General features: G+C 71.7%; 97 protein-coding genes and 2 pseudogenes (1 of these 99 running past the window's edge). 56 read left to right on the forward strand and 43 right to left on the reverse strand.

What is annotated here, in order from left to right:
- Positions 1 to 820, reverse strand: partial view of a SpoIIE family protein phosphatase gene (locus ACIBU0_RS06780; RefSeq protein ID WP_398812690.1) — the 5' end (the start) only. Its footprint begins 1,400 nt before the window's first position; only the first 820 of its 2,220 coding nucleotides appear in the window; its start codon is at positions 818 to 820; its stop codon lies beyond the left edge, outside the window.
- Positions 821 to 987: 167 nt separating this feature from the next.
- Here ACIBU0_RS06780 and aspS point away from each other — a divergent pair, with 167 nt between their 5' ends.
- Positions 988 to 2,751, forward strand: coding sequence for an aspartate--tRNA ligase (gene aspS / locus ACIBU0_RS06785; protein ID WP_398812693.1), 1,764 nt, complete (start codon positions 988 to 990; stop codon positions 2,749 to 2,751).
- 118 nt (positions 2,752 to 2,869) lie between these two features.
- On the forward strand, positions 2,870 to 3,799 hold the full coding sequence (locus ACIBU0_RS06790) for an intradiol ring-cleavage dioxygenase (protein ID WP_398812697.1): 930 nt from the start codon (positions 2,870 to 2,872) through the stop codon (positions 3,797 to 3,799).
- A gap of 62 nt (positions 3,800 to 3,861) precedes the next feature.
- Here the strand turns inward: ACIBU0_RS06790 and ACIBU0_RS06795 are convergent, their stop codons facing one another.
- The 5 genes from ACIBU0_RS06795 to ACIBU0_RS06815 all read right to left on the reverse strand — a co-directional run bounded on the left by ACIBU0_RS06795 (position 3,862) and on the right by ACIBU0_RS06815 (position 9,670).
- Complete coding sequence (locus ACIBU0_RS06795) at positions 3,862 to 6,963, reverse strand: FG-GAP repeat domain-containing protein (protein WP_398812699.1); 3,102 nt, start codon at positions 6,961 to 6,963, stop codon at positions 3,862 to 3,864.
- A gap of 72 nt (positions 6,964 to 7,035) precedes the next feature.
- Positions 7,036 to 7,728 (reverse strand): nucleotidyl transferase AbiEii/AbiGii toxin family protein, encoded by a 693-nt coding sequence (locus tag ACIBU0_RS06800; protein WP_398812701.1) that lies wholly within the window; start codon positions 7,726 to 7,728, stop codon positions 7,036 to 7,038.
- A 61-nt stretch (positions 7,729 to 7,789) separates the two neighbouring features.
- On the reverse strand, positions 7,790 to 8,155 hold the full coding sequence (locus tag ACIBU0_RS06805; protein ID WP_062721349.1) for a PH domain-containing protein: 366 nt from the start codon (positions 8,153 to 8,155) through the stop codon (positions 7,790 to 7,792).
- Between the two features lie 85 nt (positions 8,156 to 8,240).
- On the reverse strand, positions 8,241 to 8,717 hold the full coding sequence (locus tag ACIBU0_RS06810) for a hypothetical protein (protein WP_398812704.1): 477 nt from the start codon (positions 8,715 to 8,717) through the stop codon (positions 8,241 to 8,243).
- Positions 8,718 to 8,872: 155 nt separating this feature from the next.
- Positions 8,873 to 9,670 carry a hypothetical protein gene (locus ACIBU0_RS06815; protein WP_398812707.1) on the reverse strand — a complete coding sequence of 266 codons (798 nt, stop codon included), beginning with the start codon at positions 9,668 to 9,670 and terminating at the stop codon, positions 8,873 to 8,875.
- Between the two features lie 152 nt (positions 9,671 to 9,822).
- Here ACIBU0_RS06815 and ACIBU0_RS06820 point away from each other — a divergent pair, with 152 nt between their 5' ends.
- Complete coding sequence (locus ACIBU0_RS06820; protein WP_398812710.1) at positions 9,823 to 10,170, forward strand: DoxX family protein; 348 nt, start codon at positions 9,823 to 9,825, stop codon at positions 10,168 to 10,170.
- A 14-nt stretch (positions 10,171 to 10,184) separates the two neighbouring features.
- Here the strand turns inward: ACIBU0_RS06820 and metG are convergent, their stop codons facing one another.
- Positions 10,185 to 11,900, reverse strand: a complete 1,716-nt coding sequence (gene metG / locus ACIBU0_RS06825; protein WP_398812712.1) for a methionine--tRNA ligase — start codon at positions 11,898 to 11,900, stop codon at positions 10,185 to 10,187.
- Positions 11,901 to 12,039: 139 nt separating this feature from the next.
- Positions 12,040 to 13,575 carry a VWA domain-containing protein gene (locus ACIBU0_RS06830; RefSeq protein ID WP_398812715.1) on the reverse strand — a complete coding sequence of 512 codons (1,536 nt, stop codon included), beginning with the start codon at positions 13,573 to 13,575 and terminating at the stop codon, positions 12,040 to 12,042.
- Positions 13,576 to 13,864: 289 nt separating this feature from the next.
- Between ACIBU0_RS06830 and ACIBU0_RS06835 the strand changes: the two genes are divergently transcribed.
- Positions 13,865 to 15,955: a PhoX family protein gene (locus tag ACIBU0_RS06835; RefSeq protein WP_398812718.1), complete on the forward strand. Its 2,091-nt coding sequence runs from the start codon at positions 13,865 to 13,867 to the stop codon at positions 15,953 to 15,955.
- A gap of 12 nt (positions 15,956 to 15,967) precedes the next feature.
- Here the strand turns inward: ACIBU0_RS06835 and ACIBU0_RS06840 are convergent, their stop codons facing one another.
- On the reverse strand, positions 15,968 to 16,912 hold the full coding sequence (locus ACIBU0_RS06840; RefSeq protein WP_398812721.1) for a LysR family transcriptional regulator: 945 nt from the start codon (positions 16,910 to 16,912) through the stop codon (positions 15,968 to 15,970).
- Between the two features lie 172 nt (positions 16,913 to 17,084).
- Here ACIBU0_RS06840 and snpA point away from each other — a divergent pair, with 172 nt between their 5' ends.
- Entirely contained in the window at positions 17,085 to 17,744 is a 660-nt protein-coding gene (gene snpA, locus ACIBU0_RS06845; RefSeq protein WP_398812723.1) for a snapalysin, read from the forward strand.
- 147 nt (positions 17,745 to 17,891) lie between these two features.
- Here snpA and ACIBU0_RS06850 read toward each other — a convergent pair whose 3' ends face one another.
- The 3 genes from ACIBU0_RS06850 to ACIBU0_RS06860 all read right to left on the reverse strand — a co-directional run bounded on the left by ACIBU0_RS06850 (position 17,892) and on the right by ACIBU0_RS06860 (position 21,809).
- The gene (locus ACIBU0_RS06850; protein ID WP_398812725.1) at positions 17,892 to 19,835 is read right to left on the reverse strand and encodes an FUSC family protein; all 1,944 of its coding nucleotides are present in this window, start codon (positions 19,833 to 19,835) and stop codon (positions 17,892 to 17,894) included.
- Between the two features lie 40 nt (positions 19,836 to 19,875).
- The gene (locus tag ACIBU0_RS06855) at positions 19,876 to 20,844 is read right to left on the reverse strand and encodes an endonuclease/exonuclease/phosphatase family protein (protein WP_398813981.1); all 969 of its coding nucleotides are present in this window, start codon (positions 20,842 to 20,844) and stop codon (positions 19,876 to 19,878) included.
- 158 nt (positions 20,845 to 21,002) lie between these two features.
- Positions 21,003 to 21,809: an alpha/beta fold hydrolase gene (locus tag ACIBU0_RS06860; RefSeq protein WP_398812728.1), complete on the reverse strand. Its 807-nt coding sequence runs from the start codon at positions 21,807 to 21,809 to the stop codon at positions 21,003 to 21,005.
- 77 nt (positions 21,810 to 21,886) lie between these two features.
- Between ACIBU0_RS06860 and ACIBU0_RS06865 the strand changes: the two genes are divergently transcribed.
- Positions 21,887 to 23,227, forward strand: a complete 1,341-nt coding sequence (locus tag ACIBU0_RS06865; RefSeq protein WP_398812731.1) for a PLP-dependent aminotransferase family protein — start codon at positions 21,887 to 21,889, stop codon at positions 23,225 to 23,227.
- A gap of 339 nt (positions 23,228 to 23,566) precedes the next feature.
- Here the strand turns inward: ACIBU0_RS06865 and ACIBU0_RS06870 are convergent, their stop codons facing one another.
- Both ACIBU0_RS06870 and ACIBU0_RS06875 read right to left on the reverse strand, forming a co-directional pair.
- Positions 23,567 to 24,487, reverse strand: coding sequence for a hypothetical protein (locus ACIBU0_RS06870; RefSeq protein WP_398812733.1), 921 nt, complete (start codon positions 24,485 to 24,487; stop codon positions 23,567 to 23,569).
- A 226-nt stretch (positions 24,488 to 24,713) separates the two neighbouring features.
- Positions 24,714 to 25,172, reverse strand: coding sequence for a hypothetical protein (locus tag ACIBU0_RS06875; RefSeq protein ID WP_398812736.1), 459 nt, complete (start codon positions 25,170 to 25,172; stop codon positions 24,714 to 24,716).
- 110 nt (positions 25,173 to 25,282) lie between these two features.
- Here ACIBU0_RS06875 and ACIBU0_RS06880 point away from each other — a divergent pair, with 110 nt between their 5' ends.
- Entirely contained in the window at positions 25,283 to 26,497 is a 1,215-nt protein-coding gene (locus ACIBU0_RS06880) for a PP2C family protein-serine/threonine phosphatase (RefSeq protein ID WP_398812739.1), read from the forward strand.
- 69 nt (positions 26,498 to 26,566) lie between these two features.
- Positions 26,567 to 27,203: pseudogene (locus ACIBU0_RS06885) on the forward strand (hypothetical protein); the annotation flags it as partial.
- A 1,293-nt stretch (positions 27,204 to 28,496) separates the two neighbouring features.
- Here ACIBU0_RS06885 and ACIBU0_RS06890 read toward each other — a convergent pair.
- The 3 genes from ACIBU0_RS06890 to ACIBU0_RS06900 form a co-directional block, all read right to left on the reverse strand.
- Positions 28,497 to 30,473, reverse strand: a complete 1,977-nt coding sequence (locus tag ACIBU0_RS06890; protein ID WP_398812742.1) for an Ig-like domain repeat protein — start codon at positions 30,471 to 30,473, stop codon at positions 28,497 to 28,499.
- Positions 30,474 to 30,678: 205 nt separating this feature from the next.
- Positions 30,679 to 31,458 carry an NPP1 family protein gene (locus tag ACIBU0_RS06895; protein WP_398812745.1) on the reverse strand — a complete coding sequence of 260 codons (780 nt, stop codon included), beginning with the start codon at positions 31,456 to 31,458 and terminating at the stop codon, positions 30,679 to 30,681.
- Positions 31,459 to 31,607: 149 nt separating this feature from the next.
- On the reverse strand, positions 31,608 to 32,075 hold the full coding sequence (locus ACIBU0_RS06900) for an ATP-binding protein (protein ID WP_398812748.1): 468 nt from the start codon (positions 32,073 to 32,075) through the stop codon (positions 31,608 to 31,610).
- Between the two features lie 86 nt (positions 32,076 to 32,161).
- Between ACIBU0_RS06900 and ACIBU0_RS06905 the strand changes: the two genes are divergently transcribed.
- On the forward strand, positions 32,162 to 33,010 hold the full coding sequence (locus ACIBU0_RS06905) for a Scr1 family TA system antitoxin-like transcriptional regulator (RefSeq protein WP_398812751.1): 849 nt from the start codon (positions 32,162 to 32,164) through the stop codon (positions 33,008 to 33,010).
- Positions 32,970 to 33,236 carry a DUF397 domain-containing protein gene (locus ACIBU0_RS06910; RefSeq protein ID WP_398812754.1) on the forward strand — a complete coding sequence of 89 codons (267 nt, stop codon included), beginning with the start codon at positions 32,970 to 32,972 and terminating at the stop codon, positions 33,234 to 33,236. The genes ACIBU0_RS06905 and ACIBU0_RS06910 overlap by 41 nt, the downstream gene beginning before the upstream one ends.
- Before the next feature lie 63 nt (positions 33,237 to 33,299).
- Here ACIBU0_RS06910 and ACIBU0_RS06915 read toward each other — a convergent pair whose 3' ends face one another.
- Positions 33,300 to 34,274 carry a ribosome-inactivating family protein gene (locus ACIBU0_RS06915; protein ID WP_398812757.1) on the reverse strand — a complete coding sequence of 325 codons (975 nt, stop codon included), beginning with the start codon at positions 34,272 to 34,274 and terminating at the stop codon, positions 33,300 to 33,302.
- A gap of 259 nt (positions 34,275 to 34,533) precedes the next feature.
- Here ACIBU0_RS06915 and ACIBU0_RS06920 point away from each other — a divergent pair, with 259 nt between their 5' ends.
- The 3 genes from ACIBU0_RS06920 to ACIBU0_RS06930 all read left to right on the forward strand — a co-directional run bounded on the left by ACIBU0_RS06920 (position 34,534) and on the right by ACIBU0_RS06930 (position 39,947).
- Entirely contained in the window at positions 34,534 to 38,325 is a 3,792-nt protein-coding gene (locus ACIBU0_RS06920; RefSeq protein WP_398812760.1) for a hypothetical protein, read from the forward strand.
- A 184-nt stretch (positions 38,326 to 38,509) separates the two neighbouring features.
- The gene (locus tag ACIBU0_RS06925; protein ID WP_398812763.1) at positions 38,510 to 39,169 is read left to right on the forward strand and encodes a hypothetical protein; all 660 of its coding nucleotides are present in this window, start codon (positions 38,510 to 38,512) and stop codon (positions 39,167 to 39,169) included.
- Positions 39,170 to 39,290: 121 nt separating this feature from the next.
- Positions 39,291 to 39,947, forward strand: coding sequence for a Uma2 family endonuclease (locus ACIBU0_RS06930; RefSeq protein WP_398812765.1), 657 nt, complete (start codon positions 39,291 to 39,293; stop codon positions 39,945 to 39,947).
- Here ACIBU0_RS06930 and ACIBU0_RS06935 read toward each other — a convergent pair.
- Entirely contained in the window at positions 39,849 to 40,064 is a 216-nt protein-coding gene (locus ACIBU0_RS06935) for a hypothetical protein (protein WP_398812768.1), read from the reverse strand. The genes ACIBU0_RS06930 and ACIBU0_RS06935 overlap by 99 nt on opposite strands.
- Positions 40,065 to 40,193: 129 nt before the next feature.
- Between ACIBU0_RS06935 and ACIBU0_RS06940 the strand changes: the two genes are divergently transcribed.
- From ACIBU0_RS06940 to ACIBU0_RS06960, 5 genes are all read left to right on the forward strand, one after another.
- A complete protein-coding gene (locus ACIBU0_RS06940; RefSeq protein ID WP_398812771.1) occupies positions 40,194 to 41,543 on the forward strand; it encodes a tetratricopeptide repeat protein in 1,350 nt (449 codons plus the stop codon).
- 79 nt (positions 41,544 to 41,622) lie between these two features.
- Positions 41,623 to 42,627: a permease gene (locus ACIBU0_RS06945; RefSeq protein ID WP_398812774.1), complete on the forward strand. Its 1,005-nt coding sequence runs from the start codon at positions 41,623 to 41,625 to the stop codon at positions 42,625 to 42,627.
- Positions 42,624 to 43,430 (forward strand): TIGR03943 family putative permease subunit, encoded by an 807-nt coding sequence (locus ACIBU0_RS06950; protein ID WP_398812777.1) that lies wholly within the window; start codon positions 42,624 to 42,626, stop codon positions 43,428 to 43,430. Before ACIBU0_RS06945 ends, ACIBU0_RS06950 begins: the two co-directional genes overlap by 4 nt.
- Before the next feature lie 198 nt (positions 43,431 to 43,628).
- Positions 43,629 to 44,318, forward strand: coding sequence for a GAF and ANTAR domain-containing protein (locus tag ACIBU0_RS06955; protein WP_398812780.1), 690 nt, complete (start codon positions 43,629 to 43,631; stop codon positions 44,316 to 44,318).
- 45 nt (positions 44,319 to 44,363) lie between these two features.
- A complete protein-coding gene (locus tag ACIBU0_RS06960; RefSeq protein WP_398812782.1) occupies positions 44,364 to 44,639 on the forward strand; it encodes a ribosomal protein L7/L12 in 276 nt (91 codons plus the stop codon).
- Here the strand turns inward: ACIBU0_RS06960 and ACIBU0_RS06965 are convergent.
- Positions 44,636 to 45,412, reverse strand: coding sequence for a hypothetical protein (locus tag ACIBU0_RS06965; RefSeq protein ID WP_398812785.1), 777 nt, complete (start codon positions 45,410 to 45,412; stop codon positions 44,636 to 44,638). The two genes, ACIBU0_RS06960 and ACIBU0_RS06965, sit on opposite strands and share 4 nt — an antisense overlap.
- Before the next feature lie 321 nt (positions 45,413 to 45,733).
- On the opposite strand from ACIBU0_RS06965, the gene thrS reads away from it, so the two are divergent.
- Positions 45,734 to 46,957, forward strand: a complete 1,224-nt coding sequence (thrS, locus tag ACIBU0_RS06970; protein ID WP_398812788.1) for a threonine--tRNA ligase — start codon at positions 45,734 to 45,736, stop codon at positions 46,955 to 46,957.
- Between the two features lie 117 nt (positions 46,958 to 47,074).
- Positions 47,075 to 48,041 (forward strand): annotated as a pseudogene (locus ACIBU0_RS06975) (nucleoside hydrolase).
- A gap of 44 nt (positions 48,042 to 48,085) precedes the next feature.
- Here ACIBU0_RS06975 and ACIBU0_RS06980 read toward each other — a convergent pair.
- Positions 48,086 to 48,424, reverse strand: a complete 339-nt coding sequence (locus tag ACIBU0_RS06980; RefSeq protein ID WP_398812790.1) for a nuclear transport factor 2 family protein — start codon at positions 48,422 to 48,424, stop codon at positions 48,086 to 48,088.
- Between the two features lie 155 nt (positions 48,425 to 48,579).
- On the opposite strand from ACIBU0_RS06980, the gene ACIBU0_RS06985 reads away from it, so the two are divergent.
- Both ACIBU0_RS06985 and ACIBU0_RS06990 read left to right on the forward strand, forming a co-directional pair.
- Complete coding sequence (locus ACIBU0_RS06985) at positions 48,580 to 49,584, forward strand: ArsR/SmtB family transcription factor (protein WP_398812793.1); 1,005 nt, start codon at positions 48,580 to 48,582, stop codon at positions 49,582 to 49,584.
- Positions 49,585 to 49,672: 88 nt separating this feature from the next.
- Positions 49,673 to 50,110, forward strand: coding sequence for a hypothetical protein (locus ACIBU0_RS06990; protein ID WP_398812796.1), 438 nt, complete (start codon positions 49,673 to 49,675; stop codon positions 50,108 to 50,110).
- Positions 50,111 to 50,177: 67 nt separating this feature from the next.
- On the opposite strand, the gene ACIBU0_RS06995 is transcribed toward ACIBU0_RS06990, so the two are convergent.
- Positions 50,178 to 51,119 (reverse strand): LAETG motif-containing sortase-dependent surface protein, encoded by a 942-nt coding sequence (locus ACIBU0_RS06995; RefSeq protein ID WP_398812799.1) that lies wholly within the window; start codon positions 51,117 to 51,119, stop codon positions 50,178 to 50,180.
- Between the two features lie 246 nt (positions 51,120 to 51,365).
- Between ACIBU0_RS06995 and ACIBU0_RS07000 the strand changes: the two genes are divergently transcribed.
- From ACIBU0_RS07000 to ACIBU0_RS07015, 4 genes are all read left to right on the forward strand, one after another.
- On the forward strand, positions 51,366 to 53,039 hold the full coding sequence (locus tag ACIBU0_RS07000) for a glycoside hydrolase family 13 protein (RefSeq protein WP_398812802.1): 1,674 nt from the start codon (positions 51,366 to 51,368) through the stop codon (positions 53,037 to 53,039).
- Positions 53,040 to 53,158: 119 nt separating this feature from the next.
- The gene (locus ACIBU0_RS07005; protein ID WP_398812804.1) at positions 53,159 to 53,443 is read left to right on the forward strand and encodes a hypothetical protein; all 285 of its coding nucleotides are present in this window, start codon (positions 53,159 to 53,161) and stop codon (positions 53,441 to 53,443) included.
- A 198-nt stretch (positions 53,444 to 53,641) separates the two neighbouring features.
- Complete coding sequence (locus ACIBU0_RS07010) at positions 53,642 to 54,430, forward strand: carboxypeptidase regulatory-like domain-containing protein (protein ID WP_398812806.1); 789 nt, start codon at positions 53,642 to 53,644, stop codon at positions 54,428 to 54,430.
- Positions 54,431 to 54,515: 85 nt separating this feature from the next.
- The gene (locus ACIBU0_RS07015; protein WP_398812809.1) at positions 54,516 to 55,274 is read left to right on the forward strand and encodes a hypothetical protein; all 759 of its coding nucleotides are present in this window, start codon (positions 54,516 to 54,518) and stop codon (positions 55,272 to 55,274) included.
- Positions 55,275 to 55,286: 12 nt separating this feature from the next.
- On the opposite strand, the gene ACIBU0_RS07020 is transcribed toward ACIBU0_RS07015, so the two are convergent.
- Positions 55,287 to 56,135 carry a GNAT family N-acetyltransferase gene (locus ACIBU0_RS07020; RefSeq protein ID WP_398812812.1) on the reverse strand — a complete coding sequence of 283 codons (849 nt, stop codon included), beginning with the start codon at positions 56,133 to 56,135 and terminating at the stop codon, positions 55,287 to 55,289.
- Between the two features lie 260 nt (positions 56,136 to 56,395).
- Here ACIBU0_RS07020 and ACIBU0_RS07025 point away from each other — a divergent pair, with 260 nt between their 5' ends.
- Positions 56,396 to 57,556 (forward strand): FAD-dependent oxidoreductase, encoded by a 1,161-nt coding sequence (locus ACIBU0_RS07025; protein WP_398812815.1) that lies wholly within the window; start codon positions 56,396 to 56,398, stop codon positions 57,554 to 57,556.
- Here ACIBU0_RS07025 and ACIBU0_RS07030 read toward each other — a convergent pair.
- Positions 57,550 to 58,011, reverse strand: a complete 462-nt coding sequence (locus tag ACIBU0_RS07030; RefSeq protein ID WP_398812817.1) for an FxLYD domain-containing protein — start codon at positions 58,009 to 58,011, stop codon at positions 57,550 to 57,552. The two genes, ACIBU0_RS07025 and ACIBU0_RS07030, sit on opposite strands and share 7 nt — an antisense overlap.
- Before the next feature lie 194 nt (positions 58,012 to 58,205).
- On the opposite strand from ACIBU0_RS07030, the gene ACIBU0_RS07035 reads away from it, so the two are divergent.
- Positions 58,206 to 58,742 carry a hypothetical protein gene (locus tag ACIBU0_RS07035; protein WP_398812820.1) on the forward strand — a complete coding sequence of 179 codons (537 nt, stop codon included), beginning with the start codon at positions 58,206 to 58,208 and terminating at the stop codon, positions 58,740 to 58,742.
- A gap of 15 nt (positions 58,743 to 58,757) precedes the next feature.
- Here ACIBU0_RS07035 and ACIBU0_RS07040 read toward each other — a convergent pair whose 3' ends face one another.
- The 3 genes from ACIBU0_RS07040 to ACIBU0_RS07050 form a co-directional block, all read right to left on the reverse strand.
- Positions 58,758 to 59,129, reverse strand: coding sequence for a DUF6479 family protein (locus ACIBU0_RS07040; protein ID WP_398812822.1), 372 nt, complete (start codon positions 59,127 to 59,129; stop codon positions 58,758 to 58,760).
- Positions 59,130 to 59,354: 225 nt separating this feature from the next.
- Positions 59,355 to 59,846 (reverse strand): VOC family protein, encoded by a 492-nt coding sequence (locus ACIBU0_RS07045; protein ID WP_398812825.1) that lies wholly within the window; start codon positions 59,844 to 59,846, stop codon positions 59,355 to 59,357.
- Between the two features lie 323 nt (positions 59,847 to 60,169).
- Positions 60,170 to 60,922, reverse strand: coding sequence for a class I SAM-dependent methyltransferase (locus tag ACIBU0_RS07050; protein WP_398812828.1), 753 nt, complete (start codon positions 60,920 to 60,922; stop codon positions 60,170 to 60,172).
- A gap of 347 nt (positions 60,923 to 61,269) precedes the next feature.
- Here ACIBU0_RS07050 and ACIBU0_RS07055 point away from each other — a divergent pair, with 347 nt between their 5' ends.
- The 4 genes from ACIBU0_RS07055 to ACIBU0_RS07070 are packed head-to-tail and all read left to right on the forward strand — an operon-like array spanning position 61,270 to position 65,418.
- Positions 61,270 to 62,826, forward strand: coding sequence for an asparagine synthase-related protein (locus tag ACIBU0_RS07055; RefSeq protein WP_398812831.1), 1,557 nt, complete (start codon positions 61,270 to 61,272; stop codon positions 62,824 to 62,826).
- A gap of 5 nt (positions 62,827 to 62,831) precedes the next feature.
- Positions 62,832 to 63,098, forward strand: a complete 267-nt coding sequence (locus tag ACIBU0_RS07060; RefSeq protein ID WP_398812834.1) for a PqqD family peptide modification chaperone — start codon at positions 62,832 to 62,834, stop codon at positions 63,096 to 63,098.
- Positions 63,095 to 63,661, forward strand: a complete 567-nt coding sequence (locus tag ACIBU0_RS07065) for a lasso peptide biosynthesis B2 protein (RefSeq protein ID WP_398812836.1) — start codon at positions 63,095 to 63,097, stop codon at positions 63,659 to 63,661. The genes ACIBU0_RS07060 and ACIBU0_RS07065 overlap by 4 nt, the downstream gene beginning before the upstream one ends.
- The gene (locus ACIBU0_RS07070) at positions 63,658 to 65,418 is read left to right on the forward strand and encodes an ABC transporter ATP-binding protein (protein WP_398812839.1); all 1,761 of its coding nucleotides are present in this window, start codon (positions 63,658 to 63,660) and stop codon (positions 65,416 to 65,418) included. Before ACIBU0_RS07065 ends, ACIBU0_RS07070 begins: the two co-directional genes overlap by 4 nt.
- A gap of 51 nt (positions 65,419 to 65,469) precedes the next feature.
- Here the strand turns inward: ACIBU0_RS07070 and ACIBU0_RS07075 are convergent, their stop codons facing one another.
- Both ACIBU0_RS07075 and ACIBU0_RS07080 read right to left on the reverse strand, forming a co-directional pair.
- On the reverse strand, positions 65,470 to 66,120 hold the full coding sequence (locus ACIBU0_RS07075; RefSeq protein ID WP_398813984.1) for a DUF305 domain-containing protein: 651 nt from the start codon (positions 66,118 to 66,120) through the stop codon (positions 65,470 to 65,472).
- Positions 66,121 to 66,256: 136 nt separating this feature from the next.
- Positions 66,257 to 66,673 (reverse strand): DUF6153 family protein, encoded by a 417-nt coding sequence (locus tag ACIBU0_RS07080; RefSeq protein WP_398812844.1) that lies wholly within the window; start codon positions 66,671 to 66,673, stop codon positions 66,257 to 66,259.
- Positions 66,674 to 66,848: 175 nt separating this feature from the next.
- On the opposite strand from ACIBU0_RS07080, the gene ACIBU0_RS07085 reads away from it, so the two are divergent.
- From ACIBU0_RS07085 to ACIBU0_RS07095, 3 genes are all read left to right on the forward strand, one after another.
- Positions 66,849 to 67,280: a sortase-dependent protein gene (locus ACIBU0_RS07085; RefSeq protein ID WP_398812846.1), complete on the forward strand. Its 432-nt coding sequence runs from the start codon at positions 66,849 to 66,851 to the stop codon at positions 67,278 to 67,280.
- Entirely contained in the window at positions 67,277 to 67,912 is a 636-nt protein-coding gene (locus tag ACIBU0_RS07090) for a class F sortase (protein WP_398812849.1), read from the forward strand. The genes ACIBU0_RS07085 and ACIBU0_RS07090 overlap by 4 nt, the downstream gene beginning before the upstream one ends.
- A 146-nt stretch (positions 67,913 to 68,058) precedes the next feature.
- Positions 68,059 to 68,550 (forward strand): RNA polymerase sigma factor, encoded by a 492-nt coding sequence (locus tag ACIBU0_RS07095; protein ID WP_398812852.1) that lies wholly within the window; start codon positions 68,059 to 68,061, stop codon positions 68,548 to 68,550.
- Positions 68,551 to 68,643: 93 nt separating this feature from the next.
- Here ACIBU0_RS07095 and ACIBU0_RS07100 read toward each other — a convergent pair whose 3' ends face one another.
- From ACIBU0_RS07100 to ACIBU0_RS07110, 3 genes are all read right to left on the reverse strand, one after another.
- Positions 68,644 to 69,042, reverse strand: a complete 399-nt coding sequence (locus tag ACIBU0_RS07100) for a hypothetical protein (protein ID WP_398812855.1) — start codon at positions 69,040 to 69,042, stop codon at positions 68,644 to 68,646.
- A gap of 5 nt (positions 69,043 to 69,047) precedes the next feature.
- On the reverse strand, positions 69,048 to 69,812 hold the full coding sequence (locus tag ACIBU0_RS07105; protein ID WP_398812857.1) for a hypothetical protein: 765 nt from the start codon (positions 69,810 to 69,812) through the stop codon (positions 69,048 to 69,050).
- Between the two features lie 479 nt (positions 69,813 to 70,291).
- Positions 70,292 to 70,432, reverse strand: a complete 141-nt coding sequence (locus ACIBU0_RS07110) for a hypothetical protein (RefSeq protein ID WP_398812860.1) — start codon at positions 70,430 to 70,432, stop codon at positions 70,292 to 70,294.
- A 1,036-nt stretch (positions 70,433 to 71,468) separates the two neighbouring features.
- Between ACIBU0_RS07110 and ACIBU0_RS07115 the strand changes: the two genes are divergently transcribed.
- The gene (locus ACIBU0_RS07115) at positions 71,469 to 71,993 is read left to right on the forward strand and encodes a hypothetical protein (RefSeq protein ID WP_398812863.1); all 525 of its coding nucleotides are present in this window, start codon (positions 71,469 to 71,471) and stop codon (positions 71,991 to 71,993) included.
- A gap of 230 nt (positions 71,994 to 72,223) precedes the next feature.
- On the opposite strand, the gene ACIBU0_RS07120 is transcribed toward ACIBU0_RS07115, so the two are convergent.
- Positions 72,224 to 73,318, reverse strand: a complete 1,095-nt coding sequence (locus ACIBU0_RS07120) for a DUF1152 domain-containing protein (protein ID WP_398812866.1) — start codon at positions 73,316 to 73,318, stop codon at positions 72,224 to 72,226.
- Between the two features lie 80 nt (positions 73,319 to 73,398).
- Between ACIBU0_RS07120 and ACIBU0_RS07125 the strand changes: the two genes are divergently transcribed.
- On the forward strand, positions 73,399 to 74,139 hold the full coding sequence (locus ACIBU0_RS07125; protein ID WP_398812869.1) for a GntR family transcriptional regulator: 741 nt from the start codon (positions 73,399 to 73,401) through the stop codon (positions 74,137 to 74,139).
- Between the two features lie 269 nt (positions 74,140 to 74,408).
- Positions 74,409 to 74,846, forward strand: a complete 438-nt coding sequence (locus tag ACIBU0_RS07130) for an ATP-binding protein (RefSeq protein ID WP_398812872.1) — start codon at positions 74,409 to 74,411, stop codon at positions 74,844 to 74,846.
- 98 nt (positions 74,847 to 74,944) lie between these two features.
- On the opposite strand, the gene cyaB is transcribed toward ACIBU0_RS07130, so the two are convergent.
- The 3 genes from cyaB to ACIBU0_RS07145 form a co-directional block, all read right to left on the reverse strand.
- A complete protein-coding gene (gene cyaB / locus ACIBU0_RS07135) occupies positions 74,945 to 75,499 on the reverse strand; it encodes a class IV adenylate cyclase (protein ID WP_398812875.1) in 555 nt (184 codons plus the stop codon).
- A gap of 199 nt (positions 75,500 to 75,698) precedes the next feature.
- Entirely contained in the window at positions 75,699 to 75,923 is a 225-nt protein-coding gene (locus tag ACIBU0_RS07140) for a cold-shock protein (protein WP_398812878.1), read from the reverse strand.
- A gap of 54 nt (positions 75,924 to 75,977) precedes the next feature.
- Complete coding sequence (locus ACIBU0_RS07145) at positions 75,978 to 76,646, reverse strand: HAD family hydrolase (RefSeq protein WP_398812881.1); 669 nt, start codon at positions 76,644 to 76,646, stop codon at positions 75,978 to 75,980.
- A 223-nt stretch (positions 76,647 to 76,869) separates the two neighbouring features.
- Here ACIBU0_RS07145 and ACIBU0_RS07150 point away from each other — a divergent pair, with 223 nt between their 5' ends.
- Positions 76,870 to 77,610: a hypothetical protein gene (locus tag ACIBU0_RS07150; RefSeq protein ID WP_398812884.1), complete on the forward strand. Its 741-nt coding sequence runs from the start codon at positions 76,870 to 76,872 to the stop codon at positions 77,608 to 77,610.
- Positions 77,611 to 77,620: 10 nt separating this feature from the next.
- On the opposite strand, the gene ACIBU0_RS07155 is transcribed toward ACIBU0_RS07150, so the two are convergent.
- A complete protein-coding gene (locus ACIBU0_RS07155) occupies positions 77,621 to 78,586 on the reverse strand; it encodes an expansin EXLX1 family cellulose-binding protein (RefSeq protein ID WP_398812886.1) in 966 nt (321 codons plus the stop codon).
- A 229-nt stretch (positions 78,587 to 78,815) separates the two neighbouring features.
- On the opposite strand from ACIBU0_RS07155, the gene ACIBU0_RS07160 reads away from it, so the two are divergent.
- From ACIBU0_RS07160 to ACIBU0_RS07170, 3 genes are all read left to right on the forward strand, one after another.
- On the forward strand, positions 78,816 to 80,288 hold the full coding sequence (locus ACIBU0_RS07160; RefSeq protein ID WP_398812889.1) for a hypothetical protein: 1,473 nt from the start codon (positions 78,816 to 78,818) through the stop codon (positions 80,286 to 80,288).
- Positions 80,289 to 80,426: 138 nt separating this feature from the next.
- Complete coding sequence (locus tag ACIBU0_RS07165) at positions 80,427 to 81,665, forward strand: AAA family ATPase (RefSeq protein WP_398812892.1); 1,239 nt, start codon at positions 80,427 to 80,429, stop codon at positions 81,663 to 81,665.
- Positions 81,666 to 81,748: 83 nt separating this feature from the next.
- Positions 81,749 to 82,996 carry a VWA-like domain-containing protein gene (locus ACIBU0_RS07170; protein WP_398813986.1) on the forward strand — a complete coding sequence of 416 codons (1,248 nt, stop codon included), beginning with the start codon at positions 81,749 to 81,751 and terminating at the stop codon, positions 82,994 to 82,996.
- Between the two features lie 167 nt (positions 82,997 to 83,163).
- Here the strand turns inward: ACIBU0_RS07170 and ACIBU0_RS07175 are convergent, their stop codons facing one another.
- A complete protein-coding gene (locus tag ACIBU0_RS07175; RefSeq protein ID WP_398812895.1) occupies positions 83,164 to 83,517 on the reverse strand; it encodes a hypothetical protein in 354 nt (117 codons plus the stop codon).
- Positions 83,518 to 83,774: 257 nt separating this feature from the next.
- Between ACIBU0_RS07175 and ACIBU0_RS07180 the strand changes: the two genes are divergently transcribed.
- Both ACIBU0_RS07180 and ACIBU0_RS07185 read left to right on the forward strand, forming a co-directional pair.
- Complete coding sequence (locus tag ACIBU0_RS07180) at positions 83,775 to 85,979, forward strand: MMPL family transporter (RefSeq protein WP_398812898.1); 2,205 nt, start codon at positions 83,775 to 83,777, stop codon at positions 85,977 to 85,979.
- Positions 85,980 to 86,094: 115 nt separating this feature from the next.
- Entirely contained in the window at positions 86,095 to 87,309 is a 1,215-nt protein-coding gene (locus tag ACIBU0_RS07185) for a sensor histidine kinase (RefSeq protein ID WP_398812901.1), read from the forward strand.
- A 55-nt stretch (positions 87,310 to 87,364) separates the two neighbouring features.
- On the opposite strand, the gene ACIBU0_RS07190 is transcribed toward ACIBU0_RS07185, so the two are convergent.
- The gene (locus ACIBU0_RS07190; protein WP_398812904.1) at positions 87,365 to 87,916 is read right to left on the reverse strand and encodes a tellurite resistance TerB family protein; all 552 of its coding nucleotides are present in this window, start codon (positions 87,914 to 87,916) and stop codon (positions 87,365 to 87,367) included.
- A gap of 208 nt (positions 87,917 to 88,124) precedes the next feature.
- Between ACIBU0_RS07190 and ACIBU0_RS07195 the strand changes: the two genes are divergently transcribed.
- Together ACIBU0_RS07195 and ACIBU0_RS07200 are read left to right on the forward strand one after the other, a co-directional pair.
- On the forward strand, positions 88,125 to 88,973 hold the full coding sequence (locus ACIBU0_RS07195) for a PP2C family protein-serine/threonine phosphatase (RefSeq protein ID WP_398812907.1): 849 nt from the start codon (positions 88,125 to 88,127) through the stop codon (positions 88,971 to 88,973).
- A 5-nt stretch (positions 88,974 to 88,978) separates the two neighbouring features.
- Entirely contained in the window at positions 88,979 to 89,971 is a 993-nt protein-coding gene (locus ACIBU0_RS07200; RefSeq protein ID WP_398812909.1) for an MASE1 domain-containing protein, read from the forward strand.
- Between the two features lie 77 nt (positions 89,972 to 90,048).
- On the opposite strand, the gene ACIBU0_RS07205 is transcribed toward ACIBU0_RS07200, so the two are convergent.
- Together ACIBU0_RS07205 and ACIBU0_RS07210 are read right to left on the reverse strand one after the other, a co-directional pair.
- Positions 90,049 to 90,225 (reverse strand): hypothetical protein, encoded by a 177-nt coding sequence (locus ACIBU0_RS07205; protein ID WP_398812912.1) that lies wholly within the window; start codon positions 90,223 to 90,225, stop codon positions 90,049 to 90,051.
- Positions 90,226 to 90,361: 136 nt separating this feature from the next.
- Positions 90,362 to 91,888, reverse strand: coding sequence for an FAD-dependent oxidoreductase (locus tag ACIBU0_RS07210; protein ID WP_398812915.1), 1,527 nt, complete (start codon positions 91,886 to 91,888; stop codon positions 90,362 to 90,364).
- 126 nt (positions 91,889 to 92,014) lie between these two features.
- Between ACIBU0_RS07210 and ACIBU0_RS07215 the strand changes: the two genes are divergently transcribed.
- The 4 genes from ACIBU0_RS07215 (at position 92,015) to uppS (ending at position 95,547) form a co-directional block, all read left to right on the forward strand.
- Positions 92,015 to 92,488, forward strand: a complete 474-nt coding sequence (locus ACIBU0_RS07215) for an SRPBCC family protein (RefSeq protein WP_398812918.1) — start codon at positions 92,015 to 92,017, stop codon at positions 92,486 to 92,488.
- Between the two features lie 187 nt (positions 92,489 to 92,675).
- Positions 92,676 to 93,278, forward strand: coding sequence for a DUF6230 family protein (locus ACIBU0_RS07220; protein ID WP_398812921.1), 603 nt, complete (start codon positions 92,676 to 92,678; stop codon positions 93,276 to 93,278).
- Positions 93,275 to 93,664 carry a DUF6114 domain-containing protein gene (locus tag ACIBU0_RS07225; RefSeq protein WP_398812924.1) on the forward strand — a complete coding sequence of 130 codons (390 nt, stop codon included), beginning with the start codon at positions 93,275 to 93,277 and terminating at the stop codon, positions 93,662 to 93,664. Before ACIBU0_RS07220 ends, ACIBU0_RS07225 begins: the two co-directional genes overlap by 4 nt.
- Positions 93,661 to 95,547: a polyprenyl diphosphate synthase gene (gene uppS / locus ACIBU0_RS07230; RefSeq protein ID WP_398812927.1), complete on the forward strand. Its 1,887-nt coding sequence runs from the start codon at positions 93,661 to 93,663 to the stop codon at positions 95,545 to 95,547. The genes ACIBU0_RS07225 and uppS overlap by 4 nt, the downstream gene beginning before the upstream one ends.
- A gap of 45 nt (positions 95,548 to 95,592) precedes the next feature.
- Here uppS and ACIBU0_RS07235 read toward each other — a convergent pair whose 3' ends face one another.
- Positions 95,593 to 96,018, reverse strand: coding sequence for an organic hydroperoxide resistance protein (locus ACIBU0_RS07235; RefSeq protein ID WP_398812929.1), 426 nt, complete (start codon positions 96,016 to 96,018; stop codon positions 95,593 to 95,595).
- Between the two features lie 211 nt (positions 96,019 to 96,229).
- Here ACIBU0_RS07235 and ACIBU0_RS07240 point away from each other — a divergent pair, with 211 nt between their 5' ends.
- The 3 genes from ACIBU0_RS07240 to ACIBU0_RS07250 are packed head-to-tail and all read left to right on the forward strand — an operon-like array spanning position 96,230 to position 98,116.
- Complete coding sequence (locus ACIBU0_RS07240) at positions 96,230 to 97,261, forward strand: alpha/beta fold hydrolase (RefSeq protein ID WP_398812932.1); 1,032 nt, start codon at positions 96,230 to 96,232, stop codon at positions 97,259 to 97,261.
- Positions 97,262 to 97,305: 44 nt separating this feature from the next.
- The gene (locus tag ACIBU0_RS07245; protein ID WP_398812934.1) at positions 97,306 to 97,500 is read left to right on the forward strand and encodes a hypothetical protein; all 195 of its coding nucleotides are present in this window, start codon (positions 97,306 to 97,308) and stop codon (positions 97,498 to 97,500) included.
- Positions 97,501 to 97,555: 55 nt separating this feature from the next.
- Positions 97,556 to 98,116: a CGNR zinc finger domain-containing protein gene (locus ACIBU0_RS07250; protein WP_398812937.1), complete on the forward strand. Its 561-nt coding sequence runs from the start codon at positions 97,556 to 97,558 to the stop codon at positions 98,114 to 98,116.
- 44 nt (positions 98,117 to 98,160) lie between these two features.
- On the opposite strand, the gene ACIBU0_RS07255 is transcribed toward ACIBU0_RS07250, so the two are convergent.
- Positions 98,161 to 98,640: an SgcJ/EcaC family oxidoreductase gene (locus ACIBU0_RS07255; RefSeq protein ID WP_398812939.1), complete on the reverse strand. Its 480-nt coding sequence runs from the start codon at positions 98,638 to 98,640 to the stop codon at positions 98,161 to 98,163.
- Between the two features lie 94 nt (positions 98,641 to 98,734).
- Here ACIBU0_RS07255 and ACIBU0_RS07260 point away from each other — a divergent pair, with 94 nt between their 5' ends.
- The 3 genes from ACIBU0_RS07260 (at position 98,735) to ACIBU0_RS07270 (ending at position 100,952) form a co-directional block, all read left to right on the forward strand.
- On the forward strand, positions 98,735 to 99,199 hold the full coding sequence (locus ACIBU0_RS07260) for a MarR family winged helix-turn-helix transcriptional regulator (RefSeq protein ID WP_398812942.1): 465 nt from the start codon (positions 98,735 to 98,737) through the stop codon (positions 99,197 to 99,199).
- A gap of 117 nt (positions 99,200 to 99,316) precedes the next feature.
- Positions 99,317 to 100,168 (forward strand): MBL fold metallo-hydrolase, encoded by an 852-nt coding sequence (locus ACIBU0_RS07265; protein WP_398812945.1) that lies wholly within the window; start codon positions 99,317 to 99,319, stop codon positions 100,166 to 100,168.
- A 7-nt stretch (positions 100,169 to 100,175) separates the two neighbouring features.
- Positions 100,176 to 100,952 carry an Fpg/Nei family DNA glycosylase gene (locus tag ACIBU0_RS07270; RefSeq protein ID WP_398812948.1) on the forward strand — a complete coding sequence of 259 codons (777 nt, stop codon included), beginning with the start codon at positions 100,176 to 100,178 and terminating at the stop codon, positions 100,950 to 100,952.
- Positions 100,953 to 101,021 lie beyond the last annotated feature (69 nt).

Genomic DNA, 101,021 nt, shown 5'->3' on the forward strand with positions numbered 1-101,021 from the left:
ACGCCGCCATCCAGGCGCCCATCGTGCGGCCGGCCACGGTCAGTGGCAGGAACGCCCAGGACTGGCGGTTGAAGTGCGCGGCGAGCGGCCAGGTGAGCGGGTAGCGCTCCTTGTACTTCTCGGGGGAGGAGAGGTAGACGGCACGGCCGGTGCGCACCACCTCGGCGGCCGGGTAGTCCGTGTCGAGGGACATGTGCGAGAAGGGGTTCTCGTCGCCGGGCTGGTGGCCGTGGTGGCCGATGATCGTCAGGCGATCGCCCGTGACGCCGAACACCGCGAGCCCGTCCGGTGAGAACCCCGGCATCGACAGACCGGCCGCGACCCGCAGCACCTCCGCCGTCGACCGCGCCTCGGCCAGCGCCCGGCCCGCGTCCAGCAGGAACGCCTCCCGGGAGCGCCGCCAGTCGCCGGTGACCGCCGTACGCCCCGCCGGGGTGCCCGGCGCCGGTTCGGTGACCTCCTGGAGCGAGCCGGTGACTTCGTACGACCGCTTCTCGCGGTCGAAGGAGGCATGGAAGCGGCTGCGGCCGACCCGGACGACCCGGCCCCGCTCGTCCATGATCCGCACCCGCACCTCGCCGAGGCTGCCCTCGGCGACGGCGAGCTGGATCACTCCGGTGATCTCGTTCCAGTCGACCGGATGCAGGCGGGCGCGCACCTGGGCCTGGCTGAGGGTGGCCCGCTCGGCGGGCAGCCCCAGCAGCCGTGCCGCCTCCGCGTCGACCGTGACCAGTCCCGTGGCGGTGTTCCAGTGCCACAGTCCGGTCGCGAGGGCGGCGAGAACCTCCCCCACGGCGGGCAGGGCCTCACCAGTGCGCATTGCCCTACTTTAAGAACAGGTGATCGCACGCTGCCACCGAAGCTGTATGGGGCATCTGCTCTGGAGGGACCCAAATGGTGGGGAGCCGATCTTGGGGTCCCCGGTAGGCTTGGGGGAAGTTTCACGTGAAACACGCCCCCCGATCCGCGAAGACTGGATGAACGACGATGCATCGGTACAGGTCCCACACCTGCGGCGAGCTCCGCTCCTCTGACGTCGGCACCGACGTCCGGCTGAGTGGCTGGCTGCACAATCGGCGCGACCTGGGCGGCATCCTCTTCATCGATCTGCGCGATCACTACGGCATCACGCAGCTCGTCGCCCGTCCCGGCACGCCGGCGTACGAGGCCCTCGACAAGCTCTCCAAGGAATCGACCGTCCGCGTCGACGGCAAGGTCGTCTCCCGCGGCGCCGAGAACATCAACCCCGACCTGCCCACCGGCGAGATCGAGGTCGAGGTCGGCGAGGTCGAGCTGCTCGGCGCGGCCGCCCCGCTCCCCTTCACGATCAACACCGAGGACGGGGTCAACGAGGAGCGGCGCCTGGAGTACCGCTTCCTGGACCTGCGCCGCGAGCGCATGCACAAGAACATCATGCTGCGTACGGCGGTCATCTCGGCGATCCGCCACAAGATGACGGCGCTGGGCTTCAACGAGATGGCGACGCCGATCCTGTCCGCGACCTCCCCCGAGGGCGCCCGCGACTTCGTCGTTCCCTCCCGTCTGCACCCGGGCAAGTTCTACGCCCTGCCGCAGGCCCCGCAGCAGTTCAAGCAGCTGCTGATGATCTCCGGCTTCGACCGCTACTTCCAGATCGCGCCCTGCTTCCGTGACGAGGACGCGCGCGCCGACCGCTCGCCGGGCGAGTTCTACCAGCTCGACGTCGAGATGAGCTTCGTCGAGCAGGAGGACGTGTTCCGCCCGATCGAGCAGCTCATGACCGAGCTGTTCGAGGAGTTCGGGGGCGGCCGCCACGTCACGTCCCCCTTCCCGCGGATCCCGTTCCGCGAGGCGATGCTGAAGTACGGCTCCGACAAGCCGGACCTGCGCGCCCAGCTGGAACTCGTCGACATCACCGACATCTTCGAGGGCTCGGAGTTCAAGGCGTTCGCGGGCAAGCACGTGCGTGCGCTGCCCGTGCCGGCCGTCCAGGACCAGCCCCGCAAGTTCTTCGACCAGCTCGGCGAGTTCGCGATCTCGCTGGGCGCCAAGGGCCTGGCCTGGGTCCGTGTCGCCGAGGACGGCTCGCTGACCGGCCCGATCGCCAAGTTCCTCACCGAGGAGAACATCAAGGTCCTCACCGAGCGCCTCGGCCTGGAGGCCGGTCACGCCGTGTTCTTCGGCGCGGGCGAGTTCGACGAGGTCTCGAAGATCATGGGCGCGGTCCGCGTCGAGGCCGCCAAGCGGGCCGGCCACTTCGAGGAGGGCGTCTTCCGGTTCTGCTGGATCGTCGACTTCCCGATGTACGAGAAGGACGAGGAGACCGGCGCGATCGACTTCTCGCACAACCCGTTCTCCATGCCGCAGGGCGGACTGGAGGCTCTGGAGACCCAGGACCCGCTGGACATCCTGGGCTGGCAGTACGACATCGTCTGCAACGGCGTCGAGCTGTCCTCCGGCGCGATCCGGAACCACGAGCCGGAGATCATGCTCAAGGCCTTCGAGATCGCGGGCTACGACCGGGAGACCGTCGAGGAGAAGTTCGCCGGCATGCTGCGCGCCTTCCGCTTCGGCGCCCCGCCGCACGGTGGCATCGCGCCGGGCGTCGACCGCATCGTGATGCTGCTCGCCGACGAGCCGAACATCCGCGAGACCATCGCCTTCCCGCTCAACGGCAACGCCCAGGACCTGATGATGGGCGCGCCGACGGAGCTGGAGGAGGCGCGGCTGAAGGAGCTGCACCTGTCGGTGCGCAAGCCGCAGCCGAAGTAGGACGAAGCAGGAGGGGTGGCCCGGAACCGGCGTCGGTTCCGGGCCACTTTCGTACGCAGGGCTTTTACCCAGCTCTCACCCACGTTCCTGACAGGTGCCGTCCCTAGGTTCCCTGCCCATGACGGGAAACCAGACGGCCGAAGGGCCGAAACACAAAAGGGATCTGACGCGGCGCAAGGTCATGGCGGCCGGCGCGGGCGCGGCGGTCGCGGTAGGTGTGGGCGGCACCCTCACGGCGGGCGCGTTCGCGGATGAGACGAGCGGGGCCGCGTCCGCGGGCGCCACCGCGTCGAGCAGCTCGTCGAGCGCCGAGGCCTGCTACAGGCTGACCTCCGAGACGACCGAGGGCCCCTACTACATCGACGCGGACAAGCTCCGCCAGGACGTGACCGAGGACCAGGAGGGCATCCCGCTCACCCTCCGCCTCAAGGTGATCGACTCAGAGACCTGCAAGCCCATCAAGAACGCCGCGGTCGACATCTGGCACTGCAACGCGCTGGGCGTGTACTCGGGCTACGAGGACATGGGCAGTGGTGGCGGAGGCGGGGGTGGCACCCCGCCGTCCGGTGAGCCGACGGGCGAGCCCCCGTCCGGTGAGCCGACGGGTGCGCCGGGCGGCGGAGGCGGCGTGCACCAGGAGCCGACGGACGACGAGCGGTATCTGCGCGGCACGTGGAAGACGGACAGGAACGGCCAGGTGGTCTTCCGGACGGTCTTCCCGGGCTGGTACCAGGGACGCTGCGTCCATATCCACACCAAGGTGCATGTGAACGGTACGTGGACGGACGCCGGTTACGAGGGCGGGAACACCTGCCACACCGGTCAGCTCTTCTTCGACGAGAAGAGCGTGCTGGCCTCCGCCGAGGTCGAGCCGTACTCCACCAACACCACCACGCGCACCACGCTCGACGAGGACACCATCTACCCGGGCAACGGGACCGAGGGCGGCCTGCTGAAGCTCACGTACAGGAAGAACGACATCGCCAAGGGCGTCGTCGCCACGCTCACGATGGGCGTCGATCTGGAGGCGACGAACACCGGCAGCTGAGAGCGAGGGCGTGCGTGCGAAGGACGTACCCGTACGCACGCCCTTCGCACGCGGCCAGTGGGTCAGGACAGCGACTTGTAGCCGCTCCAGCCCGTCGCGATCTGCGCCCGCGAGCCGAACGACCCCTTCCCGTCTCCGCTGTTGCGCCACAGGTTGCCGCTGGTGTCGCGGGAGACGAGGTCCGGACGGCCGTCGTCGGTGATGTCGCCGACGCCGACGACGGCGTTGTAGGAGCCGCCCCAGTCGGCGAACAGCTTCACGCGGGCGGCGAAGGTGCCGTCGCCCTTGCCGTCGTAGCGCCAGAGGGTGTTCGCCGTGTCCTGGGCGAGGAGGTCGGGCCGGCCGTCGCCGGTGATGTCACCGACGCCGACGATCTTCTTGTAGCCCTTCCAGTTGTCGTAGAGCTTCACGCGGGAGGACAGCTTGCCGTCGCTGGTGCCCTTGTAGAGGTAGACCGTTCCGGTGGAGGAGTTCCTGGCGATCAGGTCGGGCCGGCCGTCGCCGCTCACGTCGCCGGGCGAGGTGAGGACGTTGTACTGCGTCCAGCCGCTGGTCGCGAGGGTCGTGTACGACGTCGACGGCTTGACCGCCGCCCCGCAGCCCGGCTTGTACAGCCGCAGGGCACCGCTGCTGTAGCGCACGAGGACGTCGTTGCAGCGGTCGCCGCTCAGGTCGCCGAAGGGGACGGCCGTGATGGTCGTCGCCCAGCCGGTGCCCGTGTACTTGTCGCCGAACCTGCCCGTCCCCGTCCCGCTGTGGAAGGTGAGCCCGCCCGAGGAGTTGAGGGTCAGCAGGTCGCCGCGGCCGTCGACGCCGTCGGGGCTGACGTGGTCGTGGCGGACCGCGGAGCCGCGGGTCAGGAAGCCGTCGCCGGACGTCACCGTGACCGGGGTGTTGGTGCCCAGGCCGGTGGCCTTGAGGGTCCACTTGAACGCGCCGTTGGGGAAGTAGGTCCCGCTCGCCGTCTTGCCGTTCCAGCTCACGCCCACCCGTTCCGGGGTGGCCCCGCCGGTGAGGGTGCGGGTGGTCCTGCCGGTCGCGCCGCTCTGGACGGAAGTGAAGGTGAGCGACCAGGAGGTCACCGGGCGGGACAGCACCCAGTTGCCCTGGAAGACGGTCGCCGGGTCCACATAGCTCGTGGCCGACGACTTGACGGCCGTCACCGCGGACGGCGTGATGCCGGTGGTGGTGACGTGGGTGCGCTCGTAGTCGTCGAACCAGGCGACCAGGCCGGTGTACTCGTCGACCGTCCAGCGGTAACGGCGGTCCGCGGTCAGGCCCTTGTCGGCCAGGCCGGAGGCGACCGTGCGGGTGGTGCCGGTGGCCGCCTCGGTGAGGACCAGGGTGCCGGTGGCGTGGTCGTGGCGGACGGTGAAGCCGTCGCCGAGGAGCACGTCACCCGGGGTGACCGCCGTCGACGTACCGGCCTTGGTGTCGTACACGCCCGCCGAGTCCGTCCCGCACGCCCAGTAGACCCAGCGGCCCGCCGCCTGCAGTTCGCTCGGCACGCAGGCCAGGCCCGGGACGGTCACCGTGGCGAGCGTCTTCGCCAGCGGGATGCTGTACGAGGTGAGCGTGCCGGCGGTGGTGGTGGCGCTCCAGAGGGTGGAGCCGTTCAGGGCGGCGGCGCGCACGGACCGCTTCAGCTTCTGGCCCTGGCCGAACTCGCCGACGTACTGCGCCGGTGAGGCGCCGCCGGAGTTGTAGACGGCGTAGTCGTCGGCGGCGTCGACGATCGAGCCGCCCGTGGTGCCGAACTCCAGCTCATGGCCGCCGATGGCGACGATCCGGTCCCAGTACTGCTCGGTGCCGTCGTTGGACTTGGTGAGGTAGGCGTCCTGGCCGTCGAGGTTCCCCCACATCACCGAGCAGGTGGTGCCCTGGTACGGGCAGACGGGGGCGTACACCGAGCCGCTGTCGGTGGCGTCGGACGCGGTGAGCTCGGTGGAGCCGTTCGTGGTGAGGGTGCGCACGCCCGTCGTGGTGGTGCCGGCCTCGGCGACGCGCAGGCGGCCGCGGCTGAGGACGATGCCCGTCTTGGCGTTCTCCAGCGCCGGGGCCTGCTGGACCTTCTCCAGCTTCAGCGTGCCGTCCTCGGCCTGGCTCACCCGCTGCACCCACCAGTCGGTGGCGCCGGTGCCGCCGGAGACCAGAGCGCTTCCGTCACCGGCCGCCAGCGCGTACTCGCCGGCGCTCGTCAGCAGGGTCTGCTGCACCGAGGGGTCGGTGACCTTGACCGCGACGAGCTTCGAACCGAGGTCGCTGGAGGACAGCGGCAGCAGCAGCCAGTCGCCGACCAGGACCGGGTCGCCGTCGAGCGCGCCCGGGTTCGACGGCAGCGTGACGACCTGCTCGGGGGCGGTGAGATCGGTACGGGACTTCAGGTGCAGTTCGGCGGTGCCGTTGTAGTACCAGCCGACGCGGTCCGCGCTCATCAGGAACGTCGAGTTGGTGGTGGCGCCCGCGAAGACGTTGGTGCTCACGGCCGACTCGATGTCGATGTAGTGGAGCGAGCCGTAGGTGCTGTTCTGCACGAGCACACCTGAGGGGTCCGCAGCGAGGACGCCTTCGCTCCCCACGCTCACCGCGTCCCCGGTCACCTTGCGGGTGCGCCACTCGCCGTCGACCTTGTCGATCAGGGAGTTGGTGGTGACGATCGTGTCACCGGCCAGCGCCCGGTAGTAGCCCTGGCCGTACTGGACGGAGCCGTTCCAGGTCACCTTCCTGGACGTGGCCGTCGCGGGGTCCCAGAGGGTGGCGTACGCGTCGCCTGCCGTGTCCGGCAGGGCGACCAGGTCGCTGTCCGAGCCGTACCAGCCGATACGGCACTCGGAGCCGATGGTCGTGCAGCCGGTGCCCGGGGTGTAGACGCCGGCCGCGTTCTCCACGGTCACGGTCCTGCCGGTCCCGTACTCCGTCCACAGCAGTCCGGTCCTGCCCGTCTGCCGGTGCAGGAAGCCGCTGTCGCCCGCGCTGTACGGGCGGTCGGTGCGTGGTGTGGTGGAGCTGGGGGCGACCAGTGTGATCGCGGTGGTCCCGGCCTCGGCCGCCTCCGCGGAGCCGCCGCCCTCCGACAGGACGACGACGGACGCGGTCGCGACGGCGACCGCGAGCGAAGAGACGGCGACGGCGAGACCGCCCCGTCTCAGGGCGTGTCTGCCCACGTGTGGTTCCCTCCCCTACGAGGGCCCGTGCCCTCGCACAAGTGGCCGGATCTTATCAACGCCACGGCGTGGTCACTCCTCCGCGGGCGGCCTGAGCGCCTCCTCCTCCAGCAGCCGCTCGGCGATGTCGTCCGCCCACGCCCGGACCCACCGGCGCAGGTCCGGGACCGACTCGCCGGCGAGGCCCCGTGCGGTGAACTCCCGGTCGTCGAGCAGTTCCGTCGCCTCCAGGCGGGCCTGGAGGTCGGCCGGGTCGAACTCGTCCCAGGCATGGCGGCGGCCCAGTTCCTCCAGGTCGGGGAAGCTCCAGTGGGCCGCGGCGGTGTAGACGTCGGTCAGGTCGCGGGCCGTGCCGCGGTCGGTGAGGGCGCGGACCTTGGTGCCGATGAGGTCTTCCAGGGAGAGGGCCGGGCCGAGGGCGGTCGGCACGGGCGGATGCCAGAGGGATTCCTTCAGCAGGTCGACCGGGTGCTCCTCCATACCGTCCGCGCCGGAGACGAGGAGGCGGGCGGAGAGCGGGTCCGTCTCCAGAGGGCGTACCAGCCAGCCGCGGTCCATGAGGCCGGTGCCGACCACCGCGGCGATGCGGTCCATGGGCTCGGGGGTCTCGGTGGCCACTTCCAGCGGTCCCTCCATGGCACCCTCCCGCGAGGCCCGAGGCATCAGACCGTGGGCCCGGACCGCGTACCCGCCGGCCAGGACGAGCGGGTAGGGGGCGCCGATCGTGAGGACGTCGGTCAGGAGGTGGCGGCGAAGCGGGATCATCGTCCGCCGATTATGGCGGCGCCGCCGAGGCGTGTGACCTCGGCGGCGCCGGACGGGCGGGCTACTTCGCCACGAACTGCGTAAGGATCGCCTGCACCTCGTAGATGTCCACGCCCTTGGTGAACGTCTTCTCGATCGGCGTCGCCGACCCCGAGAGCCAGATCTTCAGCTCGGCATCCAGGTCGAAGGTGCCGGCGGTCTCCACCGCGAAGTGCGTGATGCTGCGGTAGGGGATGGAGTGGTACTCCACCTTCTTGCCGGTGATGCCCTGCTTGTCGACCAGGATCAGACGGCGGTCGGTGAACAGGATGGTGTCGCGTATCAGCAGGTACGCGGCGTGCACCTGCTCACCGTGGCCCAGCAGGCGCGCGTAGTCCTGCTGCGCCTGCCCCTGGTCGATGGTGTGCGCGTTCCCGAACAGTGCCATGGATGGATCCCCCCACTTGATGGCCTTGCGTGATCTTCGCAATGTATAGCGCCCCGGGGGTGTCCAGGCATAGAGGCGTAAACGATCAGGTGTCGTACGAACCGTCCCAGGGTGCGCCGAAGCCGAGGTGGTCCGGGTAGAGCTCGGCCCAGGGCTCGCCCTCGTCCTCACCGGTCACCAACCCGAACAGCACGCCGTCGACGGTGAGCTGGAAAGGGCGGACCGCGATGTCCGTGTACGTACGCCGGGGCAGGCTGCGCAGCAGGGTCGCGAGGTGGGCCCGGGCTCGGGCGAGGACCGAGTCGGGGCCGTGCGGGGCGCGTTGCTGCTCGGCCCAGGTGCCCGCGCACCAGATCTCCGAGTCGCGGTAGCTGCCCTCGGCGTCGAAGGTGTGCAGGACCGCGTACAGGCGTTTGTGCTCTTCCCAGCCGTGGTCGAGGCGGAAGCCCTTGGGGAAGCCGTAGGTGACCGACCCCAGGAACTGCCCGTCCGCATACAGACCGATCGCCTCGGTACGGCCGCGCGGCTCGTAGGCGATCGGGATGACCTCAGGGACTGCCATGGCGGAACCATACGGAGGTGCCGGGGGCATGGTGGCGCCGGGGCGCCCCTGAAACCAGCCGACGGGCCAATTTCCGCCGCTCTCCCACGACTTGATCACCGATCCGTCGAAAACTTCACGGCAACCCTGAGGACGCCCCTGACGCTCTGTGCCGGTCAGCCGCGGCGGCGCCACCAGCGGCGGGGGCGTTCGGCGGGTGCGGGTGCGGAGGAGGTCGGCGTGGTGGTGTCGGGTGCCTCTCGGACGGACTCCCGGATGTGGTCGAACCTCGCCACGGGGTGGTGGCCGAAGCCGTGGTCGTCGGCCGGGAGGATCACGCCCGCGCAGACCAGTTTGAAGCTGTCTCCCCCCTGGGAGAGGCTCAGGAAGACCGGGGCGCCGACGAAGCCCTCGGGGAGTTCGCCGCCCCAGCGCACGGTGCCGTCCGCGGCCCGGGCGAGGGCGCCGACCGCGACCGCCTGGTGCCGTTCCCCGTCCTCGCCCACGTCGTGACCGAGGGCAAACGCCGGCGTCGGGTCGGCGCCGATGCGGACGATGTCCCCCGTGCGGGCCGCGATGCCGTCGGTTATCTCGTCGGTGGTCCAGCGCCAGCCCTTGCGTTCGGCATACGCGTGCAGACCTGCGGCGGGCTGCACGGCCACGCCGAGGCCGTCGAGGTGGATCCAGCCGTCGGAGAAGTCCGTCATCATGAGCTTGTCGGCCGTGGGGGCCGGATCGCCCAGCTGGGTGCGGAGCGTCACCTCGGCGAGGTCCATGCGGGTCGCTTCGGCGGCCGTGACCAGATACTGCCGGACCAGGTCGGTGTCGCCGTCGTGGCCCACCAGGTCGTTGAACCAGAAGGCCGTCGCATACGGCCCCGGACGGTGGGCGTGCTGGAAGGGCAGGGTCGCGCGGGCGGCATGGCCGAGGATCGCGTCGACGGTGGCCTGTTCGAGGCCTGGCAGTTCGGACATGAGCAGGGAGCCTAACCGGCCGAAGCGGCCTTGGCTCCGTGGATTTCCCGCATCTCCGTCACACATCCGCGGCGCTCGGCGTCAGGGAGGCAGTGGACCCGCCGCACGGCACCGGCCGTGCGGCATCGACCCCAGCCGACCAGGAGTTCCTCATGCAGATCGCCCATGTCGTCGTCACCGTCGTCGCCGCCCTGATGGCCGGTTTCTCCGGTGCCGTCCTGCTCCTGCGCGCCCAGTGGATCGTGCAGGCGCTCCAGGACTACGGCGTGCCCCGGTCGTGGTGGACGTGGCTGGGGCTGGCGAAGGCCGCGGGGGCCGTCGGGCTGGTGGCCGGGCTGTTCGTGCCGGTGATCGGGGTGCTGGCCGGGGTGGGGCTGGTGCTCTACTTCCTCGGGGCGGCCGTGACCGTCGCCAGGGCCCGGTGGTACGCGCACCTTCCGTTCCCGCTCGTCTATGCGGCACCCGTCGTCGGTGCCCTGGCTCTCGCGTACGCGAGCTGACCGGCGGACGCCCGCTACGCCGCCTCGCCGCCGAAGCGCTCCTTGTACGTCTGGAGGTCCTCGTCCGTGAGCTTGGCGAAGAGGACCGGCGGGACGGTGAAGGGGGTGCCGGCGGCGACGGCGGTGAGGGACTTGGCCTCGTCCGCGCTCACCCACGTCGCCGTGTCGTCCTTCAGGGAGAACGCCTGGCGCATGGCCGCCGCCGTCGTCGGGATGAAGGGCTCCGAGACCACCGCGTAGAGGTGGATCAGGTTCATCGCCGTGCGCAGGGTCAGCGCCGCGCCGTCCTTGTCGGTCTTGATTTCCAGCCAGGGGGCCTTCTCCTCCAGGTAGGAGTTGCCGGCCGACCACAGGGCGCGCAGGGCGGCGGCCGCCTTGCGGAACTGGAGGGCCTCCATGTGGCCCTCGTACTCGGCGAGCAGCTCGGCGATCTGCTCGCCCAGCTTCGCCTCCGCCTCGCCGGGCTCGCCGCCCGCCGGGACCTCCTCGCCGAAGCGCTTCTTCGAGAAGGACAGGACGCGGTTGACGAAGTTGCCGAGGGTGTCGGCGAGGTCCTTGTTGACCGTGGCGGTGAAGTGCTCCCAGGTGAAGGACGAGTCGTCCGACTCGGGGGCGTTGGCGATCAGGAAGTAGCGCCAGTAGTCCGCCGGGAGGATCTCCAGGGCCTGGTCGGTGAAGACGCCGCGCTTCTGGGACGTGGAGAACTTTCCGCCGTAGTACGTCAGCCAGTTGAAGGCCTTGACGAAGTCGACCTTCTTCCACGGCTCGCGGATGCCGAGCTCGGTGGCCGGGAACATCACGGTGTGGAAGGGGACGTTGTCCTTCGCCATGAACTGCGTGTAGCGGACCTCGTCGTCGACGTCGTACCACCACGACTTCCAGTCGCGGTTCTCCGGGTCCTGGTCGGACCACTCCTTGGTCGAGCCGAGGTACTCGATCGGGGCGTCGAACCAGACGTAGAACACCTTGCCCTCGGCTGCCAGCTCCGGCCACGTGTCCGCCGGGACGGGGACGCCCCAGTCCAGGTCACGGGTGATGGCGCGGTCGTGCAGGCCCTCGGTCAGCCACTTGTGGGCGATGGAGGACGCCAGGTGCGGCCATACGCCGTCGTGGCGGGCCACCCACTCCATGACCTCGCGCTGGAGCTTGGACTGCAGGAGGAAGAGGTGCTTGGTCTCGCGGACCTCCAGGTCGGTGGAGCCGGAGATCGCCGAGCGCGGGTTGATCAGGTCGGTGGGGTCGAGTACGCGCGTGCAGTTCTCGCACTGGTCGCCGCGGGCCTTGTCGTAGCCGCAGTGGGGGCAGGTGCCCTCGACGTAGCGGTCCGGCAGGAAACGGCCGTCGGTCGGGGAGTACACCTGGCGGATGGCGCGCTCTTCGATGAAGCCGTTCTCGTGCAGCTTGCGGGCGAAGTGCTGGGTGATCTCGACGTTCTGGGCGCTGGAGCTGCGGCCGAAGTAGTCGAAGGCCAGCGCGAAGCCGTCGTAGACCGCCTTCTGGGCGTCGTGCGCCTGGGCGCAGAAGTCCGCCACGGGGAGGCCCTGCTCCTTGGCGGCCAGCTCGGCCGGGGTGCCGTGTTCGTCCGTCGCGCAGATGTAGAGGACGTCGTGGCCGCGCTGGCGGAGGTACCGGGAGTACACGTCCGCCGGGAGCATGGACCCCACCATGTTGCCCAGGTGCTTGATTCCGTTGATGTACGGAAGGGCGCTGGTGATGAGGTGTCGAGCCATCGCGGGCTGCTCCCAGGTCGGGGTTGTTTTACGAACCTCGAAATGGTAGCCGACATGGGTGGGCCGCCCGCTTCCCGTTCTGCGGTGTGGGAAGGGGCGGCCCGGAGTGAGCTCGTGGGGGGGGGAGGTGGGAGGGGGGTTACGGGCGCCAGTCGATCAGTACGCCGTCGTAGAGCTCCGCGTCCGTGAGCTCCAGGGGGGTCGGGCCGGCGTGGAAGAAGGCCGTGTTGTCGGTCTTCAGCTTGCGGAGATAGTCGAAGGCCTTGTTGTCGTGGTCGCCGAACGCGACGAAGGAGAAGAACACCGAGGGGTGGGACTTCGCGGCGTCGGTGAGGGCCTGGGTGGCCGGGGTCTTGGCGTCGGGGGCGCCGTCCGTCTGGAAGACGACGAGGGCGGGGGCGCCGGGGGTTTTGGCGGCCACGTTCTTGTCGTAGTGGGTGAGGACGGCTTCCACGGCGGCGTGGTAGCTGGTACGGCCCATGCGGCCGAGGCCCGCGTGAGCGGTGTCGACGGCGTTCTCGGGGGAGGCCGGGGTGAGGTCGGTGGTGCCGTCGACCTCGGTGGAGAAGAAGACGACGTGAACGGAGGTGTCCGGGGCGTCGGGGTCCAGGTGCTCGGCGAGGGCGAGGGTCTGGTCGGCGAGGGCCTGGGCGGAGCCGTCCTTGTAGTACGGGCGCATGCTCGCGGAGCGGTCGAGGACGAGGTAGACCTTGGCGCGGGCGGAGGTGAGGCCGGCCTTGGCGAGGGCGGTGACCGCGGGGTTGCCTTCGGCGGGGGCCGGTGCGGGTGCGGGTGCGGGTGCGGGGGGTGCGGTCTCGGCCTCGGCTTCGCCTTCGGCCGGGTTGTTCCCACCCGCACCACCCGTGCTGCTTTCGTCGTCGGCTGCGAGTGGCCCCTGTGGGGCTTCCTCGCCGTCGGCGGCTGCGGGTGCGTCGTGGGGTTCGGCGGCAGTCGGCTCCGTGACCTGCTCGGGAGCGGGTTCCTCGGCGACGGGCTCCGCCTCCGCGACCACAGGCGCTTCCGCGACCGGCTCCTCGGCAGCCGGCGTCTCGTCGGCGACCGGGTTCTCCTCGGCGGGCGTCTCGGTGACCGGCTCCTCGGCCGCAGGCGTTTCCGCGGCAGGCTCCTCGGTGACCGGGGCCTCCGCCACGGGTTCCTCGACAGCCGGGTTCTCCTCGGCGGGCGTCTCGGTGACCGGCTCCTCGGCCGCAGGCGCTTCCGCGACGGGCTCCTCCGCGACGGGCTCCTCGGCGACCGGGTTCTCCTCGGCGGGCGTCTCGGCGACCGGCTCCTCGGCCGCAGGCTCCTCCGCGGCAGGCTCCTCGGTGACCGGCGTCTCCGCCATGGGTTCCTCGGCAGTCGGCGTCTCGGCGACCTGCTCCTCGGCCGCAGGCGTTTCCGCGGTCGTCGGCTCCACCGGGCCTGCCGGCTTCGGCACTGTGACGTTGTCGAACGCTGCTGAGACCAGCTCGTGCTCGTCCGCCTCCGTCTCCGTCTCCGTGCGCGGTTCCGGGACCTGGGCCGTGGGGGCCGGCTGGGGTTCCGGGGACGGGGAGGGGACCGCCGGCTGAGGGGTCTGCTGCGGTTCCGGCGAAGGAGTCGCACCCTCTGCTTCGGCGGTACGCCCCTTGCGTGACCGGCCGAATGCGTTCCGCAGGAGAGTGAGAATGCCCATGTGCGCAACCCTTCGCGTGAGTTGATGCCCGTAGATCCCTGGCCAGGACGGACACGTAAGGTTAGCGGCCCGAGATGGCGATCTTGGGGAGGGGCGGGCACAAGGGCCCCGGTCCGTCAAGGGCGCATCGCGTCGAGTCGGGCGGTCGGCAGCGATCCCCGGATCAACTTCCGTACGGCTACCTCTGGTTCACCCCTGGTTCATCCCGTCGCCCCGCTCCCGCACAGACGTGCCCCTACCGTCCCCCACGCTGCACTCAAGGGGAAGCAAAGGGGAGAACAAGAACACCATGCGCATACCGCTGCCGATCATCAGAACCAACAGTGACTCGCACTCCGGTGGGCGTTCTGCCCTGACTTGCCGGTTCCGGTGCGGTGACGCCTGTTTCCACGAGGTGCCCAACACCTCCACGAACGAGTACGTCGGTGACGTCATCGCCGACGCCCTCAGCCGCCGTACGACGCTGCGCGCCGCCGCGGTCGTCAGCGCGGCCGCCGCCGTGGGCGCCACCGCCACCGTCGCCGCGCCGAAGGCCGACGCCGCCGAGGCCGGGGCCGCCGGGGCTGCTGAGGCCGAGCGGACCGGTGGCACCTTCTCCCGGGGTGCGCGCGGGCTCCGGTTCGCGCCCGTCGCCCCGAACACCGACGACGCGGTGACCGTCGCGGACGGATACGCGCAGAACATCGTCATCCGCTGGGGCGAGCCCATCCTGCGCGGTGCCCCCGCCTTCGACCCGGACAACCAGACCGGCGCGTCGCAGTCCCAGCAGTTCGGGTACAACAACGACTTCCTCGCCCTGCTCCCGCTGCCGGGCGAGCGGGGCCGGCAGATCCTCGTCGCCAACCATGAGTACACCGACGAGGTGCTCATGTTCCGCGGGTACGACGCCGCCAACCCGACCAGGCAGCAGGTCGAGGTCGCGTGGGCCGCCCACGGGCTCTCCGCCGTCGTGGTGGAGGGGGACCGCAGGAGTGGGAAGCTGACCGCCGTGCCGCGGCACCCGCTCAACCGGCGCGTCACCGCCACCACCGAGTTCAAGGTCACCGGGCCCGCCGCGGGCTCCGACCTGCTGAAGACCTCCGCCGACCCGACCGGCACCAAGGTCCTCGGCACGCTCAACAACTGCTCCGGTGGCGTCACGCCGTGGGGCACCACGCTGCACGGTGAAGAGAACTTCAACCAGTACTTCGCCAACGCGACCCGTACCACCGACAAGCGGTACGGGCTGGGGACGGGGGCCTCCGAGCGCAAGTGGGAGCGGTTCGACAAGCGGTTCGATGTCGCGCAGGAGCCGAACGAGCCGCACCGCTTCGGGTACGTCGTCGAGCTCGACCCGTACGACCCGACCTCCACGCCGCGCAAGCACACCGCCGTCGGCCGCTTCAAGCACGAGGGCGCGACCGTGCGGCTGACCGACGACGGGCGGCCCGTCGTCTACTCCGGTGACGACGAGCGCTTCGACTACTTCTACAAGTTCGTCAGCAGCAAGCGGATGAGGAAGGGGACGTCGCGGGCGGTGCGGGAGCACAATCTCTCGCTGCTCGACGAGGGGACGCTGTACGTCGCCAAGCTCACCGGTGACTCCCCCGCCATCGAGATCGACGGCACCGGCAAGCTGCCCTCCGACGGCGAGTTCGACGGCAGCGGCGAGTGGATCCCGCTGGCCACCGCCACCTGCGACGGCGCCGTCTCGCACGTCGAGGGGATGACCGCCGAGGAGGTCTTCGTCTTCACCCGTCTCGCCGGGGACAAGGTCGGCGCCACCAAGATGGACCGGCCCGAGGACATCGAGCCGAACCCGCACACCGGCAAGGTGTACGTCGCCCTCACCAACAACTCCAAGCGCGGCACGACCGGCAACGCCGGCGTCGACGAGGCCAACCCGCGCGTCAGCAACAAGCACGGCCAGATCCTGGAGCTGACCGAGCGCTGGAACCGCGCCGACAGCAAGAAGTTCGCCTGGAAGCTGTTCCTGGTGGCGGGCGACCCGAACGACCCGGCCACCTACTTCGCCGGGTACCCGAAGGACCAGGTCTCCCCGATCTCCTGCCCGGACAACGTCGCCTTCGACTCGTACGGCAACCTGTGGATCTCCACCGACGGCAACCAGCTCGGCTCCCACGACGGCCTCTTCGGCGTCGCTACGCGCGGTGACCGGCGCGGTGAGCTCAAGCAGTTCCTGACGATGCCGAAGGGCGCGGAGACCTGCGGGCCCGTCATCCAGGACCGCCGGGTGCTGGTCTCCGTGCAGCACCCGGGCGAGATCGACGGCGCGACGGCCGAGAAGCCGCTGAGCGACTGGCCCGAGGGTCCCGGCCAGATCAACCGTCCGGCGGTCGTGGCGGTGTGGCGCAAGGACGGCTGCGACATCGGCGTCTGATCGCGGGTGCCGTTACGGGAGTGCTGGGACCGGCGGCTGACGCTCGCCGTCGCGTTCCAGCCACTCCCGGTAGGCGGGGGCGTGCCGGGCCGTCTCCCAGTACGCCTCCTCCAGCGCGGGGTAGACGCCGTCCAGCTCCGTCTCCGTACGGGCCGCGAGGAGCAGGCGTACACCGAGCGGGTCGCCGTGCAGGCGGCGTACGGCCATGGTGGGGGTGTCGGGGTGGGTCGGCTGGCAGACGGTGACCACCTCGCCGGTCGCCACCAGCGCGTCGGCCGTGTAGTAGTCGCCGTGCAGGACATGGGGGTTGACGCCGGCCGCGCGGAACATCCGCTGCACGGCGTCCCACTCGCCGTCGACCGTGGGGTCGACCATCCAGCGGTCGTCGGCGAGATCCCGCAGGTGGACCTCGGTCTTCGCCGCGGCGGGGTGGTCGGCGGGCAGGGACACGAACTGCGGTTCGCGCTCCATCAGCACGCGCAGGCGGAGTTCCGGCGGGATGCGCAGCGGACAGCCCTCCACCTCGTGCACGAAGGCCACGTCCAGCTGGCCGTCGGCGACCATGCGCAGCAGGGCGTTCGGGGAGACGTTCATGTGCAGGGTCGGGTCCTGGCCGTGGCCGCGCAGCCGGCGCAGCCAGCCCGCCAGGGCCTTGCTGGCCGTCGAGCCGACGCGCAGCTGGGGGCCGCCCACCGCGGCGGCCCTCGCCTCGGCGACCAGGGCGCGCATATCGGCCACCAGCGGGCGGGCCCGGCTGAGGACCAGACGGCCGAGCGGGGTGGGACGGCAGCCGGATCTCGCGCGCAGGAACAGCGCGCCGCCCAGTTCCTGCTCGATTCTCCGCAGTTGCGTGCTGAGCGACGGCTGGGCGACGCCCAGTTGGCGGGCGGCCCGGTGCAGACTGCCGGTGTCGGCTATGGCGCACAGCGCGCGGAGGTGTCGCACCTCGAGGTCCATGCCCTCGGAGACTAAAGCGGAAGCACAGGTTTCACCAGCCTCACAAATCCCCTCGGATGGCCGCCAATTGGGGCCCCGATAGGGCAGTGCTATCACCGGTTGCCATCATCACAGCCGAGCCACGGGCGCCGACACTCGCCTTGACGACTCACCCCCCACCTAGGAGTCATCGATGCGTGTGTCCTTTTCCCTGTCCGCCCGTTCGGCGGTGGCAGTCGGTCTCGGTGTCGCGGCCCTCGGCTTCGGCACGGTCGCCCCGGCGACGGCGGCACCGGCCCCTGCCCAGGCCGGCTACGTCGCCAAGTCGGCCGAGTCCGACGCCAGTCGGGCCTTCTTCCAGGCCGTCCTGAAGTCGGTCGCCGAGAAGCGCGCCGCGAACCCGAAGGCCGCGGCCGTCACCGTGACCTACGACGCGTCGGCCGCGCCCACGTTCAGCGCGCAGATAGCCCGCAGCACCCAGATATGGAACAGCGCGGTGTCGAACGTCAAGCTGCAGGAGGGGTCGAACGCCGACTTCACCTACCGCGAGGGCAACGACTCGCGTGGCTCCTACGCCTCGACCGACGGTCACGGCAAGGGGTACATCTTCCTCGACTACCAGCAGAACAAGGAGTACGACTCCACTCGCGTCACCGCGCACGAGACGGGGCATGTGCTGGGGCTGCCGGACCACTACGAGGGGCCGTGCAGCGAGCTGATGTCGGGCGGCGGCCCGGGCCCGTCCTGTACGAACTCCAACCCGGACGCCAATGAGCGGGCCAAGGTCGAGCAGCTGTGGGCCAACGGGTTCGCCGCCGCTATGGACAAGGCTCTGCACAAGGTCAACCGCTAGCGCCACCCCCCACACGGTGCGGCCGCCCTCCTGCACGGGGCGGTCGCACCCTTTTGTTCGCCCAAGAGCTCGGGTGGTCCCTCTTGGTGTGCGGGTGCGGGTTGTCTGTGGCTGGTCGCGCAGTTCCCCGCGCCCCTGAAGGTCGGCTCAGTGCGGGGACGCGATGGCGCGTGCTGCCGCTACCTCTTGTCGTAGGGGCTCCAGGACGCTGTCCGCCGGGCCCGTGAGGTCGGTGCGGACCGCGTACAGGGTTTCCGCCTCCCTCACGCCGGTCGCCAGCTCCCTCAGCTGACGCGCCACCTGGGTCACCTCGGCCGCGGAAGGCCGAGCCGCTCCGTACTTCACCTGTACCCGTGCCGCTGTCGTCGCGTCGACGATGCGTTCCACGGCGACGACCAGGGGCCACCATGCCGCCGCGCGGCGGCCGGTGGGCGGGGGTTCGGTCAGGGCGCGCTGGAATTCCGTGCGGATGGTGGAGAGGTTGCGGTACAGGCGGCGGCGCATGCGGGCCCGGGCCGGGGGGTCCACGGAGGCGGGGCCGAAGGCGGCCTCCAGGTAGCGCGCCGTGTCCTCGACCGCGTCCGCGAGCCGGTCGCCGACTCGCGTGTGCCAGCTCTCCGGCCACAGCAGGTACCCGGCGACGAGGGCGATCGCGCAGCCCAGCAGGGAGTCGACGAGGCGGGGCAGCAGGAGTGCGGTGCCCTCGCGGTTCAGGACGTCGGAGAGGAGGAGGATCACGGGGGTGATGGCGGCCGTCTGGTAGCCGTAGCCGCGGGGCGTGAGCGCCGGGATCAGGGGGGCGAGAAGGAGCAGCGCCGGTACGTCCGCCCAGCCGCGCGGCACCTGGGAGAGCACCGCCGCCGCGATCACCAGGCCCGCGACCGTGCCGAGGGCCCGCAGCAGGGCGCGGGAGAAGACCGAGCCGAAGTCGGGCTTGAGGACGAAGGTGATGGTGAGGGCGACCCAGTACGAGCGCGGGACCGGGATCAGGGAGACCAGCGCTTGCGCCAGTCCGATGCACAGGGCCAGCCGCAGGCCGTAGCGCCAGGAGGCGGCGGAGAGGGCGACGTTCCGGGCGGCGCGGGCGGCCCGGATGCCGAGTGCGGCCGGGCGGCCGAGGCGGTCGTCGATGCCGCGGGGATCGACGTCCGGGGCGGCGACGACCTCGGCGGCGTGGCGCAGGGCGTGGTCGAGGGCGCGGGTCGTTTCGGTGGTGGGGTCGGGGAGCGTGAGCACTGTCGGGCCCGGGTGGCCGGTCTCGACGGCGGAGGCGAGGTGCCGTACGGCTTCCGGGAGCTCGGGCGGGAGGGGGGTGCCGCTGAGGTGGGCGGCGGGGGCGGCCTCCACGACCGGGGTGATGGCGTTCAACTGGGCGAGCAGCCGGGCGAGTTCGGGGCTGCGGCCGTGGTGGCGGGCACGGTGCGCGAGAACGGTGTCGTACGACTGGTTGAGGGACTGGGTGACGGCGTGGCGGGCGTCGTCGTACGCCAGGGTGCCACCGCCGACGGCCGCCAGCAGCTCGGCGACCGCCCGGTAGGTGTCCGCGACCGCCGTGCGCTCCGGCACTCCCGACCGCAGCGGCCAGGCGAGCAGCGCGAGGACCAGGACGAGCAGCCCGCCGCCGGACATCAGCAGCGGAGCGAGCCACCACTCGCCCGGCATCGGCAGTCCCGCCCCGACCACGCAGGTCAGCAGCAGCACCAGCCCCGACACGGAGGCGACCGCGCCGATCGTCGAGATCATCCCGGAGACCAGCGCGACACCGGTGACGGCGGCGACGGCCACCCAGCCGTGGCCGTACACCAGGGTGCCGAGGGTGATGCCGACGGCGCCGAAGAGCTGGGGGATCGCGATGGTGGGGATGCGGACGCGGTACGCGGCGGCGGTGTCGCTGAGGACGCCGTTGAGGGCACCCATGGAGGCGAGGGCGCCGTAGTCGGGACGGCCGACGGCGAGGCCGATGGCCAGGGGGAGAGCCATTGCGATCCCGGCGCGGACCACGGCCGGCCGGTTGACCGGGGCCGGCTGCGCCCGGAGGTTCCGCACCAGCCAGTCGGGGGGCGTGAGGCCGATGGGGAACTCGCGGGGCATGCGCCCCATTATGAGCACCCTGTTCGGCTCGTCGGTCACCTCATCCGCGTCGCACCCCCTGGTGGAGCGTGAGGTCGACGAGCAGGGCGCGGTGGTCGGTGCCGGGCAGGTCGAGAAAGCGGGCGGCGCGGGTGGAGAAGTCCGGCGAGAGGAGCACGTGGTCGATCTGTACGCCGAACGCCGGCGCCGTGCGGGCCGGCCAGCTGGGCGTGCGGTCGTGGCCGGCGAGCCGGGCGGCGTCGCGCAGGCCGGTGTCGAGGATGCGGCGGAAGGCGGCGTGGTCCTGGGAGGCGTTGAAGTCGCCGGCGAGGACGAGGGGTGTCCGGCCGGCCTCGGCCGCGAAGTCGTGCAGCGTGTCGAGTTCCCGGCGCCACAGGTCGGTCCGGCCGGGCAGCGGCGGCATGGGGTGCGCGAGCTGCAGCCGTACGGGGTGCCCGCGTACGTCGGCGACGGCGCCGGGCATGGCCATGGTGCCGGGGACGCCGTCGGCGGCGGTGAGGGGAAAGCGGCTGAGGACGACGGAGCCCGCCGAGCCGTCGGCCACCTGGGCCGCCCGGTGCGGATAGCCGGCGCCGAGGGCCTGCCTGAGCGTGGCGTCGCAGGTGTGCTCGCACTCCTGGACGAACACGATGTCCGGTTTCTCCCTGCGGACGGCGGCGACGAGCGCCTCGGCCGCCTGTCCGAACTCGATGTTCGAGGTCAGCACCCGGAAGGAGGCGGCCGGAGGGCCGTCCGGTCGGCCGGTCTTTCCGTACGGCTCGATGAACCAGGCCAGCAGGCCGAACAGTACGACGGCCCACACCACGCCGGTCCACCAGCGCGACAGCAGCGCCAGCAGCAGCCCGAGGCCGGCGGGCACGAGCAGCCACGGCAGGAAGGCGAGGGCCTGCGGGACCGGGGTGATGCCGTCGGTGTCGGCGACACGACAGCCGACGACCACGCTGACGCCCAGCAACAGCAGGCCGGCCGACCAGGTGGCGGGCCCCCGCCGACGCCGCCGTCCCGGCATGCCGTCCGGGGAAGCCGTCCACTCGGCAGCCGCAGTCTCCAAGTCCCGGCCTTCCGCTCGCGGATGGGATGTCCGGATTCTCCCTCAAAGACGGGGGCTGTGGGGCGAGGGTTGCGTGGCAGCCGGACTGTGCCTGTGGCTCCTGGGCCGGGTACGGGTCAGCCGTCGACGCGGGCCAGGAACGCGCCCAGTGCCTCGTTGAACTCCTCCGGCCGCTCCAGGTTCGGCATGTGCGCCGCCCCGTCGATCACGCACAGGGTCGAGTCCGGGAGCGCGGCGTGCATCGCCTGCGCGTCGGAGACGGGGGTGTAGGCGTCGTCCGCGCCCACGACCACCAGCGCCGGGACCGTGACGCGGGTCAGCAGGTCGCGGTAGTCGGGGCGTTCGGCGCGGCCGCGCAGGGCCGCCGCGGCCCCCTCGGGCGGTGCCGCCGTCATCATGCGGTGCACGTGGGCCTTGACCTCGGCGTCCGCGTACGGCGCGACCATCTTCTCCAGCACCTCGTCGGCGTATCCGCGCATGCCCTCGCGCAGCAGCCGGTCCGCCATGGCGCCCCGCGCCTGCTTGCCCTCGGCCGTCTCCGCCGCCGGGAAGGTGTCCGCGAGGACCAGCCCCCGGATGCGGCCGGGGAAGCGGTCGTAGCACTCCATGACGATCTGGCCGCCCATCGACAGGCCCGCCAGCACGCACGTCTCCACCTTCAGATCGTCCAGCAGGGCCTCGATGTCCCGGGCGAAGTCGGAGAGGAGGGTGATGCCGGGGACGACGGGGGAGGCGCCGTAGCCGCGCAGGTCGGGGGCGACGACCCGGCGGGCGGCGGAGAACGCCTCGGTCTGCGGGGACCACATCGTGCGGTCGAAGGGGTGGCCGTGGACGAGGACGAGGGGGACGGGGGAAGGGACGGAGACAAGGGAGGCCGAAGGAGTCTCGGGGCCTTTGTCCTCGTATGCGAGATACGGGCTCATGTGGACGACCCTAGATCGGCTCAACTCCTCGGTGCAATAAGATCTTTGCCCTCGGTGCAATGTCAGGGGGAGAGCACGTGAACGACTACCGGCAGCTCGCCGACCGGATAGCCGACGACATCACCGCCGGACGGCTCAGGCCCGGCGAACGGCTGCCGCCGCAGCGGGTGTTCGCGCGGCGGCGCGGGATCGCCGGGTCGACGGCGGGGCGGGTGTACGCCGAACTCGTCCGGCGGGGACTGGTCGTCGGCGAGGTGGGCCGCGGCACCTTCGTGCGGGCCGCCCCGGCGGGAACCGGGCGGGCGCTCGTCGAGGCGGCCGAGGCCGCGGCCGGGACCGCGGCGGTGGTCAACCTGGAGCTGAACTACCCTTCCGCGCCGGGCCAGTCGGAGCTCCTCGCCGCCACCTTCGCCCCGCTCCTGCGCCCCGACGTCCTGACCGAGGCGCTGCGCCCCGCCCCCGCCCTCGGCACCGCCCCCGCCAGGGAAGCCGCCGCGTCCCTCCTCGCCACCCCCGGCTGGCACCCCACCCCCGACCGGGTCGTCTTCACCGGCAACGCCCGCCAGGCCATCGCCGCCACCCTCGCCTCCCTCGTCCGGCCCGGCGGGCGGCTCGGTGTCGAGCCGCTGACATATCCCCTGGTCAAGGAGATCGCCGCCCGGCTCGGCATCACCCTGGTCGCGCTGGCGGCGGACGAGGGCGGGGTGCGTCCGGAGTCCGTCGCGGCCGTCCACCGCGGTGCTCCGCTGTCCGCCCTGTACCTCCAGCCGACGCTGCACAATCCCACCTCCCTCACGATGAGCGGCGAGCGGCTCCGCCACCTCGCCGCCACCGTCCGTGCCCTGGACATCCCCGTCGTCGAGGACCGCATCTGGTCCTTCCTCGCCGACCCGCCGCCCGACCCCCTCGCCGCCCACGCACCCGGCCTCACCCATGTCGTCGACAGCCTCTCCAAGCGCGTCGCCCCCGGGCTCACCGTCGGCTTCGTGGTCGCGCCCGCGGAACGGGTCGAGGCGCTCGCGGCGGCCGTGCGGTCCGGCGGGTGGAGCGCCGGGCGGTTCGCGGTGGAGGCGGCCGTGCGGTGGATCGGGGACGGGACGGTGCGGCGGCTCGTCGCCGCCAAGCGGGCGGACGCGGCGCACCGGCAGCGGATCGTCGGCAAGGAACTGCGCGGATTCGTCGTACGGTCCGATCCGCGCGCCCTGTTCGCCTGGTGGGAGCTGCCCGCGCCGTGGCGCGCGGACACCTTCACGGCCGCCGCGGCCGCCCACGGCATCGCCCTCACCCCCGGCCCCGCCTTCGCGGTCGACCCCAAGCGCACCCCGGACGCCGTCAGACTCGGCCTCGCGTCGGCTCCGGAGCGGGATCTGCGGCGGGCGCTGCGGGTGTTGGCCGGGGTTGTGGGGGGTGCTTTGTGAGGGGTGGGCGGGTGGGTCTTGGCTTTGTCGGGGGGCGGGGATCGTGTGCCGGACGCCGTCAGACTCGGGCTCGCGACAGCCGCGGAGGGGAGTCCGCGGCGGGCGTTGGCCGGTGTTGTGCCAGGGGCTTTGCGAGGGGGGTGGGTGGTAGGGGCTTGGTTTGGCCGGGGGTGGGGGTCGTGTGCCGGACTGCGGTCAGATTCGGGCCCGGGTCGGGTGGGGAGGCGGGTCTGTGGCGGGCGCTGCGGGTGTTGGCCGGGGTTGTGGGGGGTGCTTTGTGAGTGGGCGGGCGGTGGGGGCTTGGTTTGGCCGGGGGCGGGGGTCGTGTGCCGGATGCCGTCAGGTTCGGGCTCGGGTCGGGTGGGGAGGTGGGTCCGCGGCAGGCGCTGCGGGCGGTCGTCGGCGTTGGGCGAGTGACCCCGTGAGCCGGCAGACCAGGGCCGTCGTCAGGCCGAGGGCGATCAGCAGCCAGGACACCGTGCGCAGGGTCTGGGTCAGGGCGTCGTAGACCGCCCCCGCGGCCGGGCGGTGGGCCGCCTCGGTCAGGTCGGCCAGTGTGAGCCGGCGGCCGACCGCCAGCGCGAGCAGCAGGAACGCGCCGCCGAGGGCCGTGCCCAGCGCCGTCGCCGTGAGCGCGCGGCGGCGGCAGGCGGCGACCGCGATGCCGGTCGCGGCCAGGACGACGGCCGAGACGGGCAGCCAGAAACCGGCGACTTCCAGCACGTCGTACCCCTTCCTGAGCCGGTTCAGCTCAGCGGCCGGCAGCACGGCGACCTCGGTGTGCTCGACCGGGATGTGCTGCGCCAACGGCACGTGGTCCGCGGCGAGCCGGCGTTTGACCTGGGCGGTGACCGGGGCGAGGTCGACGGTGACCGTGCGGTTGCGCCCGTCCTGCAGGGCGCTCAGCACGGCGTCGTGGACCGCCCGGTTGCCCGCCTCCCACGCCGTGCGGAAGGCCTCGGTCCGGGTGAACGAGCGGACCGCGTCGTGCACGAAGGGCCGCACGGTGCCGTCCTCGTCGCGGGTGGCGAGCTCGTCGCCGAGCCGCGGGGCGACCTCCTGCACGAGCCCCGCCCCGACGGTGTCCGCCACCGCGCCCTGCACGGCCGGATCCGCGGCGAGCGGCGCCATCGCGGTGACGTAGCGGCCGGTGTCGGCGAGCCCGTACGTCACCCAGGCCGCCAGCGCGCCGCACGGCACGAGGAGGCACGACAGGGCGATCAGCGCTGCCGAGAGGGCGTTCCGCACAGGCGCGGGCACACGGGTGGGCACCTTCTCAGGCAAAGGGCACGGGGGCGGGAGTGCCAGTGGTGTGCCTGCAGACGGCCGCACGGTTCCGCTCTCCGGTGGAGGGTTCACCCGAACGGGTGTCTCATGGATCAGAGAGACCAACCCGTGGGTGGATGAAGGGGAACGGGTCGGCCCCGGCGCCATAAGCGGCCGGGGCCGATCCGTGCGTGCGTCAGGTCACCTCACCCGGTGTCCGTCATCGGATACGGCGGCCTTGGGCGTCCTCGTGCGTGTAGTAGCGGTAGAACAGCACGACGAACACGACCGCGCCGATCACCAGCCCCATGGCCGAGGACTTGAGGGCGGTGTTGCCGCTCTGGCTGTACAGGAACCCGAACGCGCCGCCCAGGAAGGCGCCCCACATGATCGCGTGCACCTCGCGGATCGTGCGGGAGGCGATCTCGCGCACGGCGACGTACAGCACCATGAACGCGGCCGCGGTGACGAAGCCGAAGAGCAGGTTCCAGCCGGTGATCTCGCCGCCGGAGCGCCGGTTCGCCGCGGCCCAATAGCCGTAGACGAGGCCGAGGACGATCGGCGTGGCGACGCTCGCGATGCGGTGCGTCCGCAGACTGAACACGTCGGGCAGGCCGCTCGGGCCGGTCGCCGCCGTCCTTGACGTCCGGCCGCCGGACGCCGGTGCCGCATGAGCCATGAGAGCACTCCTCTCTCCTCGCCCCGCATTCAAGGGCACACCCGGGGCGGTTCACTGGCAACCCGGGTACCCGGATGCGGCCGAACCCACGGCGTGCTTCGCTGAAGCCCATGAGGGCCGTAAGCCACGGTGGAGCCGGCCCGCAGGGCGCCGCGTTGCTGCGCGTGCGCGGCCGCAGTGTCGCCTGGGTGCCGCCGCTGCTGCTGCTCGCCGGCATCGTGCTGGTCGACTTCAAAACCAGCAGCGACTTCCGGATCCTGTCCTGGATCGTGCTGGTGCCCGGTATCGCCGCCGCGATCTGCGGGGTGTGGGGGACGGCCGTGTTCGCGGTGCTCGCGCCCGCCACGTACGTCGCCGCGGACGCCGTCCTGCCGCACGAGTACCAGGCCGGCCTGCCCGACCTCTGCCTCGCCGGCATCGGCGGCGTCCTCGCCACGCTGGCCTGCGTGATCCGGGTGCGCGGCGAGCGGCACAGGCTGCACATGCAGGACGTCACGGAGACCATCCGCCGTACCGTGCTGCGCCCGCTGCCGCCGGGATGGGGCGGCCTCGACCACGCGGCGGTGTATCTCGCCGCCGACAGCGAGGCCCGGGTCGGCGGCGACTTCTACGACATCCAGACCGGCATGCACGGCACCCGCGTCATCCTCGGCGACGTCCAGGGGAAGGGGCTCGGGGCGGTGGAGGCGGCGGCCGCGCTGCTCGGCACGTTCCGGGAGGCCGCCTATCACGAGGCCGATCTGACGGCGGTCGCCGTGCGGCTGGAGGTGCGGATGCAGCGGCACATCCGGATGCGCACGGCTCTCGGCAGGGAGGAGGGCGACCGGTTCGCCACGGCGGTCCTGCTGGGCTTCCCCGACGGGCAGCAGGGCGTGCTGGACGCCGTCGTCCTCGGCCACGACGCCCCGCTCGTCGTCGGCCCCGAGGGCGTACGGCTCCTGCCGCCCGAGCACGGCCTTCCCCTCGGCCTCGGCGAACTCGCCCCCGGCGACGGTCCGCCGCCGGTGCTGCGCGTGTCCGTCGCGCCCGACGAGACGCTGCTGCTGACCACCGACGGGGTGACCGAGGCCCGGGACGGCACCGGCGCCTTCTACCCGCTCGCGGCCGAGGTCGCCGCGGCCGTCGCCGCCGACCCCGGCCTCGTACGTCCCGCGCGGCTGGTCGCCTTCGTCCGGGAGCGCACGCTGCGGCACTGCGGCGGGCGGCTGGCCGACGACACGACGGTGTTCGCGGTGCGGCGGAGAGCCGGAGTGGGGAAGGGCGTGGGGGACGGAGGGGGGAAAGGCGTGGGGAATGGGGACGGAACCGGGCGCGGCCAGTCCTGAGATCCCGCTTCTCAGCCGCAGCGGTTACGGTGCTGCCGTACGTGATCGACGGGGGATGGGGAGGGACCGATGCCCGGAACCGTGCTGCTGCTGGCCGCCGCCCCGGCGGGCAAGGGCTGTCTGGTGGACGCCGCCTCCGTGCTCCCCGTCCTCGCCGCCGTCCCGCCCACGGTGCTGTCCGGCACGGACACGGCGAACGTCGTGGAGCTGGCCGACCCCCTGGAGCCGCAGGCCGTCCTCACCCGCCTGCGCGCCGCCGCGGCGGTGCCCGCGCCGCTCACCGTGTTCGTCACCGGGCAGCTCCACCTGGACCGCCGCCAGCACCTGCCGCACCTCGCGCTGGCCCGCACGACCCCGCAAACGGTCCGCTACACCGCCTTCCCCTGGCACTGGTTCCGTGAGGAACTGCGCCTGCGCGCACCGGGCTCGACGACCCTCCTCCTCGACCTGCACGCCGATGCCGAGACCTGGCAGTGGCTGCGCGCCAACCCCCTCGACTCGGGGCGCAACCACGCGGTCTACGGCCGCATCGCCCCGCCGCCGAGCCGCCGCACGCTGGCGGGGCCGGCGTACATGAAGGCCGTCGCCACCCTTCTCCGCAGCGGCCACCGCCCACCCCTCGACCAACTCCACCAGCAGGCCCTGTCCCGCCTCTCCCCCGAGGGCGGCCCCGGCACCGACATCGTCCTGACGGCCCAGAGCCCCGCCCAGATCCCCCCGCACATCGTCGCCCGGCCCCCCGTACAACTCCGCCCGCACAGCACGGCACAGATCCCACCCCACCCCCTCGCCCCGACCCAGGAGGCGGCCGCCGCCCAGCTCCTGCCGCCGCCGAGCCCCATGCCGACTCCGGCGCACGTTTCGGCACAGCAGCCCCCGGAAGGTCCGGCGCCGGTCACGGGGCACGGTTCTGCGCAGGGACCGCTTCAGCGGTCGCCCGAGGGCTCTGCGCCCACTCCGGCGGTGGCGGCTGCGCAGGTTCTGCCGCCGCACTCTCCGGAGGCCCCCGCGCCTACCCCGGCACAGGTTTCCGCGTCGGCCCCGGCGGGGGTTGCCGCCCGGGTCCTGCCGCCGGAGAGCCCCACGCCTACCCCGGGAAAGGCTCCCGCACAGGCTCTCGCGCAGGTGCTGACGCAGCAGCCCGAACAGAGCACCGCACAGCCTCCTGCACAGAGCCCGGCACCAAGCCCCTCGTCGGAGTCGGCACCAAGCCTTGCGCCGAGTCCCGCGCAGGGCCTGTCGTCGGAGTCGGCACAAAGCCTTGCGCCGAGTCCCGCGCAGGGCCTGTCGTCGGAGCCCGCACAAAGCCTCGCGCCGCCCTCCGGACACAGCCCCACGGCGCGCCTCGCGCAGAGCATCCCCCCGATGCCCGCGCACAGCCCCACGCTCACCCCGGCCCAGCTCCCCGCACCGAGCCCGGCGCAGCGCACCGCGCCAACCCCCGCGTCGGACCCCGCACGAAACCTCACGTCGGAGCCCGCACGAAGCCCCGCGTCGAGCCCCGCGCTTACCCCCGCATCGAACCTCCCACAACCGCCCACGCAACCCCCCACGCAACCCCCCACCCAATCCCCCTCCCCCTCCCCCACCGACCCCCACGCCGTCATCGCCGCAGCCGCCGGAGCCGGGCGGCTCGGGGAGGCCGAGGCGTTGGCTGTTCATCATGAGCAGGTTGCTCTGCGGGCGCATGGGCCCGCGTCGGAGGAGGCGTTGCACTGGATCGAGGTGCGGGCGGATCTGGCGATGATGGCGGGGGACGCGGTGCGCAGTTGCCGGACCTGGCTGACGGTCGCCTCGGCGCGGCTGTCCGCGGGGCAGGCGCCGGACGCGCCCGCGGTGGAGGCCGCGGTGGACCGGGCTCATCACCAGTGGGGGCAGATCAAGGACGCCGTACCCGCACGTGAACTCGGCCCCGTGCTCGCGGAGCTACGGGGCCGAGTGCCGGGACGGCGGCGGGGCGCTCTGGAGAACGTCCTTCAGCAGTTGCGGCAGTTGCAGGTCAGCGGGTGAAGATGAAGTACTTCCAGGTGCCGTACGTCGTCGTGTTGACGTTGTCGCCCGACTTCGTGTCGATGTAGGACGAGCGGAGCCGGAAGCGGGTGCCGGTGGGCGGCGTGCCGTCGAGGACGACCGAGTCCTTGCCGTAGGAGTCGAGCGCGAAGTACTCGGTGTCCGTGGTGTGCCAGGCGCCGTCGTAGTAGGCCTGGACCTGGAACTGGTACTTGCGGCCCGGGTACGGCGTCATCGTGGTGTTGTAGACCGGGTCCTTGGACTGGCGGAAGTAGTAGTACGTCGCGTTCCAGGCGGTCGCCGTCTTGTAGTAGCCGCTCAGCGACGCCGAGATCTTCACCTTCGTGTAGACGGTGTTCGTCACCGTCTTCGCCGCATACCGCGTGTCACCCGTGAACTTCGCGCTGACCTTGGTGTCCCGGGTGAGATGGACGGTCGCCGACAGATTGCCGTTCGAGTCGACCGTGCCCTTCTTCACCAGCGCGTTCGGCTTGTCCGAGCCGTACGGGTCGGCCCAGATCTCCACCGTGCGGTTCTTGTACGTGGTGCCGAGGTGCGCGGTGAACGTGACGTCGCTGCCGTAGCCGTACGTCTTGAGGTTGTTGTTCAGCGTCAGCGTGGTCGCCGTCTTGGCGACGCTCACCGAGCCGGAGGCCGTGGCACCCGCGTGGTCGGCGTCGCCCGCGTACGCCACGGTGTACTTGACCGTTCCGCCGGCCGGCGGGGCGTCGGTGAAGGAGTACGAGCCGTCCGCGGCGACCGTGGCCGTGCCGAGCGCCTTGCCGCTCGGGGACTCGGCGTCGGTGCGGGTCACGGAGACCGTGGTGCCCGCGGGGAACGCCGCCGTGGAGCTCAGCGTGCCGGTGAGGGTGAGGGGCTGGGCACGGGTCGCCGTGGTGGGGGCGTTCACCGTGAGGGTGGTGGCCACCTTCGTCGGGTCGTCGTAGACGTGCAGCGCGAAGGCGTCGCCGCCGGTGCGGGACACCGCGAACAGCCTGCTCGTGTCCGGCGCCCAGGCGAGGCCGCGCGCGGCGAGCTGGTCGTTTCCGAGGTTGTACTCCTTCAGCGCGAGCGAGGTGCCCGGCTTGAAGAGGTGGATGTCCGGCTCGTCCGTGGAGCTGGTGCCCGCCGCGACGTCGCCGTTCGGGGCGATGTCCACCGCGTTCGGGTACGGATTGGTGGTGTACGCGCCGTCCTTGGACAGGTCCGTGAGCTTGTAGACGGCCTGGTAGTACGGGGCGCCGCTGGCCGTGACGACGTCCTTGCCGTCGGGAGTGACGGCCATGTCCATGAGGTTGCCGCCGCCCGTGCTGCCGGGGTCGAAGGCGTGCGCGGTCTCGCTCGGCGTGCCCGAGGTGACGTCGTAGACCGCGAGGACGACCGGGCTCTGGCCGGGGGCGCCCGCGACGAGCGTGCCCGGGGCGCCGGCGGAGGTCTCCAGGATCGGGGCGGAGTACCAGGCGTTGGTGGGGGCCTGGTTCAGGGTGACGACCGGGTCGGTGCCGCTCAGGTCGAGCGAGCCGATCTGGCCCTGGGCGGCGCCGCCGTAGCCGAACCAGATCTTGCCGCCGGTCTCGGCGAGGTACTGCGGGTCGGCGGTGCCGGTGGAGTAGCGGTGGGCCTCGGTCGCGGTCGCCGTGTCGATGGCGACGATCGCGTCGGCGTTGCCCACGGCCGCGTACACGGTGCCGGAGTCGGGCGACAGCTCCAGGCCGCGCACGCCGGGCAGCGAGCCGACGGTGCCGACGACCGCGCCCGCGTAGTCGGTGACGACGACCTGGCCGGCGGTGGGGTCGCTGATGAAGACCCGCTGGTGGACGCCGTCGACGACGATGTCGCCGGTCGACTTCAGGGGCAGGGTGGTGCTGGAGTCGGCCGCTGCCGACCCGGCGCCGGTCGCGACCAGGGCGACCGAGCTGAACAGGACCGCGAGCGCTGTCGCGGCGGGGAGAGTGCGTCTGCGCACGGTGATTTCGAACCCCCCGGAACGAAAAAGTGAGGGGCGGCCGCGGCAGAAGAGGACACGCGTGCCGCCGTGAGTGATCGAAGGCTAAGTCATGGCGCTGACAGCCGGGTGAAAGGGTGCGTAAGAGACGGGTGAGAGACAAAGGGAAGCCCCGGCGGGACAGGGGGGAGTGTCCCGCCGGGGAGGCCCGGTGCCGGTCTGTGCGTCAGAACGCGGGGATCTCGCCGGGGCGGGCCTTGTTGATGTTGCTGACGAGGTTGTTGGTCAGGGGGAAGTTGGCCCTGCCCCACTGGGAGTTCCACAGGGCGTCGCGCGGCGCCTGGGGCATCTGCTCCATGGTGACCAGGGCCGGGGTGTCCCAGTGGTTGCCCGGGCCCCAGGCCTCCGTGTCCTCGCCCCACTTGGCGAAGCGGAAGGCGTGCGTGCTCGCGCCGTCCTTGTGGTAGACGATCTTGACGTGGTTGCCGTCCATCGGCACCTCGTTGATCGGGTGGGTGCTGTAGCCGCCGTGCCGGGAGGCGGCCAGGTAACGGGGGCGCTCCTCACCCTGCTTCTGGAAGACCACGACGGACTCCCAGTCGTGGCGGTGCCCGAAGGCGTCGGCGCCGTTGAGCGTCTGGTCCTTCTCGAAGTAGAGCGCGTAGACGTAGGCGCACCAGCCGTTCCTGCACAGGGACTGGGAGTACGTGTTGGCTCTGCCGAGGTGGCCGTCCCGGCACTGGCCGGTGATCGAGCCGCTGGGCTTGAGGCCACCGTTGAGGTTGCCGCCCGCGTCCACCGCCGCCGCGGGGAAGCAGCCGTCCGTGTCGTAGTCGAACAGCGGCATGTACTTGTTCTGGAAGGTGCTCGCGTTCCACGGCAGCGGGTTCAGGACGCCCGCGCTGGCGCTGCCCGTCAGACCGACGGTCAGGGCGGCGGCGCTGCCCAGGACGAGGGCGGTCTGGGCGAGACGGGACCGTCGGCGGGGCTTGGCTGTCTTCGGCATGTGGGGTGCTCCAGTGGTTCGCTCGGTTCGTTCTGCCGGGAGTCCGGCGGGACGAGACCGAGCCTGGAGCGCGGGGAATTGATCGGCGGCATGTTCTGAACAGGGCGATCAATCGTCCTGGGCGTTTCGGGGGGATGTTCCTCGTGGCGTCAACACCCGTTCCTCTCGCGCCGTTCGCCGTTCACCTCACACTCGAACCAGACGGTCTTGCCGGGCCGGTCGGCCGAGGGGACCCACCCCCACCGGTCCGTGACGGCCTCGACGATCGCCACCCCGCGCCCGCCCTCGGCGAGTTCGGAGAGCTCGGAGAGTTCGTCCACAGCTGTGGACAACGGCGGGCGCGGGCTCTCGTCGGTGACCTCGACGCGAACTCCCCGCCCCTCCGGCAGCCGCAGGAACAGCACCGTGCCACGCCGGTCCGGACAGTGGCGTACGACGTTGGCGATCAACTCAGTGAGTGCGAGGGACGCCGAGTCGTACAGGTCGTCCATCTCCCAGGCGGTGAGGTACAGGCGGAAGATGCGGCGCAGGTGCCGGGCGGAGTGCTCACCGAGGGTGAAGGCGGTGCCGTACCGGGTGCCAAGTCCTTCGACGTGAGAGGCAGTTACGCGATTCATGCCGCCAGAGTGGAGTCATGTGATTACGCTCGGCTACAGATCGAAGCGAACGCCGCGCCGCGTTCTGACCTGGGGGTGACCGCCGCATGCCCAACATCCGCAAACTCGACCCCACCGCCTCGCCGCTGGACTACTTCGGCTCCGAGCTCCGCCGGTACCGGGAGTCGGCGGGGATGTCCCAGCAGGAGCTGGGCGACTGCATCTTCTGCACCGGCTCCCTGGTGGGCCAGATCGAGACCGCCCACAAGGTGCCGACCAGGGAGTTCGCGGAGCGGGCGGATGCGGCACTGTTGACGGACGGGTGCTTTTCGCGGCTCGTCGGGCTGGTGTTGCGAAGCCAACTGCCGACGTGGTTTCAGCCGTTCGCCGATATGGAAGCGAAGGCGACGTACATCTCCACGTACCAGTGCCAGCTGGTGTACGGGCTGTTGCAGACGGAGGAGTACGCCCGTGCTGTGCTGGCCACGGGTCGGCCGGACAAGCTCGAAGAACTGGTCGCCGCCCGCATGGAACGCCAGCGCATTCTCAAGCGCGAGCACCCGCCCCTGACGTTGGTGGTACTCGACGAGGCGGTGCTGCACCGCCCGGTCGGTGGCCCGGAGGTCATGCGGAAGCAACTCCACCACCTGTTGGGTCTCCAGGACGAGCGCTGGATCCGCCTCCAGGTGCTGCCTTTCGGGGTGGGCGGACACGCGAGCCTGGATGGCTCGTTCACTCTGCTCCGCTTCGACGGCGATCCGGACGTCATCTACACCGAGGACCTGATCTCGGGCCACATGACCGCCAACCCGGACACTATCCGCGACGCCGCCCTTCGTTACGCTGACTTGCAGGGAGCCGCCTTGTCCATGGAGGATTCGGCGGAACTGATCAAGGGCGTACTGGAGGAGCGTTATGGGCAGCACACCGGATCTGACCAACGTCCCCTGGCGTAAGTCCAGTTACAGCGGAAGCACGGGGGGCGAGTGCGTCGAATGCGCCCCCCTCGGCGGCGCCGCCTGGCGCAAGTCGTCGTACAGCGGCAGCAGCGGCGGCGACTGCGTCGAGGTCGCCCCCCTCACCCCCCACATCGCCGTCCGCGACTCCAAGAACCCCGAGGTCGGCACCCTCACCCTCTCGCCGGAGGCGTACGTCGCCTTCGTGCGCCACGTCGGGCGCTGACGAGCGCGAGGCCCCCACGGGGATCACGCCGTGGGGGCCCGGTGCCGCTTCGCGGCCTGTGCGTCAGCCGTTCTTGGGGACGTACTTACCGAGGGCGATCAGCAGGCAGTACGCGGCGAACGTCTTGGGGTCGTTCAGGAAGATCTTGACCCACTCACCCGTCTTCCTGTTGAAGGACCAGATCCACAGGGCGGACGAGGACGGCTCGCTCTGCTGGGTGCTCATCTGCTTGTTGAAGCGCTCGCTCAACGTGCCCCAGCTGTTCTCCATTTCCACGAGCTGCCAGGGCAGGCGGGACTCCTGCAAGTTCGGATCCAGAACGGAGACGAGGCGGAAGAAGTCGGCGATCGGGCGGAAGCGGGACCCCTCCGCGAGGGCCTGGGCCATCATCAGGAACGCTCGCGCCTGGTCGCGCGTGTCGCCCGCCTTCAGGAGGGAGTGCACCGCGTTGCTCAGGCCCGACGAGCTGTACGTGACGTCGTAGCGCGTGGTCCCGCCCTTCTGCTCCAGGTCCCCGTAGTCCTCCTTGAACGGCGCTTCCACGCTGTTGCTGGACGAGGCCTGGCTTGCGTCGGCGTAGTGATACCGGCCGTCGTTCGCCCACCAGCCCATCAGGTACATGTCCGAGGCGCGCATCCGCACGCGTACGTAGGCGTCGCTGTACGCGTCCTCGACGTCGATGTCGACGTACGTCTCCCTCGCGGCCGTGTCCGTGTGCATGACCTGGAATCCGGCGCCCGGCACCGTGGGGTCCTCGCTGTTCACCGCGTTGCGGATCGCCTTGACGACCTGGACGTAGCTCGTGGGGCTGTTCGGGTCGCTGTCGCCGATCTTCCACGTGATGTGGCCGTCGGCGGCGTTCGCGCTCGACAGCACGCCGAGCGGCCCGAGCAGGGTGGCGAAGATCGACAGCACCAGGGTGGTGACGACCGAGCCGACAGTGACCTTGCGGGTGCGTTGCCGCGGCGCCGCGGCCGGCTGTTCGTGTGCTTCCCGTTCGGGAAGCGTCGGGAGCGTGGTCTCGTCGGTATGGGACATGCGCTGTCCTCCGAGAGTTCGGGGTGCCGGGATCCGGCCTTGCCCCACCGACGCTCGCAACCGGAACGTTGATTTCCACGTCCCTTTTGTCAGGTCAATCAATTTCGTGGGCGGAAGGGATTGATTGGCGGAAGGGGATTGATGCACCTCACATGTCGCATCGCCCGCACGTCATCCGCACGCAACCTGGGCGTCACCGACCGACTTGTACGTTCGTCGCGCTCGATGTCCCTTTCGCCAGCCATACGGAGGTGTGCGCATGGGGCGCCCGGAAAGACCGCTGGACCCGACGGCCGGTCCCGTGCCGCGGCTCGCGCACGAGCTGCGGGAGCTGCGCAAGGCCGCGGGGAACCCCTCGTACCGGAAGATGGCCGAGACGGCGGGCTTCTCCGCGACAACGCTGTCGCAGGCCGCGGCCGGTGAACGGCTGCCGTCCCTCGCCGTCGTCCAGGGCTATGTGCGGGCCTGCGGCGGCGACCCGGACGAGTGGGAGCCGCGCTGGAAGGACGCCGAGGCGGAGGTTGCCGGGGAGGTCCGCGAGGACGACGAGGACGCGGCGCCGCCGTACCGGGGCCTCGCCCGGTTCGAGCCGGCCGATCAGGGGCTGTTCTTCGGGCGGGCCCGCCTGACGGAGGACCTGCTCCAGCTGGTGTGCGGGCACCGGTTCGCCGCGGTGTTCGGCGCCTCCGGCAGCGGGAAGTCGTCGCTGCTACGGGCCGGACTGATACCCCGGCTCCAGAAGGAGATCGCTGAGCAGGGGCGTCCGGCGGTGCTGCGGGTGCTCACGCCCGGCGACCGGCCGGCCGCCACGTACGGCCATCTGCTGGCCCCGGCGGAGGGCGAGCCGGAGAGCTGGGTGGTGGTGGACCAGTTCGAGGAGGTCTTCACGCTGTGCCGGGACCGGGCGGAGCGGGCCCGGTTCATCGACCTGCTGCTCGCCGCCCGGGACCCCGGCAGCCGGCTGCGGGTGCTCATCGCCGTACGGGCCGACTTCTACCCCCGCTGCGGCGAGCACCGCGGCCTGGCGGACACGCTGTGCGGCGCCGGACTGCTGGTCGGTCCGATGACCGCGGAGGAGCTGCGGGAGGCGGTCGTCAAGCCTGCGCAGGCGGCCGGGCTCCTGGTGGAGAGGGAGCTGACCGCGAGGATCGTGGAGGAGGTCCTCGACGAGCCCGGCGGGCTGCCGATGCTCTCGCACGCGCTGTTGGAGACCTGGCGGCGGCGCAAGAGCCGGCTGCTCACCCTGGCCGCGTACGAGGCGGCGGGCGGGGTGCGCGGCGCGATCGCCGCGAGCGCGGAGGAGGCGTACGGGCAGCTCACCGAGGAGCAGGCGGACGCCGCCCGGCGGCTGCTGCTGCGGATGGTCGAGCCCGGCCAGGGCACCCCGGACACCCGGCGCCCGCTCACCCGGGCCGAGCGCGAGGAATTGGCGTGCCCCCATGTGCCCGCGGTGGTGGAGCGGCTGGCCCGGGCCCGGCTGCTGACCGTCGACGAGGACGCCGTGCAGCTCGCCCACGAGGCGCTGATCACCAGCTGGCCGCGGCTGCGCGGCTGGATCGAGGAGGACCGCGAGCGGCTGCGCCACCACCGGCGGCTGACCGAGGCCGCCCGCGTCTGGCTGGAGCACGACCGCGACTCCGGCGCCCTGTACCGGGGCACTCGCCTGGACCGGGTGGCGGAGCTGTTCCCCGACCATGAGCACGACCACTCCCTGACCGTGCCGGAACGCGAGTTCCTCATCGCCGCGCTGGCCGCCCGGGAGGCGGAGCGCCGGGCCGCCGCCCGCTCCACGCGCCGGGCGCGGGCCGCGGTGGGCGTCCTGTCGGCCGTCCTCGCGGTGGCGCTGGTCGCCGGTCTGTCCGCCTGGACCCAGAGCCGGGACAACGAGCGCCGCCGTATCGACGACGCGGCCCGCCGTATCGCCGCCGTCGCGGAGGGCCTGCGCACGACCGACCCGCACACCGCACAGTTGCTGGGCGTCGCCGCCTGGCGCGTGTCCCAGCTGCCGGAGACCCGGCAGGCGTTGCTGGGCGCGCTCGACCAGCAGGAACTGGACACGTTCAGCGACCGGGCACCGGGCGACGGCTCCTTCCGCCGTCTGACGGACTCCGGTCGCACCCTGCTCAGCGTCGAGGGGCGCACCTGGCGGACCTGGGACGTGGCACGGCACCGGCGGATCGCCGAGGGGCGGCTGCCCGAGGCCGGCACCGCGCTCGGGGCGAGCCCGGACGGGCGGCTGCTGGTGGTCCACGGGCATGGCCGGGGCGACGGGGTGCGGCTCTGGGACACGGCCGCCGGGCGATGGGTCGGTGACCGGCTGCCGGAGTCGTCCGTCGTGGACTTCGGCCGGAGCACGTACTCCGTGCGCGGTGTGGACAGGTTCCGGGCGGAGGTGCACTCGGCCGCGGACGGGAAACTGCTGTTCGAGGCGGAGGACACCACGGCGCCGAGCGAGGACGGCCGGGTGATCGCGGCCTGCCCCCTCGGGGGAGGCGGCGCGCCGCAGGTGCGGGGCCTCACGGACCGGCGCACGGTGCACGGGCGCTGGGAACGCGTGGGCGACATCTGCGGCCAGGAGCGCCCGCAGCTGGTGCTCGGCGGTGGTGGCGAGCGAAGCGAGCCGGGGAGGCTCGCCGCGGTGATGCCCAGCGGCGTGCGGGTCTGGGACGTCCGCTCGGGGGAGCAGACAGCCGACCTCCCCCACACCGGAGTGAGGTACGCCGCCTTCAGCAAGGACGGGAACTTCCTGGCGACCGCCGACGGGGAGGAGATCAGGGTGTGGCGGCTGGGCTTCGACGCCCCGGTGTTCCGGCACTCCCTCAACAACCAGCACCTCGCCGATCTGGCCTGGGACCCCGCCCGCCCGGTACTGCGCTATCTGGAGGCCGGCACGGTCCACACCCTGGACGTCGCGACGGCCGTGACGTCCGCCTGGCAGGACCGGCCGGCGGACAAGGTGCTGATCAGCCCGGACGGCCGCACGCTCGCCACCGCGCGACGCACCGGCGACACCTACCGCTTCGAGCTGCGCGACACGCGCGACGGGCGACTGCTCAGGACCCTGCCGCTCACGCCGCTCCGCGTATCGCGCGACCCCTCCCGACCGGTACTCCCGGAGTACACCCTCCCCCATCTGTCCTTCACCCCCGACGGCAAGGAGCTCGCGTACGGCGTCACGACGCCCTGGGACGAGGCGTCTTTCCCGCAGCGCCTCACGATCTGGGACGTCACCCGGGGCCGGGCCCGCACGGAACTGGACCTGGCGGCGAAGACCTCGGCGGGGGCGGTGATCACGATCGCCCTCGGCCGGGACGCCCGCACGCTCCACCTCACCCGCACCTCGGATACCGGCGAGCTGACCAACGAGACCTGGGACATCGCCCGCCACCGCCGGACGGCCGTCCTCACGGGTCTGTCCAGCAGTCATCTGGCCGTCCGCCCCGACGGGGGGCTCCTGGCCGGCGACAACCGGACGGCGAGCCTGCCGGGCGGCAAGGCCACCGGACGCGACCTGGTCCAGGGCGACGACATCGGCGCCCTCGCCTTCGCCCCGGACGGTTCGCGGCTCGCGGCGGGGGACCGGGCGGGCCGGGTGGCGCTGTGGGACGCGGCGGTCCGGCAGCGGGAGGGCACCATGCCGAACGTCTTCCCCGCGCTCCCGGAGGGAGTGACCGACCGACCGGACGACGACTCCGTCCCGGTCAGCGACGACACGTCCGAGGCCGTCACCGCCCTCGCCATCAGCCCCGACGGCCGCACGCTGGCGGTGGGCGGCGACGCCGGAAGCCTCCAGCTGTGGGACCTCGCCACCCAGCAGCCGCTCGGCGGCCCGCTGACCACACCCGGTGAGGCGATCGACACGGTGGCGTTCGCCGCGGACAGCGGCACGGTGTACGCGGGAAGCGCGCATGTGCCGCTGCAGCGCTACCCGATCGCCCCGGACCGGGCGGTCGCATCGTTGTGCGCGCGGGCGGGACAGCGCGAGCTGACGCGGGCGCAGTGGCGGACGTACGTGCGTGATGTGCCGTATCGCAAGGTGTGCGGCGACTGATGCGTCCGGCATTGATTCACCTGATCAGGGGATTGATCGACCTGACGGAACGGCTGGCCGAACAACTCCCGGCCCCTCGACGATCGACCTGTCGCTGCCCCGGTTCCGAACTCCCCCCCCCTCGGCCGGGGCAGCGGCCCGACCCGACGGGCGGGTCGAGGTATCCGACGGGAGATCCCCCCACATGAAGATCCTGAAGAACGGCCGTCGCCGGATGGCGATGCTGACGCCGGCCCTCGCCCTCGCGCTGATCCCCTTCTCCGCAGGCACGGCCAGCGCCAACACCACCCCCGGCTGGGGCGACGACATGCCCGACGTGCTCTGGGACTGCAACAACAACAACGCCGATTCGTGCCAGTACCACGAGCAGAACGCCGAGACCGAACTCGACAAGCGGCGTCAGGTCTCCAACGTGATCAGCAACTGCGCCAGCAACCGGGACCTGACCGTCACCCGTACCGTCACCGACACCAGGAGCACCGAGTACGCCTTCGAGCAGGAGACGTCCGTGGAGGTGTCCGCCGGCTTCAGCGACGCGTTCGAGGCCGGGATGAAGGCCAGCGACACGCAGTCGGAGACCTGGAAGGTGGGCGAAGCCCACACCGCGACCGAGACCCGCACCACGACCGTCCCGGCCGGCCAGCAGGGCGCCTGGTGGTTCGCGCCGTACGTCCGCCACTCCCAGGGCTGGCTGGAGGTCCACTACGGCGAGCGCAACCACGGCCACTACTTCTGGTACTACCGCGGCCCGGGCGGCCTTCCGGCCATCGACGTCAAAACCCCGGTCTTCCTGCCGACCGGCGAGCTGAAGGGCAACTTCTACTGGGCGACCTGGAACTGCTGACTCAGAAGTGCTGACTTAGGGGAAACGTAACAGCACACTCGTTCGAGTGAACGGCTCCGCATTCGCTGTGCAGGCTCCACGTCTACCCTGGGAGGGTCGCGTCGAGCGAAAGAGGTCTGTCATGGCGACGGCGGAGCCGATCATCACGCCGGGGTACCAGGGCGAGGCCATTCACGGGCCGTACGACGACCCGGACGGCGACAGCGATGCGGACAGCGGCGTGCCCGACTACACGGGTGCGGGCGTGGAGCAGGTCTTCGAGCTCTTCAGTGCGGCGGCCCCAAAGGGCTGGCACGTGGAGTTGATCGAAGGAGAGATCTGCGTGACGCCACCGGCCGACGCGGACCATGAGTTGATCGTTTCGGAGCTCACCGATCAGGTTGCCGAGCGACGCCGTGACCGATCCCTGCGCAACTGGACGGGCATCGGACTGAACGTCCCTGGTGCTTCCGAGACCGGACACGTCGTCCCCGATCTGGTCATCGCCCCGGCGAGAAGCTTCCAGGGGGACCAGAAGTGGAATGAGCCGTCCCCTGCCCTCCTCGTCGCCGAAGTCACCTCCACCAGCACCGCCGGCCGCGACCGCGAGAAGAAGATCCGTGGCTACGCCCGCGCCGGCATCCCCGTCTACCTCCTCATCGACCGGGAGGAGGGCGAGGTCACCGTCTACTCCGAGCCGTCAGGCGACGACTACGCCAAGCGGCCGAAGCACAAGCTGGGCCTGACCGTGCCCCTCCCCGGCCCCCTGGGCTTCGACCTGGACACCGCGGAGTTCTGACGACTCCGCCGCCCTCGCAGGCCCCGCGTTCGCCGCCAGGATCAGCGTCACCACGGCCACCACGGCGGCGGCGACGCCTCGGGTGTAACGCTCGGTGGGGCTGGTGCGTTCGAGCACGGCGACCTCTCAGCAGCTCGGGCAGCTCTCAGCAGCTCTCAGCGGGAATGTATTAAGCACGTTTAATACACGGTTTAACCTAGGGGTCGTCCAAGCCGAACGGCAAGGGGTGCTGGGGGAGTTGGGGCGATGGCCGAGCGTGACGACCCGGGGGTCATCGGGCGCAGGGTGCAGCAGCTGCGCGTCGAACGGGGGCTGACCCAGCGGCAGTTGGCGGAGCCCGCCTACACGCCCGCGTACATCTCCACGCTGGAGGCCGGCCGGGTGCGGCCCTCCGACGACGCGCTCAGGCATCTGGCCGGCCGGCTCGGCGTCGGGTTCGAGGAGCTGGCGACCGGGCGCCCCGCCCACCTCGCCACCGATCTGCGGCTGCGCCTGACCGGGGCGCAGCGCACGCTCGCCGCCGGAGAGGCCGAGGCGGCCGCGGAGCAGTACGCCGCCCTGCTCACCGAGGCACGGCAGCACGAACTCCTGGAAGTGGAGGCCGACGCCCTGCTCGGACTCGGTGAGTGCGGCCTCTACACCGGCGAACTGACCGAGGCCCGGGGCCACTTCGAGCGGGCCGAGCAGGTACTCGCCCAAGCCGACTCCCCGCTGCCCGCCCGCGTCCCCGCCCTGCGCGGAAGGGCCGTGTCCCACTACCTCGCCGGGGAGCTCCGCTACGCCGTCTACCTCCTCGAATCCACCCTCGACGAGCTGAACCGCGGTGGCCTGCACGACCCCGACGCCCTGCTCCTGCTCTACGCCAGCGCCATCGGCCCCTACATGGACATGGGCGCCCACGCCCGCGCCGCCCAGGCCGCCGAGTACGCCCTCGCCCTCGCCCCGCAGGCCGGCGACCCCGCCCTGGTGGCCCGCATGCACCGCTCGGTCGCCCGCACCCTGCTCGCCGAGGGCCGCATCGCCGAGGCCGACGCCTCCCTCGCCAGGGCCGCCGAGCTGTACCGGCACCTGCAGATCCGTACCGAACTCGCCAACTGCCACTGGATGCGCGGCTACGTCTACGCCCAGAACGGCGACCTGGAGCGCGCCGAGGCGGAACTGCGGGAGGCCCGGGCCATGCTCACCGCCCAGCGCGCCGCCCTCTACACCAGCCAGGCCGCCGTCGAACTCGCCGACGTACTGCACCGCCGCGGCAAGTCCGACGAGGCCTCCGCCCTCCTCCACGAGGTACTGAGCGACCTCAGCCCCGAACGCGGCGCCCTGCACTCCGCCGCCGCTCACCGCCTCCTCGGCATCATCGCGGAGGACGCCCACGACACCGAGACCGCCGAGGAGCACTACGTCCGCGCCCTGAGCCTGCTGGAGCGCGCGGGCGCGGCCGGTGACCTGGCCGACCTGTGCCGGCTGCTGGGTGACCTGCTGCGCCGCACCGGCCGGGTGGAGGCGGCGCTCGACGCCTACCGGACGGGGCTCGGACACCGTACGGCCCCCGGCACCACCACTCTCGGACCCGCCCCCGCACAGCCTCCTCTGTGAGGATTCCGGGGCTGCGCCCAGCACGCCCCGGATACCCTGCGCGGGGAACGACCGGGAACAGGGTGGGGCAGGCGCGCGCGTGGAGAACCAGCGGACCGTGGGTGACGGGCTGCGTCTCGTCGTACGCGCGTTCGTGCACGCCGTCCTCGGCGGCGCCGCGCTCCTCGCCATCGTCACGGTCGTCTCGGTCCTCGGGCCGATGTTCGCCCTCGACCTGTACACCCCGCCCGTCGCCGCCTGGTGGACCGTCTTCACCGCCATCGCCGTGCAGGGCGTGCCCTTCCTCCTCCTCGGCACGGTCGTCTCCGCGGCGATCGGGGCCTTCGTGCCGGAGAAGGTCTTCAGCCGGCTGCTGCCCAGGAACCAGGCGCTCGCCGTACCGGTCGCGGGCGTCGCGGGAGTCGTCCTGCCCGGCTGCGAGTGCGCGTCCGTGCCGGTGGCCGGGAGCCTGATGCGGCGCGGAGTGGCCCCGGCGGCCGCGCTCGCGTTCCTCCTGTCCGCCCCCGCCATCAATCCGGTCGTGCTGGTCGCCACGTCCGTCGCCTTCCCGGGGCAGCCGAAGATGGTCCTCGCCCGCCTCGTGGCCTCGCTGGCCACCGCCGTGGTGATGGGCTGGCTGTGGGCCCGGTTCGGCCGCGAGGAGTGGCTGCGGCCACCGAAGCGGCACACCGGCCCCACCGCCTTTGGCCTGCGCGCCTTCACCGCCGGGCTCCAGCACGACTTCCTGCACGCGGGCGGCTTTCTCGTCCTCGGCGCGGCGGCCGCGGCGACCTTCAACATCGTGGTGCCGAGGTCGGTGCTGGATCTCTTCACCGGGTCGGTGTGGCTGTCGGTGCTGCTCCTGGCGCTGCTGGCGGTCGTCCTGTGCGTGTGCAGCGAGGCGGACGCGTTCGTCGCCGCCTCGCTGAGCGGGTTCTCGCCGACCGCGCGGCTGGCGTTCATGGTGGTCGGGCCGATGGTGGACCTGAAGCTGATCGCCCTCCAGGCCGGGACGTTCGGGCGGTCCTTCGCCCTGCGGTTCTCGTCCGTGACATGGGTGGTGGCCGTGGCGAGCAGCGTGCTCGTGGGGTGGTGGCTGCTGTGAGGCGGTACGGGCCGGCGGTGCTGCTGCTCCTGACGGGCGCGGCGATCCTGCGGATCTCGCTGTTCAGCGAGCTGTATCTGCGATATGTGCAGGCGGGACTACGGCCATACCTGGTGGTGTCCGGGTTCCTGCTGGTGCTGCTCGCGGTGGCCGCGGCGCTCGTCGGGCGACCGGAACAAGAACCGCACGCCGACCAGGGCGAGCACGCTGAGCACGGCGAACACTCCGGCCGCGATCAGCAACGCGAGCACGGCGAGCACGACGAGTCCGGCGACGATTCCCACACCCACGATCAGCACGGCGGTCACCATAGCCCCCGCATCGCCTGGCTCCTCACCCTCCCCGCCCTCGCGCTCCTCCTCTTCCCGCCCCCCGCCCTCGGCTCCTACAGCGCCGAACGCGAGGCGGCGCAGCAGGCGGCGCAAGGGGTCGGGACCTTCCCGGCGCTGCCGTCGGGGGACCCGGTGGAGCTGACGGTGGGGGAGTTCGGCTCGCGGGCGATCTACGACAGCGGGCGGTCGCTGGCGGGCCGCACGGTCCGGCTGACCGGCTTCGTCACCCGCGACGACGACGGCACCTGGTACGTCACCCGTCTCCTGGTCGCCTGCTGTGCCGCCGACGCCACCACCGGCAAGGCCGAGATCCGGGGCGCGGACGCGCCGCCCGCCGACACCTGGGTCACCGTCACCGGCACCTGGCACCCCGAGGGCGCGCTCGGCACGGACGGCGCCTGGCCGCCCGTCCTGGACGCCGCGTCGGTGCGGCGGGTCCCGCAGCCGGCCGATCCCTACGAGAAGCGGTGACGCTCCACCGGGGCCCTTCCAGGTGTTGTAGCGGGCCGGGGTTTTGCCCTGCAGCTCACGGGTAGTCGGGCGTCGTCCGGGGCGAGCGGGAGGTGCCGCCGGAGGCCCTGGAACCACAGGCCGCGCTCGACTGAGGAGGCTGCCGTGCGGCCCAGAGACGATCAGCGTGGTGAGCGAGGGCGCGGGCACGGTGGTGCCATGGACGCGCTCGCCGAAGGCGTACGCGGCGCGGGACCCGGCGAGGTTCCGGCCCGGCTGTGCGATGTAGCCGTGGAGTTGCTGCCCGTGACCGGCGCGAGCGTGTCGCTGCACAGCGACGGCATGCCCGTCCAGCTGGGCGCGAGCAGTGCGCAGGCCGCGTATGTGACCGAGCTCCAGGCCACTCTGGGTGACGGTCCCTGCCAGTCCGCGGCGGAGAGCGGTGTGCCCGTGCTCGCCTGCGATCTGACGACCGGGCGGGACGTACTGCGCTGGCCGGTCTTCGCCCAGCAGGCCACGGCCGCCGGGGTACGGGCGGTGTACTCGATGCCCCTGGGCACCGAATCGGTGTGCGTGGGCACGCTCGACCTCTACCGCGACATTCCCGGCGACCTCACCGACCGGGAGCTGCGGACGGCCCGGCTGATGGCCGGGATGATGACCGTGGCGCTGATGGCGCTGCCGCGCGCGGAGGAGCCGGGCGACCCGGAGGACGAAGGGTGGCTGAGCGGACTGGCCACCGACCAGGACCAGGTGTACCAGGCCGCCGGCATGCTCATGGCCCAGTTGGGAATCGGCACGGACGAGGCCTTGGCCCGTCTGCGCGCCCACGCGTTCGCGCACGGGTGCATGGCACGGGACGTGGCACGGGACGTGGTGGAGCACCGGCTGCGGTTCGACCGGGACTGACGGGACCAGGCTGTGGGGCCTGGGCTCTGCCTAAGATCGTCTCCCATGGACATAGCAGCTTTTTTCTTCGCCTTCGTCGGCCTCATGGCCGTCCTGACCATTCAGAGCCGGGTCTCCCAGGCCGACCAGCGAGTGGCCCGGGTCGAGCGCAAACTCGACCTGATCATCGACCACTTGGGGCTGCGTGCGGACGACCCCCGGATGAACGAGGTCGTGGCGCTCGTGCGGGAGGGCAAGAAGATCCAGGCGATCAAGGTCTACCGGGAGATCACCGGGGCGGGCCTGAAGGAGGCCAAGGACGCGGTCGAGGGCATCGCCTAGACGCGTTCCCGGCCCCGCTTCCTGACCTCCGTCAGCCGGCGGGCGCCGAGTTCGACGGCCGCCGCGGTGGCATCCGCCGGTACGTCGCCGAGGCCGCCGTTGGTGACGGCGATCGCGTCGTCGCCCACGCGGACGGCGGCGACGTGCAGCGTGAGCGTGGGCGCCCCGTCGGACTCGGAGACGGCGCTGAGGACGACCCGCAGCCCCTGCCGGGCGTCCCCGACCTCCGGCATCTTCGCCTCGCTCACCTCCACGGCCATCGTCCCGCCGCCCGCGGTCGCCGTGAACTCGCCGCACTTGTCCGGCAGGCCGCCGAGCCAGGCCAGCGTCCGGTCGATGTCCTCGGTCCGATGGGCCACGACCTGGTAGCGCAGCTGGGCCTCGTCCCACTCGTCGTCCAGACCGACCGATGCGCGGGTACGGGCGTCGGGGCCGAAGAGCTCCTCCGTGTAGAGGGCGTCGAGCAGCCGCCCGCAGTCCGCCGACTCGGCGCTCGCCTTGAGCATGGCGTCCCGCCAGGTGGCGCCGCCCTCCGTGGGCACCCACGGCTCGCCGAGGTCGTCCGCGCCGATGAGGGCGGCCCGCGCCTGGGCCTCGGTGAGCGTGGGGGCGGCGGCGGGAGTCCGCGGCGGGGAGGTGGTGGCCGCGGGGGACACCGCCTCGGGGACACCCTTGATCGCCTTGTCCAGCCCGGTGACGGTACATGCGGACGCGCTCAGCAGACCGACCGAGAGCGTCGAGGCGATGACGGTGCGGGCCGAGGGACGGGGCATCGCGAGCCTCCTGTGCGGGCGTCGGGGGGGCGCTCGAGATCGGGTGCGTGTTCGTGTTCCTAAGGCACCACCACGCCCGTACGTCCACCAGTGCGCCGGGCCGTCCGGGTGACGGGGCGGCCGGACGGGACCCGAAAAAACCCCGCGACATCCCGCCCACCCCTGTTACCGTCGCCCCATGAAGCGCGCCAACCCGTCTCTCACGACGACGCCGGACCCAGTCCCGGCGCGCTGAAAGCTGAGCGAATTCAAAGCCCCGGGGCGAGCGGCCCCGGGGTTTTGTCGTGGTGGCCGCTCGTCCGTTCATCAGGAGGAGCAGCCATGAACGCCTCGCACGACCACCGCCGCCTCGGCCGTGAACTCGACCTCTTCGACACCGATCCCCTGATGGGCGCGGGCCTGCCCTACTGGCTGCCCGACGGGGCGATCGTCCGGCATGTGCTGGAGGAGTACATCCGGGACGCGGAACGCAAGGCCGGCTACCGGCACGTGTACTCGCCCGTGCTCGGCAAACGGGAGCTGTACGAGATCTCCGGGCACTGGGACCACTACAGCGACGACATGTTCCCGCCGATGGAGCTGGGCTCCGAAGAGGTCGTCCTGCGCCCCAGCCTCTGCCCGCACCACGCCCTGATCTACCGCTCCCGCTCCCACAGCTACCGCGAACTGCCGTTCCGCATGGCCGAGTTGGGCGGCATGTACCGCTCCGAGCTGTCCGGCGTCCTCGGCGGCCTCACCCGCGTCCGCGCCATCCACCTCAACGACGCCCATATCTTCTGCACCCTCGAACAGGCGGCGGAAGAGGCCCGCGCCGCCCTCGACCTCATCGCCCAGGCCTACGCCGACCTCGGCATCCGCGCGGCCCGGTACCGCCTGTCCCTGCCGGGGGACGGCGGCAAGTACGTCGCCGACCCCGAACTGTGGCGCCGGGCCACCGGGTTGCTCGAAGAGGTCCTGGAGGGCATTGAGTACGACGCCGTCGAGGGCGAGGCCGCCTTCTACGGGCCCAAGATCGACGTCCAGATCACCGACCGCGCCGGCCGGGAAGCCACCCTCTCCACCGTCCAGATCGACTTCCACCAGCCCGAACGCTTCGACCTGCACTACATCGGCCCCGACGGCGCCAAGCACCGCCCGGTCATGGTCCACCGCAGCATCATCGGCAGCGTGGAGCGCGCGGTCGCGCATCTGATCGAGGAGCACGGAGGTGCCTTCCCGGCGTGGCTGGCCCCCGTACAGCTGGTGATCCTCCCGGTCGCGGAGGAGCAGGTCGAGCACGCCGAGAAGCTGCTGCGCCGGGCCCTCGACCAGGGCCTGCGGGCCGAACTCGCCGGTCCCGAGCACGGCACCTTGGGCGCCCGCATCCGCGCCGCACGGCTCGTGCCGTACCAGGCGGTGATCGGAGAGCGGGAGGCGGCGGAGGACGGCGACCTGGCGGCCGTACGCCTACGAGACGGCCGCAAGCCCGGCACCATGCAGGGCGCGGAACTGGTAGCCCGAATCACCGAGCACGTAGCAGCGCGCAGTTCCGAAGCAGGCCTCTAGGGGCGCGGGGAACTGCGCGACCAGCCACACACGACCTTCAGCCGCCCATGCACAGAACCCCCCACGGCGATCCGCTTCACAACCCACGACGCCTCACAACGCCGTAAGGTCAACGCCGTGGAGCCGAAGAGGACTCGTCCCGTGATCATCGACTGCGACACCGGCGTCGACGACGCCCTCGCGCTGCTGTTCGCGGTCCGCCACCCGGCGCTGGACCTGCGCGCCGTAACCTGCGTGGCCGGGAACACGGACGTGGACGGCGTCGTACGCAACACCCTGACCGTGCTGGAGCAGGCCGGCGCCCCGGACATCCCGGTCGCCCGGGGCGCCGCCCGCCCGCTGCTCGAACCCGCGCGCTCGGCGCGGCACGTGCACGGCGATGACGGCATGGGCGACATGAACCTGCCCGCCCCGACCCGCACCCCGGCCGACGTGGACGCGGTGACCCTGCTGCGCCGCGAGATCCTGGCGTCGCCGCGCCCGGTGACGCTGATCCCGACCGCGCCCCTCACCAACATCGCCCTGCTGCTGCGCACCCACCCGGAGGTCACGCACAACATCGAGCGGATCGTCTTCATGGGCGGCGCGGTGGCCTGCGGGAACGCCACGCCGGTCGCGGAGTTCAACGTGTGGCACGACCCGGAGGCGGCCGCGATCCTGCTCACGGCCGGGGTGCCGATCACCATGTACGGCCTGGATGTGTTCCGGCGGGTCGTGGTCCCCGGGGCGGACGTACGGCGGCTGCGGGCGAGCGCGGAGCCCGGCGCGCGGCTCGCCGGTGACCTGCTGGCCCACCGCCCGGCCACACCGGACGTCGCCGACGACTCCGAGGCCGGGGGCATCGGCGACGCGGGCGGTCTGCACGGTCGTGGACCCGGCGGGGATCACCACCGGCCTGCTCCCCGTCGAGGTCTCCCTCGCCCCGGGCCCGACCCGGGGCCAGACGATCGTCGACCGCCGCCCTCGCCCCGGCGAGTCCGAGATCCACGCCGGTCTGCGCGAACAGCACCTGGTGGACGTGGCCCTGGACGTGGACGTGGACCGGTTCGTGAAGCTGTACCTGGAGACGGTGGAGAGCGTCTGACCGCCTGCCTGCCCACCTGACCGACCGTCACGCCTGACCGCCCGTCATGCCGTGCCGCCGAAGAACACCCGCACCTCCCTGATCAGCCCGTCCCGGACAGTGATCGCCTCGACGTTGCGGTAGCGGCCGCCCGCCGTGAGCTCGTACTCGTAGTAGGCGAAGACGACCTCCCCGTCAGCCGGGGTGACGTGCAGCAGGTGCTGCTCCTTCAGACGGTCGGCGGTCGGGAAGCACCGCTCGAAGAAGGCCGCCTTGTCGATGTGGTCGTCCTGCGGGCTGGTGAAGGTGAAGTCGTCGGCGTAGAGGGGGAGGGCGGCTTCGCGGTCCTGCGTCAGATAGTGGCGGAACGCCGCCCTGACGACGTCCGTCGGAGTACCGGTCATTCCGCCACCGTAGCGGCCGGGTGTCCGAATGCCGCCTTGTCCGCACAAGTGCGGCTCGGCCACTGTCATGGGGCACACGAGGCACCGTGCACGAAGCGCTGCCCTCTCGTACCACCCCACCCCTCACCCGATGACCGACCACCATCGGAGACCCCATGCTGCGGGTGCACTTCACCGCGGACGACCTCGCGCGCGTGCGTGTCGCCGCCGCCCCCGATCCCCTCTGGGAGATCGCCACCAGTTTCCAGGCACTGATCGGTGCGGACGCCCCGCTGCTCTTCGACGAGTGGCGCAGGCTCGTGCGGCCGCGCGTGGGCCCCGTGTACGGGCTGCTCGCCGCGCTGCTGCCGCCCCAGGGCTACTTCCCGGACTTCCTCACCCCCGACCTGCGCGGCTCCTTCGACCTGGCGCACGCCGTCGACACCGTGCTCGGCACGCCCCGGATCCGGCTCCGCGGCGACCTCGCCCGGCTCGCCGCCTCTCCCGTCCGCCCGCGTCCGCTGCCGCCGCGCACCAGGGCCCTGGCCGACGGTGAGCCGGCGGCCCTGCGCGGGCTGGGTGCCGTCCTGCACGCCTATCACCGGCAGGCGCTCGCGCCCTTCTGGCCCCGGATCAGGGCTCAGGTCGACGCCGACCGGGCCGTACGCGCGCGTGCGGTGCTGGAGGGCGGCACCGACGGTCTGCTGGCGGGTTTCCGGCCGGTGCTGCGCTGGCAGCCGCCGGTCCTGGAGGCCGACTATCCGGTCGACCGTGAACTGCGCCTGGGCGGGCGGGGGTTGCTGCTGCAGCCGTCGTTCTTCTGCCTGCGAAGACCCCTGACGCTCGCCCTCGCCGACCTGACGCCGGTCCTGGTCTACCCGATCCAGCACACTCCGGGCTGGGCGCGGGCGGGCGGCGGCACGGTCGGGGCGGGCGGCGGCGTGGAGCTGGGCGCCCTCATCGGCCGTACCCGCGCGGCCATCCTGGAGGACGTCGTCACCGGCCGCACGACCGGCGAACTCGCCGAGCGCTTCGGCATCTCCGGCGCTGCGGTGAGCCAGCACACCGCGATCCTGCGCCGGGCGGGCCTGCTGCTGAGCGTCCGCCACAGCAAGAACGTCCTGCACACCATCACCCCCACGGGCCTCGCCCTCCTCGACGGTGGCCAGGCTTCCGTTTAAGGCACGGCTTCAACGTGTGGCAGGGACGCGGACGGCCGGACCAGTCTGAGGGCGACCGAGCGTCACCTCACAGGGGGAGTTCATGCTCATGCGTCTGCGTTCTCTTCTCGGTACGGCGTTGACGGCCGCGGGCCTGGTGGCCGTGAGCCTGGTTCCCGGGGCCGGCACCGCAGCGGCCTCGCCCAGCGGCGGCACCGGTGCGGCAGCGGTCCCGCCGACGGTGTCGCCGGCGGCGGACTTCTTCTACTTCGGGGGCCCCGGCTACGTCTGCCCGGAGGGCAACTTCTGCGCCCGCGTGTGGGATCCGACGGCGGGCACGTACCGGGTGTACAAGTTCTTCCGGTGCGCCACCTACTCACTCTCGAACTGGCTCGGCGTCGGAGGCTACGCGAACGGGCAGACCGGCGACCGCGCGACGGCGACGTTCTACGGCCGATCCGGCAACCCCCTGCTGGACGTGCCGATCGGCGGCCAGAACACGAGCTACGACTGGGGCCCGGTGTACAAGATCCGCAACTGCTACTGACAGCCGCGCACGCAAACGGGCCCGGGGGCATCGCCCCGGGCCCGTTTTCGGTGTCAGTGGCCGTGGATCAGGCTCGCGTGCCCGACCGGCGCCGCTTCGACGCCACGACGAACGCCGCGCCGCCCGCCACCAGCACCACCGCGCCGATGGCGATCGGACCGGTAGCGCTGCTGCCGCCGGTCTTGGCGAGGCCGCCGGGGGGCGTGGTCGAGCCGGAGGGCTCCGGGGTCGGGGGCTCGGTGGACGGCGTCTCCGCGGGCGGCGTCGTCTCCGCGGGCGGGGTCGTCTCCGCGGGCGGGGTCGGCGGCTCGTCGGTCGGCGGCTTCGACGGCTCGGCCGGCGGCGTGGCCGGAGGCGTCGTCGGAGGCTCCTCGGGCGTCGGAGGCTTCGGCGTGCAGTACTTCGTGCCGCCGTTCCAGGCCGCGATCAGCTTGTCCTTGATGACCGGGCGGTCCGGTCCCTTGGGCAGGTCGCCGTGCTCGTAGCCGTCGTTCGCGTCGAACCTGCCGTCGAACTTCACCGCGCCCCGGTACAGGTCGATCTGCGCGAAGCAGCCCGCGTCCGGCACGGCGATGTCCAGGGTGTCGCTCTGGCCGGGCTTGACGGTGACCGTGTCGAAGTCGACGAAGACCTGCTCGCCGGAGGTGGCGAAGGTCGCCCCGTGGGCGAGGTAGGAGGCGAGCGAGGCGGTGCAGGTGGTGGCGTCGGCGGCCGTGCGGACCGTGATGTGCACCTTGCCGTCGCCGCTGACCTTCAGGCTCTGGTCGTCGACCTTGACCGAGTCGTAGAAGTTCGTGCCGTCCAGCGAGAACTGGCAGCGGTCGGTGGCCGTCTCCGTGCCGGCACCGGTACCGGGCTGGTAGTGACCGCCGGTCTTCCAGCCGTCACCGCCGTGCGGACCGGTGGCCCAGGCGCCGGATGCGGAGGCGACGGTGGCCGCGCACAGGGCGAGCGACGCGGCGCCCGCCCCCAGCAGGCGTCGCGCGATGACACGTCTCGCTATGGACATGCGTATCCCATCAGGGGTGAGTGGTCGAAGAATCACTGGGCTCATTGGTCACATGCGCCACAGCGTGACCACATCGTCGGGCGACGGGAGAACGCTGTCAACCTGCGGGAACGCAAGGGAAGTTCAAACGGCAATCACAATTCCATCACACAGGGAATGATCTACTCCGCACTTCGCGGTGTTCGCTTTTCCGGCCAAGTGGACAGAGTTCTCACTGACGCCCGTACGCACCCGTGAGGAGTCCGCGTGACCGTCCGCACCACCACGCCCGACACCCCCGACCTCTCGTCCCGCAACCCCGACTGGTGGCGCCAGGCCGTCATCTACCAGGTCTATCCCCGCAGCTTCGCCGACGCCGACGGCGACGGGCTCGGTGACCTGAAGGGCGTCGCCCAGCGCCTGACCCACCTCGCCGCGCTCGGCGTGGACGCCCTGTGGCTCAGCCCCTTCTACCCCTCCGAACTGGCCGACGGCGGCTACGACGTCGCCGACTACCGCGACGTCGACCCCCGCCTCGGCACCCTCGACGACTTCGACGCCATGGCGGCCGAGGCCCACCGCCTCGGCCTGAAAGTGATCGTCGACCTGGTCCCCAACCACACCTCCCACCAGCACGTCTGGTTCCAGGAGGCGCTGCGGGCCGGTCCCGGCTCCGCGGCCCGCGACCGCTACGTCTTCCGCGACGGCCGCGGCCCGAGAGGTGAACTCCCGCCCACCGACTGGCAGTCCGTCTTCGGCGGCAGCGCCTGGCGCCGCGTCCCCGACGGCCAGTGGTACCTGCACCTCTTCACCCCCCAGCAACCCGACCTGAACTGGGAGAACGAGGAGGTCCGCGCCGACTTCCGCACCACCTTGCGCTTCTGGTCCGACCGCGGCGTCGACGGCTTCCGCGTCGACGTGGCCCACGCGCTCGCCAAGGACCTGAGCGAGCCGCTGCGCGACCTCGGCGCCCCGGAACTGAGCCGCGAGGACGCCCTCCCGCAGTTCCCGCCCGGCACCCACCCGTTCTACGACCGCGACGAGGTCCACGAGATCTACCGCGACTGGCGCAAGATCCTCGACGCCTACCGCCCGCCCCGCATGGCGGTCGCCGAGGCCTGGGTGAACCCGAGCGCCCGCCGCGCCCTGTACGCCCGCCCGGACGAACTGGGCCAGGCCTTCAACTTCGAGTATCTGCAGGCCGGCTGGGACGCGCAGGAGCTGAAGCGGATCATCACCGACTCGCTGGACACGGCCCGCGCGGCAGGCGCCTCGGCCACCTGGGTCCTCTCCAACCACGACGTCGTACGCCACACCTCCCGTCTGATGCTCCCGCCCGGCACCGACGACAACGCCTGGCTGCTCTCCGGCGGCCGCGCCCCGGCCGTCGACGAGTCCGCGGGCCTGCGCCGCGCCCGCGCCGCGACCCTCCTCATGCTCGCGCTGCCGGGTTCGGCGTACGTCTACCAGGGCGAGGAACTCGGTCTGCCCGAGGTCGCCGACCTGCCCTTCGAGGTCCTCCAGGACCCGATCTGGGAACAGACGGGCCGCGTCCGCAAGGGCCGCGACGGCTGCCGGGTGCCCCTGCCGTGGACGACGACGGGCCCCTCGTACGGCTTCGGCGCGGGCGGCTCCTGGCTGCCGCAGCCGGGCTGCTTCGCGGCGTACGCCGTCGAGGCCCAGGACGGTGTGGAGGGCTCCACCCTGGAGCTCTACCGCAGGGCCCTGCGCCTGCGCCGCAAACTGCTGGAGGGGGAGGAGCTGGAGTGGGCGGACGGCTCCGCTGCCGGGGTGCTCGACTTCGCCCGGCACGACGGCTGGCGGTGCGTGGCCAACCTCTCCGGTACGGCGGTGGACCTGCCGCCGGGGGAGGTGCTGATCACGAGCGCGCCGCTGGAGGAGGGCCGGCTGGGGCCGGACACGACGGCCTGGCTGACGTAGGCCGGGAGGCGCCGGTGTGATCTGTACGGGTGCTTCGCGGGCTTCGGGCAGACCCGGTCGGCCGGAGGGCGGCGTGGCGTGGCGGGTGGGGCGGGTCCGCTGCCCAAGGATGCGCATGCATGGCACGCACCTTCGACGAACTGGTCGCCATGCAGCGGGCGGCGGACCAGGCGCACACCAGGGTCGAGGAGCTCCGGGACCAGTACGGGCCGCCCGCCCACACCCCCTGGACCGAGCTCCAGACCGCCACGTACGAGACCGCCTGGCGGGCCTGGCGCGACCTCGCCCGTGACATCCAGTCCGCGATGACCGAGTACGCGAAGGAACAGGGCACCTCGCGCAACGAGGTCGAGGCGGACGTGAAGAAGGCGGTACGGCATCCCGAGCCGGACGGGGACGGCTGACGTGGCCGTCTCCCTGCCCGGACGGACCAACAATCCGCGCCGGCCGGCGGTGGCGCCGTGAGAATCGCAGGCATGAGCAGGCCCTGGAAGATGTCCTGGAAAACGTCCTGGAAAACGTCCTGGAAAACGTCCTGGAAAACGTCTTGGAAGACGTCCTGGAAGGCGTCCTGGAGGACGACGACATGGGGGGCGCTCGCCGTGGCGGGCGTGATGGTGATGCCCGGGACCGCGTCCGGATCGGCCGACCGCGGCCTCTGGGCCGCCGCGACCATCGAGCCGGGCCGGGAAGGCGTCGTCGAGGTCGGCGGCTACGAGGGGGCGGCACTGGGAGCGGGGTCCGTGCTGACGCTGACGGCCCCGGCGAAGGCGAGGGTGACGGGCGCGCCGTTCGCGGTGAGCGGGTACCGGGGGGCGGTGGCGCGGGGCGGCGGCAGCGGGACGTACACCTTCACGGGGCCGTCCGCCGCGGCCGGCGACCACGCGGCCGGCGAGGAGTCGGCGTCGGCGGCCTGGAAGAGCCGTACGTTCCCCTTCGTCCTGTCGGTCCGCCCGGACGCCGAGCCCGGCACCCGGCTCCCCGACTGCACCGTCACCCTGAGGGACGCCAAGGGCGGCGTGCGGGCGAAGGGCACCTGCGCCGTGACGGTGGGACTGCCCGCGCCGACCCTGTCCCGCCCCCAGTCGGGCGTCCCGCTGAGCGCGTCGCCGAAGACGTCCGGGACGGCCTACCCCGGCGCCCAGGTCACGGTCCGCGACGCGGCGGAGAACGAGGTCTGCACGACCACCGCCGCACCCGACGGCATCTGGACCTGCGTCCCCGGCCTCGCCCTGCGCCCCGGCCCCGGGCGCCTCCAGGCGACGGCGACGCTGAACGGCGTCAGCGCGACGAGCGAGCAGATCAACATCACCGTGGCCGGGGCGGCCGAGGGGCAGCGGGACACGGTGGCGGACAGCGAGGGCCGACGCCCCCGGCGCGGGGCGGAGTGAGGCGGACGTACGTGAGTAGGCGCGGCCGCAGGCCGTGAGTACCCGTGCTCATGCCGGGGCCCGCCCCCGCGCCCACACTGCGAACATGAAGCGACCATCCAGGCAAGACTCCTGTACCGCGCCTTTGCGGCGCCTCCCACGCGCCCTGCGCGGCACGGCGTTGACCGCACTGTGCGCCGTGGCCCTCGCCGCCTGCGGAACGGAACGTCCCGCAGGCGGCGACGGCGACGGCGGCGACAGTGCCGGGAAACCCGCGGCCGGGTCCCGGGCCGCGGCTTCCTCGCCGGCGCCCTCCCTGCCCGACGACGTCGACGCTGACGACACCGAGTTCCTCCCCTTCATGGAACTGCTCAACTCCGTCGCGGAGCCGTGCGTGAGGCATTTGCTGCCTTCGGGGCTGCCGACGGAACCTGTGGAGGACCCGTTGGAGGAACAGTCCGCTGAGAAGCCCCCCACCGAGCCACTGCCCGAACTCGCCGTCCCGGAGGAGCCCCCGCCCCCGTCCGAACCCCGGGACCCGGAGGCCGCCAGGAAGGAGACCGAGCTGAGCTCCATCGAGAAATGCGCGGCTCGCAACCATGAACGCCGGATCACCGAGGCGTTCGGCGGCATGACCGACCCGACACCCCGGCAGGTCCGCACGGTCCTGCACCGCCTCGGCTACATCGACCAGCGCATCCACGGGCCGAGGCGCTCCGGTGACGCCGTGGAGTTCGTCCTCGACCTGCGCAGCATGGGCGGCGAACTGTGCCAGTCCGGCAGGGTCGGTGGCACGGGAGCCGCCGTGGAGTCGTACGGAGGCTCCGTGGAGGTGGGTTGCACGGACGTGAAGCGCCGTCGCTGAGGTCTCCCCGCCCTACGACCGTGCCGGCTGATCGGCGATCAGCAGGGTGACGCCGGCCGGGCGGAAGCCCAGGCGGGCGTAGATGCGGGCGACGGTGTCCTCCGCGTAGGCGAGGAAGACGGTGTGCACCCCGTGGTCGCGGGCGTGGGCGGCCAGGGCCGCGGTCACGGCGGCGGCCAGGCCCTGGCGGCGGGCGGTGGGCAGGGTGCCGACGCCGCCGACCTCGGTGGTGCCGTTCGCCGGGTGGTAGTGGCCGACGGCGAGCGGGGTGCCGTCAGGGCCGAGGGCGGCGACGAGCGTCTTGTGGCCCGCGCGGAGGGTGGGGCGGGTCACCTCGACCGTGCCGTCCGCGGTCAACTCAGCGGCCGCAGCCGCCAGTTCGGCTCGGCCCGCCGGGCCCACCGCGGTGCCTGCCCGGGCGAAGGCCAGGCGGGGCAGGGCGAGTGCCGCGGGCAGGGCCGGGTCGTCGGCCGTCAGGGCGCGGATCGTGACGCCCTGCGGCAGGGGCTGAGGGGGGATCAGGCGGTGCGGGTCGAGCGCCATCAGCGGGCGTTCCGCCACGGGGAGGCCGGCCGCCTCGATACGGGCGCGCAGCGTCGGTGCCGCCTCGGCCAGCCACTCGAAGGCCTCCGGCACCCCCAGCTCGCGCTGCCGGGCGCGCACCCGGGCGATATCGGCGGCGGTGACGGCCGCGGAGCGCTCCGCGACGGGCTGAGCGTGGCTCGGACCGCCGTAGTACGGGGTCCCCGGCTCCTTCCGCACGAACAGCCGCAGCGGCCCGAACGGCTCGGCGTCGGCGAACAGCAAGGGCACGGTCGCGTAGTACTGCTCGATCCGGGCACGCAGCGATGAGTCGCTCATGCGGCGCATCCCACCATGCGGTGGCGCCCTGCCGCATCCGGAAATCCGCGCCCGGGCGGTCGGGTGCGCCGGTCTCCGTGTCGCGGTGTCGGTGTCGGTGACGTCTCGCGGTGTCGGTGTCGGTGTCGGTGACGTGTCGGGGCTGTCGGTGCGATGTCGGTGGCCTGTCGGTTGCGGGCCGGAGTCTTCGTGGAGACCTGCCGGGCGGCCGTCCGGCGGGTGTGCGACACACACGCGACCACCCTGACCAAGGAATCACGATGACCACTGACGTCACGATCATCGGCGCCGGGCTCGGCGGGCTGACGCTCGCCCGGGTCCTGCACGTGCACGGCATCCCGGCCACGGTCTACGAGGCCGAGGCCTCGCCGACGGAGCGCTCGCAGGGCGGAATGCTCGACATCCACGACTACAACGGCCAGCAGGCCCTGCGGGCCGCCGGCCTGATGGACGAGTTCCGCGGCATCATCCTGGAGGGCCGCCAGGCGATGCGGATCCTCGACCGGGAGGGGACCGTCCGGCTCGACCAGGCCGACGACGGCACAGGAGGACGCCCCGAGGTCCAGCGCGGCGAGCTGCGGCAGATCCTGCTCGACTCGCTCCCGGCCGGCACCGTCCGGTGGGGCCACAAGGTCAGCGGTGCCCGTCGGCTCGGCGAGGGCCGGCACGAGGTGACCTTCGCCGACGGCACCACCACCGCGACGAACCTCCTCGTCGGCGCGGACGGCGCGTGGTCACGCGTCCGGCGCCTCCTCTCCGACGCGGTGCCCGAGTACACCGGCACGTCGGTCGTCGAGACCTACCTGTTCGACGCCGGCACGCGGCACCCCGCCGCAGCGAAGGCGGTCGGTGGCGGGGCGATGTTCGCGCTGGAGGAGGGTGAGCGGCAGATCGCGGCTCACCGGGAGAAGGGCGGGACCCTCCACGCCTACGTGATGCTGTCGAAGCCGCTGGACTGGTTCGCCGGTATCGACTTCACCGATGCCGCCGCGGCCTCCGCGCGGATCGCGCAGGAGTTCGCCGGCTGGGCGCCGGAACTCACCGCACTGATCACCGACAGCGACACCCCGCCGGTACTGCGGCACCTCTACACGCTGCCGGTCGGCCACCGGTGGGACCGGGTGCCGGGGGTGATCCTGGTCGGCGACGCCGCCCACCTCCTGCCCCCGAACGGCGAAGGCGCCAACCTGGCCATGCTGGACGGCGCCGAACTCGGTGCGGCCCTCGCCGCGCACCCCGACGACGTCGAGGCGGCGCTGGCCGCGTACGAGCAGGCGCTCTTCCCTCGCAGCACCGCGGTCGGCGAAGAGGAAGCCGCCGTCGTCGACCATCCCACGCTCGAGGACATGGTCGACTTCTTCACCCGGGGCGAGCGGGACGAGGACGAGCAGGTCGCCCGAGCCGCTCGGCAGCGTCAGTAGCGCACCGCCCTGGCGACCTCCGCCCGTACCTCGCCACCCAGTTCCCGTGTGCTGCGTGCGGTGCCGGTGCCCGTCCCGCCGGCCGGCACGTCGGACACGGTCGCCACGGCCGCGTCGAGGAGGTTGCCGTCCTCGTCACGGAAGTTGATCTGCACGGCGAAGGACCTGGTCGAGTCGGTCGTGTTCTTCGCCGTGACCTTCACGGTCGTACGGCCGTCCGAGTCGGTCGTCGGGTCGGCGAGGCTCACGGCGTCCTTGGCGTCGATGCCGCCCTTGATGTCGTCCAGCTGGCGGCCCGCCTCGGCCGTCGCCGAGGCGAAGGCGGAGGCCGCCTTGCTGGCCACCGAGGAGGGTGTGTCGTCGTCGCTGCACGCGCTCAGGAAGGCGGCGGCCAGCGCGGCGGTCGTCGTGAGGATCGTGGTTGTCGTCGTCCACCGGGTTCGGTGACCGGGCATGGCGCCTCCAGCGGTGCGTTCCGGTTCGAGCTCCAGTGAAGATCCGTACGCCCGTGCCCGCACCCCGGCCGCACCCGATCGGCCCGTCACCCGATCGGCCCGCCCCCCGTGGTGGCGGGCCCCCGGGTGAACTCATCGTCGTATCGACCGCAGAACACGACCGCGGAACACGCGAGAAGTGGGGTACGGCAGCCATGAGCCAGCCGCAGCCGCATGCAACCGACGCAGCCCACGGCGCTCCCGGTTCTCGACGCCCGGCCGGGGCCGGGCCCGCCACCGCACCGGCCCCCGGCGGCGGATACCGGCTCGAACCCCCCGCACCCTCTGAGCCCTCCACCATCGGCCGGGCCACCGGCGCGCTCGTCTTCGCGGGTGTGCTGATGCTGGTGAACGGGCTGCTGGCCGTCCTCCAGGGCATCTCCGCGATCGCTGAGGACGACGTCTACGGCCGTCTCGGCGACTACGTCTTCAAGATCAACCTCACGGCGTGGGGCTGGATCCTGCTCGCCCTCGGCGTCGTGGTCGCCGCGGTCGGCTACGGCATCCTCAAGGGAGCGTGGTGGGCGCGGATCACCGGCATCTTCCTGGCGTGCCTCAGCCTGGTCGCGCACTTCCTGTTCCTGCCGTACACGCCGGTGTGGTCGGTGATCATGGTGGGGATCGACTTCTTCGTGATCCTGGCCCTCGCCCTGGCGCCGGACGACTCCGGGGGCGCGGTCGCGCCCGTGTAGGCCCTGGGCCCGGACTCAGGCGTGCCCGATACCGCCCCCACCGAAGGAGCCGCTCTTGCCGGGCAGCCAGCGCTTGCGGTGCTGGTCCTCGCTGCGCCTGCTGCCCGCATGGTGCAGCTCGTGCGGCAGGAGACGCTCCCTGCCGTCCGCGTGCGGGACTTCGTCCGGTTCCCGGACCTCCCGGACCTCGTGGACCGGGCCGGTGTCGGGGAGGTGCGGCTGCTCGTCGGGCTTGGGCCGGGGCAGCTCCTTGTCACGGACCCGCATGCCGAGTGACACGGCCCAGATCAGGGCACCGGCGATGAACAGGCCACCCACAAAGGCGGCGATCACGTTGAGTACCTCACTCGACGTGGCCGCTACTACAAACGTCGTCGCCGTACTCATGCCTCAATTATCACCGAAACGGACGAATAAGCTCCTCGACGGAGCGGCCCCGTCTCGGCCGGCCCCCCTCGTCCGGCCCGTCCGGCTCCGCGTGCGGGTGGGTTCCGCGCGGACCTCGGTCCCGGTGGCCGCCAGCCCGGCGGTGGCGGCGGTGGAGTCGTCCACTTGCGGAGTGGCCCCGTCTCGGCCGGCCCGAACGGCCTCCGCTCGCGGACCCTCGCGGGCCTAGGCGCCTTTCTCCCCCTCGTCCGCCTCGTCCGGCTCGCCCAGCTCCGTGAAGAGCGTCAGCTGAAGGGCGCCGGGGGCTTGCAGGCGGGAGTTGAGGGAGTTCCAGGGGGTGCGGGTGGGTTCCGCGAGGACCTCGGCACCGGCAGCCGCCAGCCTGGCGGTGGCGGCGGTGGAGTCGTCCACCTGGAAGGCGACCCGGACATGGCCCGCCACCCGTCGGCCGACCTCGACCTCGTCGATGAACTCCGCGTGGTTCGGGTCGGTCAGCTCCAGCGTGGCCCGCCCGGCGTCGAGGATGGTGACCCGGCCGCCGGGGGACGAGAACGCCCCGCGCTCGGGGAGCCCCAGCACGTCCCGGTAGAAGCGCAGCGCCTCGTCGTAGTCGGCCGCCGTGACGACCAGACGGAGCTCGCGGACGGGGGGTCCGGAGGGGGCGTCGGCGGACGGTGCGTCCGGGGTCGGTGCGCCGGAAGACGGTGTGTCGGACATGATCGGCTCCTTGACATCGGTTCTGGACACCCTGGGTCGTGAAGGGTGAACTCCGGTGCGAGGCCCGGGATTCCGGCCCGCCCCCTCGACCTCACGCCCCCACTGGTCAGCCCCGGACTCCCCGCACGGCCCACGCTCGTGCCGTGAGTGGGATCGATCGGTCCGGTGCGGTGGGGAGGATGGCGTGCAGGGTGTCGCGGAGTCGGTTGCGGGTGGTCGGGGTGAGGGAGGCGAGGTGGCGCGGCGCGGGGAGTCCGATCCGGCGTCGCGATTCCCTGTCCCCTGGCTCCGCCTGGCCAGGAAGCGAAAGGTGGTCGCGGCCGTCAGCCCCGGACTCCCCGCACGGCCCACGCCCGTGCCGTGAGCGGGATCGATCCGTCCGGTGCGGTGGGGAGGATGGCGTGCAGGGTGTCGCGGAGTCGGTTGCGGGTGGTCGGGGTGAGGGAGGCGACGTAGCCCGGGGCGGGGCCCTGGCCGGACAGGAAGGGGTTCCACAGGTCGGCGAAGCCGGTGAAGACCGTGGGGACCTCGATCGCGGTGGTGGATACGGCGGTGAGGCCCGCGCCCGTCCACAGCCTGTGCAAAGGTTCCGGACGGCAGTCGGGGAACCGGCGGCCCTCGTCGAGCGCGGCGGCGTCCGGGTCCACCGCGGTGGCCGCGTCCCAGAAGCGGCGCAGGAAGCCCATGCCGTCGCCGTAGTCCCACACGTACGCCGCGACGAGGCCCCCCGGACGGACGACCCGGGCCAACTCCCGTACCCCATCGGCGGGTTCGGGCAGGAAGTTCAGTGTCAGCCCGCTGACCGCCACGTCGAAGGCGCCGGCCCGCGCGGGCAGCGCCGTCGCGTCCGCCACGACGAAACGCGGCGCACCGGAAGCCGGCGCCGTCGTCCGGGCAGCCGCGCCCACGAATCCCTCGGAACGGTCGCACCCCACCACCACCCGGGGACCGCACCGCTCCGTCACCACCGCCGACAGCACACCCGTGCCGCACCCCACGTCCAGCCACCGCAGACCGTCCGCACACCCGAGCCACGCCAGGAATTCCCGCGCGACGACTCTGCTCCACCGGCCCATGTACCGCTCGTAAGCGGCTCCCGACGCCCACACGTCGAATCGCTGCTGCTTCGACAGGACAGCCCCCTTTTAATTGGCGTACACCGTGCTGGATGTGAAATCCGGGGTACTCCGTAATAGATTACTCATGAGGGAAAGAAGGTGAAGAACATGCTGAGGTACACGGCCCCCACAGTCGTCCGACTAGGACGGATTGAGGACCTCACCGGCCAGCTGCGCCGCGGTGTTCCTGACCTCCTCGGCCACGGCAACATCCTGTGACACACCATCGGTTCGGCCCCTCGCCTGCTGCGATCAATCGGCGGGGAGGGGCCATCGCGGCCGACGGCTATTTGTCGCTTCAATGGTTGACCGAGCGATTTCTGTTCCTCGGTCCTGCCGTATTGCATCCACCCCTGGAATTCGTCCAGAGAATTGCCGACGCCGCGTCCGGCGCGCAATTCGAAACGCTCGGGCGTATACTCAGATCCCTCCCCGCAGAGCTCTCCGGATGTGTCGCCACCCCGCAGCGGATCCTCATTTTCCGCGGGCTGTGCAGCCCCGACCAGATCTTCCACCGCAGGGCCGGCGGCCACATCTCCTGGTCCACCGATCCGAGGGACCTCCTCGACGGCCGGTTCCCCGACTTCGACGGTGAGACCCTCTGGCGCAGCTGCCGGGGCGAGGACGTCTTCCTCTACCCGCACCTCGGACCCCTGCTGCACCCCGGCCAGTTCGTCGCCCTCGGCCCGCGCACCACCCGCACCGAGACCTACGACCGCGCGACCCCTCTCGACCTGCCCCGCCGCACCCCCCTGCGCACCTACGCCCGCCTCACCTACGACCTGCTGCTGCAGGAGACCCGCCGCTGGGCCGACGCCGGCCGCGTCGGCATCCTCCTCTCCGGCGGCGTCGACTCGGCCACCGTCCTGGCGGCGCTCACCGAGCACGGTGCGGACGTCACGGCGTACCACATGGGCACCGACGATCCCTCGGCCGACGAGTCCGGATACGCCCGCCGGGTCTGCCGGCACCTCGGCGTGCCCCTGGTCACCGTCCCGCGCGTCACGGACGACGAGGACTACTTCGCCACCGGTCTCGACCTGCCCCACCCCTTCAACCACGTCTGGCTGCGCACCCTGGAACGGGTCGCCGACCGCATCGCGGCCGACGGCGTGCGGATCGTCGTATCCGGACTGGAGGGGGACATGCTCTTCGGGCCACTGCGCTACGGGCTGCACGACATCCTCGCAGCCGACATACCGGGACGGGAGAAGTGGCGGATGCTGCGCGGGCTGCTCGGCACCCGCTGGGAGCTGAGCCGGCTGCTGCGCAGCGCCCGGCCCTCCTACTCCCTGTACGCCGACCCCGAGGCGCTGGCCGAGACGGAACTCGGCGATGACTTCCTCGTCCCGCACCCGGACGCCGCCCCCGAGGCGTACGACCTGGACTTCGCGCCCCAGGAGAACACCCTGAACCTCGCGCTGTGGCGGCCCCGCGGCATCCACCTCGCCAAACCGCTCGGCGGCCGGCCGCTGCGGCGCCTCGCGGCCCGGCTGCCCGACGCCTACCGCCTCATCCCGTACGCCGGGCGCACCATCGACAAGCCGGTGCTGCGGCTGGCCGCCGCCCACCGGCTGCCGCCCGACGTGTGGCGGCACTACGGGCGGACCTGGCTGGGCTCCCCCGACGAGACCTGGTGTCTGCGCCACCCCGACGCGCTCGCCCGCGTCCTCGGCGACCCCGACGCCCGGCTGACCGCCCTGGGCGTCGTCGACCCGCAACGGCTCGCCGGGGTCCTCGCCGATCCGCGGGCGCTGCGCCGCAACGCCGAGAACCTGCTCTGTTCCGCCATGGTCGAGCTCTTCCTGCGCGACCTCGAAGCACGACTTCGGCCGGCCCGTACGGCCGACGACCGGAGGTGACCGTCATGCCGCTGCTGCGCCTCACCGACCAGACCGTCTTCGACCCCGCCGACGGCACGGGACTTCTGCTGGACGGCACGGAGGGTGCGTACTACGAGCTGAACCCCGTGGCCACGCTCATGCTGCAGGCCGCACTCGAGTACGACACCACCGACGAGGCCGTACGGCACCTCGGGACACGCATCGACGCCAGTGACGCGGTGCTGCGCGAGGGCCTCACCAGCCTGACCGGCCGGCTCACCGAGTCCCACCTCGCCGAACCGGCGCCGTGAAGAACTCCGCCGCCGTGCAGAACCCCGCCGACGACTGGGAGTTCCTGCTCTGGGAGCCCGGCCCTCCGCCGCGCCGGCCGCCTCGCCGGGCCCGGCTGCTCGCCGCCGCCCGCACCGTGCGGGCGGCCCGCCTGCTCCGGCGGCGCGGCTGGTCCGAGGCCCAGCGGTATCTGCGCTCCCTGCGGCCCACGGTGCGCCCGGAGACCGAGCCGGCGGAGGCGATCGGCCTCGCCCGCCGTGAGGTGCTGAGCTGCCTCACCGCCCTGCGGCCGGCCGATCCCGACGCGCTGTGCCTGGCCCGCTCGTACGCCCTCGCCGTGTACCTCACCACGCTCGGCCTGCCGGTCGAGGTCGTCGTCGCCCGGCAGCGCACGTCGATCGGCGGGCGCTTCGCGTGCCACGCCTGGGCCGAGCTGCACGGGGAGGTGCTCGCGGACATACCGGGGGTGCGGACCGGGTTCACGGTGCTGCAGCGGTTCGGTTCCGAGCATGTACCGGGTTCCGAGCATGTACCGGGTTCCGGGTACGCGCGGGATTCCGGGCAGCTGCGGGGCGGCGTATGACCGACGTACGGCCGCGCACCGGGGCGCAGGAGGTCCGCCGGGTCCTGCGCGGCCACGGCCGCCGGATCACGGGGGCCGCGCTGCTGGCCCTGGCCGGCTCCGCGCTCGCCCTCGCCCAGCCGCTGGTCGTCAAGCGGGTAATCGAGGAGGCCGGCGCGGGCGCGGCGACCGGCGGAGCGGTCGGGCTGCTGATCGTGCTCTTCCTCGCGCAGGCCGCCGTGCAGGGCGTGGCGCGCTATGTGCTGGCCCGCACCGGCGAAGGCGTCGTCCTCGGCCTGCGCCTCGGCCTGATCGCCCATCTGCTCCGGCTGCCCATGCGGACGTACGACCGCCGTCGCACCGGCGACCTGATCGCCCGGACCAGCGCCGACAGCACCGCCCTGCGGCTGCTCGTCTCCGAGGGTTTCACCGACGCCGTCACCGGCAGCATCGGGCTCGTCGGCGTCGTCGCCCTGATGGTGTGGCTGGACTGGGTGCTGTTCCTGCTGGTGCTGGTCGTGATCGCGATCGGCTCCCTGGCGGTGGCATCGGTGCTGCGCGGCATCGAACGGGCCTCGCTCCGCGCCCAGCAGGCGACGGGCGCCATGACCGCCGAACTGGAGCGGGCGCTGGGCGCCATCCGCACCGTGCGGGCCAGCGGCGCCGAGGAGCGCGAGACGCTGCGCATCGGGGCCGAGGCGCGGTCGGCGTACACCCAGAGCGTGCGGGTCGGGGCGCTGGACGCGGTGGTCGCCCCGGCGGTCATGCTCACCATCAACGGTTCGTTCCTGCTGGTGCTGATGGTCGGCGGCATGCGGGCGGCCGGCCGGGACGGATCGGCGTCCTCGGTGGCCGAACTCGCCGCGTTCCTCCTCTACATGCTCTACCTGATGGCCCCGGTCGCCGCCGTCTTCCAGGCGCTGAGCACCATGCGCCAGGGCCTGGGCGCGCTCCGGCGCATCACGGAGGTCCTGGACCTCCCGCCCGAACCGCAACCGCTCCTCCCGCCGGTCCCGCAGCCGTCGACTCAGGCCGATACCACCGCCGTACTGGAATTCCAGAACGTCCGCTTCGGCTACGACCCGGCCCACCCGGTCCTCCACGACGTCTCCTTCGCCGTCCCCCGGCACGGCCACGTCGCCCTGATCGGCAGCTCAGGCGCCGGCAAGTCCACGGTCTTCGCGCTGGCCGAGCGCTTCTACGCCCCCGACGCCGGGCGCGTCCTGTTCGAGGGCCGGGACGTGCGCACCCTGGGCCGGGCCGCACACCGCGCACGGATCGGCCTGGTGGAGCAGCACGCGCCGGTGCTGTACGGCACGCTGCGCGAGAACCTCCTGTACGCCGCGCCCGACGCGGACCCGGCCGACCTGGACCGGGTGATCGAACTGGCGCAGCTCACCGAGGTCGTGGCCCGCTCACCGCACGGCCTGGACACGGAGGCGGGCGAACGGGGCATGTCCCTCTCCGGCGGCGAACGCCAGCGCATCGCCCTGGCCCGCTCCCTGCTCGCCCGCCCCGCACTGCTGCTCCTCGACGAACCGACAGCCCACCTGGACGCGGCCAACGAGGCGGCGCTGCGCCGCTCGATCCGCCGGATCACCGAGGAGTGCGCCCTGCTGGTCATCGCCCACCGCTTCTCCACGATCCGCGCCGCCGACGCCGTCGTGGTCCTGGACACCGGCCGGGTCGCCGCCACCGGCACCCACGAGGAACTGCTGGCGAGCAGCGAGCACTACCGCCGCCTGTCCCAGGCGGGGGTCGCGGCGGACGGCCGGTGACGGCGGCGGGGCCGTGTCCACAGGGACGGGGCCCCACCGCCGTCCGGCACGTCAGCCCTTGCCGAGCAGCTGGTTCATCTCCTTGATCTCGGCGGTCTGGGCGGTGATGACGGCGTCGGCCAGCTCGGTCGCGGGACCGTACTGGCCCTTCTCCTTCTCGGTGGTGGCCATCTCCACCGCGCCCTCGTGGTGCTCGACCATCATGGTCAGGAACATGGTGTCGAAGTCCTTGCCGGACGCCTTCATCAGCTCGTCCATGTCCTTCTTGTCCATCATCCCGGCCATGCCGGAACCACCGGAGTGACCGCCGGAGTGGTCCATGCCGGGCATCGACGCGGGCACGTCCTCGCCCCAGGTCTTCAGCCAGCCGGACATGGTCTGGATCTCCGGGTCCTGCGCCTTCCGGATCCGTGCGGCGAGGTCCTTGACCTGCGCGGACGAGGCGCGGTCGGCGGCCATCTCCGCCATCTCGAGGGCCTGCTGGTGGTGCGGGATCATGCCCTGCGCGAAGGAGACGTCCTGGTCGTTGTGGGCACCTGCGGTGGCACCGGCACCGGCGTCGGCGCTCGACGTGGCCGACTCCTTGGCCGCGGAGCCGGAGTCGGAGCCGTTGTCACCGCCGCAGGCGGCGAGGACGAGGGCGGCGGTGGCGGCCGTCGCGGCCAGAGCGGCGCGACGGACGAGGGTACGCGTGCGGGTCATCGTGCTGGTCATGCTGAGAACTCCTGCGTGTACGAGAACTGCTGCGCCGACGCGGGCGCGGCAGGGGAATGGACATGGCTGAGTGCCGTACGCCCGACCGGATCGGTGACGGTGACGGGGACGGCTCGGCCTTGTCCTAGGTCCGCAGGATCTGCAGTTCGGCCAGTGAGGGAGGCGCGCGCCCGCCCTCCGGCACGGCGGTCACGGAACGGCCGAAGAGGTCGCCGTGGACGGCGCTCCCGGCCGGATCCGGCAAAAGGCCCGGCAGCACGGGCCCGGCACCGACGGCACCGGAGGCGCAGGTCGGGTCGGCGTGCTGGGCGTGCCCGCCGCCTGCTACGCCGCCGTGGCAGACGGTCTCGTCGGCGGTGGCCGGCATGGCGGCGCTCATGGCGCGCGCATGGGGGTGATGAGAGGCGGCCGCGACCGCGTTGCCGGGTCCGAGCGCGTGCATCCCGAACAGCCCGGCGAGCAGCCCGAGCAGCAGAAGCATGCGCCACGGCCCCGTCCTCGGGAGCCGCAGCGCACGGTGGTGCTGCGCACGGGCTGTCACGCCTTCATCGTACGGATGCCGCGCGCGTCCGGTTCAGCCGTCCCAGGAAAACGGGCTTTGCCATCTCTTTACAACCCGCTCCGCCGCCGCGTCGTCTCTCCGCTCGACCCGTCACCCAGACCGCCGGGTACCGGGACACCGGAGTACCGGGCGGGCCGACGAAAGAGAGCATTCGATGCGCCGAACCGTCTTCAGCGCCATGGCACTCACGTGCACCGCCCTGCTGGCGGGCGTCACGCCCGCGTTCGCCGACGGAGCCGCCCCGAGTGCGGTCCCCGGCCGGACGGCCACGGCCGTGCCGACGCCCACCACTGAGCCGAGCGCCGCCGAGCCGAGCGCCGTGCCGAGCAGTGCGCCGAGCGCCGAGCCGACCCGTACCGCCACCCCCGCCCCCTCGGCACCGTCGGCGGCCGAACCGACCCGGCCGTCGGAGGGCGGCCAGGTCTCCGTCGTACCGTCGGGGGCGCCCGACACCGGAGTGGCGCCGACGGCTTCGGCGTCCGGTACCGAACCGGGCGGGCTGATCGGCGGGGGAGCGGCCGCGGTGCTCGCCGCCGGTGGCGCGACCGCCTTCGTCGTACGGCGTCGGAGGGCGAACGGGGCATGACGCCGCTGTCGAGGCGGGCGTTCACCACGGCGGCGATGGCCTCACTGCTGGTGGGCTGCGGCGGCCGGGGAACGGACCCTGCCGCGAGCGCCCACTCCCGCAGAACGAGGGGTAAGGACACGGCTGGTGAGGATCCGTCCTCCTCGGCGTCGGCGAACTCGCCGCGTGCCCTTGCCCGTTCGGTCCCGGTCGGACTGCACATCCCGGCGATCGGCGTGGACACTCCTGTCATCCGCCTCGGCCTGGCGGCGAACGGCACCGTGCAGGTGCCGCCGATCACGGCCGACGACCGCGCGGGCTGGTACCGGCACTCGCCGACACCGGGTCAGGTCGGCCCGTCGGTCATCCTCGGCCATGTCACGGTGGGCGCGTACGGCGACGGCGTGTTCCGCCACCTCGCCCGGCTGCACCGGGGCGACCGGATCGTGGTGCGCAGGGAGGACGGCAGCTCTGCGGAGTTCGCGGTCGGCGCCGTACGGACGGTGGCCAAGGCGGAGTTTCCGGCGGACGACGTGTACGGGGACGTGGACCGGCCGGAGCTGCGGCTGATCACGTGCGGGGGGCCGCGTGCCGGGGACGAGTACCGCGACAACGTGATCGTCTTCGCCGGATTGACCTCTACGTCCCCTTGACCGTCCGGAACCTGTCCCCCTGGCCGGTCGGCCGGGCCGAACCACGGAACGTACGCCGACGGCCCGGCATCCTCCCCCACGGGGACGGGCCCCCGGCCGCCGTCACTATCACTGCCGTATTACTGCCGTCACGACGATGGAGAGCGTTGAAACGGTCCCGAGACAAGGCAGCGTCCGAGCTGTTCGCCGCCCTGTACCCGCGCCTCGCCGGCTGGTGCCGCCGTCTCGTCGACGACGACGAGACGGCCCACGAGATCGCCTCCGAGGCCTTCACCCGGCTTTGGGCCCGCTGGAGCAGGGTCGACGAGCCGCGCGGCTTCCTCTACGTCACCGCGGCCAACCTCGTCCGGGACCACTGGCGCAAGCTGGAACGCGAGCGCAGGGCGATACGCCGGGCAGAGACGGAAGCGGCGGTCAACTCCCCCGCGGAACAGGCGGATCCGTCCGTACGCCTGCTGGTCCAGTCCCTCCCCGAACGCCTGCGCACCCCGATCCTCCTCCACTACTACGCTGACATGCCGATCCGGGAGGTGTCCGTGCTGACCGGACGCAAGGAAGGAACCGTCAAGGCCGACCTGCACGCGGCCCGCGAACTGCTCCGCGTCCATCTGAGGAGAAGCCTTGACCACACGCTTTGACGACGAGGGGGAGGGCCTCGAACTGGCCCCCGACGACCCCCTCGCGGTGATTCTCCGCCCGTCCTCGGCCCACCTGGCCCCACCCCCCGGCCACTACGAGGCGATCCGGCGCAGGGCGTCCCGCCGCCGCCTCCTGCGCGCAGCGGCGGGACTCGGTGCGACCTGCGTGGCCGCGGCACTCATCGCGGTGCCGCTGTATTTTGCGAGGCCCGACGGCCCCATGACCCCGACGCCCCCGCTGGCACCCCCGCCGACGACCAGCCGCACGACCCCGTCCGAGCCGTCGCCCGTGCCCACCCCGTCGGAGTCCCGCACCCGCACGCCGAGCGGTCCGGCCGCCACTGCCGAGCCGTCGTCGCCGTCGGCAACACCGACTTCGCTGCCGACGACGTCGCCGCCGACGGCGCGGGACGAACCGTCGGCGGTTCCGACCGGGGCCCCGGCCACACCGCAGTCCAGCGCGGTGCGGCCGTAGACGACCGCATGCTGCATCTGCGTCAACGCACGTCGACGAAGTCCCCGGCGGTCTTGACGGCCGGAGTGGTGGCGGTGCCGGCGAAGTTCCAGCGCCAGTAACCGTCGCGGTTGGCGGTGACGCTGGTCCTCAACTTGCCGGTGCCGTCCGTCTTGACGGTCTTGACGGTGGTGTAGGTGCTGCTGCCGGAGGGCCGGAACTGCAGCTGCACGGACTGGTAGGTGTAGCCCGCGTAGACGTACCGGTCCCAGTTGGCCCGGGCGAGCTTCCCCGTGACCGTGATCGCCTTGCCCTTGGTGACCGGCTCGGGCGAGGCATCGACGCTGAGCGTGGAGCGCCGCTTCACCGGGTGGGTGCCGTAGACGCCGCCGTAGTAGTCACCGTCCTTGGCCTTCAGCTGGACGTACACGTCCCAGGGCCCGGCGAGCGCGTTGCGGGGCAGGTCGATGTCCGGGTCGAGCTTGACCGTGAGCTTGCAGGTCGACGTGGTGGCGCTGCTGGCCGTGCACGTGGGAGTTCCGTGGTACGACCAGTAGTCGTCCCCCTTCTCCCGGTCGATCTGCAAGAACGCGAGGTCCTTGCTGATCCCCGAATCATCGGAAGCCGTCACCGAGATGGTGAACGACTCCGTCCGGGAGATCCCGAACACGATGCTCTTGCCACCGTTCACGGACACCTTCTTGATCTCCACACCGGTCTCCGCCGCCTGCGCGGGCAGCACGGTGAGAGCAGAGCCACACAGGGCGAGGGCGCCGGCGAGAACGGCACCTATGGATGCTGAACGCATGAATCCCCACAAAGTTAGAGCCGGCCGACGATCCTGGATCCCCCCTGGTCGCGGGCACGGCGGGTGGCGTGAGGATACGGCACGGGGGGTGGGGGGGCGCGGAGCGGTCCGGGGTGCGGGGTGAGGACGGCGATCTCGGTGTGGTGCGGTGAGGTCTGTGGGTCTTCGGGTGTGCGAAGCATGAACTCGGGACATCGGCTTGGGAAGCTGCGATCAGTTTGGAGCCGTTCGGGGGTTGGCTTGGGTGAACGGCGTGGGCGCTTGTTTCGCCGGACTCCGCGGCTTTCACTGTGGTTCCCGCTGTCCCCTCGATCTGGTGCGCTTATGGTGCACGCAACCTCATGGAACTCGTCGTACTCGTGTCGTGCTTCTGGCGTAAGTTGCGCCCGTTCCAACTCCGACAGCGGACGAATCCTTGACACGGCGACCTGACCCAGCGACTCACCAGCACTCGCCTCGCTATATCGGGCGTGCTCGCGTCACGCCACCTTGAGCAGGGCTGCGCGCGTACGGGGATCATCCGTTGCGTACAAGTTCATAGCGGCGTCGTCCCGACCACCGATGACTGCCCTGGGGTTGAGCAGCACCTCGATAAGGCCCTGCACCTGTTCGGCGTTCACTTGCCATCCTCTGACGACCAGAGTGGCGGTGCCAGCACGCTTTCCAACTGTGTTGGTGGGGTCTTGCGCTGTGTGCAGGGGCGTTCACCTGCGTCCATGGGCGGCCTGGTCGCCAGTGTGGGTACGGCTCCGGGTCGCGCCTGAACGGCCGTGAACGGCGCTGAATGAGACGGAAACTGAGAGGGACGGTGGGGCCGGGCTCGATAGCATCTTCGCTGCTGGAGGCTGGCAGAGGCTCGGCGAACTGGTGGTTTCCAGTAACTGGGACTCGGATCTCAGCATGGACGGCTTCACCAGAGCATTGAAGCGATTGGAGAAGCCTGGCTTCCAGGCATGGTTGGGTTTCGCATTCCACGACTGCAGCACTTGGGCACGGCGAGTCTGGTGAGACTCTTTCCCGGAAAGGCCTCAATCCTCGGACACGTCCCGGCGCGTGATCCGCTCCGGGACTGATGGAGTCTCCGGCATGGCACGAACCCGGAGAGGCTCACTTCGCAATGCCAATGCCGCACGCTTCAGGCTGGTCGGTGTTGATCCGTCAGATGGCCACCGGCCGCCCGACGCGCAAGTGGTTCCCCGCTGGATCTGCGCTTGTGGTGCGGCCGCGGGGGACACCACGGCCGCAACCTTCTGGTCCGTAGCTCTGTAGAGACGGTCATTGAAGGGGGCATACAGGCTGCAAGGAGGGCCATGAGGGCCGATGCCGGGACTGCCGGTTGCTTGAGTTGCTGTACTCCGCTGCTGTACTGCAGTTCCATCTCGAACGTGACGAGGGGCGGAGAGAAGACCACCGACGGGCCGCCCCGAGGTATCTGCGCGCGTCTGCGGGCGTTGAAGCCAGACTGGTAGCCGTCCGGTAGATACGGTTTCAATATTCTTTGTGGTGGCAGTGGGACACTGGAGTTGACGGACATCCTTCGTGAAAGTTGTGGGGAGAGGGGTGGTCTCGGTGCATCTGCTACCAACTCCCCGTCCGGCATCCCCTGCGGCGCGGTTGGGCAGGTGGTACCTCGTCCCGGGTCTCCTGCTACTGGCCGTGCTGGTCGCATACATAATTGTCGGCAGCCTGGGTGATGACCTGAACCCGGTAGTAGTGATAGCGCTAGGCATACTAGCGGCGACATTCCTGGTCTTTGCTCACTCCGGACCTATCCTGGAATTCTCTACCGACCTAAAAAGCCTAAGCGTGAAGTTCCAAGAGCAGATCCGCGGGCAACAGCAAGAGATTAGCGGACAGAAGGAACAGATCAACGGGTTGGGAGACCAGGTCGACATCCTTAAATTGGTCGTGCGCGGCCTTGTCACCAGACATATGCTCTCGCACCTGGAGAAGATCGCAGGTTTGCAGGACGACTATGTGCGTTTCGAGTGGTCCATGTACAACGAATTGGAGCACCTTGACGCCATGGGCTATGTGGCTCCCCATGACGGGACCGGGCTGCATGCAATGAGAAACAATCATGGGCATCCTGGCAGCGAGCTCCACCTCAGGAATTACCTGGATGTTACACCAGAGGGGCTGAAATACCTGGACGCCTGGGCTCAGGTGTCTAAGGAATGAGAATATCTGGCGTTCGGTCGCCGCAGCCAGTTGGCGCGAGTGATCATGGCCCCGTAAGCTTCCGGCGCGTCGGGCAGTCTGTGGACCTGCCCGGTAAAGCACGACGTTGGGGCCATGATCTTCGAGGCTCAGCGCCAAAGTGGCTCCGTAGGGCGGGCGAGCCGACCGCCCCAGCCGCGATGCGCGGGGAGCGGAGCGAGCCGTCTTGAACCCGTGAAGAAGGTTGTTACTCAGGATGCGGCTGCGATGTGCCACAGGGGCGCGTCGTACTGCTCCGGGCGGCTGTTGATGAGCAGCTGGCGCAGGGCATCGCGCTGAGAGCCGTCGAGGTTCAAGGCCTCGGTGATGTGGCGGAACGTCGTGTGGGTGACTCCGCGGCTTCGGGCCTCCGCCTCGAACTGGTCGAGCCGGGCTAGAACGGCCTCAGCGTCGAGCTCTACGGGCGGCTGATCCTTCAGCCACGCAGCCTTGTTGCGCTCATAGTCGATCTCGGAGAATCCGCAGACCTCGCGGCTGTACGCCTCGACCTCATCCAAGGTGGCGGTCGTCATGATGGCCCGCGCCAGGCTGTTGCGGCTCAAGGCTTCGTCGAGGTCGACTTCATGGACCGTCGCCCCCTCGGCGGTGAGGGGGACGGGAAGGCCGGCGTCCCGAACTTCGCAAGTGCCCCGGACTCCTCGGGCGGTCGCCGCGAGCATCGCGGTTGCCTCGGAGGGGTGCCATTCCAGGACCGCGCTGATCGGCTCTACGTCCTTCGCCGTGAGGGTGTGCGTGACGCCTCCGAGCGCGGGGTGCAGGTCACTCGGCGAGAGTTCGCCGTCCAAGCCTGGGCCTGCGATCAACAGCCGGGTGGGCGCGTTCACTTGGCAGCAGGCGGCCAGGGTGAGGGCGTCGGCGAGTGGGCTCTTGAGGGTCGGTTCGTCGCCTCGGGCCAGGATGTCGCCGCCCACGTCCAGGAGATCGATCGACTCCGGCTCCAAGTGGCTCACCAGCTCTTCGAGTTGGCGCGTGAGGCCCTCCGCGCCCTGGTGCGGGTCGATCAGGGCGAAGGTGTGCGGGAGTTCGGCGGCGAGTCGGGGGAGTGTCGATCCTGCTGGAGCGATCGGGCGGGCCGTGGCCGGCACTGACCAGACGGCGGGCGTGAGGGGTTCGAGGCCGGTGAAGTCGGCTACTCCCCTTGGGCCCGGTAGCGGGTCGACCAGGAGGCGGTCCCACGCGTACGTGAAGATCACCGCTCTGCCGTCGTCGCCGTACAGGGCGGCGTCAAGCATTGCGGCGGCGACGGCGTCGCCCCCTCCTCCTGCTGCGACGATCAGCCGCGTCATGCAGACAGCGTACGGGTTCGAACAGTGGCCGCTCACCCTATAGTGGCTAGAGGCTATAGCCACTTGGGCGAGGAGGAAGCATGCCTCAGATTGAGGAGGCTCAGCCGAAGTATCTCCAGATCGCGCACTACATCCGCGATCAGATCCTTCGGGGAGACCTGCGGCCGGGGGACGAGGTTCCCTCGGAGCGCCAACTGGCGGCGGACTGGAAGGTGTCGAGGCCGACAGCCGCTCGTTCGCTGGAGGCTCTGAGTCATCAGGGCCTGGTCGAGAAGCGGCAGGGGTCCGGCACGTACGTGCGAAGCCTGGAGGTCAACCGGCGGGCACGTGAGCTGTACGGGCGGGCGCGGCTGACCGGGAAGATCTATACCTCCGGCGAGTACGCCGTGATCACCTCGGCCGGCTGGTTGGAGGCGCCGGATTACGTCGCTGAGGCGTTGGGCCTGGTCAAGGACCGGCGGGCCGTGCACCGGCGGCGCGTGACCAACAATCAGGACGGCCCCATCACGCTGTCCACCTCGTGGTTCGCTCCTGACGTCGGCCAGAAGGCGCCCAAACTCATGGATCCTGAGCGGATTCAGGAGGGCACCCTGCTGTACGTCGGGAACATGACGGGACGTCAAGGAAGCTACGCCGAAGACCGGATGTGCGCGCGCTCCGCAACGGCCGAGGAGGCCGCTGACCTCCAACTAGCGCCCGGTTCCGCTGTCTTGGTCGTCCATCACGTCGTCTTCGACCTTCAGGGCCGGCCGCTGGAGTTCGCCGAGGCCGCATACCCGCCTCACCGCTGGGCGTTCGAACAGGGTTACCCGCTCACCTGACGGCGCATGAGTTCCGCCGAACTGCTTGCAGACGAGGGTGGCTAATGCCACTATCCAGTAAGTGGCTAAGGCCACTTGATCGGAAGGGGGGGCACGGCGTGACGAGTCAGCGGCTGGATCAGGGCACGCGCTCAGCCCGCCGGGGGTGCGGTTGGAAACGCGTCACCTCGCGTACGACTCCGGCGCTCTCCACCGTCAACGACCGTGCCCGTGCCGCATCGAAGCGACGGTGCCTCGACTGCCACGGCACCGGCAGGGAGTGAGTGCGGATGGCCTACACAATCGACCGCGACCCCAGTCCGGACTCACCGCGACTCGGGGCGATGACCTTGCATCCCACGCCGGAGTCTGTACCTCGGGCCCGGCGCTGGTTCCAGAAGTTCATCGCCCCGTACAACCCGACCTGCTCGGTCGACGACTGCGCGCTGATGATTTCGGAGCTGGTCACCAATGCCATCGCCTACGGTCGGTCGGACGACCCGTGGGCAGTCCGGGTGGAGTGGTACCGAGAGGAGAACTCACTCCGGGTCGAAGTACACAACCCGGGTTTCCCGGCGAACGTGCGGCTGCGCCGCCCCGACGCCAACGACGCCCATGGGCGCGGGCTGCTCCTGGTGGACGCCATCGCCGATTCGTGGCACTCCGGCCCGAGCCGCTTCGGCGGTACGGTCGTCTCCTTCGTGATGGCTGATGCCTGGCGGCCCTGAGAGAGTCCTCTGCCGCGTCGACTGCGGCACTCCAATTGTCGCTGGTCTGCTGGCCGGGCGTTGCAGGTCTCTGCGGTAGGCGAGACCCTGCTGGGCCATCAGCGGCGTTGCGCGGCGACGGCGCCGGTGTACGTCTCGCGTGTGAGGTCGTCCGGGCCGATGCCAAGGGCGGTGAGGACGGCGCGGATGTCTTCCAAGGCTGCGGTCACGTCATTTTCGTCGACGAGTGTTTCCACTTCGAGGAACGTGCCGTCGATCTCCGGGACGCATACCAGAGTCGCCAGCATCTTGCGTCCCCGTACCTCGAAGTCGTAGTTGCGGCAGTGCTTCTCGAAGGCGATGAACGGCACGTATCCGAGGCCGCGCAGGATGGCGTGGGTCGCCTCCGCAGTCTCGACGCGGGTCTCGTGTTCGGGTTTGGAACCGGACTCCTCGTCGACCGCGGCGCCCTTGTATGTAAGCACCGTGCGGGTTCCGTCCCTCCCTTGCACAGTCCGTACTCGTAGTTCCTCGCCGGCCTGCTCCAGGGACCCGTCGGGGTGGTCGTAATACGTGTCTCGGTATACCTCGACGCGGGCTGACGCGTGTTTGTCGAGCAGCCGCATGACCGCTTCGGGCGAGTGCACGCGGGCTTTCAACTCCGCCTCGATCATGAACGGTTCCTCGTCCTTCAGGCCGTGCGTTGGGCGCCGTCGACGATGGCCTCGAACATCCTGCGGAAGCCCCGGAATAGGGGGCCGTGCGGGGTCTTCATCACCTTGTACGTCGCCGAGTCATGAGGCGCCACATGGGAAGCATGCGGCAGCGCCGTACGCTGATGTCGCAGGTATGGGCCAATGCCAGCTGTGGATGTCAGCCGGCCCGCGGCACGATGCTCACCGCGCGGTAGTCGTAGCCGTCCTGCTTGAAGCCGGGGGCTTCCCACTTGAGGTCTACTTGCTGGCCGGGCGACAGGGTGCGGAAGCCGGGCTTTTGGATGTCGGAGTAGTGGCCCCAACATCCGCCGGGCGTCTCGGCGCAGTCGAGTACGCCCCACCCTTCCTCGTCGTGCCACTCCCTGACCGTCGCAGTCGCCATGAGGGAACCCTACGGCTCGTGCACGGCACAGTGCTGCCGGGGGTCGCGACGGGCTCAGGCCGCGGTCTCCCCGCACGCCCCGGACGTGAAGGCCAGGATGTGCGGGGCTGCCTCGCGCAGGCTGGCGAAGTGGCGGTGTACGCCCTCCACCGGGACCGTGGCGTTCACGCCCCATACCGTCATCCCGGCGTCGAGGCCGGACTGCACGCCTGAGGGGGCGTCCTCGATGACCAGGCAGTCTTCAGGGGCGGCGCCCAGCCGGGCAGCGGCCTGCAGATAGGGCACGGGAGAGGGCTTGCCCTCCTTGACCGAGGCCGCGTCCACGATCAGGTCCGGCATCGGCAGGCCCGTCCGCTGGAAGCGGCCGCGTACGCGGTGTTCGTAGTTCGAGGTGACCAGTGCCCAGGCGCCGGGTGTCAGGGCGTGCAGCAGCTCCGATGCGCCGTCGAAGGCCGTGTAGACGCCGGACCGGACATCGTCGTCCTCCAGTTCGTGGAGCGTGGTCAGGCACTCGTGCGGGTCGCGGTCCGCGGCGACGTGCGCGAACGTCTCCATCGGGCGCGTCCGCAGGGCCACCTGGTAGACCTCGTCCGCATCCAGGCCGTAGCGCTCCGCCCAGGTCTTCCAGACTCGGCGCTGGTTGCTCACCGCGTCGATCAACGTGCCGTCGACGTCGAACAGTACGTACTTCGTGCGGCCCGGCCGCCCAGGTTGACTGGTCACGCGTCCATCGTGCCAGCTGGATCAGGAAGACACCGGGGCGGTCACGCGCGTGCTCCTGGGGGTGTTCGCCGCTCTGGACGAGTCGGTCGCGGGACCGGTCCCGAGCGCGCCGCCACAGTGGGGAACCTCAGGGCTCGTCCGCACGTGTATGAGGGGGACTCGCGGGACGGATGGGGGCGCTGTGGGGTCGGTGGGGCGTGAAGTCAGGGGGACCCTGGCATGGGTGCTGGTCGCTGTCGTGGTGCTCGTCGTGGGGGTCGCGATGGCCTTCCAGGTGCGTGGAGCGCTGGAGCGGGAGCGGGAGTTCCGGGCCGCGCCCGCGTGTGCCTCCGTCCCCGTGGAGGCGTCGGGGTGTCTGTGGGAGCAGGAGTTCAGCGTTCGGAAAGTCGATACGCACCGTCGTGAACGACGCGAGTCCCCGGAAGCCGAGTTGGTGCTGCCGTCCGGCAAGTCGTGGGACGTGACGTTCCCGCAGAGGCGTCCGGTGGTGTCGGAGATGGCGCCTGGCGACAAGGTCGTCGGCCTCATCTGGCACGGGGAGGTCGTCGAGGTCCGGGACGCCGACGGGCGGCGGCAGCAGACGTCCTCGGGACCCGTGGGGTGGCCCGAGGACCGGCTCGGCGGCGCGCTCGCCTGTCTGTCGTTCGGGCTGATCGCCCTTGTCGGGGGGCTGTGGCCGCTCTTCGCGCCGGGCAGGCGGCGTCATGCGAAGGCAGCGGCCGTCGTGCGGTGGCACGGCGTCGGCATCGGCGGCGCGGCCATCCTGACGCTCTGGGCCCAGGCGGCCAACGACTGGCCGCTGTGGGCGATTCCGGCGATCTGGGGGCCGCTCGCGCTGCTCTTCCTGGCCTCCATGGTGGCCTTCGTCCTCGCCGCCCTCCGCGGGGACTTGGACGACGATGACGATGACGATGCCAGTACTAGTACTAGTGCTAGTACCAGTGCTGGTACCAGTGGCAACTGATGCGCCCCGCTCAGTGCGCCGCGAACTGCCTCCCCGTCGGTTGCAGCACATTCGGGCGGACAGGGATTCCGTCCACCGTCAGCGCCTGCCCATAGATGTCGGTGACCCTGATCGCCCCGCCGCAGCCCCTCCCCTGCTCGGAGAGGAAGTAGTTGTAGTCAGTACGCGGCAGCTGACGCCACCCGCTCCCGTCCCGAACCTCCAGCCGTGCCACCGGATTCCGGTGCCCCACCACCTGGATGCCGCACCAGTAGCGGCTGGAGCCGGTCTTGTACCGGATCGAGATCGTGTCGGACGTGCCGGGGCTCAGCAGGGTCCAGGTGATGGGGATGCGCCCGGTCGAGGGGACTGCCAGCTTGGCGAAGGCCGCGGCGCTCAGGTCGAGTTGGCCGGGGGCGCAGGGGAGCGGGCACTCGTTGGTGATGCGGACCGTCACGGAGGCGCCGGTTGCCGCGCGGACGCGTATGTACGCACCGCACGCCTTGGAGGTCTCGTAGTCCGTGTGGTTCATCGCCGCCGTCATGACGTCGTCGGTCGGGCCGTACAGGCAGGCTCCGTCGCCGTTGCCGACGTCGTAGAAGGTGGCGACCCCGTCGTAGGTGACGCCGGGGCGGATCCGTCCCGCCAGGGGAGCCGCGCCCGACGCCGGCCGGGGAGCCGTCGCGGCCGGGGGGCCTGCCTTTGCGGGGTCCGCACCCGGACGTGGCGTCTTCGTGGCAGGAGTTGCCTTGGGGGTGGCCGTCTCGGTGCGCTTCGGCTTCCGCGTCGGAGACGGAGAAGGGCTCGGTGTCGTCCGCTGGGACGTCGACCGTGTGTCGGCCGCGGGCGTCGGGCCCGCATGGCCGGCCGTCGTCGGCGCATCGGGACGTAGAGCCAGGAGCAGCGCCGCGGCGAGTGCGACGGCCGTCACGACCGCGGCGGGGACGACGGCCGTGTGCCACTTGCGCGGGGACCGGCGGTGGGAGCGGGATGCCACGGGTGAGTCCTTATGTGGTTCGGCGGAAGCGGGGCAGGTGTTCCTGCGAGGCTCCCGGCGCCCGCAGGGGGCCTCACGCATGTCAGTGGCCGCGGGAGGCGGAAAGGTTGCCGGGTGGAGCGCGGAGAAAAATGCCTGGCGGTCGCGAGCGGGCGGCGTTACGCTCGCCCGCGATGACGACTCATTCTGTTGACAGATTGGGGGTCCCGTCCGCGCAAGGTGAGTGCTGATGCTCACTCAGTTCGCGAACGGAGACACTCCGCTTTCCTTCTGGCCGCGCGTGCGCGAGTTCGCCGTGCCGGCCTCCATGATCGAGACCGCGACCGCCCGCCGGCTGGCGGGGGACTGGGCGGGGGCGTGTGCCGCCTCGGGTTTCGACGTCGATCTCCATCTGCGGTCCGTGGCGCGTGATCACGGCCGGGAAATCGCCGATCTGGTCCGGGCCGATCTACGGCATCTCGCTCCCGACCTGCTGCGCTGGCACATGCCACGGATCGCCCCCGACGGACTGCTGCGGCCGGGGCTGACCCTCGCTCTGGCCCGGTACGACCGCGGGGGGCGGGGCGGCAGACGGCCGCTGTATCTCGTGGTGCGGACTCCGCCGGCGTGGGCCGATGCCGGTCAGCGGATCAGCCTCGCGCTGTGGGGCGGGTCCGGGGCCGGGACCAGGACCGGGGCCGCGTCCGGACCTGGATTCGGGCCCGGGGGCCGTGGCTGCCGGCATCCGCATCCCCGGCCCAACCGGCGGTTCCGTCTCGATCTGCACCGTCACCTGTGGGATGCCCGCAGGGCGGGCGAGCTGCGGGTCAGGTCCGGGAAAGGTCCCGGCGACCTCCCCGCCGATGTGGCTCTGCCCTACGGGCGCCGCTGTGCCGTTGACCGGTGGGCGGACGAGGCGCGGATACTGCTGCGCGCCGAGGGCCGGTCCAGTGGGGCCGTGCTCGTGCGGTTGGGGGGACGGGATCGGCTGGTTCTGGAGGTGCCCGCGGAGGGGGAAGCGGGCGGGCAGGGGCGGGGCGACGGCAGGCGTGGGTCGCCCGTACTGCGGCTCGCGGACTCCGCCAAGGGCCGTGCCTCCGAGCTGCCCGTCCTGCCCGACGCGGCGACCTGGGTGCTGCCCGACCTGGAGCTGCTCCGGCTCGGGCTCATCGACGCCGATCGGCTGCATCCGCTGGTCGCCTCCGCCCTCGTACCCGATCATGCGCCGCCGCCGCGGCCGTTCGCGACCCCGACCCGGGAACCGGCAGGACAGCCACGTCTCGTCGAGTGCCGGGGAGCACGGCACCGGATCGGTTTCGTCGACGGCGTCCTGGCGCCGTTGGACCACGACCCGGCCGAGATCCGGCGGGAGGAGCTGCTGGCCGCCCTGACCGGAACGCCGCTCCCGTGCCTGCGGGTCATCGACGAGGCGCACCGGCGTCCGGACTGCCTGCCCGATGTGCGCGAACGCCTCGGCCACGGCGACATCGCCGGTGCACTGGCCGTCGTGGAGGGGCTGTTGGGCCCGGATGCCGTGCTGCGCCACGGTGCGCTGCGGGACGAGCTGGCCGCGGCGGCCGAGCGGCGGATCGTGTACGGGCTGTTCAGAGCGGGCCTGACCGAACCGGGGCCCGGCCCCCGCTCCGGACGCGAACTCGGCGCTCCGGACCGCCGCCGCCCTCGCGACCGGCGCTCACGCAGACGGCACGCGACCTTCGACTGACCTGAGCCGGTCTGGCCTGACCGGCCTGGTCTGAGCCGGCCTGACCAGTGTTCCCCGCACCTTCGCCGTCCACCACGCCCTCGCCGTCCACCCTGCCCTCGCCGCCCACCACACCCTCGTACCCAAAGGTGATCACACATGCCCACACACCTCGCCCCTGACCTCCCCGCCACCCAACTCGACGTCGCCGCCGACCTGTTGGCCCTCCTCGCCGACACCACCACCGAACCCCGCCCCGACACCCAACTGGAGGCCCTGACCCTGGCCGTCGCCGCCGACCTGCCCGTCCTCCTGTGGGGTGAGCCCGGTATCGGCAAGACCGCTGCTCTCACCCAGCTCGCCGCCGCCCTGGAGCTGCCGCTGACCACGGTGATCGCCAGCGTGCACGAGCCGTCCGACTTCTCCGGGCTGCCCGTCGTCGGGGACGATCCGGCCGAGCAGGGCGTACCGATGGCGCCGCCGGACTGGGCCGTACGGCTGGTGAAGGCCGGGCGGGGGCTGTTGTTCCTGGACGAGTTGTCCACCGCGCCGCCGGCCGTGCAGGCCGCGCTGTTGCGGCTGGTGCTGGAGCGGCGGGTCGGTGCGCTGCGGCTGCCGCCGGGCGTACGGATCGTGGCCGCCGCCAACCCCCGGTCCTCGGCGGCCGACGGCTGGGAGCTGAGCGCGCCGCTGGCCAACCGGTTCGTGCATCTGCAGTGGGCCCACGACCACGAGGTCGTCGTACGGGGACTCGGCGGGACCTGGCCGCGGGCGACCCTGCCGCGGCTGGACCCGCACAAGCTGCCGGAGGCCGTGGACTTCGCCCGGCGCGCGGTCGGCGGGCTGCTCGCCGGGCGGCCGGGTCTCGTGCACCGGCTGCCCAGCAGCGAGACGCGGCGGGGTGGTGCGTGGCCCTCTCCCCGCAGCTGGGAGATGACGCAGCGTCTGATCGCCTTCGCGACCGCCGCCGGTTCCTCGCGGGAGGTGCTCTCGCTGCTGGTCAGGGGCACGGTGGGGGACGGTCCCGGGCTGGAGCTGCTGGCGAGCGTGGACCGGATGGACCTGCCGGACCCCGAGCTGCTGCTCGCCGATCCGGCCGGTGCCGTGCTGCCCGAGCGGGGGGATCTGCGGCAGGCCGCGCTCGACGGGGTGGTCGAGGCGGTGCGGGCGCGTCCCGGGAAGTCCCGTTGGGACGCGGCCTGGGCGCTGCTGGTGCGGGCGGTGGAGACCGGGGCGCCGGACCTCGTCGTCCCCGCCTCCACGCTCGCCTCGCTCCGCCAGGAGGACTGGGACGTGCCGCCGTCGATCGAGCAGCTCGCCGGAGTCGTGTCCCTGTCCCGGCGAGCGGATCACGCGGCGGACCGGACGGCGGCGATCGCCGGGAAGGCCGGCCTGTGAGCGGGGGCGCACCCGGCACGGCCGACACGATCGGCACGGCCGACACGATCGGCACGACCGGCACGGCCGGGGAAGCACGAGGCATGCGCCGAGCACCTGCCCGGGCCGCGGCGCTCGACCGCGACAAGCTCTTCGCCGCCCGGCTGCACGCCGCCCGCGTCCGGCCCTACCTGGCGACCGCCCTGTTCGCCCTGCACGTCGTGGAGTCGCGGCGGGTGCCGACGATGGCCGTCGACCGGCACTGGCGGTGCTATGTCTCGCCCGCGTTCGTGGACGGTACGCCGGTGGAGGAGCTGGCCGGGGTGTGGGTGCACGAGGTGTCGCATCTGCTGCGCGACCACCACGGGCGCAGTGACCGGGTGGCGCGCGAGCGCGGGCTGACCGGACCGGGGGAACGGCTGCGGATGAACATCGCCGCGGACTGCGAGATCAACGACGACGTGTACGGCGACGGGCTGGCGCAGCCCGAGGGGGCCGTCCTGCCGCGGACCTTGATGCTGCAGGAGGGCGAGCTGATGGAGGACTATCTGCGTCAGTTCCGGCTCGGGCCGCGTACGCAGGACCTGGCCTGGCTGGACTGCGGAAGCGGGGCCGACGGGCTGGAGCGGGAGTGGGACCTGGGGGCGGACGGCGCGCACGGGCTCAGCGCGCAGGAACGGGACGCCGTCCGGTTCCGGGTGGCGCAGGGCATCACCGGGCGGCCGGGCGACGCGACGGCGGGGTGGCAGCGGTGGGCGGAGGAGGTCTTTCATCCGCCGCAGCCGTGGCGGGAGTTGCTGGGCGCGGCGGTCCGTTCGGCGGTGTGCGGCCCGGGTGCCGGCGAGGACTACACGTACGGCCGCCCCTCGCGCCGCTCGGCTTCCGTGCCCGGCGCCGTCCTGCCGAGCCTGCGGCGCCGGCCGCCCCGGGTCTGCGTCGTCATCGACACCTCCGGCTCGGTCAGCGACGCCGAACTGGGCAGCGCGCTGCTGGAGGTCGCCGCGATCTCCCGGGCCGTCGGAGGGCGGCGCGACCTGGTCAGCGTCGTGCCGTGCGACGCGGCGGCCGGGGGTGTGCACCGGCTGTGCCGTACCGAGGGGATTCCGTTGGTCGGAGGCGGCGGCACGGATCTGCGCGCCGGCTTCGCCAGGGCGCTGGGAGCACGGCCCCGCCCCGATGTCGTCGTCGCCCTGACGGACGGCCAGACCCCATGGCCGAGCACGCGTCCGCCGTGCCGGACGGTCGTGGGGCTCTTCGCCCGGGCGGCGGGGTCGAGCTCGGTGGATGAGGACGATCCCGACTACGTGCCGGATCTGCCGCCGGCGTGGGCGCGAGTGGTGGAGATCGGGTAGGGCGCCGGCAGCCGTTGAGGTCGCCGCCGAGGAGAGCGGGAACGCCGAGCTGTCGATCCCGACGGATTGCTCCCCGTCCGACGCGGCGCCTCGGAGGGCCTCCCCAGGTTCTCGACCTTCGCCCGAACCCGGCGGCCCCATCGCCCTGGCGCCCCCGACGGACCGGGTCAGGTCGGTTCTTCGTCGGCTTCTTCAGCGGCGGCCATGAGCGCGGTCTCGTACATGTCGACGACCTGTTCCACGGTCCGGTCGGTGCAGGTCGCGAGGTCGGCGATCGCCGCGACCGCCCAGTTCGCCAGCGACAGCGCGAAGGCCAGCAGTTCGTCCTCGCCCAGGCCGCGCTTGACGCCCAAGAGGTAGGCCAGGTTCAGGTAGGGCACGAGGTCGGGTTCCGAGACGTTCGCCGCGCTCTTCCTCACCATTTCGATCGTGGTCCGCGTCGCCTCCGCGCGGAGCGGCAGCAGCCGCTCCCGTTCGGCCTGGACCTCGGCGATCAGCCACTGGCGCTGGTGCTTGTCCACGCTGCTCCTCGTTCCTCCCGGACGTCGTCCTCCCCCCCTCAATGCTGCTGATCGGACAGGTTGTTGCATCCCATTCGGTCGAACTGCGCAATCCGTTGGGTCTTTCAAGGCCCGCGTAGTTCCCACGGCTGACCTTTCGGCCCGGTCCGTACTGCGTTCTCAGTAGGGGCGAATGTCGGCAGCCGCACGACGACACGGCACCCCCGCTCCCGACAGCCTGGGCGCACGTTCGAGTCCCAGATGTGGAGACCCCTGTAGTGGCTACTTTCCTGTATCGAGTGGGCCGTCTGGCCTTCCGGCGGCGCTGGTACGTCGCCCTGGTCTGGGCGGCCGTGCTCGCCGCCGTCGGGCTGGGTGCCCTCAAGGCTCCGGGAGCCTCCGACGAGGGGTTCTCCATGCCGGGCATCGAGTCCCAGAAGGCGTTCGACCTGATGGAGGAGCGCTTCCCGGGGGCGACGGCCGACGGCGCGACCGCGCGGGTCGTCTTCGTCGCGCCGGGCGGTGAGAAGGTGACCGCCACCGAGAACAAACGGGCCGTCGAGGAGGCCGTGGCCGAGCTGGGCGGCGGCTCGCAGGTGGCGTCCGCCGTCGACCCGTTCCGGGCCGGGGCGGTCAGCAAGGACGGTACGACGGCGTATGCGACCGTCACCTACAAGGTCGGTGCCAACGACCTCACCGACGCCGGCAAGGCGCAGCTGGAGAAGGCCCTCGACGACGCCCGCGACTCCGGACTGACCGTCGAGGCCGGCGGCTCCGCGATGGGCGAAGGAGGCGGCCCGGGCGGGGCGGCCGAGGTGATCGGCGTCGCGATCGCCGCCGTCGTCCTGCTCGTCACCTTCGGTTCCCTCGCTGCCGCCGGGCTGCCGCTGCTGACCGCGATCGTCGGTGTCGGCGTCAGCATGGCGACCATCCTCGCCCTGTCCGAGGCCCTCGGGCTGTCCACGACGACCGGCACCCTCGCGATGATGCTGGGCCTCGCGGTCGGGATCGACTACGCCCTGTTCGTCGTCTCGCGGTACCGGGAGGAGCGCGCCAAGGGCCGTACACCGCAGGAAGCGACCGCTCTCGCCGTCGGTACGGCCGGCTCCGCGGTCGTCTTCGCCGGGCTCACCGTCGTGATCGCCCTCGCGGGGCTCTCCGTCGTGGGCATCCCGATGCTCACCAAGATGGGTCTGGCCGCGGCCGGCGCGGTCGTCGTCGCCGTACTGATCGCGCTGACCCTGGTCCCGGCGTTCCTCGGCTTCTGGCCGAACGCCGTGCTGCCGCGGCGGGCCCGCAAGAGCGGCCGTATGGAGGAGGCCGGTGACGACAACGGCGGTACGCGCTGGGCGCGGTTCGTGCTGCGCCGGCCCGTGCCCGTGCTGCTGCTCGGCGTCCTGGGCCTGGGCGCGCTCGCCGTGCCGATGACCCAGCTGCAGCTGGGCATGCCCGGCGACGAGGCCAAGTCGACCTCCACCACCGAGCGGCGGGCCTACGACGCGCTCGCCGAGGCCTTCGGGCCGGGCTTCAACGGGCCGCTGACCGTCGTCGTGGACGTCAAGGGCACCGCGGACCCGAAGGGCGCGGTCACGTCCGTCGCCGAGGAGCTCGGTGGGACGAAGGGAGTCGTGTCCGTCTCCCCGGCGCGCTTCAACCCAGCCGGTGACACCGCCGTCCTCTCCGTCGTGCCGTCCACCGCCCCGACCGACGAGAGGACCAAGGACCTGGTGACCACCATCCGGGACGAGCGTCCCGGGATCGAGACGGAGACCGGGGCGACCTTCGAGGTCACCGGCACCACCGCGCTGAACATCGACATCGCCGACAAGGTGCAGGCCGCGCTGGTGCCGTATCTGATCGTCGTGGTGGGCCTCGCGGTCGTACTGCTGCTGGTGGTCTTCCGGTCCCTGCTCGTCCCGCTCAAGGCGGCCGCCGGCTTCCTGCTGTCGGTGCTGGCCTCCCTCGGCGCGGTCGTCGTGGTCTTCCAGCAGGGGCACGGCGCCGGACTGCTGGGCGTGGAGCAGACCGGGCCGATCATGAGCCTGATGCCGATCTTCCTGGTGGGCATCGTCTTCGGGCTCGCCATGGACTACGAGGTCTTCCTCGTCTCGCGGATGCGGGAGGCGTACGTCCACGGGGAGCCGGCCCGTGCGGCGGTCACGTCCGGCTTCCGGCACAGCGCCCGCGTCGTCGTGGCGGCCGCTCTGATCATGGTCGCGGTCTTCGCCGGGTTCATCGGCGAGAGCGACTCCATGATCAAGATGATCGGGTTCGGGCTGGCCTCCGCCGTCCTGTTCGACGCCTTCGTCGTACGGATGGCGATCGTGCCGGCCGTGCTGGCCCTGCTCGGCGACAAGGCCTGGTGGCTGCCGAAGTGGCTGGACCGGGTCCTGCCGCGCGTGGATGTGGAGGGCGAGGCGCTCGGCGGGCGGTCCGACACCCCGGACTCCGTACCCGCCGACCTGGAAGTGGCGCGCATCTGAGCCACTCGCCCAGGCCCCCCAGGGACCGCTCGTGACGAAGGACACGGGCGGTCCCGTCGGCCGTTCGCACCGCAGATGTCCACCATGGACCCGAGCCCACCGACCGGAGAGCACGATGAGCACCAGCCCGGAGCGGCGCTACGCGGATCGCCTCGAAGAGTTCGCGGCCCGTCACCCCTTCGTCGTCGACCTGGCGCTGATCCTGCCGCTGCTGGGCTGCGCGACCCTCGGCAGTTCGCTCACCCTGCCCGGCGCCGAGCCACCGGACCAGGACAAGGCCGGCGTCATCCTCATGGGCGTCGCGTGCCTCGCTCTGCTGAAACACCGCACCCACCCGCGCACCGCCGTCGTCGTCACCGCGGTCTGCACGGTGATCGCGGTCGCGCTGGGCTATCTGGTCACCCCCCTGCTGCTGGCCCCGATCATGGCGGCGCTCTACTGGCTGGCCACCGCCGGCGACCGGAGGACGACCCGCGCCTACGGCCTCACCACCATGGTGGCCGTGATGCTCGCGGCCGTGTTCTCCGACTCCATGGAGCACCTCTCCCTGCTGCTCAGGACGATCGGCCCGTTCTTCTGGCTGCTGCTGCCCCTCGCCGCCGGCAAGATGACCCAGCTGCGGCGCGCCTACCTGGCGTCCGTGCAGGCCCGTGCCGAGCACGCCGAGCGCACCCGGGAGGAGGAGGCGCGGCTGCGCGTCACCGAGGAGCGCATGCGGATCGCCCGTGAGCTGCACGACGTCGTCGCCCACCACCTCGCGCTGGCCAACGCCCAGGCCGGTACCGCCGCGCATCTGGCGCTCACCAGTCCGGAGCAGACGAAGGCCATCCTCACGGACCTGACCGGCACCACGTCCTCCGCGCTGCGCGAGCTGAAGGCCACGCTGGGGCTGCTGCGGCACAGCGGCGATCCGGACTCGACGCCCCTGGAACCGGCGCCGGGGCTCGCCCGCCTGCCCGAACTGGTCTCGGCGTGCGCGTCCGCCGGGCTCAAGGTCACGGTGACCACCGAAGGGGAGCCGCAGCCCCTGTCACCGGGCGTCGACCTGACCGCGTACCGGATCGTCCAGGAGGCGCTGACCAACGTCACCAAGCATGCCGCCACCCAGGCCGCGCACGTCCGGTTCGCGTACGACGGCTCCCGTCTGACGATCACCGTCAGCAACGACGGTGCGGCGGCCCCCGCGGCTTCCGGGGCCCTGGAGGGCCGGGGCTTCGGCGTCATGGGCATGCGCGAACGCGCCCGCTCCATCGGTGGCGAGCTGTGCGCCGGCCACCGGCCCGAGGGCGGCTTCGAGGTCGCCACCACGCTGCCCCTCCAGTCGCCCTAGTACTGGAGCCCCTCCAATCGCCGTAGTACGGGACGGTGTCCGTGCGCCTGAGGCGTCAGAGACCGAACTCCTGGGGGGACAGGCCGAGTACGGAGCACGCCTCGCGCAGGACCTGCTCCTCGGCCGGGGCGACGTATCCGTCGGCGCCCGCGACGACGAAGCCGGTCTGGACGACCGCCCTGGCCTCCGTCGGCTTCTTGGCCGCCTTGGCGATTTCCTGCAGGGCCTCCTGCTTGCCCTGCTGGAAGTTGTACGCCAGCTGGTCGACGTGCTTGTTGAAGCGCTGGCGCAGCTGTTCGGACGGGAAGTTCTGCAGCACGTCGTTGTTCAGGATCAGCGACTCCACATGCTGCCGCTCGGCCGGGTCCACCTGCCCGTCGGCGGCGGCCACCAGGGCGCACATCGCCATGCTCGCGTCCCGGTAGGCGCCGCTCTTCAGCTCCGTCTTCAGAGAGGTGAGCTGGGACTTGAGCGTGTTCACCAGCTGCGCCCGCGATCCCCCCGAGGACCCCGAACCCGGCCGGCCGTGTCCGCCCGCGCCCCGCATGCCCTGCGCCTGCTGCTGCAGACCCTTGGCCTGGTCCTTGATCCGATCCCACATCGCCATCCGTGCCACCTCGGCTTGAGCCCGTGTCGTTCCGGTCGCCCGCGTGCGTTCTGCGCGTCGTCCTGCCAACTCCCCCCGGCCCGCCGAAGTTCCCGGCCCGCCGGGGCGCCGGCGTGCGGGAGCCGTGCAGGGGGCGCGGGCGGGGCGCAGGGGTACCGTAAAAACGTCATAAATGGCGTAACTCGGACGGAACCCGGAAGGTGATGCCATGGCTCACCGCCGCACCGCCCCGCCCGGTGGCACCGGAGACCTGCTCCAGACGCTCGGGGATCTGACCGGCCGGATACTGGACCGGATCAAGTTCCAGCAGGCCCGCGTGGAGCTGGCCGCCGCGCTGCAGCGCCAGGTTCTCGCCGCCGAGCTGCCGGTGCTGCCCTGGCTGCAGGCGGCGGGACGGTACGCGCCCGCGCGGGCCGGGCTGGACATCGGAGGGGACTGGTACGACGGCTTCGGGATGCCGGACGGCTCGGTGGGTTTCGTGATCGGGGACGTGCAGGGGCACGATGTCGAGGCCGCGGCCCTCATGGGGCAGGTGCGCACCTGTCTGCGGGCCGTCGCCATCGCCACCACCGACCCGGCGGAGGTGCTCAGCCGGACCAACGACCTGCTCGTCGCCATGGACTCCGGCCTCTTCGTGACCTGCTCCTTCCTGCGCTTCGACCCGGTCACGAGCGAGCTCGCCGACGCCCGCGCCGGGCACGTGCCCGCCGTCTGGGCGACGGCCGACGGCCGCTGCGACATCGTGCTGAACGAAGGCGGCCTGCCGCTGGGCATCCAGGCCGGCGAGAGCTACCCGTCGACCGTACGGTCGCTGACGGACGTGGGCGCGTTCGTGCTGCTCACCGACGGGTTGGTGGAAGGCCCCAGCTATCCGATCGAGGAAGGGCTCGCGCGGGTGGCCGAGCTGACCGGCCGCTCCTGCCTCAGCGACCCGGACCGGCTGGCCGCGCGGATCATCGAGGTGGCGGACCACACCGGCCACAGCGACGACGCCGCGGTCCTCGTCCTCCGGTACGGAGGGCTCCAGGGGCAGCGGCAGCAGCAGGGTGAAGGGTGAGCGGCATGCGTCGGCGGTACGCCGCCGAGGGGCTGCGGCTCGCTGCCGTCGTGGCCGCCTACTACGTCACCGGGAAGGTCGGGCTGCAGCAGGAACTGGTGCGGGGGCAGGTCACACCGTTCTGGCCGCCCACCGGCATCGCCCTCGTCGTCCTGCTGCTGTGGGGCCTGCGGATGTGGCCGGCCGTCGCGCTCGGCGCGTTCCTGGTGAACGTGACCCTCGGCCCGTCGGTCCTTCCCGTGCTCGCCATCACCGCCGGCAACACGCTCGCCCCGGTGTTCGCCTGCCTTCTGCTGCGGCGCGTGGGCTTCCGTATCGCTCTGGACCGGCTCCAGGACGCCCTGGCGCTGGTCTTCCTCGGGGCACTGATCGGGATGGTGGTCAGCGCGACCGTCGGCACCGGGGTGCTGGTGGCCTCCGGGGCGCTGACGGGCCCCGACTTCTGGCCGACCTGGTCGGTGTGGTGGACGGGCGACGCGATGGGTGTCCTGGTCGTAGCGCCGCTCCTGCTGACGGCGCGCGAGGCCCGCTGGCCGCGGGGGGTGCCCGCCCTGCGCTGGGCCGAGGCGATGGCCCTGCTGAGCGGTACGGCGGCGGTCTCCGTCGTGGCCACCCACACCTCGATCAATCTGCTCTTCCTCGTCGTCCCCTTCCTGATCTGGGCGGCCTTCCGCTTCCAGCTGGCGGGCGCCGCACCCTGCGTGCTGATCGCCTCCGTGATCACGATCCTCGCGGGGGCCAGGGGCTCGGGCCCCTTCTCCGGCCACGATCTCCTCGCCCAGATGGTCATCCTCCAGGCCTTCAACGGCACCGTGTCCCTGACCGCCCTGCTGCTCTCGGCGGTCATCGCCGAGCGCAACCACACCCTCAACGAGATCGAGAGGGTCTGCGAGCGCCTGACGGAGGCGCTGACCCGGCTCGCACCGGAGGAGACCCTCGACCACTGGCCGCCGCCCCGGACGACGGGGCGCGCCTCCCGGAAGGGGCAGCGCCCGTGAAGCCACAGCGGGTTCAGCTTGAAGATGCAGTTGACGACGCGTGCTTTCACGACTGCTCCGGCGCCGCGACGGCGCCCTCAGTCCTCGCCCCGGACGATGTTCCACTCGGCGCTCTTGTGGGCCGAGCGCGGGGAACCGGTGTCCTCCACCGCGGGGAGGCAGGTACGGATGGTCTTGCCGCGCAGGTGGCGGGCCTTCGTCCAACCGGTCTCGCGTACCTTCAGGACCTTCTTGTCGGCAGTGCGCGCGATCACGACGCCTCAACTTCTCTCTCTGCGTCAGAACCTCTCGGCCTCTGCGGGCCAACGATCATGCGTCGACGGGTTCCCGCAGCCGTGATGGTCAAACGCCGTGCTGCTCAGTGGCCGCGCCGCGCACCCATCGTGCCGGTCACAGCTCGCGTTTCTTCAACGGCCGCACCGCGGGGCCCTGCAGAACCCGGCCGTCGGGGGCGAACCGGGAGCCGTGGCACGGGCACTCCCACGCCTGTTCCGCACGGTTGAAGGCCACGATGCAGCCGAGGTGGGTGCAGCGGGCCGAGACCGCCTGGAGCCGGCCGTCCTCGTCGCAGTGAATCGCCCACTGCCCGCCGCCCATCCGCACCACGGCGCCGTCGCCCGGGGCGATCTCCCCCGGCGCGGGCCCGGTCAGCGGCGGGATCCGGTCGCCGACGAAGTGCCGGGCCACCTGGGCCTGGTGCTTGAGGAACGCCCCTCCCTCGCGGACCACGGAGGCCAGGCGGCGGGGATCGTACAGGCCGCTCCACTCGACCTTCCGCCCGCTGACGAGGTCGCTGATCAGGCGGCCCGCCATGATGCCGCCGCTCAGTCCCCAGCCGCCGAACCCGGTCGCCACATAGGTGTGCCGGCTGCCCGGGTGGAGCGGCCCGACGAGCGGGACGGTGTCGGTGGAGTCGTTGTCCTGGGTGGCCCATCGGTGGGTGAACGTCAGCCCGGGGAAGCAGGCGCCGGCCCAGGCGGCCAGCCGGCCGAACCGTTCCTCGACGTCGGCGGTGCCGGGCGTGAAGTGCTCCCCGGTGACGATCAGCAGGCGTTTGCCGTCGCCGAGGGGCGCCGTACGCAGCGAGCGCGTGTTCTGTTCCGGGGTGATGTACATGTCGCGCGGCGCCTGCCCCGCGTCGATGGGCGCGGCCACGACCAGCTCGCGGCGCGGGGACAGCCGGGTGAAGAGCAGGGCGCGGTCGAAGACGGGGTAGTGCGTGGCGATCACGACGTCGCGGGCGCGCACCGACACCCCGGCGTCGGTCGACAGCACGCAGGGTTCGCCCTCGGTGAGGCCGACGACCCGTGTGCCCTCGTACACCGAGCCGCCCCGTCGGCGCAGGTCGTCCGCGAGTGCCAGCAGGTACTTCCGGGGATGGAACTGGGCCTGCCCGGTCACCCGGACCGCACCGGCGACCGGGAAGGGCAGTTCCGTCTCCGTGACGAACTCGGCGGGCAGACCGGCCTCGCGTGCCGCATCCGCCTCGGCCCGCAGTTCCCGGACGTGCCGCGGTTTCTCGGCGTACGTGAACGCCGACGCCTCCTCCCAGTCGCAGTCGATGCCCAGCTCCTGCACGATCCCGGCGGCATGCCGGATGGCGGCGGTCTGCGAGTACGCGTACAGCCGGGCGCCCTCCGGTCCGCGGGTGCGGCGCAGGCGGTCGTAGATCAGGGTGTGCTGGGCGGTGAGTTTGGCCGTCGTGTGGCCGGTGACGCCCGCGGCGAGGCGCCCCGCCTCCAGGACGGCCACCTCGCGTCCCTGCCGCACCAGTTCCCAGGCGGTGCTGAGCCCCGCGATGCCGCCGCCGACCACGGCGACGTCGACGGTGAGGTCGCCGGCCGGCGGGGGAGCGGGTTCGCCGGGTGGCGCGGATTCCAGCCAGTAGGAGCTGCGGAGTTCTGTCTCAGCGTTCATGGCCGCCGAGTTCCCTCATGGTGAGGTGACACGCGGACGGGTACCCGGGGCTCGGTACACGCGCCGGCGGCCGGTGTACGCCCACCGCGGCCCGGCTCCGGCAAGACAGCGGACCAGGAGGGATCAATGAGCACGGTCAAGGAAACGGTCGAGGTGGAGGTCCCCCTCCGCAGGGCGTACGACCAGTGGACCCAGTTCGAGGACTTCCCGAACTTCATGGAAGGCGTCGACCAGGTCACGCAGCTCGACGACCGGCACAACCACTGGACCACCAGCATCGGCGGCGTGCGGCGCGAGTTCGACACGGAGATCGTCGACCAGATGCCGGACGACCGGATCACCTGGCGTTCCATCGGCGGTGACACCGAGCAGCGCGGCTCGGTCCGGTTCGAGCGGCTGGACGACACACACACCCGGGTGGAGCTCACGATGGACGTCGAGCCGACCGGTGTCGCCGAGAAGGGCGCGGACGCGCTGGGCGTGATCGACCGGCGGGTGAAGGGAGACCTGCGCCGCTTCAAGGACTACGTCGAGAGCGGCAGCGGCAGCGGCGGCTGGCGCGGACGCATCCGGCCGGGGGACCCCGGCACCACCCTCTGACGGTTCCCCGCGCGCACCCGCCGACAGGAGGAACCATTCCGGCCGGTCCCGCATCCTCGTGGGACCGGCCGGAAGCATGTCCGGAAGCATGTCCGGCCGGCTCCCGCCGCGGCAACCGACCGCACTGTCGTATCAGCCGATGGTGAGGTGGGCGGTACTTCGGCCCGGGGAGCTCGTTGGGCCGGGCGTGACCGAGAAGACCGTCCCAGCGACGACCCGTGCCGGGCGGACGAGCCGACTGCGGTTCGCCCTGGCTCTTGCGCCCCTGTTCGTGGGGGCTTCCGTCCTGCTGGCCGGGAGTGCCGCAGGGGCCGTATCCGTGGCGTTCGCGGGGGAGGTGCCCGTCACGGTGCATGCCGCGCGGGTGTCCGGGACGGGGGTGTCGGCCTCCCCGGGTGCTTCCGGGCGCGGCGGGGTGCTGCCCGCGCTGGCCACGCGGATGGAGCGGGCCACCGTGGAGGACGCCTGCGTGACCTCCACGGCGCAGCTGCCGGTCGTCGGCGCGGTGACGGCCGTCGTACGGATCGAGCGGGCGTCCGCCACCGGGCTGACGGTGGAGGCGGGCAAGGCGACGGCCGGGACGGTGAAGCTCTCCGGCGCGAGGTTCGACACCCCGCGCGTGTCCCTGGAGCGGCCCACGGGCCTGTTCACCGTCGGCGCCGAGAAGGTCAGCGGCAGCAGGGTGACCACGCAGCCGCATGCCTTCACGGCCGGGACGATCACCTCCCGGGGCGTCACCGTCGACCTGCGCGGGGGCGAGGGCGGCTGCGAGCCGGGGGCGGACCGATGAGCCGCCCCGGTCCGAGGTCCGGATGGCAGGTATGGCGGGCATGGCGCCGGGACCGTCCCTTCGCGGCGGGGCTGCTGCTCGGGCTCGGCGGGCTGGAGCTGATCTGCGTCTCGTGGGCGGGGCTCGGGTTCCTGCGGTTCACCGGTACGGCGGGCGCCGCCTCGTGGGCCCTCGGTGCCCTGTTCGTCGTCGCCGGCGTGACGACGTGGCAGACCCCGGCCCTGCGCTACTTCTCCGGCGCCCTGGCCGCCGTACTGTCCCTGGTCAGCCTGGTCGCCGCCAATCTCGGCGGGCTGCTCCTCGGCTTCCTGCTCACGGCCGTCGGCAGCGCGCTGACCCTGGCCTGGGTCCCACAGCCCGCGCCCTCGGCCCGAGAGGGGGCATGAACGTGAGGTCTCCCGTCCTGCACCCCGTCGGCGTCTACGGCCGCAGCGGCATCCACGACCCGGCCCTGCGCCGCGGTTACGAGGCGTGCCGCCGGGTCGCACGCGTCACGGGCGAGATCGAGTACGCCGTCTCGCTGCTGCTGCCACCACCACTGCGGACCGCCACCTGGGCGCTGTACGGCGCCCTCGGGACGGTGGACGACCTGGCGGACTCGGCGGAACCGCCGCACACGACGGGCACCGGACGTGCCGAGCGGCTTGAGGCGTGGATCTCGGCGTTCGACGCCGACCTGCGCGACGGTCGCGGCACCGACCCGGTACGGCAGGCACTGATCCACACCATGCTCACCTGGAACCTGCCGCCGGGGTTCATGCACACCCTCTTCGAGCAGTTGCGCCAGGACCTCCACGGGCGCCGGTTCGCCACGTGGCAGGAGTGGCGGCGCTACAGCGGCCTGGTCAACACGCCGTTCGTGCTGCGCACGGGCTCGCTGCTGCTGCGGGTCGCGGGCCTGTCCGCCGAGCCGGAGGCGATCGCCGCGGGCGTACCGGACGCGGCGGTGGCGTGGCAGACGGCGGTCGACGCCGTCTACCTCACGGACGCCCTCGTCGACCTCTCCGAGGACCTGGCCCGCGGCCATGTACCGCTGCCACAGGAGGCCCTGGACGAGACCGGAGTACTCCGCGCGGACCTGCTGGACCGGCGCAGCACCCCGGCCTTCGAGGAACTGGTGCGCCGCCTGGCCGACCGGGCGCGCGGCTGGCTGGACCGGACACCGGTGCCTCCCGTGCTGCACCCGGCGGTCGGTATCGCGCTCGGCGCCTACACGGACCTGTACCGGCTGCGGCTCGCGGCCGTGGCCGACGCCCCCGCCGCGCTGCTGGAGCGCCGCCCGGCCCTGCCGCGGAGCGCCCGGCTGCGCGTGCTGCTGCCCGCGCGGGCACGGGCGGCGCTGGCCTGGGCCCTGTTCCCGTTCCCCGTACGGCCGTGTCCGCCGCCGGCACCGGCCGACGCATCCGATGCATCCGACGCACCTGACGCACCCGAAGGACTCGGCATGGCCGCTGAAGTGCGCCGACTCGCCGCCGAGCGGCGCCCGACCGTCCCGCCGACCCCCCACTCGTCCGGTGCCCGCCCGCCCCGGCTGCCCGCCGAGGCGATGCCACGCCACGTCGCGATCGTCATGGACGGCAACGGCCGCTGGGCCACCGCCCGCGGCCTGCCCCGCACCGACGGCCACCGGGCGGGCGCCGAAGCCCTGATCGACGTCGTCCACGGCGCCCTGGAGATCGGCCTGAAGTATCTGACCGTGTACGCGTTCTCGACCGAGAACTGGAAGCGCCCCGCCGACGAACTCCACGCGCTGATGTACGAGATCCCCTCCCTCCTGCGCCGGATCACGAACGACCCCCAGCCGCTGGACGTCCGGGTGCGCTGGGCCGGGGTGCGCTCCCGTCTGCCCGCCGACGTGATCGAGACACTCGCCGAGGCGGAGCGGACCACCCGCGACCGCACCGCACTGACCCTCACCATGTGCGTGAACTACGGGGGCCGTGCCGAGATCACGGCAGCCGCGGCGCACCTCGCGCAGGAGGCGGCCGCCGGGAGGATCGACCCCGGCGCGGTCTCCGAGCACGCCTTCGCCCGCTGTCTGCACGTCCCGGAACTGCCTGACGTCGACCTGCTGCTCCGCACCGGCGGCGACCAGCGGACCTCCAACTTCCTTCCCTGGCAGTCCACTTATGCCGAGCTGCTGTTCCTGGACACCCCCTGGCCCGAGGTGGACCGCCGCGACCTGTGGAACGCGCTCGAACAGTACGCCCGCCGCACCCGCCGCTACGGTTCCGTCCCCCGCGTCCCCGCCCAGAGCCCGGGACGGTAGCCGACGCATCAACAGCCTGCCGTCCCGCGACGCCGGCGGGTTTCCTCAGACGGCGGTGGCGTTGACGGTCACCGGTATGTTGCCCCGCGTCGCCTTGGAGTAGGGGCAGATCCGGTGGGCGGCGGCGCCCAGTTCAGTGGCGGTCTCCTGGTCGACGCCGCCGAGTTCCAGGTGGAGAACGGCAGCCAGGCCGAACTCGCCGTCGTCGCCGTGGTTGAGGGTGATCTCGGCGGTGATGGCGGTGCTGGCCGGGCGGACCTTGCGCTCGGCGGCGGCACGGCGCACGGCACCCAGGAAGCAGGCCGCCCAGCCGGCCGCGAACAACTGCTCGGGGTTGGTGGCGTTGCCGGCGCCGCCCAGCTCCTTCGGGATGGCCAGGGTGGTCTGCAGCAGTCCGTCCTCGGACCGGACGCGGCCGCCGTTGCGGCCCTCTCCGTCGACGTTCACGACGGCGGTGTAGCTGACTGCCATGACTTCTCTCCCTTTGAGGTTTTTCAGGACGCCGTTTGCGTCACCTGTTCAAGTGGTGACTGGATGGTTGCAGCTCTCGCGTAACCGGTCAAGACGGTGACTTTGTTCTTGGATTCCTCAAGTGCGTCCTCGCGCTGGCGGTTGACTCAAAGAGTAGTCACTGGTTTAACTGGTGACGCCAGATGATGAGCGGTCGCATGGAGGGGTTCACATGATCAACAGGCGTGGCTTCGGCAAGGTCCTGGGCGTGGGTGCGGGCGCCGCCGTGGTCTCAGTGCGCGGCCCGCGGAGTGCGTCCGCGGAACCGGCCGTATCCACGGGCGGTTCCGGTGGGCGCACCGGCTTCCCGCGGCTGAAGCAGATCAGGGCGGGCCTGCTGGACGTCGGCTATGCCGAACTGGGCCCCGCTCACGGCCCCGTGGTCATCTGCCTGCATGGATGGCCGTACGACATCCACAGCTACGTCGATGTCGCCCCGTTGCTGGCCGGGGAGGGCTACCGGGTGATCGTCCCGTATCTGCGCGGCCACGGCACGACGCGCTTCCTCTCCGACCGAACGTTCCGCAACGCCCAGCAGTCGGCCATCGCCCTCGACGTCATCGCCCTGATGGACGCCCTGAAGATCGAGAAGGCCGTGCTGGCCGGCTTCGACTGGGGCTCACGCACCGCCGACATCGTCGCCGCCCTCTGGCCCGAGCGCTGCAAGGCCCTCGTCTCGGTGAGCGGATACCTCGTCACCAACCGGGAGGCCAACCTGAAGCCGCTGCCGCCCGCGGCCGAACACGCCTGGTGGTACCAGTACTACTTCGCCACCGAGCGGGGCCGGCTCGCCCTGGAGGACACGGGCCTGCGCAAGGACCTGGCCAGGCTCGTCTGGGACACGGTCTCCCCGACGTGGGACTTCGACGACGCCACCTTCGAGCGCACCGCGGCGGCCTTCGACAACCCCGACTACGCGGCGATCGTCCTCCACAACTACCGCTGGCGGCTGAGCCTCGCCGACGGCGAGCGCCGCTACGACGGACTCGAGAAGCGGCTCGCCACCCGCCCGACGATCGGCGTGCCCACCCTCACCCTCGACCCCGAGCGCGATCCCTTCACCGCTCCGGGCGACGGCTCCTCGTACCGGGACAGGTTCACGGGCCCGTACGAGCACCGAACCCTGACGGGGATCGGCCACAACCTGCCTCAGGAGGCACCCGCCGACTTCGCCCGGGCCGTCATCGACGTGGACCATCTCTGATCACCTGCTTGACAGGTGATCCACGGAAACGAAGGAGTGCGACCATGGAGCTTCAGGACACAGCGGACAGTGGAGCGGCGGCGCGCCGGGCGCGGTTCGGCACGCTGCCCGAACGTATCCGCCAAGAGGACATGATCGAGGAGAAGTCCGCCACGGTGCCCGACCCGGCGCGGTACGCCTACGACCCCGAGAGGTCCTGGACGTCCTTCTCCTGCCTCGCCGCCGACCTGGGACTCTGAGCCGGTGCGGTGAGGATTCTTGCCGGGTGCCGCAGTCACCGGTCAGAATGGTGACATGAACCTCGACCATGTCTTCGTCTGTGGAAACCCGGCACTCGACTTCGCCGCCACGCTCCGAGCGCGCCGTACCGTGCGCTTCGAGATGTTCGCGACGCCGGACAGGCTGAGCGCATGGTATGTGGAATCCGGCCTCGTCGACGCTGTCTCCCCGTGTCAGGAGGCCGACGTCGAGCAGGCGACGACCGTACGCGAGGCCGTCTACCGGCTGGTCACCGCCCGTCGCCTCGGGGAGGCGTACGACGGGGCGGCCCTGACCGTGGTCAACAACGCGGCCCGCAAACCGCCGGCGGTCCCGCAGCTCACTCCGTCGGGGCGATGGACGCAGGCGACCCCGGAAGAAGCCCTCTCCATGGTGGCGCGCCACGCCATCGAGCTGTTGAGCGGGCCGGACGTGCCCCTGCTCAAGGAGTGCGGCAACCCGGAGTGCACCCGCACCTACATCGACCGCTCGCGGGGCATGCGCCGGCAGTGGTGCGGGATGGAGTCCTGCGGCAACAAGATCAAGGCAGCCGCGTACCGGGCCCGCAAGAAGACGTCGCCCGCGGCGGCCCACTGACCCGGCTCCCTGCGAGGCTGTGCCGCGCGACACCGTGCCGTCCGTCAGTCGAACCGCGTCGCGGGGCGGGTGGCGGGCTGGAGCCGGAAGGAGACGGCCTCCATCAGGCGCTTGTGCCGGGTCTTCTGCACGGCGGCGATCCGCCAGCCGGTCCCGGGCTCGCGGACGACCGTGTACGTGGCGACCTTGCCCAGCCGCCGCGGCCTGCCCTTGCCGACGTCGCCGCGGGTGACGACGACGGCGGTGTCGGGGCCGTAGAAGCGGAGGTCGGTGATGTCGAGGGTCAGCTCCGTGCCCTTGAGGAAGCCGGCGAAGAGCGCCCCATGGGCGCCGCCGATCTCCTGGCCGCCGCGGTAGACGGTGCCGACGTAGGTCACGTCGGTCGCATCGGCGGTGAAGCACCTGCCGTACGCGGCTCCGTCGCCGCGGTTCCATGCCGCGCGGCTTTCCGCGAGGAGGGCCTGGATCGCGGCGACGTCGCTTGTACGTGCGGGGTCGAGCGGGGTGCCGGTCTTGTGGGTCATCACTTCACGCCCCTTCATGGTAGCTTCACAGGAGAAGTATCTGCCGAGAAGATTTCTCTGCGTTGAAGAAGAGATTAGGGAGTGGAAAGGGACTGTGTCAACGCCGTCCGCGCGATCCGATGCGAGCGAGGTCTACCGCCGCTACCTGAGCGCCGTGCTGCTGCACGGACACGCCAGTGCCCGTGCCTGCGACCTCGGCGCCACCGACCTGTACGCGCTGAACATCCTTCAGCTGTCCGGGGCCATGTCCCCCGGCGAACTGGCCGAACGCACAGGTCTGACGACCGGTCCGACCACCCGCTTGATCGACAGGCTGGAACAGGCCGGCTACGTCCGTCGCGCCCCCGACCCCAAGGACCGGCGCAAGGTCATCGTGGAACCGGTCGGCCAACCCGCCGAACTGGACCGCGCCATGGCTCCGGCGCGGCAGCGGATCGGCGAGATCCTCGGCGGTTACACGCCGGACCAACTCGACGTCCTCTTCGACTACTTCACCCGGGCCACCCGGGCCTACCACGACGCCGCCGACGAACTGCGCGGCACGGCGGACGGCCGCTGACGGCGGGTGAGAGACACCGGCCCGGGGCGGGCCTGCCCTGCGTTTGACGCGGACGTGCCCCGGGGCTGGACTGGAGGGACAGGCGCTGCGACCCGACCCGTACCAGGGAGAGCAGCGATGACCACGATGGAAACCTTCAGTCTTCTCCAGCCGTACCGGATCGCGGAGGAGACGTTCGTCATCCCGTGGGCCCTTGAGGCCCCGCCGGTCGGTCACTTCCCGATGAACTCGATGGTGATCCGGGGAGCCGAGCCGGTGCTGGTCGACACGGGGGCGCCGGCGGTGCGGTCGCAGTGGCTGGAGGCCGCGTGGTCCGTGGTGGATCCGCTGGACGTGCGGTGGATCTTCCTCACCCACGACGACCGCGACCACGCCGGCAACCTGCTACCGGTCCTCGCCGAATGCCCGAACGCGACCCTGCTCACGACGTGGTTCTCGATCGGGCGCATGGCCGAGGAGTGGGAGACGCCGGTCAACCGGTGCCGCTTCATGATCGACGGCGACCGGTTGGACGTGGGTGACCGCACGCTGGTCGCCAAGCGGCCGCCGCTGTACGACAACCCGACGACCCGCTCCCTCTTCGACCCGAAGACACACGTCCTGTGGTCGGTGGACACCTTCGCGACCAACGTGCCCACCCCCATGGCCGAGATCGCCGACCTGTCGGCGGACGAGTTCCGCGAGGGGCAGCTCTTCGGCGGGCGCCTGGTCTCGCCCTGGGTCGCGCTGCTGGACGGCCGGAAGTTCGGGGCGGTCGTGGACGACTTCCAGCGGCTGGACGCCGAGGTCATCGCCGGCTGCCACTCGCCGGTGCTCCGCCGGCCGCAGATCGCCGAGGCGTACGACCTTCTGCGCCGGTTGCCCGAGATCCCGCCGTGGCCGGAGTTCACGCAGGCCGACCTCGACCAGTGGATGGCGGTCGCCGAGAGCTCGGTCCCGCCGGAACAGCCACGGCCGTCGGCCACCTGACGCACTCATGCCCGAGCTGCCGGACGTCGAGGGGTTTCGCGAGGTGCTCACGTCCTGCGCGAAGGGCAGGACCATCCAGCGCGTCGACGTGCGCGACACCGGCGTCCTGCACGGCGTGAGCACGCGGCAGCTGCGGGACGCGCTGGAAGGCCGGCGTTTCACCGAGCCGGAGCGGCACGGGAAGTGGCTGCTCGCCCGCACCGGCGGCCCCACCCTCCTGCTGCACTTCGGCATGACCGGCCGGCTGGTCTGCGCTCATCCCGACGACGCGCCCGCGGCGCACGACCGCGTCCTGTTCACCGTGGCCCGCGACCGTCAGCTCCGCTTCCGCGACCAGCGCAAGTTGCAGGGTCTGTGGCTCGCCCACGACGAGTCGGAGGTCGCGGCACTTCTGGCGCGCCAGGGCCCCGACGCGCTGGCGGTGAGCCGCGAGGAGTTCGAGGCCGCGCTCTCGGCACGCCGCGGCAGCCTCAAAACGACCCTCACCGACCAGTCCGTCCTGGCCGGACTCGGCAACCTGCTGGCCGACGAGATCCTGTGGCGGGCCGGACTGCACCCCACGCGCCGGGCAAGCGACCTCACCGAGGCCGACCGCCACCGCCTGTACACGCACATGCACCACACCCTGCGCTCCGCGGTCACCGCCGGCTGCGTCCCGCCCCGGGACGCCTGGCTCACCGGGCATCGCGACGATCCTGCCCCTGCTTGCCCGCGTTGCGGTACTTCCTTGCGTCGGTCCCGGATGGGGGGCCGGGGCACGGTGTGGTGTCCGCGGTGTCAGTAGTGCGGGTCGGCCGAGGGGGCGGATCAGCCTGTATGCGCGTATGCGGCGCACCTTGCGCTCCGCGGTCAC

It is taken from the genome of Streptomyces sp. NPDC049627 (assembly GCF_044465645.1).
In the GTDB taxonomy this organism is placed as follows: domain Bacteria; phylum Actinomycetota; class Actinomycetes; order Streptomycetales; family Streptomycetaceae; genus Streptomyces.

Coding starts and splice junctions, on each gene's coding strand:
- aspS (WP_398812693.1), top strand. CDS start 988: ATGCATCGGTACAGGTCCCACACCTGCGGCGAGCTCCGCTCCTCTGAC.
- ACIBU0_RS06790 (WP_398812697.1), top strand. CDS start 2,870: ATGACGGGAAACCAGACGGCCGAAGGGCCGAAACACAAAAGGGATCTG.
- ACIBU0_RS06800 (WP_398812701.1), bottom strand. CDS start 7,728: ATGATCCCGCTTCGCCGCCACCTCCTGACCGACGTCCTCACGATCGGC.
- ACIBU0_RS06805 (WP_062721349.1), bottom strand. CDS start 8,155: ATGGCACTGTTCGGGAACGCGCACACCATCGACCAGGGGCAGGCGCAG.
- ACIBU0_RS06810 (WP_398812704.1), bottom strand. CDS start 8,717: ATGGCAGTCCCTGAGGTCATCCCGATCGCCTACGAGCCGCGCGGCCGT.
- ACIBU0_RS06815 (WP_398812707.1), bottom strand. CDS start 9,670: ATGTCCGAACTGCCAGGCCTCGAACAGGCCACCGTCGACGCGATCCTC.
- ACIBU0_RS06820 (WP_398812710.1), top strand. CDS start 9,823: ATGCAGATCGCCCATGTCGTCGTCACCGTCGTCGCCGCCCTGATGGCC.
- metG (WP_398812712.1), bottom strand. CDS start 11,900: ATGGCTCGACACCTCATCACCAGCGCCCTTCCGTACATCAACGGAATC.
- ACIBU0_RS06830 (WP_398812715.1), bottom strand. CDS start 13,575: ATGGGCATTCTCACTCTCCTGCGGAACGCATTCGGCCGGTCACGCAAG.
- ACIBU0_RS06835 (WP_398812718.1), top strand. CDS start 13,865: ATGCGCATACCGCTGCCGATCATCAGAACCAACAGTGACTCGCACTCC.
- ACIBU0_RS06840 (WP_398812721.1), bottom strand. CDS start 16,912: ATGGACCTCGAGGTGCGACACCTCCGCGCGCTGTGCGCCATAGCCGAC.
- snpA (WP_398812723.1), top strand. CDS start 17,085: ATGCGTGTGTCCTTTTCCCTGTCCGCCCGTTCGGCGGTGGCAGTCGGT.
- ACIBU0_RS06850 (WP_398812725.1), bottom strand. CDS start 19,835: ATGCCCCGCGAGTTCCCCATCGGCCTCACGCCCCCCGACTGGCTGGTG.
- ACIBU0_RS06855 (WP_398813981.1), bottom strand. CDS start 20,844: ATGCCGGGACGGCGGCGTCGGCGGGGGCCCGCCACCTGGTCGGCCGGC.
- ACIBU0_RS06860 (WP_398812728.1), bottom strand. CDS start 21,809: ATGAGCCCGTATCTCGCATACGAGGACAAAGGCCCCGAGACTCCTTCG.
- ACIBU0_RS06875 (WP_398812736.1), bottom strand. CDS start 25,172: ATGGCTCATGCGGCACCGGCGTCCGGCGGCCGGACGTCAAGGACGGCG.
- ACIBU0_RS06880 (WP_398812739.1), top strand. CDS start 25,283: ATGAGGGCCGTAAGCCACGGTGGAGCCGGCCCGCAGGGCGCCGCGTTG.
- ACIBU0_RS06895 (WP_398812745.1), bottom strand. CDS start 31,458: ATGCCGAAGACAGCCAAGCCCCGCCGACGGTCCCGTCTCGCCCAGACC.
- ACIBU0_RS06900 (WP_398812748.1), bottom strand. CDS start 32,075: ATGAATCGCGTAACTGCCTCTCACGTCGAAGGACTTGGCACCCGGTAC.
- ACIBU0_RS06905 (WP_398812751.1), top strand. CDS start 32,162: ATGCCCAACATCCGCAAACTCGACCCCACCGCCTCGCCGCTGGACTAC.
- ACIBU0_RS06910 (WP_398812754.1), top strand. CDS start 32,970: ATGGGCAGCACACCGGATCTGACCAACGTCCCCTGGCGTAAGTCCAGT.
- ACIBU0_RS06915 (WP_398812757.1), bottom strand. CDS start 34,274: ATGTCCCATACCGACGAGACCACGCTCCCGACGCTTCCCGAACGGGAA.
- ACIBU0_RS06920 (WP_398812760.1), top strand. CDS start 34,534: ATGGGGCGCCCGGAAAGACCGCTGGACCCGACGGCCGGTCCCGTGCCG.
- ACIBU0_RS06925 (WP_398812763.1), top strand. CDS start 38,510: ATGAAGATCCTGAAGAACGGCCGTCGCCGGATGGCGATGCTGACGCCG.
- ACIBU0_RS06930 (WP_398812765.1), top strand. CDS start 39,291: ATGGCGACGGCGGAGCCGATCATCACGCCGGGGTACCAGGGCGAGGCC.
- ACIBU0_RS06940 (WP_398812771.1), top strand. CDS start 40,194: ATGGCCGAGCGTGACGACCCGGGGGTCATCGGGCGCAGGGTGCAGCAG.
- ACIBU0_RS06955 (WP_398812780.1), top strand. CDS start 43,629: ATGGACGCGCTCGCCGAAGGCGTACGCGGCGCGGGACCCGGCGAGGTT.
- ACIBU0_RS06960 (WP_398812782.1), top strand. CDS start 44,364: ATGGACATAGCAGCTTTTTTCTTCGCCTTCGTCGGCCTCATGGCCGTC.
- ACIBU0_RS06965 (WP_398812785.1), bottom strand. CDS start 45,412: ATGCCCCGTCCCTCGGCCCGCACCGTCATCGCCTCGACGCTCTCGGTC.
- thrS (WP_398812788.1), top strand. CDS start 45,734: ATGAACGCCTCGCACGACCACCGCCGCCTCGGCCGTGAACTCGACCTC.
- ACIBU0_RS06980 (WP_398812790.1), bottom strand. CDS start 48,424: ATGACCGGTACTCCGACGGACGTCGTCAGGGCGGCGTTCCGCCACTAT.
- ACIBU0_RS06985 (WP_398812793.1), top strand. CDS start 48,580: ATGCTGCGGGTGCACTTCACCGCGGACGACCTCGCGCGCGTGCGTGTC.
- ACIBU0_RS06990 (WP_398812796.1), top strand. CDS start 49,673: ATGCGTCTGCGTTCTCTTCTCGGTACGGCGTTGACGGCCGCGGGCCTG.
- ACIBU0_RS06995 (WP_398812799.1), bottom strand. CDS start 51,119: ATGTCCATAGCGAGACGTGTCATCGCGCGACGCCTGCTGGGGGCGGGC.
- ACIBU0_RS07005 (WP_398812804.1), top strand. CDS start 53,159: ATGGCACGCACCTTCGACGAACTGGTCGCCATGCAGCGGGCGGCGGAC.
- ACIBU0_RS07015 (WP_398812809.1), top strand. CDS start 54,516: ATGAAGCGACCATCCAGGCAAGACTCCTGTACCGCGCCTTTGCGGCGC.
- ACIBU0_RS07020 (WP_398812812.1), bottom strand. CDS start 56,135: ATGAGCGACTCATCGCTGCGTGCCCGGATCGAGCAGTACTACGCGACC.
- ACIBU0_RS07025 (WP_398812815.1), top strand. CDS start 56,396: ATGACCACTGACGTCACGATCATCGGCGCCGGGCTCGGCGGGCTGACG.
- ACIBU0_RS07030 (WP_398812817.1), bottom strand. CDS start 58,011: ATGCCCGGTCACCGAACCCGGTGGACGACGACAACCACGATCCTCACG.
- ACIBU0_RS07035 (WP_398812820.1), top strand. CDS start 58,206: ATGAGCCAGCCGCAGCCGCATGCAACCGACGCAGCCCACGGCGCTCCC.
- ACIBU0_RS07040 (WP_398812822.1), bottom strand. CDS start 59,129: ATGAGTACGGCGACGACGTTTGTAGTAGCGGCCACGTCGAGTGAGGTA.
- ACIBU0_RS07045 (WP_398812825.1), bottom strand. CDS start 59,846: ATGTCCGACACACCGTCTTCCGGCGCACCGACCCCGGACGCACCGTCC.
- ACIBU0_RS07050 (WP_398812828.1), bottom strand. CDS start 60,922: ATGGGCCGGTGGAGCAGAGTCGTCGCGCGGGAATTCCTGGCGTGGCTC.
- ACIBU0_RS07060 (WP_398812834.1), top strand. CDS start 62,832: ATGCCGCTGCTGCGCCTCACCGACCAGACCGTCTTCGACCCCGCCGAC.
- ACIBU0_RS07070 (WP_398812839.1), top strand. CDS start 63,658: ATGACCGACGTACGGCCGCGCACCGGGGCGCAGGAGGTCCGCCGGGTC.
- ACIBU0_RS07075 (WP_398813984.1), bottom strand. CDS start 66,120: ATGACCCGCACGCGTACCCTCGTCCGTCGCGCCGCTCTGGCCGCGACG.
- ACIBU0_RS07085 (WP_398812846.1), top strand. CDS start 66,849: ATGCGCCGAACCGTCTTCAGCGCCATGGCACTCACGTGCACCGCCCTG.
- ACIBU0_RS07090 (WP_398812849.1), top strand. CDS start 67,277: ATGACGCCGCTGTCGAGGCGGGCGTTCACCACGGCGGCGATGGCCTCA.
- ACIBU0_RS07100 (WP_398812855.1), bottom strand. CDS start 69,042: ATGCAGCATGCGGTCGTCTACGGCCGCACCGCGCTGGACTGCGGTGTG.
- ACIBU0_RS07105 (WP_398812857.1), bottom strand. CDS start 69,812: ATGCGTTCAGCATCCATAGGTGCCGTTCTCGCCGGCGCCCTCGCCCTG.
- ACIBU0_RS07120 (WP_398812866.1), bottom strand. CDS start 73,318: ATGACGCGGCTGATCGTCGCAGCAGGAGGAGGGGGCGACGCCGTCGCC.
- ACIBU0_RS07125 (WP_398812869.1), top strand. CDS start 73,399: ATGCCTCAGATTGAGGAGGCTCAGCCGAAGTATCTCCAGATCGCGCAC.
- ACIBU0_RS07130 (WP_398812872.1), top strand. CDS start 74,409: ATGGCCTACACAATCGACCGCGACCCCAGTCCGGACTCACCGCGACTC.
- cyaB (WP_398812875.1), bottom strand. CDS start 75,499: ATGATCGAGGCGGAGTTGAAAGCCCGCGTGCACTCGCCCGAAGCGGTC.
- ACIBU0_RS07140 (WP_398812878.1), bottom strand. CDS start 75,923: ATGGCGACTGCGACGGTCAGGGAGTGGCACGACGAGGAAGGGTGGGGC.
- ACIBU0_RS07160 (WP_398812889.1), top strand. CDS start 78,816: ATGCTCACTCAGTTCGCGAACGGAGACACTCCGCTTTCCTTCTGGCCG.
- ACIBU0_RS07165 (WP_398812892.1), top strand. CDS start 80,427: ATGCCCACACACCTCGCCCCTGACCTCCCCGCCACCCAACTCGACGTC.
- ACIBU0_RS07170 (WP_398813986.1), top strand. CDS start 81,749: ATGCGCCGAGCACCTGCCCGGGCCGCGGCGCTCGACCGCGACAAGCTC.
- ACIBU0_RS07185 (WP_398812901.1), top strand. CDS start 86,095: ATGAGCACCAGCCCGGAGCGGCGCTACGCGGATCGCCTCGAAGAGTTC.
- ACIBU0_RS07190 (WP_398812904.1), bottom strand. CDS start 87,916: ATGGCGATGTGGGATCGGATCAAGGACCAGGCCAAGGGTCTGCAGCAG.
- ACIBU0_RS07195 (WP_398812907.1), top strand. CDS start 88,125: ATGGCTCACCGCCGCACCGCCCCGCCCGGTGGCACCGGAGACCTGCTC.
- ACIBU0_RS07200 (WP_398812909.1), top strand. CDS start 88,979: ATGCGTCGGCGGTACGCCGCCGAGGGGCTGCGGCTCGCTGCCGTCGTG.
- ACIBU0_RS07210 (WP_398812915.1), bottom strand. CDS start 91,888: ATGAACGCTGAGACAGAACTCCGCAGCTCCTACTGGCTGGAATCCGCG.
- ACIBU0_RS07215 (WP_398812918.1), top strand. CDS start 92,015: ATGAGCACGGTCAAGGAAACGGTCGAGGTGGAGGTCCCCCTCCGCAGG.
- ACIBU0_RS07225 (WP_398812924.1), top strand. CDS start 93,275: ATGAGCCGCCCCGGTCCGAGGTCCGGATGGCAGGTATGGCGGGCATGG.
- uppS (WP_398812927.1), top strand. CDS start 93,661: ATGAACGTGAGGTCTCCCGTCCTGCACCCCGTCGGCGTCTACGGCCGC.
- ACIBU0_RS07235 (WP_398812929.1), bottom strand. CDS start 96,018: ATGGCAGTCAGCTACACCGCCGTCGTGAACGTCGACGGAGAGGGCCGC.
- ACIBU0_RS07240 (WP_398812932.1), top strand. CDS start 96,230: ATGATCAACAGGCGTGGCTTCGGCAAGGTCCTGGGCGTGGGTGCGGGC.
- ACIBU0_RS07245 (WP_398812934.1), top strand. CDS start 97,306: ATGGAGCTTCAGGACACAGCGGACAGTGGAGCGGCGGCGCGCCGGGCG.
- ACIBU0_RS07250 (WP_398812937.1), top strand. CDS start 97,556: ATGAACCTCGACCATGTCTTCGTCTGTGGAAACCCGGCACTCGACTTC.
- ACIBU0_RS07255 (WP_398812939.1), bottom strand. CDS start 98,640: ATGACCCACAAGACCGGCACCCCGCTCGACCCCGCACGTACAAGCGAC.
- ACIBU0_RS07265 (WP_398812945.1), top strand. CDS start 99,317: ATGACCACGATGGAAACCTTCAGTCTTCTCCAGCCGTACCGGATCGCG.
- ACIBU0_RS07270 (WP_398812948.1), top strand. CDS start 100,176: ATGCCCGAGCTGCCGGACGTCGAGGGGTTTCGCGAGGTGCTCACGTCC.